Genomic DNA, 115343 nt, shown 5'->3' with positions numbered 1-115343 from the left:
AACGTGAGCATAGTGACGGTTTTGAGTAGAATATTCTACGTGTGATGTATTAATTGTAATACCTCTTTCTTTTTCTTCTGGAGCATTATCAATTTGATCAAATGATTTTGCTTCTGATAAACCAGCATCTGCTAATACTTTAGTAATTGCAGCAGTTAATGTAGTTTTACCGTGGTCAACGTGTCCGATAGTACCAATATTCAAATGGGGCTTCGAACGATCAAAGGTTTCTTTTGCCATGATTTAATAATTTAATCTTAGTTATATATTAGTGTTCAAAAAATAAACTTTTTTAAGAGCCAATGACGGGAATTGAACCCGTGACCTCTTCCTTACCAAGGAAGCACTCTACCCCTGAGCTACACCGGCTTTTGTGAGTTCAGAAGTTAGACGTTAGAATTCAGAAAAAACCAAACTCCTAGTTCTAAATTCATAATCTTGTGGGGAGAGCAGGATTCGAACCTGCGAAGACGTAGTCAGCGGATTTACAGTCCGCCCTCGTTGGCCGCTTGAGTATCTCCCCAAACCTTTTATACTTAGTTACTTACAACTTTGAGCCGATGGAGGGACTCGAACCCACGACCTGCTGATTACAAATCAGCTGCTCTAGCCAGCTGAGCTACACCGGCAACTTAAATATAAAAAGTCCGCTATTTCTAACGGACTGCAAATGTATAGAATTTATTTTTGAATCAAAACATTTTTTATCTTTTTTTTTAGAATATCAATTCGCTCGCAATTTTTCTTTTCTTTTCACTATAACCCTCTCCAAAGAATCAACCGCCAAATCTACTCCTTCTTCAAAAGATTTTGCTGTTTTTTTCACTACAAAATCATCTCCAGGAACATTGATTTTTATCTCGACTGTTTTATTTTCTTTATCACTTGTATTTTCAACTTTTAAAAAAACATCAGATGAAACAATTTTATCATAATACTTTTCTAATTTATCTAACTTTTCTTGAACAAAATCAACAAGTTTTCTGTCAACATTAAAATTTACTGCTTGCAAGTTAACTTTCATATTTTTTTCGATTAAATAGGTTATACAATAAGTTATTATTTATTTCTAGGATGTGCTTCTTGATATACTTTTTTTAATTCAGCTAAACTGCTGTGCGTGTAAATTTGAGTGGAAGACAAACTAGCATGACCTAATAACTCTTTTACTGAATTTAAATCGGCTCCATTATTTAACAAATGTGTTGCAAATGAATGCCTAAGAACGTGTGGACTCTTTTTTGTTTTTTGTGACACAGTACTAAAGTACTCATTTATTAAACGATAAACAAACGATTCGCTGACTTTATTTCCAGTTTTAGATAAAATTAACATCTCATTATTGCTAATTACCTCTAAATGATTTCGTTGCTCTTTATACAATTCTATCAATCTTATGGTGCAATCAAGCAATGGAATGATTCTCTCTTTATTTCGTTTTCCAATAACTTTAATTGTTTTTTGCAATAAATCAACATTTGTTATGCTTAAGTTTATCATCTCTGCTCTTCGCATTCCTGTTGTGTAAAATAATTCTATAATTAACTGATTGCGAATTCCCTCAAAATCATTCGGGTACGAATTAAGTTCAAAAACATCTTGAAGCTCTTTTTCAGAAAATGGAATTTGAACTTTTTTAGCAGTCTTTAATGATTTATGCTTCAGCAATGGATTAACCGAAATTTGCTTACACTTTAAAAGAAATTTATAAAATGATTTTAAAGAAGATATTTTTCTATTGATAGAAGTATTAGATATATTATTTTCTACCAAAACTACAATCCAACTTCTAATTTGTGAATAAATCACTTCTTCCATTAATATTGTTTCATGACTGTCTTGTAAATATTGCTGAAAAGAAAGCACATCTGCAATATAAGCTTGCACCGTTAAAGGAGAATAATTCTTCTCTTTAATTAAATAATCTTGATATGCTTTAATATTTGAATCCATAAAAAAACCGCTAGAAACAAAGTTACACTTTATTATCTAGCGGTTTTATATTTTATTCAAAAAATACTAACTCTCTAATGAGTCTCTCAATCCTTGAATATATGCTGCTTTTTGGATTTTAGCTCTGTTTGTTACAGAAGGCTTAATGAAAGCTTGACGTGCACGCAACTGACGAACAGTTCCTGTTTTATCAAATTTTCTTTTATAGCGCTTTAATGCTCTATCGATATTTTCTCCGTCTTTAATTGGTATAATTAACATAATATTGACACCTCCTCTCGTTAAGGGTGCAAATGTAGAAAATAATTATGAATTAGAAATTAAAATTTAAAAAAATTATTTAACAGCTGGTTTATAATTTTGTTTGTCAAATATCATTTTTGACAGAATTTCTTTTAAAATCTCTGAAGTTCCTCCACCAATAGGACCTAAACGACTATCTCTTAGCAAACGAGCTAACGGATATTCTTCCATATAACCATAACCTCCTAGCATTTGCAAACAACTATAAATTGTTTCATCGGCAACTTTTGTAGATTTTAATTTTGCCATTGTAGCTTCTTTAACTACATACTCACCTTTATCCAATCTAGCAACAGCAGCGTAATTAAATATTTTACAATGCTCAACATCTGTTGCATGCTCAACCATAGTATGTCTTAGCGCTTGAAATTTATCTATTGTAGTTCCAAAAGCCTCACGTTGAGACATATATTCAATCGTATACTCAATAGCGTATTCAGCTCTTGCATGGGCATTAATAGCCATGATTAAACGCTCTAAAGCAAAATGTTGCATAATATACGGAAAGCCTTTTCCTTCTTCACCCATTAAATTCTCAAGTGGAATTTCTACATTATCAAATGCAATTTCTGCAGTATCTGAAGCTCTCCAGCCTAATTTATCTAATTTTGTTGCGGAAATTCCTTTTGTATTTGTGTCAACTAAAAATATGCTGATCCCTTTATTTCCTACATCTGGAGTAGTTTTTGCTGCCACTACATAATAATCTGCATATACACCATTTGTAATGAATGTTTTTGAACCATTGATCACATACTTATCACCTTGTTTTATAGCAGTTGTTCTCATTCCTGCAACATCACTACCTCCAAAAGGTTCAGTAATACACAACGCACCTATTTTATCTCCTGAAATACTTGGCGCTAAATAATTCTGCTTAATTTGTTCATCTCCTTCTGCGTTCAAATGCGTCATTGCTAAATAAGAATGTGCCCACATAGCCGCCGCAAAACCAGCTGATTTTATTTTTTGAAGTTCTTCTAAAAATACTACTGTATAAAATAAATCCAAGTTTAATCCACCATAAGCTTCAGGATAACGGATTCCAAAAAAACCCATTTCGCCAAATTTTTTCCAAATAAAACGCTCAATCGTACCTGTTTTTTCCCATTTTTCAATATGTGGCACCACTTCTTTTTGCAAAAAATCTCGTAAACTAGCTCTAAATAATTGGTGTTCTTCTGTGAAATATATTGAATTCATATAATTGGAATTTGATTTAAAATTTTAATATTTTTTTAGAATTCCAAATATAAGGCGATTATTTTTATTTTTTCATTAGGCATTCCTTTAATTTTTGTTAAATCCGCAATTTCTTTAATTCCGTTATTCATTGTTCTATAAACAACTATTTCTTTTGCAAGTGCATAATTAAAATAAGGAAACTTTGCCAATTCTTTCATTGACAAATCATTGATAGCTATTTTTTTAACTGAACTTACATTTTTAACAACAAAACGTTTTTCTAAATCAGCAATTGCCTCTGGACTAATACCCCATATGTATTGAAATTGTTCCATACTCACAAAACCTCCAAGCTTTTCCTTGTCGTTAAGTATTTTGTCTGCTAATTTTTCTCCAATACCATACACCGCTATCAATTCTTCTCTGGTTGCTGTATTGATATCTTTTTGAACGATAGCTACTTTTTCTTTAGGCAAAAATTTATGAAACTTTTCGGATGTGCTTGACGATTTATTTGTTACCCAATCTGGAAATTTAAAATAAGGAGAAATTTTAAGCAATAATTTATCTGAAACCTTAGTAACTTTTTGAAAATCCTCAGCCGAATTAACATATTTATTCTGTTTGCGAAATTGATGCAATCTATCAATCTCTGCGACAGACATTCCTAATTTATAACCTTTGTAATCGGTGATAAAATTTGGATTAAATGGATAAATTGTATCTTTTCGTGTTGAAAAGGATTGTTTTAAACTATCAATTTCATTTTGGACTAACAACCAAGCTTTGTCATCTTTAGGCTTATCACTTATATTACTATTGGAATACCAATAATAACTCAATTGAGTAACTCCGATGAGAATTAGCAATAAAACAATTCCACTTCTATGTTCTTTAGAAAACAAAAAATACGATTTCAGTCTATTCATAAAATGAAAATTACAAATCAAAAACAGAAGTTCGCTTTGTTTTTATCATGTCTTTCAATTTTAACACAAAAGCTAATGTTAAATAAAATCCAAAACCTAAACCAACCGTAATAAATGAAATATAAATAAAAAACAATCTCACATTTGTAGCTCTCATTCCTAATTTATCGGCTAATCGGGATGCCACAAAGAAACCGTGCTTTTCAAAAAAATGTAAAAGATTTTGGATCATAGACTATTATTTTATTCAAAAATACAATTAATTTTTAAGTAAAAAAGCCCCAATTGCACATTGCAAACATTTTTTAGCATCACAATACTCATTTTTTAATTGCAACAAAGATTGTGATTGAAAAGCATTTTTAGCAAAAATTCCAATTGAAGCAAATTTATCAATGACAATGTTTTTTTCGGGTTGTAAAGCAGTTGTCAATTCAATAATTTCTTGTGAATATTCTTTTTGTAAACTTTGCTCATAGGCAAATCGCACAGGAATAATGGTATTTATCATGATTAAGTCAATAAAAGAATTTGTAATCTTCTTTTTCTTAGTAACACTTTTTTTATCAAAATTATAATGTGTTTCCCAATATTTACTGACCTCAATTTGAAATAAAGTATAAATTTCCGTAATAGATGTAACGCTGACAATCTTTGAAAATAAATTATGTTCTTTATGATATAAAGCAGCCAATTGTGCCAAACGAATGGTTGGGAAATTATCAGGTCGATGTTTGAAAAAGGAAACACTTTCAAAAACACTTTTCTGAATTTTATGTTTTTGTGCTATATAAGTATAATCTTGTAGCAATTTTTTTGTATAATTATCTTGAAAATTGGACACCAACATATTTGCTTGACCAAAAAACAAGGCTTCTAAATTTTCAACAGCAAATGATTCTTTTCTAACAACTGAAAACGGAATTGACTTAGTCATCTTTAAAAACAATGGACCATTTGTATTCAACCCAAAATTTTTAGCTAATAAACAAAATAAAACTGCTTCCCAATCATTATTTGATTCTGCTAACAACGTCATAATTTCAGCAGATTTTCGTTCCAAACGTTCAAAATATAAACGCTCTTGCCAATTTTTAAAAATAAAACCATCCACATTTATAATTTCATTTTCGCAAGAAATCCAAGATTTTTGAGAGATTAAAGATTGATACTTATGCAAATCAGATAATGCCACGTAATTCCTCAATTCAAGTGTAGGAATTTCCAGATTATCTTTTCTAAAAATTGGTGTATCATATTCCCAAACAACATGTAAAATAACTGAATCATAATTTGAATCATTCTCATGATTATGAATATACCAATCTGATGACTTGATGTGTATTTCTACATTTCCAGCCCATTTTTGATTACCAATAATAATTTGTGCATTAAAAAAATCAGGCCCTGCAAGTTGCAAATATTGTCCTGAATTTAGAATCTGAATTGATTCTCCCGCAGTGGTTTGAAGTTGAGTAACAGCAAATTTCTTATGCTGCCACACGTGGTGCAAAAAATCTTCTTTCATTCTGTATGGCGTATAATTGAAAAACAAAGATAAAAAAATTATATTTGCTGAACAACTCAACTTATATGAAAAAAATAATAACTATTACTTTATTAAGTCTTTTTTCTTTGGTTAACGCTCAAACTAAAGCAATACCAACAAAAGGTCTAAAAATAACCTATACTAAAAGTTCAAACGGAAAGCTTATCGAAAATCAAGATGCCATTTTAGTTTTCACAAATCCGGCAGAAACTTTAGTTACTTCTGAAAAAATGAATTCTGGAAAAGCGGAATTCCCTTTCGAACAAACATTAATCCATCGTGCTGAAAATAAAATTGTTCAGGTTACCCAACTCAAAAAAGATAAATCGGTTACTACAATTGACAGTATTTCTTTAGCAAAACAAAATTTTGAATTTTTAGCAGAAACCAAAACTATTTTAGGCTACAAATGTCAAAAAGCTAAAACCATCATTAATTCAAATACTATTGAAATTTGGTATACTAACGAACCTGGAATAAAAGGTGCACCAACAGCTTTAGGTCAAAACCTTGGTTTAGTGCTAGAGATGGTTCGCAATGGAAATTTTGTGATTTCGGCTACTAAAATAGAGAAGATTAAATCAGCTAGTCCGAGTTTAGAATTACAAAAGAGCACGACTAAAAGTACAGTTATAGATGGTTTGACTTACAAAGATTTAGTTTGGAAAAGTCGTTTTACCACAATTAAAGTATTTGAAAATGAAATTATTAATTTTTCAGATAGTTCTAAATCTAACGACAGTATTTTACGATTTGCAAACGGAACTATCATTCTAAAGAAAATTACATTTCCAATAATTAAAACAGGAGATTTAGTCTTTTTAGATTTAGCAGAACAATCAAATGGCGATGCTTATGATAGAACGGGTTCAGTTTTTATGATACCTCAAGATAAAAAGCAATCGTTTTTAGGAGGTTTACAAAATGGTACAAAAACTTTACCTGTTTATGAAAACGGCAATGGAAAGCAATATCAAGGTGTTGTGGCTACACAAGATTTTTCTCCAATTATTGAATTGATGCGCTTTTTTACACCTTTTGGAATCAAACAATACAACTACATTCAATTGAAAGACAAAACGTGGCACGAAATTGTTCCATACCGAATGGATATTACTGATTTGAAATCGAATTTATCAGGAAAAACCGTTTATGTGGGAACTTTTATTGGTAATTACGATAAAGGCGGACACAAAATTTCGATGCATATTACGATTAATCCAAGCGAAAGTAATTTAGACAAAACTAATATTTCAATACCGCTATTCAATACTGTGAATGTGATGGAAATGGCTGGACAAGAATATGCGACAATGTTTAATCATGAAAAAGGTTTGGAAGTTACTTTCACGCTAGATAAAGAAATCAAAAATGCGAAACTTCGCTACATCACCACTGGTCATGGAGGTTGGGAAAATGGTGACGAATTTGTTCCAAAGAAAAACACTATTGTTTTTAACGGAAAAGAAATATTTTCATTTATTCCTTGGCGACAAGATTGTGGCGGTTACCGATTATTTAATCCAGCATCAGGAAATTTTAATGATGGATTATCTTCTTCAGATTTGAGTCGTTCGAATTGGTGTCCGGGAACCGCAACGAATCCAATTTATATTGAATTAGGAGATTTGAAAGCAGGAACCCATACCATACAAGTTAAAATTCCACAAGGTCCAAACGAAGGTGGAAGTTTTAGTGCTTGGAATGTTTCAGGCGTTTTACTAGGAGAATAAAAAAGGACGTTCAATTGAACGTCCTTTTTTATTATTTTATTGAACCGATAATATCATATTTCGTAATAATGTGATGCTTTCCATTTCCTAAATCGACTAAAACTGCTTGATTATCTTTAGTAATTAGTTTAGAAACATCTTCTACTGGTGTTCCAATTTTTACGATTGGAAATGGTTTTCCCATTACTTCGCGAATTGGTCTTTCAGCTATGTTTTTATCAGAAATAAAACTTTGAAACAAATCTGATTCATCAACAGAACCTACAAATCCGTTAACATCAACTACTGGAATTTGAGAGATTTTATATTTTCTCATTCTTTCAATTGCGTGAGAAACCAATTCTTCTGTACGAACAATTACTAATGGTTTATCGATATGTTCTTTGATTAAATCTTCTGCTTTAGTAATTTCTTCTTCTAAGAAACCTCTTTCGCGCATCCAATCATCATTAAACATCTTTCCAACATAACGGCTTCCAGAATCGTGAAATAAGACCACAACTACATCATTTGGACCAAAATGTTCTTTCAACTGCAATAAACCCTTTACAGCGGCTCCAGCGGAGTTTCCAACAAAAATCCCTTCTTCTAAAGCTATTTTTCTCGTGTAAACGGCTGCATCTTTATCGGTAACTTTTGTAAAACCGTCGATTAATGAAAAGTCAACGTTTTTGGGTAAAATATCTTCTCCAATTCCTTCTGTGATATAAGAATAGATTTCGTTCTCATCAAAAATTCCGGTTTCATGGTATTTTTTGAATACTGATCCATAGGTGTCAATTCCCCAGATTTTGATGTTTGGATTTTTCTCTTTTAAATATTTAGCAACCCCAGAAATCGTTCCTCCCGTTCCAACACCAACCACAAAATGCGTAATTTTTCCTTCCGTTTGTTCCCAAATCTCCGGGCCAGTTTGTTCGTAATGTGCGGTTGCATTACTTGGATTATCGTATTGATTTACATACCAAGAATTAGGAATTTCTTCGCCTAGTTTTTTTGATACTGAATAATAAGAACGTGGATCTGTTGGTTCCACATCTGTCGGACAAACAATTACTTTTGCACCAACAGCACGCAAAATATCAGATTTTTCTTTAGATTGTTTATCTGAAATTACAAAAATACATTTATATCCTTTTACAATAGCTGCCAAAGCTAATCCCATTCCTGTGTTTCCAGAAGTTCCTTCGATGATAGTTCCTCCTGGTTTTAATCTACCGTCAGCTTCCGCATCTTCAATCATTTTTACTGCCATTCTATCTTTAACAGAATTTCCTGGATTGAAGGTTTCAACTTTAGCTAATACTAATGCATCAACTTCAGCAGTTACTTTATTTAATTGCACTAAAGGAGTATTACCTATAGTTTCTAATATATTTTTAGCGTATTTCATTTTGAAATTTAGAATTTAGAAATTGAATTTTGAGAACAAGCTAGTTTCATATTTTTTGCAAAGATAGTATGAATATAACGAATATGAAAATAGACAAGTTTTAGCGTAGTACAAGCAAAAGGATTAAATTTTATTTAAAGAAATTCCACACTAATCCAAAACGCACCATAAAATCACGATAAGGATAATTTGGAGCCGAATAAAAATCATAACCCGTTCTTGAGGAATTAAAATGTTCGGCCTTAAGGAAAATTCTTGTTTGACGAATCCTTGCATTTACAAAAAAATCTATTAACGGGAAACCCCCAACTTTAGTTTCATTTTGAACAAAAAACTCACCAATTAAAGGATTATAATCATTTGCATAATATTTAGTAAAATATTGAAAAGTAAATCCGGTTTGCAAATACATCGCTTTTTTGAAAACATATTCAGAAAAATACAATGTATTTCGAGTGGTTAATTGAGGTACATTTAATATATCATCCGTTTGTTCAACCGATTGGTATAAAAGTGTATTGTCTAAAGCTAGCTTCCAAAACTTGATTTCTTTATTAGCTTTAATAGAAAAATAATTGATTGTATTATTATACTGAACAGGTTCAACAAGTAATGAAGTGATATCATTTGTAGTATTGTCAAAAAACAAATGATCATTTAAAACTTTATACTGTGCCGTAAGATTTAGCCATTTTGTATTTGCCGAAAATGAAAATTGATTCATTTTTTCAGTCTTAAAGTTGTTATACCAATTGTAATTTATATAATCACTTTGATATAAAGTATAATTCAAACTTGGAAGACTATTTAATTTTTGAAAATTAAACTCTAGCTGAATATTTTCATCCCATTTATACTTGGCATTAGCCTCAATATTAGAAATAGATTGATCGCTTATTGCTTGAGAAACTGATAATTTAGCCGTAAGATTGTTGGCGAAATAAGTATAAATTCCTCCAATCATATTAATTCTGTCAGCAATAGAATTTGGAACAGCAATGTTTCCAGAACCATCATATACTACACTATTGTAGAAATAATTATATTTATTATCTTCTATAAAAAACTCCAAATCACCTAAAGCTTTTGTTTTATAGGCAACACCAACCTTATTGTACAAATGGTTATAACGAGTTTTATTGTTTATATCCGAAGAAAAAGCGCTACCAAATCTAGAACTAACTGTAGGCTGAGTGTACTCAAAAAATTTGTATTCATGATTAAATTGGTGTGTAAACACAAGACTATTTGGATTAGATTTACTTAATTTGAAGGAATGATCAATAAAAAATCGATTTCCTTTCAGTAAAGAAGTAGCATCGTCAAAATAAACTTCTAATCGCTCTCTATCTTTAAAATTATCAGCACCAGATTCGAACTGAGAAACATCAACAATACCACCATTTTCCTGATTGGAAATATCTTGACCAGTAAAATGTGCATTTAAAATATATCGTTTATCTTTAGTAAAATAACTTGAAGTAAATCTGAAATTTCCAGAGCTTGCAATATTATTTACATATTTACCAATAGAACGCAAACCTTTATATGCGATAGAAAAATTAAGATTTGGTTTTGTATTAATGGTCAAAAAAGCATCTAAAGATTGACCTTGCTCCATAACTGTTTTATAATACAAATCTGTCAATGGCGTAGGAACAGAATAATATTTCACATCATCAACTTCCAAATAGTTAAAATGTTTTGCAGAAAAACCAAAGGAAGGAAAAATATTTTTTCGATTTAAGCTATAGTCAAGCGTATTATAAGTATGACCTTCGTTAGAAAAAGGCAGCAATCCAAAAATATCCTTTCTTAGAAGGTTGTATTTGTATTCACTTTGTATAGTCAATGAGGTATCAACATAAGTTGTATCTCTTTGTATATTATAGATTTTATATAAGTTTATTGGAGGTTTTGCATTCTTCAAGGAATCTTGTTTAGCTATACTTCCAAAATTATCATCTTGGGAATAACTAAAACAACTGAAAAAAAAGGCTACAATAAAAAGTATGTTTCTCATTCTAATAAAATATGCACAAATGTAATGAGAAAAAAGGGAATAAAAAAAGCCCCTATAAATAGGGGCTTTAAATATAAACAAGAAATTATTTTTTCTTATTAACTTTTACGTGTTTACCCATACCAGATATTGCACCAGTATTATCATTAAACACTTTGAATTTTCTTTGACCATCTACATCTGTATAAACTTCAACAGACATAACATAGCTTTCAGTTCCTTCAGGAGTCATAGAAGTAAATCTATCAGCTGCATCTTGAGCATATAACCCTTTGAATGAACCAGCTCTATAATAGTCTACAGTAACTGGAATTTCAAATTCAGCTAATCCTAAAAGTGGGAAAGAAAGTGATGCTAAATCTAATTCTCCATTAGTATATAAGAATGAAGTAATGTGATAAACACCATCCGCATAATCAGCTAAATTCATAGATAAAGACTCTTCACAAGCTCCAGTTTGAGCATCAAAAACACTCAAATCGTTATAAGAAGCATCATAAACAATGAAATCTATATCATATCCATTTCCTGACAATTCACTCTCAAATTCACATAATGAACTTGAATAAGCAGCTACACCAAAATCTTTGTTAAAATGAAAATCTAAAGTCAATTCATCTTTAACAACATTATCAATGTTAATTGTTACGATTGAAGGTGTAAATAAAACAGCTGAAGTTCTAGTATCACCAACTGTAAGTACTAATTGTTCATTATCATCGTTGTCAATATCTTCTTCAATTACAATTTCACCTGTAAAAGAAGTAGCTCCAGCAGGCACAACAAATGTTTGCTGAAAAGCTGTGTTTGAATATGATTCAGAAACACTTGAATCAACTCCTGAAGCAGAACTTTGATTCAATCTAACAACGTAAAAATGAAACTCACGACCTACAGGCTCGTCAAAATTCAATGTAAAAGGAACAATATCTCCTTCTTGAGCATTAATAGTTGAAGCAATATTAATGGTCATATTTGGCTTGTGTACTTGAACAATATCAGCAACATCTTCTTCCTTATCACAAGAGAATAAAACAGATGCAAATGCAAATACACCTAAAACTTTTAAAAATTTATTCATAATAATAATTTATTTATTAACTACATTGGAGTATATACACTTTGATATGTTCTTTCAACTGTATTACTAGTAAACCAAATTGAATATTGGATTGTAATAACACCTGTTGCTTCATCAACAATACTATTTGTATATTGCGTTGAACTTTGAGTTACAATGTTAGAATAAGCATGAGCTAAATTTTGCTCCTCAACTTTTACTCTTCCACATACCTCTTTAAAGTCATAACCTACATCAGATAAAGAAGCATCTAAATTATTCCAAGTACCAGTTAAAGTTAAATCAGTAACTGCTTTATAATTACCTACAGTTGTAGTATTATAAGTACCTGTTGAAATTTCATCAATCATCTCATTATCACGAGTGTAAGGACCTCCAGCAGGACTAATTCTTGTAGTAACTACAGAATAATTACCAGCCAAATCAGAAGTACATGTACCTTGTAAAGTAACATATATACGATTTTTATTTCCTGAAATTACTACAGTATTACCAGAAGAAGTTGCAGAAACTAAATCTAATACTAAAACTGGTGGATTTTGATCATCCAAAGTAGCTGAATCAACATTAATTTTGATAGCTGAAAATTTGTTACCTGCAGGAACAACAGTTGTATTGCCTGGAGTATCAAATGTAAAATGCGTACCTTCTACAGCAGTAGACTCATCTAAATTAACTTCATAAGTTAAATTTAAATCAGAATTAAGAGCAAGACCATTACCACCAACTAATTCCACTGGAATATCGAAAGGAAAAACTTCAGAGTCATCCTTTAAGAAAAAACCAGTTTTTTCAGCTACTGAAAATTGAGTTACATAAGAACCTTGTCCATAGTTCAATTCTTCATCATCACCAACACTATCGCATGAGTTAAATGCAAGTGTTCCGATGAATAAAAACGCTAATGTTTTAAATGTGTTTTTCATAATTCATTTTTTTTTAATTAATTCTGCCAAAATACTTTTGAAGTAAAGGCATCACCAGATGATTGGGTTGGAACATTATCTGGATTTGCAGCATACTCTGAAGTAGGATATAATAATCTTACAGGAATAACTGTAGAATTAGTTTGATTAGGAGCAACTGGTAAATCAGCTGGGAAACCAGTTCTTCTATATTCAATCCAACTTTCAAAACCATTAATTCCAATTAAAGCAACCCATTTTTGATAAATAATTGCCTCTAAATTAACAGCTGTTGAATTTGGAAATGGGTAACTAGTTAAATAACCCGCAGCAGAACCAGCACCTAAATAATCGAATGAAGCTTGTACACCTGCATTATAAAAAGATTCTGCATCACCAACGATATAACCTTTAGAAGCCGCTTCAGCTTGTAAAAACAAACTTTCAGCTGCCAACATGATTACACCATCTTGAGAAGCACTACTTAAAACACCAGGGCCAATACCAGATAAACTAGCAGAGTTTGGTCCACCAACATTATTTTGAGCAATACCTGCATAAGTTGTACCTGTTCCAACATTTTTATAAATAAATGCTCTTCTAGGATCAACAGATAACTTAGATATAGCATAATCAGTTGCTCTAGTTGCATTAGCATTAGCAGCAGGGTCACCAGCTACAGTTTTACCAAAAGCAGCATAGAAAGGATTTTGCTTATTAGTATCATTTAAATAACCAGGATTACATAAAATGTTTTCACCAGCACCTAAAAATCCAATACCATTATTAACCGCTGCATCAAAATCAGCCTGTGAAACTAAACCAGCTTTTTCACTTTGTCTTAATAAGATTCTTAATTTAAGTGTATTAGCAAATTTAGACCACATAGCCATATCTCCATGTAACATTACATCATTTCCTGAACCAGGAACTAAAGCAGAAGCGTCAGCATTAGCAATAAGATCTTGCGCTGCAGATAACTGAACAATCAAGTCATCATAAATCGCATTTGCATCATCAAAAACTGGAGTAGTATTAGCTGCACCTTGTAAAGCTTCAGAATAAGGAACATCTCCATAAGCATCAACTAAATACTGGAAATGAAATGATTTCATGATTTTTGCAATTGCAACATAATTTGTATACTTTGGATCAGTATTTTTTTCAATAACATCATAGTTTCTTAAAGGAAGAACATATGCATTTTCATAAATTCCTGTTCTGAAACCACTAGTAACTAAATATAAAGTTTCATCAGTAAAATACACATAATCACCACCTGCAGCCCATGAATATGACCATAAGTTTCCAAGTGTATTCATTGAATTATAACCACCTTGTAATACATCAACAGTATATTTTTGTGCAACCGGCAACGAAAGAGGTGGAGTAGATGAAACAGGACTATTCTGACTATCATTAACATCAAAATAATCATCACTACATGAAGTTGCAAAACCAACTACAAAAAGTGCTATTAAAATTTTATTCAATATTTTCATATTTCTTTTTTATTAAAATTTAACATCCAATTTAAATCCATAAGATGCAGTTGGAGGTAATTGAGACTGTGTACCAAAACCAGTAACTTGCTGACTATCATTTGTAAATTCAGGATCTGTATATTTATTTTGAGCAGATCTTAACATGATAATATTTCTAGCAACAAAACCTAAATTAACACCTTTTATAAAAGTTTTATCTAAGTATTTTGAAGGTAGTTCATAGCTTAAAGCAACCTCTCTTAATTTAAGTGTAGTAGCATCTACTACATAATTTTCTTTAATTGCATTATAAGTACCAGTCCAAAAATCGAAACCACCATTTGAAGTAGTAATATTAGTATTTTCAGACCATACTCCTGGAGTATACTCATAAACAGAATTAGGGAATACAAATGGCTCTCTTCCTGCAGAAGCACTATGTTGTGTTGAACCTGTAAACTCTAATGCATCAACTAAATTATTATAATATTTATGACCTGTTTTGTAATCAGCAACTGCAGATAAAGTAAATTGTTTGTATCTAACAGAAGTATTGAATCCCATAATTAAATCTGGAGTAGTATTTCCTAAAAATTTCAACTCAGAACTAACGATTGGGTCTCCATCAGCATTTAACATAATGTGACCTTCAGCATCTCTTGTATATGCAGTTCCATATAAAGAAGGGAATGATTCACCAACTTGAGCAAAAATACCAACTTCAGAAGTAGCTAAACCTGTTTGTAATCTATCAGCTCCATCAGACAATGATAAAACTTCACTTTTGATTTTAGATAAGTTAACTCCTAATTTCCATTCAAAGTTATCATTTTTAATAATTGAACCATTAACATCTAATTCGATACCCTTACTTTCCATCGACCCTGAATTAAGTCTTAATGCAGCTAAACCAGACGCATAAGAAGTTGAAGATGTTAAGAACTCATTATCAGTAGTAGTATTAAAGTAATTAGCCTTAATATTTAATCTATTGTTAAACATACCTAATTCAGTTCCAAACTCATACGATTTTGTAAAAGAAGGAGAAAAAGTAGCACTCGCACCATTAGTAGGAGCAGCTAAACCAACGATATCACCAAAAGGGAAACCAGCAGGCGTTGCGTATGTCTCATTAATAAATCCTATAGAAGGAGCAAAACCAGTTTTAGAGTAACTTCCATTAATTTTCCAAAAAGACATAATATCACCTTTAAGTGAAGGTATAGCATCTAACATAGAAAGCGAAGCTCCATAAGTATAAAAATCATATGAATCTTTTAATGTAGAAGATCTATCCAAACGATAAGCACCATTTAAAGATAAGAAAGTAGAAATATCTAATGTTAAATCAGCAAAATTACCAACTCTTCTTTCTTGAAAAGCACTTGAACCACCAGTTAACTCTCCTGTTCTAACCGAAGGATTATACAACCCAGGTACGAACAAATCATTACCACCAACATTCAAATTATTTTCTTTGTATGTATACAAAGCATTACCTAAAATTAAAGTACCTTTAACATCTTTAAATAATTCTCTTTTAAAAGTAAGCACTAAATCAGAAGTAATTCTTGTATTTGTACTAGTTCCCTCAGCAACAGAAGCCACTGTATTAGCATCAGTTCTTGTTGGCGCTAAAACCGGGTTATAAGTTACAGCATCTCTTGTGTTTTTAGCATATGAATTAAAGAAAGTTCCAGACAAACTATATGCAGCTGAAAACCATTTAGTAAACTCATAGTTAAATTTAACATTTGAAAACAATCTATTTGAAGTTGATCTATTTCTTGCGATATCAATCAACATATAAGGGTTTTGATAATATTCATTAAAATATCCCTCAGGAGTAGCAAACTTATTATTTCTCCAATCTTTATAAGATGTTAAAGGAATGTTTGCTGGTGTATTAATAATACTCCAATACAAAGGTCTTGTTTGGTAACCACCATCTCCCGCTACATTAGATTTATCATTAAAGAAAGAAACTCCAGTAGAAATTTTAAACTTACCAGAAGTTCTAGAAGCATTTAATCTAAAGTTGTTTTTTACATACTCATCTTTTGGAGTAATACCAGTAACATCACTTCTTTGAGCAGAAAAATAAAAAGTTGATTTTTCATCTCCACCACTTAAAGCAATTGTATTAATTTTAGTAATACCATCAACAAAGAAATCTTTTCTGTTATCAGGAATAGCTTGATAAGGCAACAACTGATAAGAACCATCATTTAAGATAGGCCCAACTCTTCTTGGCACACCATCAAATCTTGGCCCCCAACTTGTATTTTCATAAGGATCATACTCATTGTTAAATCCAGGTCCAAAAGTAGTCTGTAATTCAGGAAAATATTTAATTTTCTCAACAGTATAACTTGAATTAAATTCTACACTTAAACCAGTTTCTTTACTACCTTGTTTAGTAGTAACAATTAAAGCCCCATTTCTACCTTGAGAACCGTATAACGCAGTTGCAGAAGCACCTTTAAGTACGTTGATAGACTCGATATCATTTGGACTCAAACTATTTAAAGCTGTTCCAGACTGAATAATACCATCAATAACAATCAAAGCCGAGTTATCACCTGTAATCCCTTTATAACCACGCAAAATAATAGATGTTGATGGATTAACACCATTATTTTTTGTAATAATGTTCAAACCAGAAACCTTACCCGCTAAAGCAGTAACAGGGTTAACTGGAGCCGCTTGCATCAACTCTTTTGCCTGAACTTTTTGGGTAGCATACGCTAGTTTTTTAGTCTCTCTAGCAATACCATAAGCCGTAATAACAACTTCTTTCAATTCTTGCTTAAGCTCAACATTATAATTTGTCGCAGCCCCAACAGTTATTGATTTTTTACTTTCAAGAAATGATATCTCTAATACATCTCCTGATTTTGCTTTGATAGAATATTTTCCATCAAAATCAGTTGTGGTTGCATTAGTTGTACCTTTTACTACAACATTTGCACCAACAACAGGCCCTAGTTCATCAGTAACTACACCTGTAACAGTTTTCTCTTGCGCGAACGAAAACTGCATCATAAACGCTACTAAAAGCGTAAAAATCCATTTAAACTTCGATCTCATATTAAATTTATTTGAGTTAGTTATTCCGCAAACTTCTTAATTATTTCTTAAATAAACAAATAATACTTCGGAATATTACTAATTTATTTATGTTAAAGTTTTTGTTTAAAAAAAACATTTTGCGAAAGATTCTCATTATAAAGATGAATATATCGCAAAAAGGTTGCGTAAAAAATTATATTTTTGACAAAAAAAGATATGTTAAGCAAAAGTTATAGCAATTTAAAATTTGAATGCGGAACTGACGAAGCTGGCAGAGGATGCCTTGCTGGTCCAGTTACTGCTGCCGCAATCATTCTTAATTCTTCTTTTAATAACGAATTACTCAACGACTCAAAGATGTTGTCAGAAAAAATTCGAAAAAATTTAAAACCCATCATTGAAGATAATGCTATTACTTTTGCCGTAACACACATATATAATGAGGAAATTGATGAAATAAATATTTTAAACGCTTCTATGAAAGCAATGCAAGAATGTGTTTTAAAATTAAAAACAATTCCCGAACACATAATAGTGGACGGAAATAGACCTATAAACGGAAAATTAGGACTAAAACAATCCAATGGAAGAATTTTTTCAATACAAGAAATTGATATACTAAAATCTATTCCAAATACTAGCATAATAAAAGGAGACGGTAAATTTTTAAGTATAGCTGCTGCTTCTGTATTAGCCAAAACATACAGAGATGAATATATGGATAAAATCCACGAAGAGTTTCCAATGTATAATTGGAAGAAAAATAAAGGATATCCAACTAAGGAACATCGTGAAGCCATAAAAAAATATGGCCCATGTAAATATCATCGCATGAGTTTTAGATTACTTCCAGAACAGCTAAGCCTAGATTTATAATCAACGATTTTTTACCAACTATATGATTTCAGCTTCAAAGAGTTTTTGAAAATGTTTTACTATTTTAGATTTCACTTCTTCTTCATCAACCTGTTTATTTAACTCCACATGCATTGAAGTTACCGCTTTCCCTTTTATACCACAAGGTATAATATTATCAAAGTACCCTAAATCGGCATTTACATTTAAAGCAAAACCATGCATGGTTACCCAGCGAGATGCCCTAACTCCCATTGCACAAATTTTACGAGCGAATGGCGTACCTACACCTAACCAAACACCTGTTTCTCCTTCGCTTCGTTCCGATTGCAAACCATATTCCGATAAAGTCAAAATAATTGCCTCTTCAAGTAAACGCAGATATTTATGAATATCTGTAAAAAAATTTTCTAAATCTAAAATCGGATAACCTACAATTTGACCTGGTCCATGATACGTAATATCTCCTCCTCTATTTATTTTATAAAAAGTTGCCCCTTTTACTTCTAATTGTTTCTCTGAAAGCAAAAGATTAGACATATCGCCACTTTTCCCTAAAGTATAAACATGTGGATGTTCTACATATAAAAAATAATTTGGTGTTTCTAAAACAGCATCATCCTTGCGATTTTGAATTTTTATATCCACTATTTTCTTAAAAAGTTCTTCTTGATAATCCCAAGTAACTTTATAATCTTTTCGTCCTAAATCTTGAAGTTGAACTTTTTTATTCATTCCATTATTTTTTTTAACATCCCAACACCTACAAATAAAAACATAAAACGACCTGAATTATTAGGTCGTTTTATGTTTTTCTAAATATCTCTATTAATATCCCAAGCTTCTAAATATTCAGCTACACGTTTTACGAAACTTCCTCCTAAAGCCCCATCAACAACTCTATGATCATAAGAGTGCGATAAGAACATTTTTTGACGAATTCCAATGAAATCACCTTCTGGAGTTTCTATAACTGCTGGCACTTTTCTGATAGCACCTAAAGCTAAAATACCTACTTGTGGTTGGTTGATAATTGGCGTTCCAAAAACAGAACCAAAAGTCCCTACATTCGTAACTGTATAAGTTCCTCCTTGTGTATCGTCTGGTTTTAATTTTCCTGCTTTTGCACGGTTTCCTAAATCGTTAACCGCTTTTGCCATTCCAACTAAATTTAATTGGTCAGCGTTTTTAATTACAGGAACGATTAAGTTTCCGTTTGGTAAAGCTGCTGCCATTCCTAAGTTGATATTTTTACGTTTGATGATAAATTCACCATCAACTGAAATGTTCATTCCTGGAAAATCTTTCAATGCTTTTGCTACTGCTTCCATGAAAATTGGCGTGAAAGTTAACTTCTCACCTTCTCTCTTTTCGAAAGCGTTTTTAACTTTATCTCTCCATTTCACAATGTTTGTAACATCAACTTCAATGAATGATTGAACGTGAGCCGAAGTTTGAACCGAAGCTACCATGTAACCCGAAATCAACTTACGCATTCTGTCCATTTCTACAATCTCATCACCACCGTTAACAGAAATTGGAACAGCTTGAGCTACTGGAGCTGGAGTTGTTTTTGGAGCCGCCGCTGGTATCGCAACAACTGCAGGCTGACTTCCTCTATTTTTGATATAATTTAATAAATCTTCTTTGTTAACACGACCATCTTTACCAGAACCAGCAATAGATTCTAATTCTGCTAATGAAATTCCTTCTTCTTTCGCAATGTTTTTAACTAAAGGTGAAAAGAATTTATCTGATGTCGAAAAATCAGCTGGCGCAACAGTTTCTTTTGCTACTTCAACTGCTTTCGCAACTTCTGCAACTGCAACTGGCGCTTCTGCTTTAACTTCTGGAGTTGCTGCAACAGGACCACCTTCGGTTTCGATAATAGCGATAGTTTGTCCTACTTGAACTACATCATCGGTATTAAATAAAATTTCAACAAGTGTTCCTGCAACTTCTGAAGGCACTTCGCTGTCTACTTTATCAGTAGCGATTTCAAGTACTGCTTCGTCCATTTCAATTTTATCACCAACTTTTTTTAACCAGTTAGTAACTGTTGCTTCTGCAACACTCTCGCCCATTTTAGGTAATTTCAATTCAAACTTTGCCATATCTTTAAACTAAAGTTGTGTTTTTGTATTTGGTTTGCAAAAATACTAATTTTTCGTTCGTTTTTTAAAGAAATCAATAATTTTTTACAACAAAATTATTTGCCCTCTATCGTTCGAATTATTACTTCCAATTAGGTAATTCGAACTCGAAATATAATTTTTGAAACTTAGATTTTTACTCTTATTTAACTGCATAAAAGTAATAATTTCAGCAAAACTAAAAGTAGTGGTATCGAATATAATTTCAAGATTTTTTTGAGGTTGATTCTCAAATTGATTAAAATCAGATAAATAAGTTGCTTTTTTTGATAGGTTTAACTCTAAATTTTCTTTGGAAAAAACAACATATTCATCAATAGTTCTTACTTCATTCTTTTGTTGATTCTTCTTCAAAAGACTAAAAACGAAACTTCCAACTTGCATCATCACATCAAAAAACCATGATTTTTTAAAATGTTTTTTATAGAAAAATTGCATCGCTTCACGGAAACGTTTCATATAAGTACCATCGCGAACTGTACTTTCTCCTTTATAATGAATCACCGAAGTTTCGTGAAAGTAATAATTCGATTTCCCTGATTTCAAAACCAAATAACTCAAATCGATATCATCAGAATACATAAAGCAATTTTCATCAAAACCACCGACTTCGAGATACAATTCGCGCTTCATTACCATAAAAGCTCCCACCAAAATATCAACTTTTCCTGTTTCGTTTTCCGATAAATGTTGGGCATAATATTTTCCGAAATAATTTGAAATTTTATACAATCCAAAAATCTTTGTAAAAGCGACCCAAGGAGTTGGAACGCCACGTTTGCTCTCGGGAAGAAAATTTCCAGCTCCGTCGATTAATTTACAACCGATTATTCCGAGTTGTGAATTATGAGTTGTGAATTGCGAGTTTAAAATTTTTAAAAAAGTATCTTCTGCAACCACAGTATCGGGATTTAAAATACAAATGTATTCGCCTTTTGCTTGAGCGACTCCAATGTTATTTCCTTTTGGAAAACCTAAATTTTCTTTGTTTTCAATGAGTTTGATGTGCGGAAATTTGGTTTTCATCATCTCGCAACTTTCATCTGATGAAGCATTATCAATGACAATAATTTCTCCATCAATGCCTTCTAATGCTTTTTGAACACTGAGAACACATTGCTCTAAAAAATAGCGCACATTATAATTAAGGATGATAACGGATAGTTGCATAGAATTTTGAAAATTCAAATATCAATAAAGAAATTCCAAATTCCAACAAACAAAACCTTATTTTTGCACTTCTAAATAATATTATGAATTACTTATCAGTCGAAAATATATCGAAATCCTATGGCGAGCGTATTTTGTTTGACAACGTTTCGTTTGGAATTAACAAAGATCAAAAAATAGCTTTTATTGCTAAAAACGGTTCGGGAAAAACCACTATTATGAACATGATTAATGGTTTAGACGAACCTGATACGGGTCAAGTGGTAGTTCGAAAAGAGATTAATATGGCGTTTTTGTCGCAAAATAATAATTTGCAAGACGAGTTAACCATTGAGGAAAATATTTTTGCTTCGGATAATGAAATTCTGAAAGTTATTGAACGCTACGAAAAAGCTTTAGAAAATCCGAATGATGAAGAAGCGTATCAAAGAGCTTTTGACGATATGGACCGACACAATGCTTGGGATTTTGAAACGCAATTCAAGCAAATTTTGTATAAACTGAAGTTGGAAGACTTGAAAATGAAAGTCAAAAACATGTCGGGTGGACAAAAAAAACGTTTATCATTAGCCATTATTTTGATTAGCAAACCCGATTTATTAATTTTAGACGAGCCAACCAATCACTTGGATTTAGAGATGATTGAATGGTTAGAAGATTATTTTGCAAAAGAAAATATCACGTTATTTATGGTAACGCACGACCGTTTCTTTTTGGAACGTGTTTGTAATGAAATTATCGAATTAGACAACGGAAAAATCTATCAATACAAAGGGAATTATTCCTACTACTTAGCCAAAAAAGAAGAACGATTGGCTTCTGAAAATGCGAGTATCGACAAAGCGCAAAACTTATTCGTAAAAGAATTAGCTTGGATGCGTCGTCAACCAAAAGCTAGAACCACCAAATCAAAATCGCGCCAAGATGATTTTTACAAAATCAAAGAAGTTGCCGAAAGTCGAAGAAAAGAAAATGTGGTAGAGTTGGAAATAAACATGGAACGCATGGGAAGCAAGATTATCGAAATGGTAAAATTGAACAAAAATTTCCCTGACCGAACCATTTTAAAAGATTTCAGCTATTCGTTTCAACGTGGTGAACGCATTGGAATTATTGGTAAAAACGGAACAGGAAAATCAACTTTCTTAAACATTTTAACGCAAACGATTCAACCCGATTCAGGTAAAGTAATTATTGGCGATACCATTAAAATTGGATATTACACCCAAAGTGGAATTAATCCAAAACCGGGACAAAAAGTTATCGATATCATCAAGGAATATGGCGAATATATTCCGTTAACGAAAGGAAAAATTATTTCGGCTTCGCAATTACTGGAACGCTTTTTATTTGATGCCAAAAAACAATACGATTTCGTAGAAAAATTAAGTGGTGGCGAATTGAAACGTTTGTATTTATGTACCGTTTTAATTCAAAATCCAAATTTCTTAATTTTAGATGAGCCAACGAATGATTTAGATATTGTAACGCTGAACGTTTTGGAAAGTTTCCTTTTAGATTATCCAGGCTGTTTATTAGTGGTAAGTCACGATAGATATTTCATGGATAAAATTGTGGACCACTTATTTGTTTTTAGAGGTGAAGGCGAAATTGAAGATTTTCCAGGAAATTATTCAGATTTTAGAGCGTATGAAGATTCGGCAGAACCAAAAGTTTTGAATTCGGTAAGTACTGAAAAAACAAATTGGAAAGAAAAACAAACGGCTTCAACGGGATTGAGTTTCAATGAACAAAAGGAATTCAATAAAATTGAAAAAGAAATCAAAGATTTAGAATACAACAAAAAACAAATCGAACAAGAATTCGCCAACGGAAAAGTTTCTGATGATAAAATTGAAGAGAAAGCTAACGAATTACAAAAAATCATCCAAGCTTTAGAAGAAAAAGAAGAACGCTGGTTTGAGTTGTCGAGTAAAATGGAATAATAATTAGTATTCAGTCGCAGTCGCAGTGTACAGAAAAAACTGTGACTGAAAACTGTGACTGAAAACTGTGACTGAAAACTGTGACTATAATTAAATCTTACATAAAATTCCTTTTCCACTCCAAAAACGAACATGGAGTGCATTCGCCATTTGTGTTTGATTTGGTTACGAAATGTTTTTATGACAACACCAAATATCCAGAATACGAACAATTAAAATCCTATCGAAAATCACTTTTAGCAAACAAGAATACGATTGAAGTTACCGATTTTGGTGCTGGTTCGCGCGTTTTTAAATCGAAAACTAGAGAAATTTCAAAAATTGCCCAAACGGCTGGAATTACTCCAAAAAATGCGGAATTACTTTTTAGAATAGCTCGTTATCTTCAACCTAAAAACATTTTAGAAATTGGCACTTCATTAGGATTGGCTACTTCGGCTCTCTCTTTAGGATATAAAGAATCTAAAATTATTACATTAGAAGGTTGTCTGAATACGCAAAAGCAATCGCAAGTTCAATTGCAAGAACAAAATTCAAATTTTCAAAATATTGAGTTTGTAAATACAAAATTTGAAGACTATTTTGAAAACCTGAAACCCGAAACTTTAAACTCGAAACCCCAAATCTTCGATTTGGTTTATTTCGATGGCAACCATTCTAAAAAAGCAACTTTAGATTATTTTGAAGCCTTACTTCCAACTATTTCCAATGATTCCGTTTGGATATTCGATGACATTCATTGGTCAGCTAATATGGAAGAAGCTTGGGAAATAATAAAAAAACATCCAAAAGTTACCGTTACAATTGATACCTTTCAATGGGGAATTCTGTTTTTTAGAGCAGAACAAAATAAGGAACACTTTATTATCAATCCGAATAAAACGATTAGTTCGCAGTTGCTTGAAAGAATTCGTTTTTAGTTGTAACAAATTCCTTTCTTTTTCTACTTATAGATAGTTTTGAAGTCATTTTCTGAATTCAAACTTCTAAATTCTAATTTCATTATGGCAAATCCGTTAATCAAAATAACCAATATCAAAAGAGATTTCCCTTTAGGAAACGAAATCGTGTATGTGTTAAAAGGCATCGATTTAGAGATAAATAAAGGCGAATATGTAGCATTGATGGGGCCTTCGGGTTCAGGAAAATCAACGTTGATGAATATTTTAGGTTGTTTGGACACACCAACATCTGGAAGTTATATTTTGAACGGAAAACACGTAAGTGAAATGCACGACGATGAATTAGCCGAAATTAGAAACAAGGAAATTGGATTCGTTTTTCAAACATTCAACTTGATGCCTAGAACTACGGCTTTGGATAATGTAGCATTACCAATGGTTTATGCAGGCTATTCAAAATCAGAACGAAATGAAAGAGCTACAGAAGTATTAACTCAAGTAGGATTAGACGACCGCATGGATCACAAACCTAATCAACTTTCAGGAGGACAACGTCAACGTGTGGCTGTAGCTAGAGCCTTAGTTAACAAACCTTCCATTATTTTAGCGGACGAACCAACAGGAAACTTAGATAGTAAAACTTCCGTTGAAATCATGAATTTATTCAACGAAATTCATGCCAATGGGAACACCGTAATCTTAGTAACGCACGAAGAAGATATTGCTGCTTATGCACACAGAATCATTCGTTTGCGTGATGGAATTATTGAAAGCGATACACTAAATAAAAAATAGAATTAACATCATAAGTTTTGTTTTCAACTCAAAGCTAATTGCTGATTCACTTTAAATTTTGTTATCTTTGAAAAAGAAATTTAGTTTAAAAATATAATAATACTTTTAAACTCACAATCTTTATTCACAAAATGAAAGTCTACACAAAAACCGGAGACACGGGCACTACTGCATTATTTGGTGGAACTCGCGTTCCAAAACATCATATACGAATCGAAAGCTATGGAACGGTTGACGAATTAAATTCTCATATAGGATTAATCCGTGATCAAGAAATGAATCAATTGTACAAAAATGTTCTTATCGAAGTACAAGACCGCTTATTTACAGTTGGTGCTGTTTTAGCTACACCTCCCGAGAAAGAAACATTAAAAAACGGACAACCTCGATTACAAAACCTAGGTATTATTGAATCGGATATTGAATTTTTAGAAAATGAAATCGATACCATGGAAGAATCGTTGCCTCCTATGACTCATTTTGTTTTACCTGGCGGCCATACTACCGTGTCATATTGTCATATTGCTCGCTGTGTTTGTCGTAGAGCTGAGCGTTTAGCAGTACATTTGAATGACATAGAACCGACAGATGAGCATGTAATTAAATATTTAAACCGACTTTCTGACTATCTTTTTGTCTTGGCACGAAAGTTGTCCTACGACTTGAACGCTGATGAAGTACAATGGATACCAAGAAAATAGTATTCTCTACTCAGTCTTTTATTGCTTTATTTGGGTAGATTGGCAAAAATAATTACCAAAAAACAACTCCATTTGAACCTTAAAAAACTACGTTCTTAAATTTTAATAAAAAAAGTAAAAAAAAACTTGATTTTTTAAGTAATAAATTTATTTTTGCATAAACTTAAATCGATAAAAAGATGTATTGGACATTAGAATTAGCGTCATACTTGAGTGATGCACCTTGGCCAGCAACCAAAGATGAACTTATCGACTATGCTATTAGAACTGGAGCTCCATTAGAAGTAGTGGAAAACTTACAGTCTATAGAAGACGAAGGTGAAATCTATGAATCAATGGAAGAGATTTGGCCAGACTATCCTACTGACGAAGATTATCTTTGGAATGAGGACGAATATTAAAAAATAAATAAACACAACAGAAACAAGTCTCTTCACTGAGGCTTTTTTTTTGGTTATATTTACAAACATTTAGAAAACAAAAATTATGAGTATCATAAATTCCATATTGAAGGCTTTTGTGGGTGATAAATCGGAGAAAGATGTAAAAGCGATTCAACCTTTAATCACAAAAGTAAAATCTTTTGAGAATGCTTTAAAAGCTTTATCTCACGATGAATTACGAGCTAAAACTGCCGAATTCAAATCAAAAATACAACAAGCTCGTGCTGAAAAAGACGCTAAAATAGTTTCTTTAAAGCAAGATGCAGAACAAACACAAGATATTGATGCTCGTGAAGATATCTATGCTGAAATCGACAAAATCGAAAAAGAAGCGTATGAAATTTCTGAAAAAGTATTAAACGAAATTCTTCCGGAAGCATTTGCTGTCGTAAAAGAAACTGCACGTCGTTTTAAAGAAAACACAACAATTACTGTAACTGCTTCTCCAAAAGATCGTGAGTTATCAGCTACAAAATCATATATTACTATTGAAGGAGATAATGCAAGCTGGGCAAACTCATGGGATGCTGCAGGTAAAGCTATTACTTGGGATATGATTCACTATGATGTCCAATTAATTGGTGGAGTTGTATTACATCAAGGTAAAATTGCCGAAATGCAAACTGGTGAAGGAAAAACATTAGTAGCAACATTACCACTATACTTAAACGCTTTAACCGGAAATGGAGTTCACTTAGTAACCGTAAATGACTACTTAGCAAAACGTGATAGCACTTGGAAAGCACCTCTTTTTGAATTTCACGGAATGACTGTAGATTGTATTGACAATCATCAGCCTAACTCTCCAGAAAGAAGAAAAGCATACGAAGCCGATATTACTTATGGAACAAATAACGAATTTGGTTTTGATTATTTGCGCGATAATATGGCTCATGCACCAGAAGATTTAGTACAACGCAAACATAATTATGCCATTGTTGACGAGGTCGATTCTGTATTAATTGACGATGCTAGAACACCTTTAATCATATCTGGACCAGTTCCTCAAGGAGATCGTCATGAGTTTAATGAATTAAAACCAAAAGTTGAAAACTTGGTTTCCTTACAACGTAAATTAGCTACTGATTGCTTAACAGAAGCAAAACGTTTGTTTAAAGAAGGAAATAATAAAGATGCTGGTTTTTACTTATTACGTTCACACAGAGCATTACCAAAAAGCAAAGCTTTAATCAAATTTTTATCAGAAGAAGGGGTAAAACAATTACTTCAAAAAACTGAAAATCAATACATGCAAGATAACAACAGAGAAATGCCGAAAATTGATGAGGCGCTATACTTTGTTATCGAAGAAAAAAACAATCAGGTAGAATTAACAGACAACGGAATTCAATATCTTTCACAAGATACTGATGCGCAATTTTTCGTATTACCAGATATTGGAACCGAAATTGCTCAAATTGAAAAAGAAAATCTTTCTACAGAAGAAGAAGCTGAGCGTAAAGAAGAATTATTTAAAGATTTTTCTATCAAATCAGAGCGTATTCACACATTAACGCAATTATTAAAAGCATATACTTTATTTGAAAAAGATACGGAATATGTTATCATGGACAATAAAGTATTAATTGTTGATGAACAAACAGGTCGTATTATGGATGGCCGTCGTTATTCTGATGGGTTACACCAAGCTATTGAAGCCAAAGAAAACGTTAAAATTGAAGCAGCTACACAAACATTTGCTACGATTACATTACAGAATTATTTCCGTATGTACAGCAAATTAGGCGGTATGACAGGAACTGCTGTTACCGAAGCTGGTGAATTTTGGGAAATCTACAAATTAGATGTTGTAGAAATTCCAACAAACCGACCAATGGCTCGTAAAGACAAAGACGATTTGATTTATAGAACCGTTCGTGAAAAATTTAATGCAGTTATTGAAGATGTAGTACAATTATCAAATTCAGGAAGACCTGTATTGATTGGAACAACATCGGTTGAAATTTCGGAATTATTAAGCCGAATGTTAAAAATTAGAGGTATTCAACACAACGTATTGAATGCTAAAATGCACAAAAGCGAAGCAGAAATTGTAGCTGAAGCAGGAAAACCTGGAGTAGTTACGATTGCAACCAATATGGCGGGTCGTGGTACCGATATCAAATTATCTGACGAAGTTAAAAAAGCAGGTGGTTTAGCAATTATCGGAACAGAGCGTCACGATTCACGTCGTGTAGACCGCCAGTTAAGAGGTCGTGCTGGTCGTCAAGGAGACGTAGGTAGTTCACAATTCTACGTGTCTTTGGAAGATAACTTAATGCGTTTATTCGGTTCAGAAAGAGTAGCGAAAGTTATGGATAGAATTGGTCTAAAAGAAGGTGAAGTAATTCAACATTCAATGATGACAAAATCTATCGAAAGAGCTCAGAAAAAAGTAGAAGAAAACAACTTTGGTGTACGTAAACGTTTGTTAGAATATGACGACGTAATGAACGCTCAAAGAGAAGTAGTTTACAAAAGAAGACGTCACGCATTACATGGTGAACGTTTGAAAGTTGACATCGCAAACATGATGTATGACACTTGCGAATTAATTGTAGAACAAAATAAATTAGCCGGTGATTTTAAAAATTATGAGTTTGAATTAATTCGTTATTTCTCAATTAGTTCTCCAATCTCTGAAGCAGAATTTGGAAAACTATCTGACAGAGAAATTGCAGGAAAAACATACAAAGCTGTTTTAGAACATTATAATGATAAGATTGAAAGAAATGCCTCAGAAGCATACCCAATTATCAAAAATGTTTATGAAAACAATAACGGGCAATATTTACGAATTATCGTTCCTTTTACAGACGGAATTAAATCATTGAATGTTGTTACTGATTTAGAAAAAGCGTATACCTCTGAAGGAAAAACTTTAGTTACTGATTTTGAGAAAAACATTACTTTAGCAATTGTAGATGAGGCTTGGAAAAAACACTTACGCAAAATGGACGAATTGAAACAATCGGTTCAATTAGCAGTTCATGAACAAAAAGATCCATTGTTGATTTACAAATTTGAAGCGTTCAACTTGTTCAAAAAAATGATTGATGATGTAAATAAAGAAGTGATTTCATTCTTATTTAAAGGAAATTTACCTTCACAAAACCCATCTGATATTCACGAAGCAAAACAAGTGCGTCAAAAAGAAAATTACACCGAATCAAAACAAGATTTAGACAGTGATGATGCCGCAAATGAAGCAAGAAGAGCTGGTGAAATGGCAAGCCAAAGACCACAAGTAACGGAAACAATTACGAGAGAAACACCAAAAATTAATCGTAATGACACCGTAACTATCAAACATGTTATGAGTGGAAAAAGCGAAACCATGAAATTCAAAAAAGCTGAAAGCATGATTGCTTCTGGCGAATGGGTTTTGGTTAACGAATAATTGATTCATTTCAAAATAAACTAATCCTCAATTACCAAAAGTAGTTGGGGATTTTTTATATTTGATAAAATTTCCAAAAATGCAAAATATTCCAACAAACAATATCACCTACACCGAATTTTTCAACCAAGTTAGAACAAGTATAGCCGATGGCACTTTTGCTAAATTAACACTAGCTAAAACCGTTGGAAAACCTGAATTACAGAATATTTATGTAAAAACCATCGTAGAAGATAATATCTTAAAATTGTCAATGACCTATAAAATTTACACGACTGAAAAGCAAGAATTGGTAAAAATTTGCAAGTTAGACGATTTAGAATCAGAGTTAATTCCGCACATCAATAATCCGTTTTTATCTGCTTTGTTATTTACAACCGAAGCCGATATTACCATGAAATTAAACAAAAAGCGAGTAGCTAGTATTATTGAACAAACACCAACATTTAAAAATGCAGATACAAATTTGGTGGAGTTTTTGAATAGATAATTATAGTTAAATAAAAAAATCTTATGAAGTATTATTCTATAATTTTATTGTTGTTTTGTTCTTTTTTTTCTCATGGACAAGTAAATTCTGCAAATATTAAAATTGATAGTATTACAACATTACAACTTGTTAGAGAAAAATTTAATCCTAAAATAAATAAACTTGAGATAAAGAATGGTTTTGTTTTAGGAATTAATGATTGTCCTTTATTCGGTTCTGATGGTGAAATTCCAAAAGATAAATTGATTAAAGCTACACTTAAAATTAAAGATAAAAGTTATAATTTACAAGTTGACAACATGTATAATCCTTGGACAGGAGATAATTTAAATATTGATTTTTTTAAAATAATTCATAGTGGAGAAAATTATCATCTTCTCAAATGTATATTTTCTGATGGAGCAGGAACTTATGCCGCACAATGGTTAATTGAATGGAATTCAAGCATTAGAGAAATTATTACAAAAGATGAATTAATTATTGAATCATATTTTCAAAAATAAGCTAAATTCTGTATCAATAGTTTTTATAATCTATTCCCCATCAGGAAAAATCTTCCCAGGATTCAACACATTATTTGGGTCAAAAATGGCTTTAATGCGTTCCATTAATTCCAAATGCACTTTTGAAAACGCAATATCCATGTAGTTTTTTTGTACCAAACCAATGCCGTGTTCTCCAGAAAGCGTTCCTTTTAAACCAACTGTCAATTCAAAAATTTCCCTGATTCCTTTAGGAACTTCTGTTTTCCAATTCTCATCGGTCATATTGCCTTTGATGATGTTTACGTGTAAATTACCATCGCCCGCATGTCCATAACAAACGGATTGAAAACCATATTTAGCCCCAATTTCTTTAATGCCTTTTAATAGTTTCGGCAATTCATATCTTGGCACAACGGTATCTTCTTCTTTATAAATAGAATTTGCTTTTACCGCTTCTGCTACAGAACGACGCATTTTCCAAAGTGCATTTTTTTGTTCGTCAGTATCAGCAAACAATACTTCGTCGATTTCAAATTGTTCTACGACTGACAAAATTTGTTCGGCTTCTTGCATCAAAATTTCTGGATAATTGCCATCTACTTCAATCAACAAATGGGCTTGAACGTTGTCTTTGACTTCCACATTCAAACCATCTACAAACTTCAAAGTCCAATCAATCGCATCGCGTTCCATAAACTCTAAAGCACTTGGCACAATTCCCGCTCTAAAAATCGCTGAAACAGCTTCACATGCTTGCTCTGCTTTATAAAACGGAACCAAAAGCAATACATTATGTTTGTTTTGAGGTAATAATTTCAATACAATTTTTGTTACGATACCTAACGTTCCTTCGCTTCCTACCATCAATTGTGTCAGATTGTAACCGGTCGAATTTTTCAAGGTATTCGCACCTGTCCAAATGATATCACCTGTGGGTAAAACAACTTCTAAATTTAAGACATAATCTTTTGTAACACCATATTTCAAAGCTCTTGCACCACCTGAATTTTCTGCGATATTGCCACCAATAAAACAGCTTCCCATGCTACTTGGATCAACCGGATAAAAAAGACCCTTTTCAGCAACAGCTTCACGTAAAACTTGTGTAATTACGCCAGGCTGAGTTGTAACTTGTAAATTTTGTTCATCAATTTCAATAATTTGATTCAAACGCTCCATTGAAATCGCAATACCTCCATAAATTGATAAAGCACCACCACTCAAACCAGTTCGCGCTCCAATTGGAACGGTTGGAATTTTATAAGTATTGGAAACTTTTAAAATTTGCGCTACTTCTTCAGTATTAGCAGGTTTTACCACAACATGAGGCGGAAAACTCAAATCTTCAGTTTCATCGTGACCATACGTTTTACGAGTAGCTTCATCTGTAAAAATATAAGCCGAACCTACAATGTTTTCAAGCGCAAGTAATATTTCAGGATTCATAGTATTCAATTTGAATGGTAAAGATAGTAAAATGTCAAAATAAATGCTTACCGATTTTATTCCTACAATTTTTGTATTTTTACACAAAGTAATTATCCTTTTGAAAACACCAAATAAAAAATCAGCTCTTTCCGAAATTCACGGCGTTACTCAACCCGAAACGTTGAGTACGTATGTAGCAAATCAAATTCAGCAATTCCGAAGAAAGCAACCTACCGGAGATGAATTGATTACTGGAATTTTAAAAGGTGATAAAACTGCTTTAAGTCGCGCTATTACTTTGGTTGAGAGTACGAATCCTGAACATTTAGCCAAAGCAAATGAAGTCATAAAAGGTTGTTTGCCGCATGCTAATAATTCGGTTCGAATAGGAATTACAGGAGTTCCAGGTGTTGGTAAAAGTACTTTTATTGAAGCTTTTGGAAAATATTTAACTTCTATCGGAAAGAAAGTTGCAGTCTTAGCAGTTGATCCAAGTTCGTCCATCAGTCACGGAAGTATTTTGGGTGATAAAACCCGTATGGAAGAATTGGTAAAAGATGAAAACGCATACATAAGACCAAGTGCTTCGGGCGATACTTTAGGTGGCGTTGCTAGAAAAACACGTGAAACCATCATTCTATGTGAAGCCTGTGGTTTTGACACAATTATCATTGAAACGGTTGGTGTAGGGCAAAGTGAAACTGCAGTACACAGTATGGTCGATTTCTTTTTACTTTTAAAAATTTCAGGTGCTGGTGATGAATTGCAAGGCATCAAACGCGGCATTATGGAAATGGCAGATACAATCGTAATCAATAAAGCCGATGGTGATAATGTTGCCAAAGCCAAATTAGCGAAAACCGAATTCAATAGAGCATTGCATTTATTCCCAGCCAAATCTTCAGGTTGGATTCCGAAAGTGACTACTTGTAGTGCTTATGAAAAAACCGGAATTGATGCGATTTGGGAAATTATTTCAGACTATTTCGAATTGGTAAAATCCAATCATTATTTCGAAGAAAAACGTCAAAATCAAAACCAATTTTGGATGATGGAAACGATTAATGAACAATTGAAATCACACTTTTACAATCATCCGAATATCATGCAACTATTAGAAGAAAACAAAAAAGCCGTGCAAAACAATGAAATTTCACCTTTTGCAGCGGCTATGAATTTGTTGAAAGAATATTTTAATAAAGAGTAATTAGTGAAAAGTGATTAGCTTTTACTCTCTAAATCTATACACTATTCCTGCTCGTAGCGTTCAATTTCTCTATCGTAGAATTCTCCAGCAATGGTAATTAAATGTTCCATTTCTGATTCCAATTCTTTTTCGTCTTCTTCTTCGATGTCTTCTAAAAATTCTACTTCGTCATCTTTTAAATTGATTACAAATCTTGGATATTCTAAATGAATGATGAAAATATCTTCTGGAAAATCGGTATTGTCTCCGATTACAAATTTTGGTAAATCCATGTTCTAATATTTAGTGTTTATTATTGAGTCTGTATTTCACGATGTGTTATTATTTGCTCTTCAATTAGTCTTTTAGACAATTGATTAAATCGTATATATAATAAAATTGCTGCGATTGTTAAACCTGCTAACAATCCTATCCAAATTCCTGTAGCTTTTAGTTTGGTGTACAAACCCAAATAAAATGAAATTGGGAAACCAACCAACCAATAAGCTACAAAAGTTATATACATTGGTACTTTTACGTCTTGTAATCCTCGGAGTGCTCCAAGAACCACTACTTGAATACCATCTGAAATTTGAAAAATAGCTGCCACTACAAGTAATTGAGCCGCAATATGAACCACTTCCCTATTATCTATTGCTTGATGAGTATTTTCTAAATTAAGAAATAGTGATGGCAAATAATTGTGGAACGCAATAAAAAATAATGCAAAAACAATTTCGATAATTATTGCCAATAAAAAAATGGATTTCGCCACAACTACTAGTTTCACATAATCATTTAATCCTTTTTGATTTGATACTCTAATCATTGCAGTTACACTTAACCCCATAGCAAACATAAATGTCATTGTGGCCAATGTTAAAGCAATTTGATTAGCGGCTTGACTTGTTTTTCCAATTGAACCACTTAACCAAATAGCACCTGTAAACAAACTAACTTCAAATAGCATTTGCAGGGCTGACGGCGTTCCTAAATTGATAACTTTTTTAATAACCGACTTCTTGATCTCTTTAAAACTAAAATTTTTAAAATAGGGTTTTATATTTTTATCGTATTTCAAAATGTAATGCATGAAAACAACCATCATAATTCTTGAAATGACAGTTCCTAATGCAGCGCCCAGAATTCCTAATTTTGGAAAAAACCAAACACCATAAATCAATACATAATTAAAAAAGATATGCACAACATTTGCCATAAAAATAGCATACATAGAATATTTAGTCTTTGATAAACCATCAGCAAATTGTTTATAGCCTTGGTAAACGATCACTGGAATTAATGAAAAAGCCACCCAATCGATGTAAGGATAAGCCATTTCAACAACTTCTTTAGGCTGATGCATAAGCAACATGATTGGCTTAGCTAAAACAATTATTACGAAAAGTGCAATTCCTAAAATAGTACATAGAAGCAATCCGTGATGAAAAACAGAACGTATTTTTTTCTCGTCTTTTTCTGCATCAGCTTGTGCAATTAAAGGAGTTATAGCCGTTGAAAAACCAATTCCCAAAGACATTGCGATAAAAATAAAACTATTACCTAATGACACCGCAGCCAATTCTGTTGAACCTAATTTTCCAACCATAATATTGTCAACTATTCCAATAAGCGTATGTCCAAGCATTCCTAAAATAATAGGATAAGCCAATTTTAAATTATAAGAAAATTCTTTGGTGTAATGAGAAAGTGTCATTTATAGTTGTTTTCGAATACAAAAGTACCACTTTGATTTTAAAATCTTATCTTTTTTAATAAAACCGAATTGAAACTTTATCACTTTGAAACTTTCTAACTAATACCTATCTTTGCACGCTTAAATACAGTACTATGCAACTTTCGGAACAAGAAATCATTAGAAGAGACAAATTAAACGCTTTGCGCGAACTTGGAATTAACCCTTATCCAGCGGATTTATTTCCGGTGAACCACACTTCAAAGCAAGTGAAGGAAAATTTTGAAGAAGGTAAGAAGGTTATTTTGGCTGGACGTTTGATGAGTGTTCGTGATCAAGGAAAAGCTTCGTTTGCTGAATTACAAGACAGTGAAGGAAGAATTCAATTGTATTTGAACAGAGATGTAATTTGCGAAGGAGAAGATAAGACGATTTATAATCAAGTTTTCAAAAAATTAACCGATTTAGGAGATTTTATTGGAATTGAAGGTGAATTATTTACAACTCAAGTAGGCGCAAAATGTGTACGTGTTTCAAACTTTACATTTTTAAGCAAAACATTACGTCCATTACCATTACCAAAAACCGACGAAGAAGGTCATGTGTTTGACGCTTTCACCGATCCTGAATTGCGTTACCGTATGCGTTATGTGGATTTAGTCGTAAATCCGCAAGTGAAAGAAGTTTTCATGAAAAGAACAAAATTGTTCACGGCTATGAGAACGTTTTTCAACGAAGCTGGTTATATGGAAGTGGAAACTCCGGTTTTACAATCGATTCCTGGTGGTGCAGCTGCAAGACCTTTCATCACGCATCACAATAGTTTAGACATTCCATTATATATGCGAATTGCTAACGAATTATATTTAAAAAGATTAATCGTTGGTGGATTTGACGGAGTTTATGAATTTTCGAAAAACTTCCGTAACGAAGGAATGGACAGAACGCATAATCCAGAATTTACTGCAATGGAAATTTATGTAGCGTACAAAGACTACAACTGGATGATGGAAATGACTGAAAACCTTTTAGAATATTGCGCTACTCAAGTAAACGGAACTACTGAAGCTACTTTTGGCGAACACAAAGTAGATTTTAAAGCACCTTATGCAAGAGTAACGATGACTGATGCTATCAAACAATTCACAGGATTTGACATTACTGGAAAATCGGAAGATGAATTACGCGAAGCAGCAAAATCTATGGGAATCGAAGTGAACGACACCATGGGTAAAGGAAAATTAATTGATGAAATTTTTGGTGAAAAATGTGAAGGTAACTTCATTCAGCCAACCTTCATTACCGATTACCCAAAAGAAATGTCGCCATTGTGTAAGTCACACCGTGACAATCCAGACTTAACGGAGCGTTTTGAGTTGATGGTTTGTGGAAAAGAAATCGCAAACGCGTATTCGGAATTAAATGATCCTATTGACCAAAGAGAGCGTTTTGAAAACCAAATGGCTCTAGCTGCAAAAGGTGATGACGAAGCTAACGGAATCATCGATGAAGATTTCTTAAGAGCTTTAGAATACGGAATGCCTCCAACTTCTGGATTAGGAATTGGAATGGATCGATTAATTATGTTCTTGACAAATAATCCATCAATACAAGAAGTGTTATTTTTCCCTCAAATGCGTCCTGAGAAAAAAGGACCAGAATTAACGGAAGACGAAAAACACATTATCGAAATTCTAAAAGCAAACGAAGGAATTTCAATTGGTGACCTAAAAGAAAAAGCTGGTTTAAGCGGAAAAAAATGGGACACAGCCAGCAAAGGAATTAGCAAACATGGCTTGATGAAAATAAAAGTAGACGGCGAAAATAAAATAGCCGAATATTTAGGGAAATAAGAAAAGGCACTCAATTGAGTGCCTTTTTGTTACAAACTATAATTAAAATTTATACTCCATCGATAATTAGCTTCAACGTTTCCATTGGTTAAGTTTTGAACTATTGGCAACATTGTATTGACTCCAAATGAAAACTTATCTTTTCCAATTTCAAAACCAATTTTACCCATAAAAATATCTCCAGCTGTGTTTCTTACACGCTGTTTATATTGATAATTGTCGCCAAAAACTTCTCCAGCAAAACCTATCTGTGGTGCAATTGAAAAATTGTTTTTTTCATACAAATAGAAAAAAGTGCCAGCATAATTGAATTGATTTCCAAAACGATATTTTTTTTCGTTCTCTGTTTTTACGACATAATTCAGCAATGCATTTAAACCAAATTGTTTTCTTCTAATAATATATTCTGTTGCTAATAAATAATCCCAACTCCCTGTACCAACTTGATAACTTGGATTAACACTTCCGTTGTTAGCTTGGTCAAATTTACCTAGCGGAATTTTTATTCCACCACCAACTTGAAAAGTGTGCGTTAAGATTGTACTATCTTTATGTGTTTGATACAAACGATACATTGCTAAAATAGTTACATCTCCAATACCTGAAATATTTTGTGTTCCAGTGGCGGTTTCTCTATTGTGAAAATGATAAGGCAATAATGCAGAAACTTGAAGGTTTTTAACAACCGGTATACGTGTCCAAACTTGAATAGTATTAAAATTTTCATCATACCAAGGCGAATTACTATATAATCCATCAGTACTTTTGTATGATTGATTAAAATAACGAATCCCTATAAAATTGGTGTTTAACATTGAAGCAAAACCCATACTTCCTCCACTTGCCGAACAACCACAAGCATCGCAATCATCATCTAATTCATAGATAAATTGATGAAATTTTAAAAAGGGATTATGAACTGCTAAACTGTCTTTTTCGGTTGCAAATCCATATTGAAAAATCGACAGAAAAATGATTATATATTTCTTCATATTAAAATTCTGCAAATCTAGAATCAGTTAAAAATTCAGTATCTGTCAAAGTTTTTAAAAATGCAATCAACTGCATTTTTTCTATTTCTGATAATGGTATTCCTAAAGTTCCACCATTATTTAAATATGCATCTAAATTTTGAGTATTTGAAACACCAGAAGAATAATGATTTAACACCGCTTCTAAAGTATAAAAACGACCATCATGCATATAAGGTGCGGTTTTTTCGATGTTTCGCAAACTTGGCACTTTAAATTTATATTTATCTTCATCTAATTCGGTAACGCGAAATCTTCCAATGTCATTAATTGATGGATTTATTGGCAACCCGTTGTTTCTAAACGAATTATCAGTAAATATATCGGTGGCGTGGCAAGAAGCACATTTTTGATTAAATAAAGAATAACCAGCTAATTCATCAGTTGTTAATGTTCCACCAATTTCATTTCTTCTATATTTATCAAATTTTGAATTTGAAGAAACTAACATAATCTGAAATTGTGCCAATGCCTTTAGCATATTCTCAGAATTAATCTCCCCATCAGGAAATGCTTGTTTGTATAATTTCACATAAGCTGCATCATTCTTCATCATATTAATTGCATCAGCAAAATTGCCATGCATTTCGATTTCACTTGTAAATGGAATTATGGGTTGTAAGTCTAAATGAGTAGTAGCTCCATCCCACATAAAAGCAGTTTGAAAAACCATATTTTGAATAGGTGGTGCATTTCTAGTTCCAATTGCATCTCCTACGCCATGACTAAAAGTATGCCCGTGGTGCGTAAAAGCATCTTCTTGAATGTGACAAAACCCGCATGAAATAATTCCATCAGAAGACAAACGTCCATCGTAAAATAGTTTTTTGCCTAATTCAAATCCTTTTTCAGTTAATGGGTTATTTACAAAATCATAATTTACAGGTGGGAAATTGCTTGGCACTTGAAAATCAATAGGAATGTTTTCATAGCCAACAGAATCATCATTTGAACAACTCAAAAATAACGAAAAAACGAGCAGCAATATTATCTTTGTTTTCATCTTTACTAATTTTTTTAAAAAAAAGCTGTTAGCAAAACAACTAACAGCTTTTTCAATTATTTAGTCATTATGTACATGGTGAACTTCAAACATATTGCTTAAATTAGCTGTAATTAATGGCAAATTTGCACCTCCCATAATCATAGCACCCATTCCACCCATATTATTGCTAGTTAAGCTAATTTTATTTGTACCATCAATAATATGCTTAACATCAGCCATTATATGTACTTGAGGAGTAATTGTTGTTCTTACCATTGCATTCTCTGGAAAATCAATATTAATTGTATTATAGTTATATGATGTTCCTGTTTGACCTGTATGAACCATATATGAAGTATCAGTTGTAACAGTTGAAGAGGTAAATGTTCCTTCAAAGGCAACAAATTTATATCCCGCACTCCAAGACCACATCATTCCTGCATTTTGAGCTGTAGTTAAAAAATCTCCTTGACCAGTTGCACCTAAATTAAATTGCTCTTGGTCTACACCAATTCCAAATGAAATACTTTTGTAATTTGCTGCGGGAATATTAGGCAATTCTAAAAGTGTTGAAGTTGCTGTTCCTTCGTCAATAATAAAATAGCTATCACTTTTTGGCACTGTATAAGTAGAGCCATCCGTTTTTGTCAAAACAATATTACTAACAATATACTTCACTTTAGTCGCCTTAATAACTTCTCCATTAGAATTAGTGTAGGCTGTATTAAAAGCAAAATCAGCATCACCATATACATTGTCAAATTCTAATTTTATACTCCCTTCACCTGTTATTTTGTTATCATCGTCATCAGAACAAGATGTGAATGCTATAGCTAGAGCCATTACGGCTAAAATATTTTTTAATTGAAATTTCATTTTATGAATTATTTTTAGTTTAAATTATATATAAAAATTCTGCTTAAAGAAAATATCTTTAAACAAGCAAGGACATAGATATCCTAATTAGTTCAAAAAAGAATTGAACCAATTGAAAAAAAAATTAAACTAAAAAGGTGGGTGGATGAAAAATTGAATCGGTAGCATCCAAACAATACAGATTCAAATAAAATGAGTTAGTAAATTTATTAATAAAACAAAAATCCGAAAAGAAAATAAGTCTTGAAACTTCTTGATAAAACAATATTTCAACTTCTTGTTTACTATTATCTTTTTTATCGTTTGAAATTGGCTTTTCATCATCAGAAACTTTAGCTAATTGTTTCATCAAATGACATTTACCATTACATTTTAGTGCTGGCTTATCTTTATTAATACAAAGTTCTTTGCTGATATAATCATAATTAACAATATATTCCAATACAGGAATTACTGGCTTAACCAGAATAAACATTGCAAGTATGACTACTATTTTTTTCACCATGCAAATGTACGAACGTTTTTAATAATGACACTGATAAAAATCATTTTTACTAATTTTCTGTTAAAGATTAAACCTTTTAATTTTCATATTGTCTTATCATCAAACAATTTAAAATTATAAACGATGAAAAAATTAATTTTAGCAATTGCCTTAGTTATTAGTTCACTATCATTTGCACAAGAAGGAAGAGGAAGAGGAGAAAAACTAACTCCAGAACAACAATCTGAATTACAAGTTAAAAAAATGACTTTAGATTTAGATTTGAATGAAAAACAACAAAAAGAAGTTAAAGCAATTTTATTAGAGCAAGCTCAAAAAAGAGAAGCAAAAATGGCCGAATTTAAAGCCAATAAAGAAAAAGGTGAAAAACCAACTGCTGATGAAAAATTTGAAATGAAAAACAAAATGCTTGATGAGCAAATTGAAATGAAAGCTAAAATGAAAAAGATTTTAACTCCAGAACAATATAAAGAATGGGAAGAAAATCATGAAAAAAGAAGTGAAATGAGAAGTGAGAAAATGGAAAAAATGAAACAAAAAAGAAAAGGTCATACAGAATCTGAAGAATAGTTTTAATCTTTTTTTTGGTTATCCGAAAAAAATCTATTAGATTTGAATTTCGAAAACTATAAAAAATAACAACATGAAAAAATTATTTGCAGTAATCGCTTTGTTTTTTGCTTTCACAATAGGAGCTTCTGCACAAGAAACTCAAAAAGGAGATATCTTTACTTTAGCAAAAAAAGATGCTACTGAACTTACAGCAGCTTTACAACTTAATGAAGATGTTTCAGAGAGAGTTTATCAAATATTCATTCACAAACATAAATCTTTAGCGGTAAATCCTACTGAAGAAGAAAAGAAAGATTTATTCAAAAGAATAAGAACTGAAATAAAAGATATGCTAACTCAAGAACAGTTAGTTCTTCTAGAAAAAAATAGTGCAGTTTTCAATAAACTTACTTTAAAATAAAAAAAATCCCGATATCAATCGGGATTTTTTTTATAACTCTTTTGCAACACTTGCAATTGCATTAATTGTAAAATCTAAATCTTCGTAAGTTAATGCTTCTGTAATAAACCAAGTTTCATAAGCCGATGGTGCAATATAAACTCCTCGATTTAGCAAACCATGGAAAAACTTTTTAAACGTTTCGTTATCACCATTTTTTGCTGTATTAAAATCATAAACTGGGTTAGCATCAAAATGTACAGAAATCATTGAACCAACTCTATTAATTGTAAATTGAATGTTAGCCTCCGCTAATACTTTTTTAATTCCTTTTTCTAAATAAGCAGTTTTTTCTTCTAAACTTTTAAAAATTGCTGAATTATTATTTAAAGCTTTCAACATTTCAAATCCAGCCGCCATAGCTAATGGATTTCCAGACAATGTTCCTGCTTGATACACTGGTCCTAACGGAGCTAAATAATTCATTATCTCTTCTCGTGCAGCAAAAGCACCAACAGGCAAACCTCCACCAATTACTTTTCCAAAACAAACAATATCAGCTTGAACTCCGTATAATTCTTGCGCACCACCTTTTGCTAAACGAAATCCCGTCATTACTTCATCAAAAATAAGTAAAGCTCCGTTCTCTGAACAAACTGCTCGTAAAGCTTCTAAAAAACCTTTTTTTGGCGGAATACAGCCCATATTTCCAGCAACTGGTTCTATAATAATGGCTGCAATTTCATTTTTATTGGCTTCGAATAATGCTTTTACATTTTCAATATCATTATAATTTGCTAATAATGTATCTTTTGCCGTTCCTTCTGTTACACCAGGAGAATTTGGCACACCAAACGTGCTTAATCCACTTCCTGCAGCAATCAAAAATGAATCTGAATGACCATGATAACAACCCGAAAATTTAATTATTTTGTCGCGTTTTGTATAACCTCTTGCCAATCGAATAGCACTCATACAAGCTTCTGTGCCAGAATTTACAAATCTTATTTTATCAATATTTGGAACCATAGAAACGGCTAATGTTGCAATTTGCGTTTCTAATTCTGTTGGCATCCCAAAAGAAGTTCCTTTTTTAGCTTTCTCTATTACTGCATTTACTACAGGTTCATAGGCATGACCTAAAATCATCGGTCCCCAAGAATTGATATAATCAATTAAACGGTTTCCATCTTCATCATATAAATAGGCTCCTTTTGCTTCTTTTACAAAAATTGGCGTTCCCCCTACTCCTTTAAATGCTCTAACTGGTGAATTTACTCCTCCAGGAATTACTTTATTTGCCTCAACAAATAATTCGCTACTTCTTTTATATAACATTATTTGATTTTTATTTTTTGCCCAATTGATATGGCATTATCTGAAAGATTATTCATTTTTTTCAAATCATCAACTGATAAACTAAACTTCTTGGATAAAGAATATAAAGTGTCTCCTTGCTGGATTGTATAATAACCTTCAGAAATTTCTACTAAAGGATCTTTTTTTACAGGAATATAATTGCGGTTTAGAACCTCATTATCATATTTATACAATTCGAATCGTTCTATTAAACCAATTAATTTATCTGGATATTTCACATCAGTTGCATAACCCGCAGCCTTTAACCCTTTTGCCCAAGATTCATAATCACCTTTATCTAAATTAAATAATGACGCATAACGACTTCTTGATGTTAAAAACAAAGAATGGTCTTTATATGATTCAGCCGCTTGATTGTATTTTCTAAAACACTCTTGTTCAGCATCATCATCATGACGAACACTATCTCCTGTCCATCCAGTATGACATTTAATTCCAAAATGATTATTAGCTGAAATAGCTAATTTTCCTTTTCCAGCTCCCGATTCTAGAATTCCTTGCGCTAGAATAATACTAGCAGGAATTCCATGCGTTTTCATGTTGTTTTTTGCAATTTCACTAAAATTTGCAACATACAATTTGATTTCTTCTTCATAAGTTCTCACATTTGAAGTTGCTTCTAATTGTACTTCTTTTCCATTAGTTGAAGAAGTTGTTGTTTTATTTTCAGGATTAGTTTTGGTAGTAGAATTTTGAGCCACTGGCTTTTTTTTAGTAGTGGTCGTTGTTGTTTTAGGTTTTGATTTTGAAGTAGTTCGCACAATTGGTTTTGTACTATTACATCCAACAATCATAATACCTATCAGAAATAAGGTGATTTTTTTAATCATTATAATGTATTGTTTCTTTATTCTTTTTTTGCAACATATCATTCATACCTGCAACTCCTTGCAATCCTCCAGTGTGAATAGCTAGGATTTTTGAATTGGGTGGAAAACATCCTTTTTCGATTAAATCAAAAATTCCAAACATCATTTTTCCAGTATAAACTGGGTCTAATGGAATTTTAGTTTCTATATAAAAAAAGTTTAAAAATGAAATAAGTTCATCTGAAACCTTTCCATAACCACCAAAATGATACTCACAATTAACGTTCCAATTTTTTTTCTGTACAAAATTACGAATTACATCAGATAAAAAATCACCTTTTAACGAAGAAAATCCAATAATTTCTTGCATTTCACTCGACGAATTAATAATTCCTGAAATTGTTCCACCAGTTCCCATTGCGCAACAGATGTAATTAAATTGTTCAACATCTTCTTTTGTTAGAATCTCTTCACAACCTTTTATTGCTAAATCATTAGTTCCCCCTTCCGGAACTAAATAAAAATCACCGAATAAATTTCGTAAATTTTCTATAAAGTTTATGTCCGTTTTATTTCTGTATGATGTTCTATCAATAAAATGAAATTGCATCCCAGATTGTTGAGCAAATTGCAAAGATGGATTCTCATGAATTTTATTTATTAACTCTTCCCCACGAATTACTCCAATAGTTTCAAAACCAAAAGCTGCTCCAGCTCCAGCCATAGCAACAATATGATTTGAAAAAGCACCTCCAAAGGTTAACAACTTTTTAAAACCTAATTGTTTAGCTTCCTCCAAGTTATATTTCAGCTTTCGAAATTTATTTCCTGAAATTACAGGGTGTAACAAATCTTCTCTTTTAATATAGAGTTCTATACCTTTTGGAAATGCTATTTCTATCTTTTGATTTTGACTAGTTTTCATAAAAAAAGCAGCTATTAAAAGCTGCTTTCAAATATACTATAATTGTCTCTTATTTTTTATAGACAGATATTTTTTTGCTCACATTTACATTATCAGCAGTTGTTGCAGTTACTACATAAACACCATCACTTAAACTAGCTGTAGAAAATTGATAAGAAGCTGCACTACCTAAATTCAATTTACTCAATACTAATTTACCTGTTACATCATATAAAGATAATGAATTAATATCTTTTAATAAAGAATTCTGAATAGTTAACATTCCTTGTTCATTATTTTGAACAACTACAAACATATTACTAGCCTCATCAGGTGTTGTCAAAGTGTCATCAGTATTTTTAAACGTGATTTCAAATCTTGTTTTATTATCACCTGCAGGTAAAGTCATATCAAAGATACCTGACTTAATATCGTAGTAAATTCCAGTTACTTTATCATGCATATAAACAGCTTGATTAGGATCAAAACCATTCAATACTTCTTTTACTTGAACTTTAAAATTGGTTTGAGCACTACATCTAAAACCAACAGGAACTTTCTTGTTGATATCAAACTGAACAGCCGAAGCTACATATTCATTAGTTGTTCCTTCTAAAATATAATAAAATTCTGCTGCTTCACCTGAAGGAGATCTTCCATCCCATCCATAATCAAAGCCATCAGTTGCATTATCATCAAAGCCTAAAGTTGTAGGTCTTACTCCACCGTCATTATACATTGCGTAAATTTTTAATTGAGGAGCAAATGTTTTCTTAACTTGTGTATAATCAATTCCTGCTACATTTGGAATTTCTGGAAAATATTCTGAACTCGGGTCATACACATCAGTAGAAACTGTTTGATTGGTGTTTTTTGCAAATTCAGATTGATTAACAACTGCTTCTCTTACAAAAGCTCTAAAAGAATTTCTCATTGTAACAGAGCCTGCTGCTGTTCCCATCACCATAAATCCTTGTCCAACCGGGCTAAATCTTCTCTGAAAGTTTGTTCCCGAACCAGCTGGTATTCCTTGATTTCCAAGTCCATCATAAGTCCAAAAAGCCGCAGCAGTATAACCTAAACCTGGTGTATATATGCCATAACCTCCTTGGTATTGATTTAATGTGTGTGTATTCACAACTACTTGTTCCCAAAAACGAGCAGCACCATCAATTACCAAAGCATTTGCTGGATTAAGTAAGTAAGCATTTAAGTCAATTGCACTTGGATACGGATTGCCAACCAAAGTAAAATTACCAGCAGAAACTGGCACTGAGATAGTTCCATCATTTGGTTTACCTCTAAAATCATAACGTTGTCTACTACCAGAATTATTCTGAACACCATCAGCATCAACCACAGTTGCATCACTTCCTGACGTTCCTTTCATTGTAAAACCTTCGCCTGGATTCACTGAAGTAGCACTACCAACATAAGCCCATTGTGCATATGTAGTTGAAGTAACAAATTTCCAAATCCAATATGGAGCTATAGCTAAAGGGCTTGATGTTCCATTATAGTTATTAGTTGGTAAAATTGTAGCCGCTGTGCTTGTTATTAACCCAGTTGGTCTATTCAATAGTGTAATACCAAACTGTTCATTTCCAAATATACCAGAAGCAGCTCCAACAGGAGAACACCAATAGTTATATTGAAAATTGTTTGTTGTCCCTTCTTGAAAAAGTGACAATTTACCAGCACCAAAATTAGTAGAAGCTCCTGCAGTACCTTGCAACAACTGTGCAGTATTTCTCATATAGAAATTTCCAGTGTTTTGTATATTAACATCTTGTGTAACATACATAAACTGATTAGTCATAAAAACATAACTACCTGGATTAACATACAATTGAGCATTTGCGTTCACAAAAAAACACAACATTCCCAATGTTAAAAGTATTTTTTCTTTCATGATATTTAGTTTAATAGGAGGATTATTTACAAATTTAAGTTTTTTTTAAAAAAAAATTCATTTTTGTTAGGTTTTTTATCCGATTTATTTTGCAGTTTATCTATTTTATACTGAATTATGTGATTTACTCACATTTATTTTTAATAATCAGATTATCAACAACTTAAAAAACAATATAAATCATAAAACTTTATACACTATTTTGTTTTCTATTTCTTACAGAATAAACGGATATTTTAAAAAAAAGAAAAAAAAATTAACACTAATCACATATAATCAAAGAAATATATATATTTGTAATTGAGCTTATACTAAATTCATTTATATAAGCTAATGAATAAAAACCCCTACATATGAAACAGAACTACACTTTCTCTGTGTATTCTATAGATAAAACTATGGATACACGTTCAAAAAAAAGAAAAAACCTATTACTTTTAATAGCTTACCTATCCACATTTCTTTTTGGTTCTCAAGAAATTTTCGCGCAATTTCCAGGCAATGATAATACGCCAGGCATTGGAAAAACCTTCAATGTACCCGTAGGCGTTACTTCAGTAACTGCATCTTCATGGGGCGGCGGCGGCGGCGGCGGCGGATCTAATTCAAATACTAATGGAGGAAATGGCGGTGGCGGTGGCGGTGCCACAACAAGAACTATAGCTGTAACAGGAGGAGTAACTACATTTACATATACTGTAGGTAGCGGAGGAGCCGCTGGAGCAGCTGCAGGAGGAACAGGAGGAAATGGAACATTATCTTCAATAACAAGCGCCAGCCCTTTAACAAATATGATTGCTAACGGCGGAACTGGAGGAGTTGGCAACAGAGGTTCATTAAATTTACCAACAAATAGTGGTGGCGGAACGGCATCTGGTGGAACTACCAATTCAAATGGATTAAATGGAACAAGAGTTGGAGCTCCAGGTGGGGATGGTGGAGATTCCGGAACTGTAATTGGCATTTTTGGAATTGGAGGAGCTGGAAGTACAAATGCAGTAGGAAACCCAGGAGGCACCCCTGGCGCAGGTGGTGGTGGTGGTGAAAATGGCGGAGGTACTAGAGCTGGTGGTGCTGGAGCAAATGGACGAGTAACTTTTCAATACATTGGGGTTACAAGTATTACTCCAAACCCCGTTTGCGTAGGAAGTACAATAACAATTACAGGATTTAATTTTGCAGCCGGAGCAAATACAGTTTCAATAAACGGAACTGCTTGTACAGCTGTTGTTCGCGTAAATGCAACAACAATTACTGCAGTAGTTGCAGCAGGTACAACATCAGGAACTGTTTTAGTAACAAATCCTAATGGAACAAATAATGGACAATCAATAACAGTAAACCCATTACCCGCTGCAATTGGTGGAGGTGCCGCTACGGTATGTACCGGAACAACTACACCTGCTTTTACAAATGCAACAGGAGGAGGTACATGGTCAATCATAAATGGAACTGGTTCTGCAACAATTAATGCAGGAGGTGTCGTAACTGGAGTAACAGCTGGAAATGTAACAGTTGTATACACATTACCAACAACATGTAGTATAACAAGAGCTTTAACCGTTCAACAAACACCAGGAGCGATTGCCGGAGGAGCAGCTACAGTATGCAATGGCTCTTCAACACCAGCATTTACAAATCCAAATGGTGGAGGAACTTGGTCAGTTGTTAATGGAACTGGGGCTGCAACAATAACAGGAGGTGGAGTTCTTACTGGAACATCTGCTGGAACAGTTACTGTAAATTATACTATTGGATCTTGTACTCCAGCAACTTATGCTGTCACTGTAAATCCAACTCCAGCAGCAATTGGTGGAGGTTCAGCTACTGTATGTACTGGAGCAAATACCCCTGCATTTACAAATGCCTCAGGAGGTGGTACATGGTCGATTACAAATGGCACTGGTACTGCTACGATTTCTGGCGGTGGTGTAGTAACTGGAGTTACAGTCGGAACTGCAACAGTAATTTATACTATTGGAACTTGTAGTGTTTCAACACCAATAACAGTAATTGCAACACCTAGCATAACTGCTAACCCAGCAGACATAACAACTACAGTTGGCGGAGCTGCTTCATTTAGTGTTACTGCAATTAATGGAGCTACGAGTTATACCTGGCAAGTAAGTACTGATGGCGGAGCAACATGGACGACAGTTACTAATGGAGGTGTGTATAGCAATGCCACTACTGCTACATTAAATATTACTGGAGCTACATTAGCAATGAATGGTTATCTATATCAAGCATCAGCTACAAACACCTGTGGCACTTCATCATATTCAACTACAGCAACATTGAATGTTTATCAAATTGTTTTAGTTAATGGATTAGGAACAAACAATGTAAATTGTGGTAATAATACTATTCTTCGCGATCACAATAACTTAGGCAACTATGGAACTAACAGAAATGACTGGTCTGCACTAAACGTCACATCAACCGCAGTAGTAACTCTTACAGGAACTTACGATGCTGAAAATGGGTTCGATGCAGTTTGGTTGTATGATGGAGTAGGCATTGGCGGAACTTTATTAGCTGTATATACGGGTGCAGGAACGATTAATTATACTGGAAATCCGGGGCAAACAATCACTGTGAGATTCACTTCTGATAATATAAACAATAGACCTGGTTTTGAAATTTTTGCAACGTACAGCGGAAATTGTAATATTCCTTGCGTTGCCCCTACTGCACTACCAACAGCTTTAAGTTTAGTTCCTTCTGGAACGGTAATTTCAGGTTCCTTCACACATGCTTCACCACAACCTGATAATTATTTAGTTGTCATCAGTACAAACCCAGTTGCACCAACACCGGTTAACGGCACAGCATATGCTGTTGGAGGAACTGTTGGAGCTGGATATACTGTAATTGGTAATGGCTCTGGAAATTCATTTTCAGCTACTGGATTAGCAAATTCAACCACATATTATATTTACATATTCTCATTTAATCGTCTTTGTATCGGAGGCCCTTTATACTTAGGAAATCTTTCTGGAAGCACCACTACAACAGGAAGTGATCCATATTGTTTGCCTACTTCTGGTGTAAGTACTAGATATATTGAAAATGTATTTACAGTTGGGAATATTACCAATTTAAACAATATGGGAACAGGAAGAGCCACATCAGGTTATGCAGACTACACAGCATCCTCTCCTGTAACACAAATTCCTGGCGGAGGAGTTGCTATAGACTACTTATTAAGAGTGTCAAGACAATATGTAGAAATGTGGGTAGATTGGAATAATGATGGTGTATTTACAGATGCCGCCCCTGAATTGGTCTATAATTCTGGAAGCATATTAACTATTGAAGGTACTGGTGGTTTTGTTGTGCCTCCTGCTACTCTTCCTGGCAATTACAGAATTAGAATCAAAACAAGAGAAGATTCACCAACAATAACACCTTGTGGAAACTATACAACTGGTGAAACAGAAGATTATCGTTTAGTTGTTGTAGCTGATTGTGCTGCAAAACCTAACGCCTTATATGATGGAAGTAGATGTGATAATGGTACCGTTGTATTAGGCGTAGAAGGAACTCCAGGTGTAACTCAATTTAGATTTTATGATTCGTTATATGGTGGAACACTAATTGGAACTCAAGCAGCAGTTCCTGGTATCACTAATTGGACTACACCATTTTTAACAACTACTACAAAATATTATGTTACTGCATGGAACGGTACTTGTGAATCATGGTATAGAGAAGAAATTATTGCAACTATTAATCCAACATCAAACATCATAGTAACACCTTCTGTACCTGAAGTATGTGGAGAAAACAATATTGTACAAATAACTGCTGGTGGTGATGAAGTAATTGATTATTTGGTAAATGAAGATTTTGAAAGTAGTAGTTTAGGATCTTTAAATCGCTTAAATATTTCAGCCGATGCTAATACACAATGGACTAGTCGTGTAAGCCCTTATGTTCCTGTTGGTTTGGTTTGGAAACCAGCAATCACATCTAGAGCAATAGGTAATAACTTTGCGTTAGCAAATTCAGATTTTGCTGCACCAACACCAAAAGAAACTCATCTAAGAACTGCAATATTAGATGCTAGTACATACTCAGATTTATTCCTAAGTTTTAGACATCATTTTTCATATTATCCAGGTGAACCTGTACAATTTGCCTATGTAGATATTTCAATTGATGGCGGAGCAACATGGCCAACAACACTAGCACAATATACATCAAACCAAGGTTATGCAGGACAATTTACAAATGTCAATATTGATTTAACTGCTTATGCAGGTCAGCCATCACTTATGATACGTTTTAGATATTATTTAGCCGGAGGTTCATCTTGGGCAAATGGTTGGGCAATTGATGATATTCAAGTGTATGGTAAAAGACCTTTAAATACTACATTTACTTGGTCTGGAGGAACTGTTGATGCTTTTATTGATGCTGGTTGCACCATTCCATATGTTGCGCAAAGTGTTACAACTGTATATGTTAGACCAACGGCATTACAATTAGCTGCTCCATCATGGTCATTTACTGCTAACGCCACACTTGGAAACGGTTGTCCAATTTCTGAATTTATAAATATTACAAATAAAACAAAATTATGGATTGGTGGCACTAGTAATGATTGGTACAATGCAAACAACTGGTCTCCTGTTGGCGTGCCTGATGCAAATACTTGTGTTTATGTTTACGATGGTACCTTTGATGCAAATATTAACAATGCTGGTAATGATGCATTAGCAAAAATTGTTACTGTAAGACCTTCTGGACTATTAGAAATACAACCTAATAACACACTAACAGTTACAGACGAAGTTACCGTTGACGCTGGAGGTACATTTAACATTGAAAATAGTGGTAGTTTAATTCAAGTCAACAATGTAGCTAATACGGGTACAATTTCATTGAAACGTAATGTTAACATTCGAAAATTAGATTATGTGTATTGGGCATCTCCAGTAGCTAATTTTGCTCTAAGTAGTGTTTCGCCGGGCACAACTGGTAATAAATACAAATGGACACCAACCATTGGTGCTAATATAAACGGTTTTGGAAATTGGGCTGGAGCAAATGAAACAATGGTTTTAGGAAAAGGATATATTGTTAGAGGTCCTGATGCATATACTTCAACTTTATCAAATTATACAGCAAATTTTGTTGGTGTTCCAAATAATGGAAATATAACACAACCTGTAAGTAGAGGAACATATGATGGCGTCAACTATGCAACTGGCGTATCTGCTACTCCAGCCACAAGAGATGATGATAACTGGAATTTAATTGGGAATCCTTATCCATCAGCTTTAAATGCAAATGCTTTTTTAACATTAAATACTAATATTGGAGGTTTTATTAAACTATGGTCACATGGAACATTACCTTCTGCAGTAACAATTGATCCATTTTATAACAATTATGCTCAAAATTACACTGTTGCTGACTATGTAACTTACAATTTTTTAGGTCCAATCACTCCAGGATTTGATGGAAACATTGGAGCAGGTCAAGGTTTCTTTGTATTAATGAATCATAGCTCTTCTGCTACAACTGAAAACGTAACTTTCAACAACTCTATGAGAAGTAATGGTTATAGAAATGATTTGTTCTTCAAAAATTCAAACACCACTACAAATGCACCTGAAGAAAAAAGTAGAATTTGGTTAGATTTAGTTAGTCCAACTAATTCCGCTAGTAGAACACTTGTTGGATATGCTAATGGAGCAACTAACACATTAGATAGGCTATATGACGCACCAGCATTAGGAGTGAAATCAACATTTGAATTATTCTCTAAGACTGGTACAAATCAGTTAAGCATACAAGGTAGAAGCTTGCCATTTGACACAAATGATCAAGTTCCATTAGGTATTACAATTCCTCAAAATGGAATTTATACTATTGCTATTGGAACAACAGATGGAATATTTGCAAATTCAAGCCAACCAATTTATTTAGAAGATACAACCTTAGGAATAATACATGATTTACGAACTGCTCCATATAGTTTCACTGGAACTGTTGGAACAAATGAAAGTAGATTTGTACTTAGATATACAAATACTGTCTTAGGCAATGAAGATTTTGAAAATAATAATTCAATAACAGTTTTTACAAATTCTAATATTAATGTAAATTCCTCAATTGAAAACATTAAATCAGTTCAAATTTTTGATTTGTTAGGACGAGATATTGCTACATTTAACAATGTTAACAGCAGTACATTTACTACTCAAAATGTAAAACCAACTCAAAGTGCATTATTAGTAAAAATAACTTTAGAAAATGGTAATACTAAAACTTACAAAGTTATATACTAACACATAACATAATTTTTAAAAAAGAAGGGCAATTTTACAAGTTGCCTTTCTTTTTTTAACTCATCCAGACTAAATTTTTGAGTTTTTTTAAATTCATTCAGACTAAATTTTTGAAACTTTTTTAAATCATTCAGACCAAATTTTTGAGTTTTTTTTGTAATAAATTGATAAATAATATATTATAAAAATGTTTTTTATCGATTTTTTAGACATTTTAACGATTAATTAACTTAATACTATTTTTTTAATTCTACTTTCGCAGTCCCAAAAATAAAACCCCCTCGACTATATCTTTAATCTAAATTAAATTTATAGTATTAATGAGAAAAAATTGTATTTTTCAAACTTGTTCTTTTTTGCTAAAAAAGAACGAAAAAGAATTTTGTTTAAAAAGTAGCTTAATCATCAAAAAAGTTTTTTTGATTTTTATTTTACTATGCGGCTATCAAAACATATATAGCCAGAGTAATGATTGCGATGATAATTTGTCCGGACAATTAATTGTTGGTTCAAGTTGTTCTGCTACGGTATTCAATTCTACAAACGACACAGATTATTGGAACAGTGCTTCAGGATGTAATGCTTCTGATGTAGATGATGCATGGGGATGGTTTATTGCAACTAGCACTTCTACAATCATCACTTATTCCCCTACTGCACTAGAAGACCCAGTGCTGACGCTTTTTTCAGGAAGTTGTAGTACTGCTATGACAGCTTTAAGTTGTGCAGATTCTTATGGAGGTGCACAAGCAGAAACTATTACTTATGCAACAACAATAGGAACCAAATACAGAATTAGAATCCAAAGATATATAAGTGATTTAAGTATGTATGGTACAATATGTATCTACTCTCCTATTCCACCGGTAAATGACGCCTGCTCTTCTGCAACAAATTTACCATGTGCTACTACAAATCTTTCAGGAACAACTTTAAACTCTGTAAGCGAAACACACAATACAGGATGCTCAATGAGTAATTATGGTGTTTGGTACACATTTACAGGAGATGGCACTATCAATACGATTACCACAACACCATCAACTGGATATAATATCGAAATGTCAATCTCAAGTGGAAGTTGCGGTTCTTTAACTAGTATTAACTGTCAAGATGCAAATGGAGGCGGAATTGCAGAAACTTATACTTTTACAACAGTGTCTGGCACACAATACTATATTTATATAGCAGAAAATACAAGTGGTGATTTAGGCACAGGAAACTTTACAATCTCAAGAACTTGTAATATAACACCAACATATTGCACTCCAAGTGTAGGAAGTGGTTTTGAAAGTTTAGTCTATTTCAACAATATCAGTTTTGTAGGAACATTAAATGACGTTTCTAACTCATCTACTTATACTACAACACCAACTAGAGGATACCAAAATTTCACTTCTTTATCTAATATTGCTAAACAAGCGCAAGGAGAAGGGATAAATATTTCTATGCAAATGAGCAGCAGAGGATATGTTAAAGCATGGGTTGACTGGAATAGAGATGGTGACTTTATTGACACAAATGAAACTGTTTACAATACAGCTGGAATAGCTACATATTCAACAACTTTTGGTTTTATAATTCCAGCCAATCAAGCATTAGGGAATTATAGAATTAGAATTAGAGTCAATAAAGATGATAATACCTATCCTTATGATACAAATGCCATCAGCACATTTGATTCTTGTCAGAATATAAATTACTATGGAGAAACAGAAGATTATATTTTTACCGTTGTTGCAAGCTGTTCAGCTATAATAACTTCTGTAACAGACGGAGTAAATTGTGGCGCTGGACCGGTAACATTAAATGCAGTAGCATCAGGTTCGCCAACTCAATATAAATGGTATGCAAACGAAACTGGAGGTACCGCTATAGCAACTACAACCACGGGAACTTGGACAACACCATCATTATCTACTACAACAACCTATTGGGTTAGTGCATATAATGGTTGCGAATCATTAGAACGAAAAAAAGTTATTGCTAATATAAATCCTATTGCTACAATTAGTTTCACACCTTCAGTTCCTGAAATCTGTGGAGAAAATCAAGTTTTATCATTAACCGCATCAGGAGATGTTCAGCAAAATTATCTAATTAACGAAAATTTTGAATTAGGCTTAGGAACACTTACAAATCAAAACATTGTCTCAAACTCAAGTACAATAAATGCCATCACACAATGGCAAACTAAAACAAGTACTTTTGTTCCAGCTCAACAGGTTTGGTTTCCAGCTATTGCTTCTGGCATGAGCGGTAATAAATTTGCAATGTCAACTTCTGATGTTGGATCATATACTACACACAATGCACTAATATCACAAAACTTAAACACAAATACATTTCTAAATTTAACTTTATCATTTAATATTTTTTATTCTAGATATTATGTTGATAACGCTAATCCAACTTTAGACTATGTAACAGTAGATGTATCAACAGATGGAGGAACAACATGGATAGAAATCGACAAATATTTATCAGATATTGGTTATGGAACAAGATTTACAAAAAAAACATACAATTTAAATTCATACATAAACAATTCAAATTTCAAAGTAAGAATACAATATTATGGAGCTTGGTGTGATGGTTTAGCTATTGATGATTTTCAACTTTATGGCAACACTCCTTTAAATACAGCCTTCAATTGGTCAAGCTCTACAACAGTAAATGCGTATCAAGATGTAACTTGTACAACCCCTTATGTCGCAGGAACACCTGTAGCTACTGTTTATGTAAAACCTTCTTTAGCACAATTAGAAGAACAATCTTTTTCTTTTACTGCAACGGCTACACTTTCCAATGGATGTAATGTAAGTCAAAACATATCTATTGACAACAAATCGAAAATATGGAAAGGAGGAACAAACGGCGACTGGAACAATCCAAACAATTGGCTACCAATAGGTGTTCCAGATGCTTCAACTTGCGTAATAATTCCGAGTGCAACAAATAATTCTAGGATAATTGGAACAAATTATAATGCTTTTGCAAAAACTGTTCAAGTAAAATCAACCGGAAACTTACAACTTGAGCCAAAAAACACAATTACAGTTACCGATTGGGTTGAAGTAAGCCCTGGAGGTATGTTTGATATTCAAAATGGCGCTAGCTTAATTCAAATTAACAATGTTGCAAATATTGGTAATATTGAAATGAAAAGAAATGTAAACATCAAAAAATTGGATTATGTATATTGGTCAACGCCTGTTGCTAATTTTAGTCTAAATGCTGTTTCTCCGGGAACTACAAATTATAAATATAAATGGACACCAACTATTTCTTCTAACACAAATGGATGGGGAAATTGGGCAGGCGCTAATGAAACAATGGTTTTAGGAAAAGGATATATTGTAAGAGGCCCCGATTCATTCAATAATACCCTTCAAAACTTTACAGCTAATTTTGTTGGAATTCCAAACAATGGAAACATTAATATGCAAATTAGCAGAGGTGTTTATAATGGTACTAATTATGCAACAGGTGTTTCTGGAACTGCAGCTACAAAAGATGATGACAACTGGAATTTAATTGGAAATCCATATCCATCAGCTGTAAATGCAGATAGTTTTTTAACCACAAATACAAACATTGCAGGATTTATAAAACTATGGTCACACGGAACTGCCCCATCAGCAATTAATACAGATCCATTTTACAACAACTTTGCTATGAATTATTCAGTTGCAGATTATGTAACATACAATCTTATGGGTGCAATAACCCCTGGTTTTGATGGTAATATTGCTGCTGGACAAGGTTTCTTCGTATTAATGAATCACACCTCAACAGCAACAACCGAAAATATAGTTTTCAATAATACTATGAGAAATAATGGTTATAGAAACGATTTATTTTACAAAAATTCAACTGCAAATTCCACTATTGTAGAGGAAAAAAACCGAATTTGGCTAGACTTAATAAGTCCATCTAATTCAGCTAGTAGAACACTAGTTGGTTATGCTACAAATGCTACGAACGCTACAGATAGATTGTACGATGCTCCAGCATTAGGTGTTAAATCAAATTTTGAACTTTATTCTCTAGAAAGTACCAATCAATTAAGTATTCAAGGAAGAAGTTTGCCATTTAACACTGACGATCAAGTAGCTTTAGGTGTAACTATACCTCAAAATGGAGTATACACTATAGCAATTGCTTCTGCTGATGGCTTATTTTCAGACGCAAATCAAAATATTTTTCTAAAAGATAACACTTTAGGCATAACACATGATTTACGAATTGCCCCATATAGTTTTACTGCAACTACTGGAACAGACGAAAATAGATTTATATTGACTTACACAAATAGTGCGTTAGGAAATAACGACTTTGAAAACAATAATTCAATAACTGTATTCACAAACGAAAACATCAATATTGAATCATCAATTGAAAATATTAAATCTGTTCAGATATTTGATTTATTAGGAAGAGAAATTATAAACATCAATGACATCAACAATAATTCTTTCATTGCACAAAATGTAAAACCTACACAAAACGCTTTATTAGTAAAAGTAATGTTAGAAAATGGTTATACAAAAACATATAAAATAATATATTAAGTAATAAGCTCCAAAAGTTTAAGTAAAGGCTAACCAAAAGTTAGCCTTTACTTATTATTTTATCAACAACAAAAAGCTATTAAAATTCCACTAAGTAAAATTATAATGATAATTTACAATGAAGTTATCAACAAAATAATGTTTTTTTAACAAATTATTAATTTTTTGTTGCTATTTAAACAAAAAAAAATATATTTGTGTAAAATTCTATTAACCCCTAACTATAAAACTATGAAAAAGAATCCTTTAGGATGCATTTTTCCTACATTCTCTTTTGCAAAAAGCATCAAATTATTCTCTCTTCTTTTTGCTTTTGTTTTTTACACAAATGATTTATTTGCTCAAAGCGCAAATTGTGCAGGAGCAACTCTTTTAACCGTTAATGCAGCCCCTATCACTGGAACTATTACTGACGCAACTGTTAATGATCCGGTTGCAGCAGCTTGTGCTGGCGGTGGTGTCTCTAGAGATGGTTGGTATCGTTTCGTTGCAACAACCACAGATGCTACCGTTACAGTTGTTTCAAATAATAGACAACTTGTATTGTATGCTTATTCTGGCACATGTGCTGGCTTGACACAAATAAGTTGCGCAAACACTAATACAGTAGCTGGCGGACAAACTGAAACAATGAATTTAACTGGTCTTACACCAACAAACACATATTATATTAGAGTAGTAAACTCATCTGCCAATAATATGAATTTAAATGCAGTTTCTGTTACTGCTGTAGTATCTCCATGTGCTTCCGCTACCAACATAGCCTCATGTGGAACTCTTGTAAACACCACTATTGCTGCTGGAACAGGAAGTTTTGGAACCTCAGCTTGTGGTTTTACAACAGGTGGTATTGAAAGAGTATTTACTTTTACACCTGCCACAACTGGCGCATACACTATTCAACAAGCTAGTTCATTTGCTTATATAGATTATCAATTTAGAACTGTAGCATCTGGATGTGCTGCCGCTGGGTGGACATGTATTGATGATTTAAGTGGCGCATCAAACAGTCCTTCATTTACGCTAACTGGAGGAGTTCAATATTATTTATTATTAGATCCTGAAAGTACCGCTGGTGGAAACATTAGTTTTACCATAGGTTGTCCAATAGTTGCACCATCAAATGATGATTGTAACAATGCTATTCCTTTAACACTAAACACTAGCTGTTCATACTCAAATTATACTACAGCAGGAGCAACCGCTTCTACAACACCTTCTACACCTCCTGTTCCAGGCTGTGCTAGTTATTCTGGTGGTGATGTATGGTTTAGTTTTCTTGTCCCTGCAAACGGGGAAGTTACTGTTGACACACAAACTGGCGGAATGACTGATAGCGGAATGGCTTGGTATACCGGAACATGCGGCGCTTTATCTCTATTAGAATGTGACGATGATGATAGTGCTAATGGCCTAATGTCTAGTATAACTAGAACAGGCTTAACTCCTGGAACAACAATTTATGTACGTTTTTGGGAATATTCAAACGACAATCCAGGTACATTTGGTATTTGCGCAACTTCACCTGGTCCATGCACAACCCCTGGAGCACAAGCAAATGGTTTTACCCCAGGAACAATTACCTCTACTTCTTTTCCAGCAACTTTTTCTGGAACTGCAGATAGCTACTTAGTAATTCAGTCAACTTCAGCTACCCCACCTACTCATCCTGTAAATGGAACTATTTATAATGCTGGAAATATTGCTACTCTAGGAGCTGGACTTACATTTGTACAAAGTGGAGCGTCTACATCAATAACAGGAACTGGATTAACAGGAAATACTCATTACTACTATTACATCTATGCATTTAACAATGCTGGCTGTACAGGAGGCCCTTTATACAACGCTGGAGGTCCATTAACTGGTAATGCCGTAACATGTCCTGCTGCACCAAGTCCTATATCAACTAGCTCTACACTTAATAGCATTAATTTTACTTGGCCATCTTCAATTGGAGGAGGTAGTAATGCAGTAACATACACATTACAAGTCACAACTGATGCTGGTTTTACAGCTAATGTTGCTGGTTCACCATTTACAATTAATGACCCAACTGTAACATATAATTTAACTGGTTTAGCTGCTAATACTATTTATTATTATAGAATTAGAGCTAATAATGGATGTTCTTCAAGCTATACAACTGGTAGTGCAACAACTGGATATTGTGTTCCTGCACCAACAAGTGTTGACGGTACAGGGATTACAAATGTAACAATGGGAACAATAAATAATAATACTGGTGCTGAAGCTGGAAATTATGGAAATTATTCTGCTATGAGTACAACTGGTTCTCAAGGAGAAACTATTCCATTTAGCATCAGATTTTCAACATCAGGATTTGGGTACGACGCAATTATTTGGATTGACTGGAATAACGACTTAGATTTTGATGATACTGGAGAACTAATGTTCAGTGGAACATCACCATCAACAAATCCTGGTATTTTAACAGGAAGTTTTCAAATTCCTGCTACAGCAATATTAGGAAATCACAGATTAAGAATAGGCGGCGTTGATTTTGGACCACCGACACCTTGTTATACAGGTTCATACGGAACTTACGAAGACTACACCATCAATGTAATAGCCGCAACATGTCCTGGCCCATCAAATATAACCGTAAACCTTACATCACAAACAACAGCAACAATTAACTGGACAGCAGCAACGCCAGCTCCAAGTAATGGATATCAATATTATTTAACAACTTCAGCTACGATTCCTAATGGAGCTACTATACCTACAGGATCAGTTGGAGCAGGTGTAACAACATTAAATTTAACTGGATTAACAATTGGGGCTACTTATTATATTTGGATTCGTTCAAATTGTGGTGGCACACAAGGATTTTGGATTGGAACTTCATTCGTTGCACCAACTTGTCTTATAGGAAATAGCACCGGAACATCTTCACTAGGCTGTCCTTCTGTAGTAGGTGGTGGTTTAGGACTAAGTGGTGCAGATCATGCAGCTATAAGTTGTACAGCTGCTTCAACATGTGTTGATTTAGAAGCTACTTACTTAAATTTAGGAAATACAACAAGCTATACCGTTGAATCAATTACCTATGCTCCTCCATATCAATTTGGTTGTTTAAAAAACCCTGTGAGTGTAAACATTGATGACCGTTGGTCACCTGTAGTTAATCTTCCATTTGATTTTTGTTTTTATGGCAATACTTACAATCAATGTTTAATTGGTTCAAATGGAATAATTACCTTTGATTTAGTAGGAAATACTCCTGAAGGATATTGTGGTTATTCTTTTGCAGACAATCTTCCACAAGTTGGTCATAGTTCATTAGTAGAAAATTCAATATTTGGTGCTTTTCACGACATCGACCCAGGAATCAGCGGAGAAGTTGGATGGGAACTTATAACCCTTAATAGCGGTTGTAGAGCGTTAGTTGCTTCTTGGAGTGATGTTCCAATGTTTTCTTCAACTTGTAATTCTCAGTTATATACAGGTATGATTGTTTTATATGAAAACACTAACGTAATCGAAGTTTATTTAGAAGAAAAAAATACTTGTGCTTCATGGAATGGAGGTAATGCTGTTGTAGGAATTCAAAATGCCACAGGAACCACAGCAGTTGTAGCTCCAAACAGAAACGGACTAGACGCAGATTGGACAGTTACAAATGAAGCTTGGCGTTTTGTTCCAGCAGGAGCTTCTATTACAACTCTGGCATGGCATGAAGGTTCTGGAACTTCTGGACCTGTATTAGGAACTTCTGATATTATAACTGTATGTCCAGGTGCAACAACAACTTATACAGCGGAAATTACTTATACTTTATGTGATGGAACAACATTAGTTGAAACTGACGAAACAACTGTAACGGTTACTGGTAGCAAAGTATGGGATGGTTCAGTAAATTCACAATGGAATAATGCTAACAACTGGACTCCTGTTGGTGTTCCGACAGCGGCTGATTGTGTTTTAATTCCACCAACAGCTAATAATCCTATTATTTCTGGAGCAAGTTATAACGGTTTAGGATTAAACTTAACTATTCAAAATGGAGCAACATTAACAGTAAATCCAACTAATAATGTTACAATTACTGATTGGGTAAATATCAATGCTGGAGGAAATTTACAATTAGATAACACTTCTAGTTTAATTCAAGTAAATAACAACCCAAATACAGGAATCATGCATATGGACAGAACTGTTTCCATTCGTAAACAAGATTATGTATATTGGTCTTCACCAGTTTCTTCATTTGCAAGTAGCGCAATTTCTCCTGGAACATCAGCAGGATATATTTATAAGTGGATTCCAACAATTGGTGCAAATACAAATGGATTTGGAAATTGGACTTATGGCAGTGAAAATATGGTAATTGGAAAAGGATATATTGTTAGAGGCCCTAATGCTTACACAAATACATTAACTCCATTCACAGCTACTTTCATAGGAACTCCAAACAATGGAATTATTACAACTCCAATATTAAGAGGAACATACAATGGTGCAAATTATTCTACTGGAGTTTCAACAACATTAGGAACAAGTTATGATGACAACTGGAATTTAATCGGAAATCCATATCCTTCAGCTGTAAATGCAATTAACTTTTTAACTACAAATACAAATATTGATGGATTTATAAAAATTTGGACACATGGCACATTACCTAGTAATGCAATCGCTGATCCATTTTACAATAATTATGTATACAATTATACTCCTGCAGATTATATTACCTACAATATTACAGGAACGTCTTCTGGTCCTGGAGTATTTGGAGGAAATATTGCTGCTGGGCAAGGTTTCTTTGTATCAATGTTACATACATCTGTTGCTACTTCTGAAAATGTTACGTTTAATAATTCTATGAGAAATAGCACAAATAATAATAGTCAATTTTTCAAAAATACTACTACAAGCGATGACAACAATGGTCGCATTTGGTTAGATTTAATTGCTGCAGACGGAAGTAATGTGAGAAACTTAATAGGCTATGTCGATGGAGCTTCAAACAATAGAGACAGATTATATGATGCTATTACCGATGTAAAATTGAATCTAAATTTATATTCAAAAATTGGAGATGAACCAATGACAATTCAAGGAAGAACACTTCCGTTTGACGAATTAGATTTAGTACCTATGGGAATAAAAGTGCCTCAAACAGGAAATTACTCCATAGGAATTGGAACTGTGGATGGATTTTTCACAAACACAAATCAAAACATTTATTTAGAAGATTTAGACACAAATATAATTCACGATTTAAGACAGAATCCATATACATTTAGTGCTATTGCTGGTGACGACCCAGATAGATTTATTCTTCGCTATACAAACAATACATTAGGAAATGATGATATTACAAATGAAGAAGCAAATGTTTGGGCAATATCTTCTGAAATTTTATCTATAAAATCAACCAAAAACACAATTAAATCAATAAGAGTTTTTGATGTTTTAGGAAGACTTTTAGCAGATTATCCAGAGGTAAATGGATATGAAATTCCTCTAACAAAAATTCAAAAAAACAAAGTTGCTTTAATTATTCAAGTAACATTATCAAATGGAACAATAGTAAATAAAAAAATTATTTATTAATCACCAAAAAATCAAATATTTATACTAAAGGCAACCAATAAAGGTTGCCTTTTTTGCATTTTATCGATAAAACTAAACCTTTAAACAATTAAAAAAAAATATCAACAATAAAAGCAAAATATTTATTAATTTGTTACCAATTATTCATACAAAACCCTAATTATTATGAAAAAATATTTACTTTTTTTGATTTTTTATGCATATTATTCAAATGCTCAAGTTGGAGTCGGAACAACAACCCCTAACGGAGCATTAGATGTAACTTCTGTAAATGATGGATTGCTAATCCCTAGAGTAGCATTAACAGCAACTAATGCAATTGCTCCACTTACAGCGCCTACAACATCTGAACTTGTTTACAATACTGCAACTGCAGGGATTATCCCAAATAATGTAACACCAGGTTACTACTATTGGAGTGGCACAGCATGGGTTAGATTAGCTACTGGAAATTCTGTTGACTGGTCTATACTTGGAAATACTGGAACAGTTCCAGCAACAAACTTTATAGGCACAACAGATAATGTAGAATTAAGATTTAGAACAAATAACACCGAAAGACTCAGTATTGGAAATTCAGGAAATATTGGTGTTAATATTGCTCCTTCAGCATATAGATTAGATGTAAGCAGTGGAGCTGGAGATGCTATTTATGGACATTCAACAAACGTAGGTGGGGTTATTGGCTATGAAACAAATTTTAGCTTCGGAATTCCCGTACAAAATTTAAACGGTTCTGGTTTATATGCAAACAATCCTGCTGCTGGTTACACGAGCATATTTGCTCAATCAACAGGTGCTGCAACAGTAGCAGCTAACATTGCATACTCAAACGTATGGATGGCAGCTTACAATTATGTTGATAATTCTTCAGCAGCCTTCAATCCATCTGCATCATACAATCAATTAAACAACACTAGCACTACTCTTGGTGGAACACAAATAGCATTAAGAGGATTTAACAATAGAGCGACAACTGCCGGAAATCCTGGATACTCTGTTGGTGTACAAGGATTAGCCAATAGTCAAAACCAAGACTCTTATGGAGTTCAAGGATATGCATATTGTAATACCAATACAAGAGCAGGAGGTTATTTTGAAGCATTAAATTACGCAGGTACTTCTCAAGCATACGCATACGTAGGAACTTCAATTGGAGGAACAAACAGAAAAATTACAGGGACTGCTTCAGTATCAGAAATCATTCCAACAGAAAACCATGGTAGAGTAACGCTAACCTGTCCAGAATCTCCAGAATATTGGTATCAAGATTATGGAACAGTAGAACTAGTTAATGGAAAAGCAACTATTTATTTAGATGAAATATTAGCAGATATAATTGTCGTTAATGAAGAAAACCCTATTCGAGTAACGTGTACCCCAGTAGGAATGCCTTATTTTAATGGCATAACAATAATGTCTCAAACAAGTAATTCTGTGGAAATTTTAGAATTAAACGGAGGAAATCATTCAGGAAAATTACAATATCAATTAGTTGTAAAACCAAAAACTAATTATGGCGAAGGGCGTTTCCCTCAAGCTCCAGGACCAGGATATTTAAAATCAGATAAAGAACCATTAGCCGCAAAAACAAAAAATCAACCATCAGATGGGAGAAAAATATTTCAATGGCCATCAGATCATATAGTATACAAATACAATCCTGAAGATTATATAAAAGTTGGAGATGTTGTTCCTGCGGGTCCAAATGCAGGTAAAATATTTTTAGGTGAGGGCAAATATTCTGATGGTGTTCCAGCAGAAAATCCCGCTCTAAAAAAAGAAAAAAACAACTAATAATATTTTAAAAAACTCCAAAAAGACCTTTGCTTTAAATAGTAAAGGTCTTTTTCTTTTGAATAAGCCTCACGTTCAAACGAAATATTATAATAAGCTACTTTCCTATTTTTATATTGTATCCATCGAACTAAAAATTCAATTCCATACCATATAAAAAAGAAGACAATCAAGAGTTCCAATTGTTGCCTAATATGAATTCTTTCATGGTTTAGCAAGACAGTATGCGATTTATCCTTTTTATCCGATAAAAACACAAACGGAAAAAAAGTAAACCCACGAAAACCTTTTGGAATTAAATATTTAAAAACTAGTACTATCATTTCATGCAAAGTTGCTAAATTTGTAGCTATGAATAACGATTTAAATCCGAATAATTTAAAAGAAGGGGAAGATTTCTATTACACACCTGAAGGATACAAGTGTTTCACAGAAAAATACCATATAAAAAGAGGTTATTGTTGTAAAAGTGGGTGCAGACATTGCCCTTATGGTTTTGACAAAAAAACCGGAACTACCAAGAAAAAATAAAATGGATATACAATTATTCAAATACCGAATTAAAATTCACAAGTCCTATCATAGGTCCGACATTCGTTACCCTTAGTTCCCCCAATTAAAATTAAGGCAAAAAATTAATAAAACGAATTAACACAACAAAAATGACATTTCAAGAACAAATATTAGAAGGAATTCCATCGGTTTTACCAAATCCTAAACCATATGAAGCAGAAATTAATCACGCTCCAAAAAGAAAAGAAATTCTTTCAGAAGAAGAAAAAAAATTAGCATTAAAAAACGCATTACGCTATTTTGAACCAAAACATCACGCTACTTTAATTCCAGAATTTAAAGCTGAATTAGAAACTTACGGAAGAATTTACATGTACCGTTTACGTCCTGATTATAAAATGTATGCGCGACCAATTCATGAATATCCTGGAAAATGCGAACAAGCGAAAGCAATTATGTTGATGATTCAAAACAATTTGGATTATGCAGTTGCGCAACATCCACATGAATTAATAACGTATGGTGGAAATGGTGCGGTTTTTTCAAATTGGGCACAATATCGTCTAACAATGAAATATTTGGCAGAAATGACAGACGAACAAACATTAGCTATGTATTCGGGTCACCCAATGGGATTATTTCCATCACATAAAGACGCACCGAGAGTTGTAGTTACGAATGGAATGGTTATTCCAAATTATTCTAAGCCAGACGATTGGGAAAAAATGAATGCTTTAGGCGTTTCGCAATACGGACAAATGACCGCAGGAAGTTATATGTACATTGGTCCACAAGGAATTGTACATGGGACAACAATCACAGTTTTAAACGGATTCAGAAAAATTAAAAAATCTCCAAAAGGCGGATTATTTGTAACTTCTGGATTAGGTGGAATGAGTGGAGCTCAACCAAAAGCAGGAAATATTGCAGGTTGCGTTACCGTTTGTGCCGAAGTAAATCCAAAAATTACACACATTCGTCATTCACAAGGTTGGATTAACGAAATTGTAGAAGATATTACATTATTAGTTGCTAGAGTTCGAAAAGCACTAGAAAATCAAGAAGTAGTTTCTATTGCTTACTTAGGAAATGTGGTTGATGTTTGGGAACGATTCGACCAAGAAAATTTACATATTGATTTAGGTTCTGACCAAACTTCTTTACACAATCCTTGGGCAGGTGGCTACTACCCTACTGGTTTTTCTTTTGAAGAATCAAATGAAATGATGGCCAATAGTCCTGAAAAATTCAAAGAAGAAGTTCAAAAAACGTTACGTCGTCATGCAGCAGCAATTAACAAACATACAGCAAAAGGAACCTATTTCTTCGATTATGGGAATGCCTTTTTGTTAGAAGCTTCTCGTGCTGGAGCCGATATTATGGCAGAAAATCATATCGATTTCAAATATCCAAGTTACGTTCAGGATATTATGGGGCCAATGTGTTTCGATTATGGTTTTGGACCATTCCGTTGGGTTTGTGCTTCAGGAAATCCAGAAGATTTAGCTAAAACCGACAAAATTGCTTGTGATGTTTTAGAAGAAATGATGAAAAACTCACCAGAAGAAATCCAACAACAAATGGCAGATAACATTCAGTGGATTAAAGGCGCACAAGAAAATAAATTAGTCGTTGGTTCTCAAGCGAGAATACTTTATGCCGATGCCGAAGGAAGAATTAAAATAGCAGAAGCTTTCAATCAAGCGATTGCTCGTGGTGAAATTGGCTACGTAATTTTAGGAAGAGATCATCACGATGTTTCAGGAACGGATTCTCCTTATCGCGAAACTTCAAATATTTATGATGGTTCACGCTTTACAGCAGATATGGCAATTCAAAACGTAATTGGTGATAGTTTCCGAGGTGCAACCTGGGTTTCTATTCATAATGGCGGTGGTGTTGGCTGGGGCGAAGTTATTAATGGTGGTTTTGGTATGGTTCTTGATGGTAGTAAAGAAGCATCAAGACGTTTAGAGTCTATGCTTTTTTGGGATGTAAATAACGGAATTTCAAGAAGAAGTTGGGCAAGAAATGAAGGTGCAATTTTCGCAATAAAAAGAGCAATGGAGACGCAACCTTTATTAAAAATTACCATCCCTAATATAGTAGATGAATCAATATTGTAATAACAAGTTTAAAGTAATAGGAATTCAACTTTAAACTTGAAACCTTAAACTTTAAAACCCACAATTATGAAAACATTAAAATTACTTTCGGTACTTTTCATCGCTACTTTAGCCTCATGCAGTTCGGTTAGAGTGAATGCTGATTATGACAAAAAAGCAACCTTTACAAATTATAAAACCTATGCTTATTTAAAAAGCGGTGTTGATAAAGCAGAAATTTCGGATTTAGACAAGAAAAGGATTTTATATGCAATTGACGAAGTAATGTCTACCAAAGGTTTTAGCAAATCTGAGAATCCTGATGTTTTAATCAGTATTTTCACCAAAGAGAGAGAACGTGTCGACATTTATCAAAACTATGGATTTGGTTGGGGTTGGAATCCTTATTGGGGAATGGGTTATTCTAATGTAACTACAACTCCCGAAGGAACACTTTTCATAGACATCATTGATGCCAAAACCAAAGAATTAGTTTGGCAAGGCGAAGGAAGTGGTTATCTAACCAAAAACACAGAAAAAAAAGATGCTAGAATAAAAGAATTTGTCTCTAAAATATTAGAACAATATCCACCAAAATAAAGAAATTTAATTTTTAAAAAAGTGCAATAATAAATTGCACTTTTTTTGTTTATAAATAACATTCTTAATCTTGTATTAATGTTATAATTTAAAGAATTCGTAAATTTGCACCCGCTTTTCACATAAAGCAAGAAATAAATGATTTTAAAAAAATTTATCTTTCTTATACTTTTATTGGTATCTAATTTTAGTTTTTCACAGTGTTTTCAAATTGAAAGTATTTTAGTTGACGCGTGTGATTCGGGTGGAACAAGTGCTGATGAAGGTTTTAATGAAATGTTTCGAATAAAAATTGGAGCTACCGCTTTAAACACAAGCAATTTAAACGTCAATTGGCCTTCAAACACATGGCAAGGATTAATCCAAAATACTACAACAGCTACTAAAGTTGCTCAATTGAACGCTGATATTATAGCAGCTGGAGGTTGTGGTACTGTACTAGAACCTACTGGAGGTGTTTTGCCAGCTAATGCTACTGTAATTATTGTTTCTAGTCAAAATTTCAATATTACTTTAAATTCTTTTGGAGCTTTAACTGCAAACACTTACATACTTTTTCAGGACAACACAACCGTAACAACAGGACACTTTGGAAACTATAATGCAACTCCAGGATTAAGAACATTAACTGTTAATTTCGGAACAACTTGTTCAGACACCGTAACCTATCAAAGAGCTAATCTTGTAAATATTTTTGGTATTTCTGGCGGTTCAACAGCTGATAACAATGGTGCAACAGTGAATTTTAGTCCTTCAGGAACGCCAACCTATGTAAACAATGGCTGTACAGCACCAATTCCTCCTTTTACTGTAGAAGCAGGAACGACTCCCCTATCAGCTTGTCCTGGTGATACAATAAATTTAACCGGAACGACTCAAGGACAAACAAGCATTTTATGGACCGCACCTTCGGGAAGTTTTTCTAATCCTAATAATTTAATCACCTCATATATCGTTCCAACGACAGCTGTCTCTGGAAGTTCTATAACTTTAACATTGACTGCAACAAACATATGTGGAGCTTCAATTTCTGATAATATTGTAATTAATATTAGCGGAAGTACTTTAAGCTTAACTTCTGGAAGTAATAACCAAACTATTTGTTCTGGTGATGCTATTACGCCTATTCAATATACTTTTGGTGGTGGAGCAACTAATGTAAATATAACTGGACTTCCTTCTGGAGTAACTTCTTCTATTGCTGGAAATGTAGTAACCATCAGCGGAACGCCTGCTGCAAATTTCAGTTACTCGATAAATACAATTGGTGGTTGTGGAACTGTTACTCTTAATGGAACTGTTGCGATTAGTTCAAATGCAACTTTAAGTTTAACTTCTGGAAGTAACAACCAAACCATTTGTTCTGGTGATGCTATTACGCCTATTCAATATACTTTTGGTGGTGGAGCAACTAATGTGAATATAACTGGGCTTCCTGCTGGAGTTACTTCTTCTATTGCTGGAAATGTAGTAACCATCAGCGGAACGCCTGCTGCAAATTTCAGTTACTCGATAAATACAATTGGGGGATGCGGAACTGTTACCCTTAATGAAACTGTTGCGATTAGTTCAAATACAACTTTAAGCTTAACTTCTGGAAGTAACAACCAAACCATTTGTTCTGGTGATGCTATCACGCCTATTCAATATACTTTTGGTGGTGGAGCAACTAATGTAAATATAACTGGGCTTCCTGCTGGAGTTACTTCTTCTATTGCTGGAAATGTAGTAACCATCAGTGGAACGCCTGCTGCAAATTTCAGTTACTCGATAAATACAATTGGTGGTTGTGGAACTGTTACTCTTAATGGAACTGTTGCACTTAGCTCAAATGCAACTTTAAGCTTAACTTCTGGAAGTAATAACCAAACCATTTGTTCTGGTGATGCTATTACGCCTATTCAATATACTTTTGGTGGTGGAGCAACTAATGTAAATATAACTGGGCTTCCTTCTGGAGTTACTTCTTCTATTGCTGGAAATGTAGTAACCATCAGTGGAACGCCTGCTACAAATTTCAGTTACTCGATAAATACAATTGGTGGTTGTGGAACCGTTACTCTTAATGGAACAGTTGCTTCAACAAGTGGAATAACTCCTTTATTTACCCAAATAATTCCTGTTTGTCAAGGAACAAACATTAATTTACCAACCACTTCAACAAATGGATTTACAGGTGTTTGGCAACTAATTTCAAGTAGCACAACTAATGTAGTCTATGAATTTACCCCTAATGCTGGTCAATGCGCATCTACAACTACCATGACAATACAAATTTATCCGCAACCATGTGTAATTATTTCAGGAAATGCGACTTATTGTGATGGAGATACAACTGCATTAACATTAACAAGTATAGTACCAGGAACCACTTTCACATGGAATGTTATATCTTATAATTTAGATGGTACTCATATTGTAAGTGGAACAGGAAACACAATTAATCAATTGTTAGATTTAGATAATGCGTTAAATATTGGTACAGCAACATACTATATCACTCCATATGCAAATGGATGTGCAGGACCAGCACAACAAATAGAAATCACAGTAAACCCAATTCCAGATGTGGTAGCAGTAGCAACAAGCACTGAGATTTGTTCAGGAGATACAGCTCATGTTGATATGACAAGTGCTATTTCAGGAGTAACTTACACATGGACGGTGGTTTCAACAGGAGTAAATGGAGCAAGTAATGGTACGGGTTCAAGTATTGATCAAGTATTAACAACAAGTAACCCATTAGTAAATGGAAATGTAGTTTATACCATTACACCAAGTTTGAATGGTTGTACAGGTGCTTCTGTAACAGTGCAAATAGATGTTAAAGCACGTCCAGAATTCTTTGGAACGATTTCAAACCCGGTGATTTGTAGTGGGGAAACCACAAATATTAATCTAAGTGCTTCGTTACCAGGAACCAATTTTACATGGACGGTTATCACAACAAATGTTTCAGGAGCAAGTGATGGCACAGGTGCTAGTATAGATCAAACTTTAACATCGATATTAGGAGGAACTGCGGTTTATACAGTGGTTCCAGAATTAAACGGTTGTTCTGGTTCACCTATTCAAGTTACTGTAATTGTAAATCCATTACCGCAACCAGTATTGGAAGATGGTACATTGTGTATCGTACAAGCTACAGGAGAAGTATATCAAACCTATACATTAGACACAGGATTATCAGCAACAGGTTATAGCTTTGATTGGTATTTAGATGGTGTGTTGATTCCAGCAGCAAACGGACCAACACATATTGCAGATGAAGTAGGGGTTTATTCAGTAATTGTAACAAACACAACTACTACGTGTGTTTCAGCGGAAGAATTTGCGACGGTTGATTTTGTTTATCCAGCAGATTCATTTACAGCAACAGTAACCAATGCCTTTACAGATAATGCAACCATAACGATTACAGTCGCTGGAGATGGAACGGGTACTTTATTGTATCAATTGGATGAAGGTGCATTACAATCATCAAATGTATTTACAGGAGTAAGCGCAGGAACACATACTGTAACAGTGGTAGACACAGAAGGATGTACATTTATCACACAAACAGTATTGGTGATTGATTATCCAAAATACTTTACACCAAACGGAGATGGAGAAAATGACACATGGAATATTGTGGGTATGGACCAAGCAGATGCGAAGTTGTACATTTTTGATAGATACGGAAAATTAATCAAACAAATCAGCCCATCAATAGGCAGTGATGGTTGGGATGGAACATTTAACAACCAACAATTACCATCAACAGATTACTGGTTTACAATTGACTATACAGAAAATGGTGCTGCAAAACAGTTTAAAGCGCATTTTTCATTAAAAAGATAAAGAAAAAGAGTTAGTAAAACACTAACTCTTTTTTTATCATTTTTTTAAAACACCAAGTGAATATTTGTAGTAATTTTGCAACACTCTCCTACAACTATTAAAAATGATAAATTCTAAAAAATCGCTTTTCACCAAAATTCTCAAAATAACTGGAATTACATTTGTAATTTCTTTATTGGTATTAATATTACTTCCTATTATTTTTGCTGACACCATTACTGAAAAAGTAAAAGTTTTAGCCAATAAAAACTTAGAAGGCGAATTAAATTTTAACGATTCGGAATTGTCATTTTTTAAACATTTTCCATCTCTAACTTTAACCTTACATGAATTTAATTTAAATGGTTCAAAGCCGTTTAAAAACAAGTCTCTTATTTCCGCAAAAGAAATTGGTTTTGGAATTGACGTATGGAGTGCCGTTTTTGGAAATCAAACGCAAATTGAAGAAATATTTTTAGAAAATGCCAAAATCAATGTTCAAGTAAATCGAAAAGGAGAAGCTAATTACAATATTTATAAATCTAATTCAAAAGAAAACAATACCTCGTCAGAGAGTGCTTCATTGGCATTAGAAAACATTCAAATCAACAACAGCGAATTAGTTTATAACGATAAATCAACCAAAATTAACATAGAAGCGAAAGGTTTTAATTACAAAGGAAAAGGCGATTTATTAAAAGCTAATTTCAACTTAAAAACTTCGGCAAGAATTGATAGTTTGAGTTTTGTATACGATCAAAAAGAATACTTAAAAAACAAAAAGGTAAAAGCTAATTTAATAACAAAAATCAACACTAACTCGCTTTCGTTTGTCTTTGAGAAAAATGATTTAGTAATCAACAAATTACCTGTTGAATTTACTGGCTTTTTTGATTTCCTAAAAAACGGATATCAAATGGATTTCAAATTAAAAACCGAAAACAGCGACTTAGAAGATTTATTTACTGCATTACCTGCAGAATATGTTTCATGGATGAACGAAACAAAAATGAAAGGAACAACTTCGGCTTTTTTAACCCTAAAAGGAAAATACATCGCTTCAGAAAAATTGAGTCCCGAATTAAACTTTAACATCAAAGTTAGGGATGGTTATGTAAAACACTCTAAAGCGCCCTACCCTGTTGAAGACATTTTCTTGAATTTAGATACAAAATTACCAAACTTAGATATCAATCAGCTCAAAATTCGATTAGATTCTCTGTATTTTGATATCAACAAAAATAAGTTAAGTGCCATCTTAATTTCTGATGGATTTGGTAAAAAAATAACTATCGATTCTAAAATAAAATCAAAACTTGATTTAAGTTTTGTGAGTAATGCACTTCAAATACCAAATTTTAAATTGGCTGGAAATTTAGATGCAGATATCATTTCTAAAGGAAATTACAACAAAGAAGACAAAAAATTCCCGGTCACAAAAGGAAATTTCGAATTAAAAAATGGTTTGATTCAAACGGCTTATTATCCAAAACCTATTCAAAACATCAATTTAAAAGCAAATTTAAATAGTCCTACTGGCAATTTCAAAGATGCTTCTTTCATTCTCTCTCCTGTTAATTTTACTTTTGAAGGTGAATCTTTTAACATGAAAGCTTTATTCAAAAATTTTGATGATGTAAATTATGACATAAAAGCAAAAGGAACTTTAAATGTAGCCAGAATTTACAAAGTATTTTCTCAAAAAGGATTGGATGTAGACGGCTACATAAAAGCCGATGTTAGTTTAGCAGGAAAACAAAGTGATGCAACAAATGGAAATCTAAATAGCTTAAAAAACAGCGGAACACTTGAAGTGAAAAATATCAAAACAACAAGCAACTATTTAGCAAAACCTTTCCTAATTGAAAATGGTCTTTTTACATTTAATCAAGACAAAATGAACTTTTCTAATTTCAATGGAAAATATGGAAGTTCCGATATTGCCATGAGTGGAAATTTAGAAAACGTAATTAATTTTGTGCTTTCTGAAAATCAAATTTTGAAGGGTAATTTCAATTTAACCTCAAATTTTTTGAATGTAAACGAATTTATTCCAACTATTACTGAAGAAACTGACGATGAAAAAACTGCAAAAACCGAAATATCAGGAGTAATTGAAATTCCAACTAATTTAGACGTTACCATTCAAACAAATGCTTTAAAAACAAAATACAACGACATAACTATTGACAATTTAAGAGGCAACCTATTAATTCAAAATGGAAGTTTAAAATTAACTAATGGAAATTTAGGAATTATTGGTGCTACCGCAAAAATGGAAGCTTTCTATAAAAATGAAGGCACACAAAAAGCTTATTTTGATTATAAAATTAATGCTTCTGAATTTGACATTAAACGTGCTTACAATGAAATTAAAATGTTTCGAGAAATCGTAACTGCTGCTGAAAGTGCAGAAGGTATAGTAGGTTTAAATTATTCTATAAAAGGTGTTTTAAATAATCAAATGGAACCCGTAATGCCATCGCTTGAAGGAAGCGGAACACTTTCTGTTAAAAAAGTAAAAATGAAAGGCTTTAAGTTACTAAATATAGTTTCTTCAAAAACAGAAAATCCAGACATTAAAGACCCTGACGTTACAAAAGTTGATATTAAAACAACCATTAAAAACAATATTGTAACTATTGACCGATTCAAATTTAAAGTTGCTGGCTTCAGATTGCGCTTTGAAGGACAAACTAGTTTAGACGGAAAATTAAACTTAAAAATGCGCATTGGATTACCGCCTTTAGGAATTATAGGAATCCCAATAAAAGTATTAGGAACACAAGAAAATCCAGACATCAAATTAGGAAGAAAATCAGAAGATTTAGAAGAAACCGAATATGTTGATGGTGTAACTCCTATAAATACACCTGCAAATTTACCAGGACCTGCAACAGTTCCAATTGACAGTATTCCAAAAACAGAATCACTTGCTCCAATAGAAAAGCCAGTTGAAAAATCTGAATAATCTAAACTTAAATTTATTTTAGCAAATTCACAAAAAGTTTTCCTGCTTTCTGAAAAATTCGTAATTTTACGTCAAACATCACATATAAAATTATGGAAACGCATTTTGAAAGCAATCATTTGATTGACAGATTACCAAAACATTTAAAACAATTCATTAAGCCACAAGTTTACGAGGATTATACACCTATAAATCAAGCTGTATGGCGTTATGTAATGCGCAAAAATGTAAATTATCTTTCAAAAGTTGCTCATAGTTCTTATATTGATGGTTTGCAAAAAACGGGAATCGAAGTAGATAATATTCCAAGTATGTATGGCATGAACCGAATTCTTGCTGAAATTGGTTGGGCTGCTGTTGCAGTTGATGGGTTTATTCCACCCAATGCATTTATGGAATTTCAAGCTTATAATGTATTGGTTATTGCTTGTGACATTCGTCAGCTAGAACATATTGAATATACTCCGGCACCAGATATTATTCATGAAGGTGCTGGTCATGCTCCTATTATTGCAAATCCAGAGTATGCTGAATACTTAAGACGTTTTGGCGAGATTGGCTGTAAAGCAATTTCATCGGCTCGAGATTATGAATTGTATGAAGCTATTCGTTTGCTTTCTATTTTAAAAGAAGCTGAAGACACACCTGAATCAGAAATTAAAAAAGCAGAAGAACAAGTGGACTTCTTACAGAATAATATGGGCGAATTATCAGAAATGTCGCGCATTAGAAATTTACATTGGTGGACTGTTGAATATGGCTTAATTGGAACCATTGATAATCCAAAAATATATGGCGCTGGGTTACTTTCTTCAATTGGTGAAAGTGCTTGGTGTATGACTGATAATGTAAAGAAAATTCCATACGATATTTCAACTGCAGACATGAGTTTTGACATCACAAAACCACAACCTCAACTTTATGTTACTCCTGATTTCGCTCAATTGAGTCTGGTTTTAGAAGAATTTGCTAATAAAATGTCGTTGAGAAATGGTGGATTGTCTGGAATTCAAAAATTAATTGCTTCAAAAGCATTAGGAACAATTGAATTAAGCACTGGATTACAAATTTCTGGTGTTTTTACGAATGTTATAGAAGATGACGGAAAACCAGTATATATTCAAACCACTGGAAAAACTGCACTTTCATACAGAGAAAAAGAATTAGTAGGTCACGGTACAGAATATCATGCCGAAGGTTTTGGTTCCCCAATTGGAAAACTAAAAGGCATCAACTTAGCTATCGAAGATATGAGTCCGAGAGATTTAAGAGCCTACGACATATATGAAGCCGAAAAAGTAACATTAGAATTTGAAGGCAACATCAAAGTAACTGGAGAAATTGTAACTGGTTCTAGAAATTTACAGGGCGAAATATTATTAATTAAATTCAAAAATTGTACAGTTACTCATAATGACACTATTTTATTTCAACCAGAATGGGGTATTTATGACATGGCAGTAGGTAAAAAAGTAATTTCTGCATTTTCTGGCCCAGCAGATGTGAATAGTTTTGATATGATAAACCATGTACCTTCAACTCAAACTATCAAACAGAAAAAATCGCCTGAAAGAGAAGAATTAGAAAAATTATATTTAAGTGTTCGTAATATTAGAGAAGAAAAATTTGCTACGTGTACTTTAAAAGAAGCATTTGCTTCGGTTTCTGCAGGACATCCAAATGATTGGTTATTATCGGTAGAAATTGCTGAATTGGCTAAAAAAGAAAACAATTCTGAATTAGTTGATAAAGTTTTAAATCACTTAGAAAAGATAAAAATCAATCGCCCAGAAATTGCTCATTTAGTTGATGGAGGTCTAGAATTAATTTTTGAAAAAGCGAATGTTTAATCACTAGGTAACTTTTGTTACTGAAAAGATTTTCAATCAAATTTACCTTTGTCAAAAAAAGAAACAATTATGGGAATTTTAGATTTTTTAGGATTAGGAAATAAAACCAATGATGTTCAAGAATACGTTCAAAAAGGAGCCGTTATTTTGGATGTAAGAACTCCAGATGAATTTAAAGAAGGACACATTAAAGGATCAAAAAATATTGCATTACAAGTTTTAAATGGAAACATTGAAATGATTAAAAAATGGAACAAGCCAGTTATCGCATGCTGTCGTTCTGGAATGAGAAGCGCTCAAGCGACTTCCATTTTAAAACAACACGGTATTGATTGCATCAACGGTGGTGGCTGGACCAGTTTGGAAAATAAATTATAATAGAAAGTCCCGATTGAATCGGGACTTTTTAATTTGACATAAAATCAGAATACGTGCTTTTTATAACAATTTCTGAATTCGCATAAGGATTTCCTGCGTTTGAAATCTTTATTTTCGTTGGATTTCCTTCTTTATCATATTCGTATTGATACAATGTTGGCGCTTCGTTGTCCTTTTGTTCAGAGACAATATTTCGCTTTTCATCATACTCACAAGTAAATCTACTTTTCAAATCGAAAATCTGATAATTACCTTCAACTAGTAATCCGTTTTTATAAATTTCGATGGATAAATTTGCCTCCTTCTTGGCATCTTTATAATACGAAGTTTTGGTATAACTATCATCTGAAGTGTAATTAGAATATTCTGTGATTTCTGAAAACCCAGTTTCTTTTTCTCTACAAACGGATTTGATCAAACGATTTTGCTTATCGTAAGAATACTTCGTTTCCGAAAACAATCTGCCTTGCAGAAATTCTTGTGATTTAGTTAATCGCAATTTTTTATCATAGAAAAATAAGGTTTTATCTTGTGTTTCACTTAAATTGTAATCAGTGATTTTTGAAACCAAAGAATTGTCAATATTGAAATTGTATTTTGTAATTTCTTTCGCATCGCCCAAATCCACTATTACAGAATCTAAATATTGATTGTAAAACGTATAAATTTCTGTTTTTGACCATTCTCTCGCATTGGTTTCTGGATTGAAATAATAGATTTCTTTTTGAATGGTTTTCGTTTTTGGCGACCAATTAAAATGTGCTGTTAAAAATTGCTCTTGGGCTTGTAAACTCAATCCGAATATTACAATAATTAAAACTATTAAACTTTTCATCTTTCTATTTTTTAAATAATGGATATAATCTTCCCGCTTCGGAAGTATCAACATTTTGAATTTGGTAAATTGTACCATTAACTGATTTTACTACTAAATGTTTCGGATTTTCGTCATTCTCAATTGAAAAATTACTGCTTTGCAGATACTTTCCATCTTGATAAAATGAAATTTTATACTTATTATCTTTTACCCAATAGATTCCTGTTGGTGATTCTAATTTTACAGCATCATGCCATTCGTGCTTTACAAAATCATCCAAATAAAAACCTTTTACAAAATGCACGGATTGATCCACTTCATTAAAAATTACTAAACTAGAATGTTCCGGTGTGTCAACTAATTGTACAACTTTTTCAAAATTATTATCATAGGAATCTTGAATCTCAATTTTGTCTTCATCACCTTTTAAAACTGATAAATAATCTTTTTTCGAATAAGTAATTTTTTGATAGCGTTGCATTAAAGAATCTTTCTCTCCAAATAACTTATCGTGATTCTTAATAAAGTCTAAATCCAATTCTGTACTTCCAGAAGTTGTTCCATCTGTATAGGTAATTTTGACAAACGTAAACGAATTATCTTCTGGCAAAGCTTGACTCAATTTTGCGATTTTGATTCGGTTATTTTTGGAATCGAATTCGTAATTGTAATCAATTCGGGAACTGTCGTTGTACACTTGACTTTTTATGTTTCTAAAAGTATCATACATATAACTTGTTTCTGATTTAAAATCACCTGAGACAAATTCGGAACGTTTTACCAATCCGTTTTCAAAGTATTCTTTGGTAAAGTCAGTTTCTGTTCCATCGCCGTCTTTGTTGAGTTTTGTGTACGTTTTATTGTCCTTGTAATCTTGATACAAAATTGTTTTTACCACTTCATTTCGTAAGTCTTTTTGAATTTCTTTGGTTCGATTTCCGATTTTGTCATATTCGTAAAAAGTAGTTTGCATACCTTCAGCAATCATTTTTCTTAATTTTCCTTTTTCGTAATGAAATAAAAACTTCATTGGGTAACCAAATTTCCCTTCAATTGGCTTATATTCAATTTCTTTAATCGTAAAATCTGGGTAATAACGATACCGATATTCACCAATTAGTCTATTTTCTCCAAAATAGGATTCAAGCGTTTGCTTTTGAAAATAGGTGTTTTTAATTTCAGTTGTGTATATATTTTCTCTAACAAATTCTTTCGTTTCATTATTGAATTTATAGAGCGATTCTTCCACTTTTACCACATCATCAGAATACCCAAAATCGGAAGTTCTAAATTGCTGTTGGGCAAAAATATTGGCAAACCAAAAAAGAAAAAGAATAGGGAATTTCATGTTTAATTGTTTAAAAATTCCAATGGATAAAACGTTTCAAAACCTTTTGAATTCAAATCACGAATGATGTATTTATCAATTCCAGCTTCTTGAACAATGAAATCATCCTCTTTCTGCGTTTTTACTAATTTGTATAAAGATGAATCTAAGATTACTCCATTTTGAATCACAAAAAACTCAGGTTTCTCTGAAAAAATCCAATACATTCCAGTTGGTGAAGAAAATTCTTCCATATTGTACCATTCGCCAACTTTTGTGTTTTCGGTATAAAATCCTTTTAATAATACTGTTCTCTTGAATAAAATATCATAAACCAAAATATCTGTATTGCTTTTCACCGCATCAACATCATTAGTAATTTCTTCTCCGTTTGCATCTTGAATGGTGTAAGTATTTCCTTCATTTTTCTTGATTTTATATGTAGCGCTATACAAGGCTTTTAAATTGTCGATTGCTTTTTGCAACTCTTCCGCAGAAGCACCATCAAATGAGGTTGTTACTTCATAAGAAGCCGAATTTGTATCATATTTTTTAACATAATTCACATCGAAATCAGTATTTCCTGCGGTTTTTCCGTTTGAATAAGTGGCTTTTGCGAAAGTGAAATAATTGATGTGTTCTTGTGTATCAAAATCCAATTGTTGAATTTGCGAACGTAAGATGTTTCCTTTTGCATCATATTCATAAGTGCTTTTAAAAACCTCGTCTTCTCTTTTGTATTGCGTTTGATTTCTGTTTTTATCGTATTGATAAGTTTCGGTTAAAGTTGAATATTTTGTGGTGTTTTTTTCTGAAATCAACAACCCATTTTTGATGATTTGCTCATTAACTTGATCTTCTTCATTGTTAGCATATTTGATTGATTTTTTAGTATATGAATTTGGTGATGTGTAATTAGCATAAGTGATTTTTTCAACCATTACCTCTTTTTCATACACAGTTTCTTTGCTCAAATTTCCTTTGGTATCATATTCAAATACACTTTTTTTAGTAGTATCCTTTTTTTCAACGATTTTGCCATTTTTATACACGTAGTTTTCAGTGTATTCGCCCAATTGTGTTTTAATATGAATCGATTGCAGTAATCCGTTTTTATAATTAAATGTATTCGTTGATTCCATATACATGAAATAATTAGTTTTGTTTTCAATTTTTGTAACCAAACCTTTATCTAAATAAATGGTTCTTTCGCTTGAAAGTTGGTATTTATTTAATCCGAAATCATAATAAAACTCTTTCTCTTCATATTTTGTTACATCTGAAGATAAATTAAAATCCGAAGCTTTATATTTTGCGATTTGAGCATTCGTAAAATGAATTACCAATACGGCTATGATTGTGATTAATTTTTTCATTTTTATATTTTTTAGAAGTTATATTGTACACCAAAACCTACGTGATTACTTTTGAAAGAAGAAGTTCCGCCGTTTGCATTTTCCCAAGAATATTTCCCAAAATCGAAAACTGCATTACACGACCATTTTTCTGAATCGGATTGAAAAATTTGAGGCTGAAATCCCCAACCAAAGTATTTCATAGAACGTTTTACGGTTTCATCTTGAAATCCAATTCCTGCGTAATCTGTTTCTAATATTTTGCCACTTCCAACACCATAATCAAAATGTAAACTATTAAAAACCGAGTAAATACCAATATAAACCGGAATTTGAACCATTAATGGTAAATCGCCAGGAAGCAATTGTTCTAAACCATCATCGATATGACCGTCATAAGAAAGTGGATAAACTCTTAACTTTGCACTTGTAACCCCAACTTTTAATTCGGTACTTCTGTCAGCAGCTAAAAAGTTAGCCCAATCTTGACCAAGAACAGCTGCTCCTTTAATTCCGAATTTGGTGTTTTTGGTGTAGTTTACATGATACGAAGCTTCTAAACTGGCAAATAATTGCATTGCTTTTCCTTTGTCAGCAACTTCACCTAAATCGTCTCCAGGTTTTGAGAACGACATTCCCGTATTGAATTTTACGGCTAATTTGTCTAATTGAGCTGTTGCATTTTGAAAAGCAAAAGCCAAAATAAGTATTGAAAATAAGGGTAGTTTTTTCATAATTTCTTCAGAATTAGTTACACATTTTTTTGTTCTTAATTATGAAGTAAAATTATGCGGAAGAAGTACGTAAAGAAATACGTAGAAATTCGTATATTGATTAAATCAACTTACTATTTTTTGCTTTTTGAATGGCTTCTAATTTATTATGCACTTGAAGTTTAGTGTAAATATTCTCTACATGTTTACGAATCGTTCCTGGTGATAGAAACAAGTTTTCGGCAATGGCGTTGTATTTTAATCCTTTGCTTAATTGCTCCAAAACTTCTATTTCTCTTGAAGTTAAACTGATTTCTTCTTTGGTAATGGAATCATCAAAAACCAAAGGTTCGCGCAATAATTTAAGCGTTTTTAATGCAATGGAAGGCGTCATTCCAGCGCCACCAGATAAGGTTTCTTGAATGCCGTTGTATAATTCTTGTGGATTCACTTCTTTTAAAAAATATCCGTCGGCTCCAGCTTTTATGGCTTTGAAAATATTTTCATCGTTATCAAAAACCGTTAGCATAATGATTTTGATTTGCGGAAACTTTGATTTGATGATTGCAGTTGCTTCTATTCCATTCATTTTTGGCATTTCGATATCCATTAGAATCAAATCGAGGTTGTGATTTTTTTCTAATTTTTCAATAATATCTTGACCATGAATGGCTTTCATTCGCACCTCAACATCAGCAAAGAAACTCAATTTATCTTGAATGGTTTTTTGAAGAAATGTATTATCGTCAACTATAGCAATTCGAATCATGGATTATTTGTTTAGTGAAATTGTAATTTGAGTTCCTTTGTCAAGTTCGGATTGGATTTTGAAAACGCCACCAATTTCTTCGATACGTTTTTGCATATTTACAATTCCATTTCCTAAATCGATTGTGTCTAAATCAAAACCTTTTCCGTTATCTGAAATTTCAATTGTAATTCCGTTTTCTATAGGTTGTACTTGAATTGAAACTTCGTTTGCATCGGCATATTTAATGGCATTATTCACCGCTTCTTGAATGGTTCGGTACAAATTAACACCTTCTAAAGATGAAAATTTACTGTTCTTCAAGCTTTCATCAACTGTAAACTTAAACGTAGTGCTTTCTTTAGCCGATTGGGCTTTTTCGATGAAATTATAAATTCTCGAACTTAAATCATCGAAAGTAAATTCGTTTGCATTCATAGCCCAAATCGTATCGCGAAGTTCTACAATCGTAGTTTTCGTAAAATCGCTAATCTTGGTCAAATGATTTTTAATCGAATTCTCCATCGTTGGAAATCCGAATTTCAAATTCTCAACCGAAGAAATAATAAATGTCAATTGCGCTCCAATATTATCATGTAAATCTCTTGAAATCGCCAAACGTTGTTCGTGTAATTTATTTTGATTTTCGATTTGGGCAATAGCAGATTGCAATTCAAATTCTTGCTTTTGTTGCACATTTTTCAAACGTTGTTGACGGTAAATTAAAAATCCAACAATAGCAATAAACAAAGCTAATAACGAAAGAATAATAATAGTTGTGGTTTTCTTTTTAGCTTCGGCTTCTTTTTGTAACAGTTGCTTTTCTTTTTCTGCTGTTTGGTATTTGGTATTGATTTCTTCGACTGCTTTTAAATTGTCGATATTCAATAAAGAATCTTTTGTTTTTGAATACAATTTATGATAATCGTAGGCTTTTTTAAAATCTTTTTTTGCCGAATTAATCAACGCATAAGTATCATAAACATTGATTAATTCTTCCAGATTTCCCGACTTAGAAGCCAATTCAAAAGCTTTATCATTATAACTCAGCGCTAAATCGTATTTTTTAATATCTAAATAAACTGCTGCAATGTTGTTGTATTGAATAATCAAATCGTTTTGGTTATTCATCTGTTTTTTTATAGCTAAAGCATCTAACAAATAATCTATTCCTTTGATTGTGTCTTGCAAATCGTTGATGTAAACCGAACCAATGTTATTATACAGTTTAGCAATAGTTTGATTATCATTTGTTTCTTTAGACAATTTCAAAGCTTTATTATAATTTAACAAAGCATTTTGAGGTTGGTAATCGTCGAAATAACAATTTCCTATATTTACATAAGTTGCTGCAATATCTTTTTTAGATTTTAATTGATTAAAAATGGCTAAAGCTTTATTGTTGTAAGTCAAAGCTTCTTTTGTTTTTCCTTGTGAATAATAAACGAGTCCGATGTTTTTGTACAAAGCGGCAATTTCGTTTTTATACCCTTTTTTTTCAGCAATTGCTAAAGCATTGACATATTCTTGCGTTGCATTTTTGGTTTCTCCTTTTTGATACAAAACACCGCCTTTGTTCATCATAGATTTTATAATTCCTATTGAATTATTAGCATTTTTGTAAAAAGCGATGGATTTGTCCAAACTTTTTAAAGCAGCATCATATTCTAATTGATTGATTAAAAATTTAGCCTGAATTCTATAAAAATATCCTTTTATAGTATCGTTTGAATTATTATCTATTATCAATTGTAAAGAATCAATAGACGATTTATTATTCGCATCGTTCAGATAATTGATGTTGTCAATTTTTTTAAGAAATTTGAATTTATCGACAGCTTCGTTTTGTGCATTTACAAAATTCAACCATAGGGCTAAGATTACAACTAAATATTTGTTCATCTGTTGGATTTTATATACTAAAAATACAAATTTATTTCTTTGAAAGTAATTCAAATATTCTTTTTTGAAGTAAAAAAATTTCATCGTTTAACTTTTTCATATCTAGTTTATATTGATTTTGATAATTAGATGAAATTGTTGCTTTTTGATTCAGGTTTCTCTGTTTTTGAGTCAACATTGTTATCATATCTTTGAGTTGTTGCATTTTTATTTGATGCAACATTTTTATTTTTTTATTAACAAACACCAACTTTATCACAAAAAAAGAAAGTAAAACTATTAGTAAACCTATTATTTTATCCATAAAAAAAGTCATTAAATCAATTACAAATTTGATTCAATGACTTGGTATTCTCAATACGAATAAATACGTATTTAATTGATTATTTTTAATTCTAAATCTTTGTCATTTTTAACTACATTTCCTTTATAAGACAGTGTCCAACCCATAGAATTAGTAAGAATCAACATTTTAGAAAGCTCGCTCAACAATCTATTTTGAGCATTTGTTTTTAAGGTAGATTTCTCGATTTTTTTAGCCAAATTAGCTCTTGCAACTTTATTTATCTTATTGTAGTCTTCGCCTGTAAATTCGTTAAATGTAGAAGATTCTGTATCGTAATATTTAAAATCGGGACTTATTTTAATCTCTTCTTTTGGAATATTAGTAATCGTTAAAATTTTATTTTTTGCATCAATATCATACGTTACTTTGCTCAAGTCAAAACCAACCGTAACATCAGCATTTATAATAACTAATGCTTTTTTATCGAAAGATAAGCCAGGAATATAGGTTTCTTTTTTGTCTTTATACGTTAAAACTTCTGCAAAATGTCCTTCGGTTACGACTAATTTTCCAACATTTTTTATTTGAACTTGAATTAAATTGGTATCATATTCAATAGTTGAAGTTTCTGATTTTTTGGTGAAAAATTGATAAACAAAATAGCCAATTATCAAAAAAATAATCAAATACAATAGCTTTCCAGAACGTCCAATGGCCTGAACTAATGGAATTAACATATTTTTTATTGCAGTTTCTGTAGAAGATGTTCGTGCCATGATTAAAATTTTACACGAAGATATAAAGATTTTTACTTAAAAGGGTGACGTTGTTGCCAATTTAGTTCTGGTTCTAAGTTTTTGAAGATTTCACCAATAAAACGATTAATCAATTTGTTATTATGGAAGATAAAACCCGACATATTCACAGGTTTTGCACCTATTGAACTTTTAATTTCTAAAGCTGTTCGTCCGAAGATAATGCGTTTAAAACCATTTTCAATACCATATTCAGTCATATTGTAGAGCATATTCAAATACAACATATTTTCTTTTTGAATAGTTTCGTCATAGCCTAAAAAATAGGTTTCTAACGTTTCGTCATTCAATAAAAGTGTATGAAAACCAACTAATTTTTCATTTAAAAAATATCCAAAAATCTGAAATCGATTACCACATTGCTCCTTTAATGTCGAAAAATGATTCTTTGCTAAGAAAAAAGTGTTAAATGGAGCATTTTTAGCCACATAATGATACAAATCGTAAATGGTATTTTCATGTAGAAGTACTTCTTCAAAAGATAAATTTTTGACTACAATTCCATCATTTTTTTTATGCGCTCGCTTGTATTGGTCGCGGTATTTTTTTGAAAGTGCATTAATATAATCTTCAGCCGAGTTCCATTTTTTATCCAAATAAAAAATCATATTGGGCTGTGTATTGAATTCGTATATTTCTTTAAAACGATACTTTTTCAATTCAACAGAACAATTTTCGTAAAAATCTTTAAACGAAACCAAATGAATTTTTACACCTTTTTGTTTGAAATACAGCGTGATTTCATCTGCGCTTTGTAGCAAAATTTCGCTAATACATTCAAAATCTATTTCTTTAGAAAACACGTAACCATTTTGTCCTGTTATCATATTATTTCCAAGAAACAAAGTATGAGAAGCAAAATTTTTAAAGATAAAATTACGAATAACTGTTTTGAAACACTTATCTCTTTCTCCAAACGATTCGAGTTTATTCAAATCTAAATATTGCGCTAAAGAAACACCTATTAATTCTGATTTTTCAAAAATTCCAATATAAAAACATTCCATATTTACTGGCGCCGAGCGTTCCAGCACTGATAAATAAGGTGTTTGCAGAAAAACATTACTTTGAGCTACTTTGTCCCAAAGTGAAGGCAATGTTGCAATTGAATTGTATATTTTAAAAGTAATTCCGTTCAATGTAAAAAAATAAATCGCTCCACAAATGTAGAGCGATTCCTATATAATTAAATGTTAAATTATTTCCAGCCGCAAATTATTGCTCCCATTAAAGTCATTACCACAATCCAATAACCAGAAGTTATTGCAACATATTTAAACGATTTTTGCTCGAATAAACTATTGGTAGCTACAACTGGTAAAGCGATAAATAATCCAGACATAAATCCATGTAATGCACCATGTTTAAATGTTCTAAAAGCATCTTGATAATCTGACATAAAAGCCGCATAAGATGGTAATGCTTTTGACTCATCGCCTCCAACCATACCTAAAGCACCAAATTGGTGTATAGTTAAAGGCATCATAATAAAAGCTAACATAAATGCAAAAACAAACGTTAATCCGAAGATTTTTGCCATGTTTCCTTTTTTTGCACTTTCTTCCGTCATTCCGATTTCATTCATCCAAATCGTTCCGAAAACTTTTGGATTATACCAAACGAATCCAACAACAAAACTTGATAAAGCAGCTACTAAAACAGCTAAAAAATTAATTTCCATAATTGATATATTTTATTGGTTAGTGTATCAAAAATAAGAAAATTTAATTAAAAATCGACATTGCAGGTAATGCCTTGTGATTAAAATCCCATAATGCTTGATTTTCCCATGAAGAACCATTTGTAGATGTTGCTCCTCTGAAAGCTATCCATTCGGTTCCCCAATAACAAAATCCTAATCCACTTGAAGTATTTTTTACTGTGTTTTTGATTTGTTGTAAAAAAGCTTTCTGTCCTTCTGGAGAAGCAGGATAATTAGGGTGGATTTGATTTGGCAGACCAATTACATTATTGGTCCAATCGTTCCAATCGAATGTAAATGGATAAGAAGTTTCGGCAACTAACACTTTTTTATTATGTGTTTGTCCTAATGTAGTTATAGTTTGTTGCAATAAATTTATATCCGTTCCATGCCAAATGGGATAATAAGATAATCCTATATAATCGTAATCAATTGCAGCAGTTTTAGAAAAAAACCATGAAGCACCATCAATTCCTGCATAATGCAACATAATTTTTGTAGATGAACTATTGGCTCTAATTGCTGTACTTGCACTTTCTAAAAGCAATAAAAATTGAGATTCGTTGGATGCTAAATTTCCTTCAGGAAAAATAAAACCATTATTGATTTCATTACCAATTTGAAAAATATCTGGTTGTATTTCGTTTACTATTGTTGTGGTGTAACTTTCTACTTGAGCTCTTAATTGTGTAAAAGTCAAACCATTCCATGCTGTTGGTTTTATCTGATTTGCAGGATCAGCCCAAGTATCTGAATAATGAACACTTAACCAAACTTTCATGCCCTGATTTTTAACACGTTGTGCTAAAGCTTTTACTTCATTAAAACCAGATTGATTTATGGTTGGTGTATGCCAAAGCCGAATTCGAATCGTATTGCAACCTGCATTTTTAAGAGTAAGCAGTGCGTCTTCAGGAATATTGTTGTTATTGTAGTAAACGGTTCCTTCAGATTCTATCAAGGGCAACATTGACATATCTGCTGCCTTGATAAATTCATCTGTATTATTTGATGCTTCTTCTTTAGAACAAGAAAAAGTAATGAGAATAAATAATAGAGCTAATAATTTTAATCCAATTTTCATTGGATAAAGGTACAAAACTATTTATTCGCTTGCTACTAATTTTGAAGCGCTTCTATATAAAAACTCATTATAAATGTGTCTTCTTGCAAAACGACTTGGCGATTCTGCATTCACCATTTTTATATAAGTTACTTTTGGAACACTAAAATATTCATAGTTGCTACCATCTAAAAATGAAATATACAACACACCATTATCCATATAAAAATCTTGGATATTAACTGTCGTTGTTGTTTTTAAATAAACTTCTTTATTTCTCTCTTGTGTTTCAGGAGCAATACTCACCAAAAAATGATATGCTTCAATAATATTTTTACTTCTTTCTTCTGCAGCTAAACGCTCTACCGGATCAGCAATAGTATCTGGATGGTCTTCCTTCATGCTATTTCTGTAAATCGTTTTTAATTCTTTTAGCGTGGCTGTTTTAGTAACATCAAGTAACTTTCTGTACTCGGCAATTTTCTTTGGATTCATAGTTATTTTAAAATAAAGGTGCAAAAGTAGTGTTTTATTATTAAATCAAGCAAGGAAATAAAACAAAAGCAATCGCAATTATTTGTTAATGAATCAATTATACAAAAAAAAAGCTCCACATTTCTGTGAAGCTTAGTAGCGGGAACAGGACTCGAACCTGTGTCCGCCGTGGCGGATATAAGCCCGACGAGCTTATAATTTAGAAATTATTTCTTTTATAAACTCTCTGCCTTTTCCAGATTTCAAAAGTTTCTCTCTTTTTAAAGCCTCAGATTTTGTTGTGAAAAACTCAACACATATAACTTGCCAAGGCCTAAATTTAATTGTATAACCTTTTTTACTCAAATAATTGTGAGATTTAAAACGTTCAATCAAATTTGACGTAAAACCAACATAAGTTTTACCATAATCCTTAGATAATAATATGTAAACCACAAATTCTTCCATAACTTTATAAAAAAAGCCTCACATTTCTGTGAAGCTTAGTAGCGGGAACAGGACTCGAACCTGTGACCTTCGGGTTATGAGCCCGACGAGCTGCCTACTGCTCTATCCCGCGATGTACGGTTGTAATTCAAAATTCTTAGTAGCGGGAACAGGACTCGAACCTGTGACCTTCGGGTTATGAGCCCGACGAGCTGCCTACTGCTCTATCCCGCGATTTGTGAGTGCAAAGGTACAATCTTTATTTAAAATTACAAGACTTTTTTAAAAATAATGTTTTCTTTCTACTATTTCAGGCGTTATCACTACCTTTGTACTCATAAATATATTGAAATGGAGCACAGAGCAGGTTATGTAAATATCATTGGAAATCCGAATGTAGGGAAATCAACTCTTATGAATGCGTTTGTAGGTGAACGTCTTTCTATTATCACATCGAAAGCGCAAACTACGAGACACCGCATTTTAGGAATTGTAAATGGAGATGATTTTCAAGTTTTATTTTCAGATACGCCTGGAATTATAAAACCAGCGTATGAATTACAAAATTCGATGATGGATTTTGTAAAATCGGCTTTTGAAGATGCTGACATTTTGGTTTACATGGTAGAGATTGGTGAAAAAGAATTAAAAGACGAAGCATTTTTTAATAAAATCATCCATTCTAAGATTCCAGTTTTACTGTTGTTGAATAAAATTGACAAATCAAACCAAGAGCAATTAGAAGAGCAAATGCAATTGTGGAAAGACAAAGTACCTAATGCCGAAATCTACCCAATTTCTGCTTTAGAAAACTTTAATGTGCAAACGGTTTTTGATAGAATTATCGAATTACTTCCTGTTTCACCAGCGTTTTATCCAAAAGATGCTTTGACTGACAAACCTGAACGTTTCTTTGTCAACGAAACCATTCGTGAAAAAATCTTATTGAATTACGACAAAGAAATTCCATATGCAGTAGAAATTGAAACGGAAGAATTTATTGAAGATGACAACATCATTAGAATTCGTGCCGTAATTATGGTAGAACGCGATACACAAAAAGGAATCATAATTGGACACAAAGGTGCCGCTTTGAAAAAAGTTGGGATTCAAGCCCGTGAAGATTTAGAAAAATTCTTCGGAAAACAAATTCACTTGGCTACTTACGTTAAAGTAAACAAAGATTGGAGAAGCAACGAACGTCAGTTGAGACGTTTTGGGTATAACCAAAAGTAAGAAGAAAGAGTAAAGAAGAAAGATAAAAGACACCTGATGAATATTCATCAGGTTTTTTTATTCCAAAACCTTGTACATCAAATCTTCCAATTCGTGCATTTGAGGTACACCGCGTTCTCTGTTTAATCTAGCCATAAAATAGAGCGAAAACCAAAACACAATCATAATACCCATTATACTAAAGTCTAAAACTAAAGATTGACCAAGCGACCAATGTGTATAAGCCATCATAGCAAAGACCAAAAACAACCCTGCAATGATAAAATGAAGAAACATAAAAAGTGTCCAAAGCAATTGTTCTGGTCCAAACAATCCCTTCACTAATGTTTTGCTTTCATCAGCTTCTAACTCAATGTGAAGAAATGGCGAGTAATGTTTTCGTTTTGCTTTACTAAAATAAAAATAAATATGCTCGTCAATTATCTTTATTTGATAATCCGCAATAAGTTCTTTTTTTAATACCAAAGCTTTCTCTAAAATTTTCTCAACGCTATTTTTTGATTCAACCTCAAACTTTGGTCTTAATGCGATACTTTTTTCTGGTTCCATATTCTAGGATTTTGAGCTAATATATTATTTTTTTAACAATTGTTAAACTTATTTTATAATTTATAATCAATAAAATTATGAAAGCCATAAAATTAATTCGCTTTTTTTATTTAAAGTGCAATTCGACAAATAGAAAGCTACTAGAAAAAAGCAATAAAATGAGTCTAAAATTTTGTAGATGTATTCATTAGCACAGGAAAGCATCAAAAAAAATTGTACTTTTGCAAATTCAAAATAAAGTTATGAATAATATTGTTGCCATTGTAGGAAGACCAAATGTTGGAAAATCCACTTTTTTTAATCGTTTAATCCAGCGAAGAGAAGCTATTGTTGACTCAGTAAGCGGTGTTACACGTGATAGAAATTACGGAAAAAGTGAGTGGAACGGAAAAGAATTTTCTGTAATTGATACAGGCGGTTATATAAAGGGTTCGGACGATATTTTTGAAGGAGAAATTCGTCGCCAAGTAGAATTGGCAATTGACGAGGCTGATGCTATTATTTTTGTGGTTGATGTGGAAGAAGGCATAACTCCGATGGATGACGAAGTGGCGAAATTACTTCGTAAAGTTAAAAAACCAGTTATTTTAGTTGTAAATAAAGTAGATAATGCTATGCGAGAAAAAGACGCATTTGAATTTTACAACTTAGGATTGGGTGATTATTATACCATTTCAGGAATGAGCGGAAGTGGAACAGGAGAACTTTTAGACAAATTAGTTGAAGTACTTCCAGAAATGCCTGAGGTTACTGAAGAAGTAGAGCCATTACCAAGATTTTGTGTAGTAGGAAGACCAAATGCTGGAAAATCATCATTTATCAATGCATTAATTGGAGAAGATAGATTTGTAGTAACAGATATTGCTGGAACAACTCGAGATGCAATTGACACAAAATACAACCGTTTTGGATTTGAATTCAACTTAGTAGATACAGCTGGAATTAGACGTAAAGCCAAAGTAAAAGAAGATTTAGAATTTTACTCGGTCATGCGTTCGGTAAGAGCGATTGAGCATAGTGATGTTTGTTTGTTAGTTATCGATGCGACTCGTGGATTTGAAGGACAAGATCAAAGTATTTTTTGGTTAGCAGAAAAAAACAGAAAAGGAATCGTAATCTTAGTCAATAAATGGGATTTGGTTGAAAAAGACACTATGAGCGCTCGTGATTATGAACGTAAAATCAGAGAAGAATTACAACCTTTTACAGATGTGCCAATTCTTTTTATATCTGCTTTAACAAAGCAAAGATTATTAAAAGCATTGGAAACTGCTGTTGAAGTTTTTGAAAATAGAAAACAACGTATTTCGACTTCTAAATTCAATGAGTTGATGTTGCCAATTATTGAAGCAACGCCACCACCAGCTTTAAAAGGAAAATATGTAAAAATTAAATATTGTATGCAGTTGCCTACACCAACACCTCAGTTTGTGTTTTTTGCCAACTTACCACAATATGTAAAAGATCCATACAAACGTTTTATTGAAAATAAATTGAGAGAACAATACAATTTTAGTGGCGTTCCCATAGATATTTATTTTAGACAGAAATAAAAAACAAACCGAAGTTAACGCTTCGGTTTTTTTATAAATGTTGTTAAACTTTTCGTAAGAAAATTTTTATTTACACAATAAATATTTTATTTCGCTGTTATTTATTCTTAAACTAACTAACCTTCTTTATATGCTCAAACAATGCTTTTTTTACATTCTACTTTTGTTTGTAACAATTTCTTTTGGACAAAATACAATTTCCTTAAAAGGAAAAATATTAGACAAAAAAACAGCAATTCCTGTTGAATCAGCAACAATATACCTAAAAACAGTAAAAGACTCAACTGTTATTGATTACACAATAACAGACAAAAACGGGAATTTTTTAATAGAAATAAAAAAAATAGATAAACCCGTTTTTTTTAAAGTTTCATTTACCTCCTATTCTGAGTATTCAGAAAAACTTGAGAATCTTCTAGAAAGTAGAGATTTTGGCATAATAAGATTAGAAGAAGACATCAACACCTTATCTGAAGTAGTAATAAAAGCAGAAGCACCACCAATTACCATTAAAAATGACACATTAGAATTTAACGCTTCTTCTTTCAAAGTAAGACCAGATGCAAATGTCGAAGCACTTTTAAAACAATTACCTGGAGTAGAAATTGATGAAGAAGGTAAAATAACTGTAAATGGGAAAGAAGTGAACAACATTCTAGTTAATGGCAAGCCATTCTTTGGTAAAGATGGAAAAATTGCAACTCAAAATCTTCCAGCTGATATTATCGAAAAAGTTCAGGTCACTGATACTAAAACAAAAGAAGAAGAACTTTCGGGACAAGATGCAACTTCAGATGAAAAAACCATCAATTTAACCATTCAAGAAGATAAAAACAAAGGTGTTTTCGGAAAAGCAAACGTTGGCTATGGCACAGATAATAGGTACGAATCGAGTTTACTATTTAACTATTTTAAAGACACACAAAAAATCAGTATCCTAGGCTCTTCAAATAACATTAATTCTATTGGGTTTTCAATGGATGAAATATTTGACAATATGGGAGGCGGAAGAAATAACTCTATCTGGGTGAATGACAATGGTAGTTTTGGAATTAATGGAATGCAATTTGGCAGCAACAATGGAATCACAAAATCCAACATGATAGGTGTTAATTTTGCAGACGAATGGGTAAAAAAGAAAGTAAATCCAAATGGTAGTTATTATTACTCTAATGCAGAGACCAATAATAATAACCGAACAAACAGAATTAATCTACTTCCTACTGGAAATACAAATACTTTAGCAGAATCAAAAACTAAATCTATTTCTGACGGACATAACATTGCCATGGATTTTGAAATAAAACTTGATTCTACAACAACTATATATGTAAGCCCAAGTTTTTCTAGAAACGAAATAAAAAACAACAATTCTGGCTTTGATGCAACATTTGATGAAACCGGAGCCTCATTGAATGAGAACACTAGTGACAATAAATGGTCAAGCGAGAGCAATACATTTAAAAACAATATTTATTTCTATAAAGAATTGAAGAAAAAAGGCAGAGGAATTAGTGCTTCAATAAATAACGAAAATAACAAATATGACTCGGATTTATTTACGAAAACAACAACAACATTTTTTCAATCTGGGAGTTCAAATGATAACAGAGACCAATTTAGAATTGATAATTCAAAAAAAGATAGTTTTAGAGCAGAAATAGGTTATTCTGAACCATTAAGAGACTCATTAATTTTTAATTTTGAAGCTAGATATAGTTACAAAAAATCTAATGAATTAAGAGAAACCTATGATTTTGACACTACATTAAATTCTTATTCAAATTTTAATGATTTGCTTTCAAATGACATCATTTCTACTACTTCATCAGTCACACCAATGGTTGGTATTAGTATTAGAAAAAAGAAAATTAGAGGAAGTATTTCCATGGGTACCGAAATTATAAATTTCAACAATCAATCAACCTATTTATCAAATAAAACTTTGGTAAACAAAAACTATATGTATCCAAAAATGAATGGCTATGTTAGTATAACTTTAGGTAAATCAAAATCGATATATAGTTATTACTCTTATGAAGTAAACTTGCCTTCAGCAAATCAAATTTTACCTTTTGAAAATTTAGCTAATCCACTTAATACATATATTGGAAATGCAGATTTAAAACCTAACGAAAACTATTCTATATACACAAATTTCAACAACTATGATTATGCTACTCGAAGTGGTTTTTATGCTTATGCTGGAGGAGATTATAATGTAAATCAAATTGTAGCTTCTACAACATACGATAGTGATTTCAAGGCAACAACTACCTATCAAAATGTAGACAGAGCATATAATACATATGTAGGTTTTAGTTTAAACAAATCATTGAAGAAAGAAAAAAGAACATTTAAATATGGCTTTGGAATGCAATTAGGTTATGATTATAATCAAGGATTAACAAATACAGAATTATTTGAATCTAAAGGGTTAAGTCTAAATCCAAGAGCTAATTTATCTTGGTCTATTGATGAATTAATCACAATTAGTCCATCATATAAATACACCTACATTACAAATGATTACACAAATTATGTTATTGATAATACCAAAAATTTCAAGCATAGTGCTAAGCTAGAAATCACAAGTTATTGGCCTAAAAAAGTAGTTTTGGGAAGTGATTTTGGCTATAACTACAACTCTAATATCGCAGATGGTTTTAAGAAAGACTTCTATCTATGGAATTTGAGTTTAGGATATAATTTCTTTCAAGACAAATTATTAGCTAAAGTAAAAATTTATGATGTATTAAATCAAAATATAAGCACAACACGAACTATTACCCCAACAGCAATTACAGATATGGAAAATACTGTTTTACAACAATATGCAATGTTTTCTTTAACCTATAAATTAGAAAAATTTGGAGGTAAGAAAAAAAACGATGGTGGAGTAATTATAATTAATTAAAAAATGCCCCTTTAATTGGGGCATTTTTCTTAAAATAGCTTATTTCTAATTAAATGAAGTCGTAATCGTAAAACCAAGTCCTGTACTTGGCGGAACAAATCTGCAAACACCTCCAGCACAAACTAGACCACCTCTTTGACGTCCATAATTCAATGCAAAACGAGTACTTCCTTTTTTATAGGCACCTCCTACATTATAAAAATGAATATCAAAAGGATCTGTTTCATGATCTATTAAATTTGCATTTGCGTCATATCCATAATTATACATATCAGACGCAAACATTGAAAACTTAGTATTAAAATTATATTCTAACAAAAGCGCCGCCCAATTTTTTCTATCGTTATCAGCCCACATATGCTCTACTGCTAGTTTTGCTGCTCTTCCATTGGAAAACTTATAATCAAATTCAGCTGCTAAAATATTAGTTTTTACAGTTACATTTGAAGCTCCTGTAATATATTGATTATTATAATATTGATTAATAAACGCAAAAGAACTTGTTAATTTTGGACTTAATTTTTTAGTAACCTCTATATTGAAATCAGAAAAATATTTTTTACCAAAACCAAAAAAATCTGTTTTATAATCTGGTGGAAACAAAGTGTAATCCCCTTTTAAATTATTCCAATTACTAAAATTAACAGCAATTTTAGTTCCGTATTTCCCACCCAATGTAGTTGTCTTAGCAAAATCATAATAAAAATCGATTTGACCACCTATTTCACCTGCTTTTCCAACGCCATTATTAGGATCTAAATAAACCAAAGATTGCGCTTGATACACATAAATATTAGCCAAATTAAAATGATGTTGCTTAGTCAAACTAGGAACAAAATTCATCAATTTATCATTGAAATAAATACTTGTTTTTTCTGGCGCTAAAACTTCTGGTTCTCTTTCAGAATAAAAACTAATATTTTCTAATCTTCTAAAAGTAGCATCTAATCCAAATCCTTTTTTGGAATATCCAAAATTCATTAATAAAGCGGTACCAGGTTTTGTATAATCATCTACAATATTTGAATCATATAAAACGCCGTCTTTTGACTTATAATTAAACTCTGTAGACCAATAAAAATTCCCTTTTGAAAAATTAAATCTACCGGCATAGGCATTAGTTAATTCATCAAAATCTGGATTAATCATATCTGTTTCCTCGTATCTTCCAACATAAGAAAAACCAACACTTAAATCTGAACTTTCAATTTTTAACAACTTAAATAAATTAATATCTGAATTAAATCCAAACACATCACCACCAGAAACATCAAAACCACTTCTATGTCTTCCATAAAGTGCAGTAAACATAAAATTATCTGTTGGTGTATAAGTGATTTTTCCTCCTCGAAGTGCATTATTAATCCCTAATGAGCGATCCTCCCAGCTTCTTAAAAGTAATCCACTTCCAAATTGCTCATAAAAATAACCAGCAGTAACATCTAATTTATTAGATTTATAATTTAAATAATAGGTTGCTACATTGGTTTCATCATATTTTGGATTATAATTTTGAAGTGCATTTGGAGCATAAGATTCTCCTTGAATACCCGCTGTCCATCTTCCATAACTATAATTCAAATTCAAATAACTATTTGAACGAAACGGATCTTCTGGATGATTAATTTCTCTGTTTTTATCATTTGTGTACCATTGCGAATTAGATTCAAAACCTCCAAAAAAGTTTCCTTTTTTTTCTTCTTTAACTTCTTCTGTTTGACCAAAAGAAATTCCACTAAATGCAATTGCTATTATTAGACTAATTTTTTTCATGCTTATAAACTTTTTAATTTGGCTAATAATTCTTCTTCAGCACCTGGCGTATGGCCATTTTGAACAAAGACAATTTGATTATTTTTCACGACAACTAAATAAGGAATATTTGCAATTGACAATTTTCTTTTTAAATCCTGATTAGAATCTAAAAGAACCGTATAACTCCATCCTTTACCATTAACTAGTGGTTTTACTCTTTTTTGAGTTCTAGAATCATCTGTTGCTACTGCAATAATTTCAACATTTAATTGTGTTTTCCAGTCTTCATATACTTCGCTAATAGCTTCTAATTCTTGAATACATGGTGCGCACCAAGTTGCCCAAAAAGAAAAGACATATAATTTATCTTTTTCGTTAAAACTTGAAGTAGCAATAGTTTCACCATCAATACTTTTAACATTTACAGTAGGAAATTCTTGTTGAGAATACATAAAATTCCCAACAAATAGTAAAAAAAGGGCTAATGTTTTCATTTGTTGTGTTTTAATATTTGAGCAAATAAAATGATTTAAGTCATAATTAGCAACAAAAAAAATAACTTTTTATTATATAATTTTTAACATTATATTAAAAAAAATGTTTTATTTGCAATACTAAATTTTATTAACAACAACAAACCAAATCAATTTATTATGAAAAAAATCCTATTAGTTATTGCTTTTTTAAGCACCTCAATTTACACATCTTGTAGTAGTGATGAGAATGGAGGTAGTTCAACAACTGTAACCATTAGTTCTGATTATGCTTCTAGATATGTAAATGAATTAATAACATTTACTGCCACTGATGGAGATGGAAATAATGTTACTAGTGAAGCTGTTTTTTATGTTAACAATACAGCAATTATTGGTAATACTTATACTTCTTCAGTTATTGGGTCATTTGCTGTAAAAGCTACTTTTAATGGAGTAACAAGTTCAAATTTAAATGTATCGTTTTCAGCATCTCCTGCACCACTAACTTCAATAACTATTAGTTCTAATAAAACTTCAGCAGATATAGGTGAAACAATCAACTTCAATACCATTGGGAACAATGGATATAATCTAACTGCCAATTCATTGTTTTTTGTTAATGGTACTCAATTAGCGCAAAACACTTATGTTCCAACTGCAAGTGGTGTGATTAGTGTTTATTCAACTCATACAACTCAAGGCGGAACTACACTAACTTCTCAGACCATACAAATTACAGTTAACAACTCTATAAACTTTAATAAAAGAGTACTTATTGAAGATTTTACTGGTACATGGTGTGGTTATTGCCCTAGAGTTGCTTATGCTATTGAACAAGTAAATACTCAAACTACTGATGCAACAGTAGTTGCTATACACAGAACATCTGGCACTGGTTTTGATCCATATAATTTCTCTGGTGCATCAACATTAGAATCACAAGTTGGATTAACGGGCTATCCAACTGCTGTGTTAAACAGAATAACAAAATGGAGCTACCCTGAACCATCATATGTATCTCAAGCTGTTAATTTAACTACTGGAACAAATCCAAAAATTGGATTAGCAATGGTTACTTCTACTTCAGGCAACACTTCGGATATTGAAGTTAAAGTTAAATTTGGTAAAGATTTTACCAATTTAAAATTGGTTGTTTATGCATTAGAAGACAACTTGATTTATAATCAAACCAATTATACAACATACTATGGCGGAACTAGTACAATTAGCAACTTTGAGCATGATCATGTCTTAAGAGCTGTATTATCTAGTAGTATCTTAGGCGAAGTAGTAACTGGAAGTACAAACTTTAATGATGAGTTTTCTAAAACATTTTCATATACTATACCAAGTAATGTTAATGCTAACAATGTACGTTTTGTAGCTTTTATCATTGATTCATCAAATAAAGCACTAAATTCAAGAGAGGCTGGACCAAATGTTAATCAATCATTTGAAATTCAATAATATTATTACCTAAATAAAAAAGGCTTGCAATTGCAAGCCTTTTTTATTTTAAAATATTACTACCAACTTCCACCTGCTCCACCACCAGAAAATCCGCCACCGCCGAAGCCGCCACCAAATCCTCCAGATGAACCGCCTCCGAAACTTCCTCCTCCAAAGCCTCCACCATTACTTCTTCCTAAGCTACTAAGGATTATGATATCTCCTAAATCTAAACCGCTTCCACCTCTATAATTTCCACCACCTTTATTTCCTCTTGAAGTTAACACTACAAGAATAATAATAAAAATAACTATTAGTATAAAAGGCAACGGATTATTCGATTCTTTTCTAGAACCTTTATATTTTCCTTTTAGAACTTCAAAAATAGCATCGGCACCCTTGTCTAAACCAGTATAATAACTTCCTGCTTTGAATTCTGGAATAATGACGTTTCGAATAAGTTCTCCGTTGATTCCTGCGGTTAATCTATCTTCTACTCCGTAACCTGAGGAAATATGAATTTTTCTATCATTTTTAGAAAGTAAAATTAGGATTCCGTTGTCTTCGTTTTCCTGACCAATTCCCCATTCATGGGACCATTTTGGAGTTAAAATACCAATATCTTCTCCTTTTAAATCTTCAACAGTAATTACAACTATTTGAGTTGTAGTAGAATCCGAGTAGCGAACTAATTTGTTTTCTAATTCTTTTTCCTCTGTTGGATTTAAAACATCTGCATAATCGTAAACACTCGTTTGAAAACTAGGCACATCAGGAATAGTAAACTGTGCTTGAGCAACTATTCCATTTAAAGCTAATACAAATAAAAACAACTTTTTCATATTAACTTCTTGATATTTCGTTAGACAACTCGTTAGTATCATCTGATTGATAAGGGAAATATTTTTTCAATCGTTCACCAGCACTTAAAATTCCTTCAACCAAGCCTTTCTTGTATTTTCCTTCTTTAAAACTTGCAATTATTGTATCTTTTGTACAATTCCAAAAATCAGATTCTACAACCTCATTAATACCTTTATCACCAATTATAGCAAACTTTTTTTCAGAAACACACACATAAAACAAAACACCGTTTCTATCTTGTGTTTCGTTCATTTTCAATTCAAAAAAAACCTCCTGAGCTCTGTCAAGAGGTGATTTTTCTGAATGTTCTTCTATGTGTACTCGAATCTCTCCCGAAGTGTTTTTTTCGGCTTCAACAATAGCATGAACAATTTCTTGCTCTTCTGCTTTTGATAAAAAATCTTCGGTTTTTGACATTATTTTGCTTCTTTTTCGTTTCCAAAATCAAACTCAACATCTACTGGTTTTTCTGCACCAGCTACTGCATCAAAATATGGTTTTTCTTTATAATTACCTAAAAACATTGAGTTAGGAAAAACCAAAATATAATTATTATACTTTTGAACAGATTCATTAAAACGAGTTCTTGCAGTTAAAATTTGATTTTCTGTACTTGCCAACTCATCCTGTAATTTCAAGAAATTTTGATTTGCTTTTAAATCAGGATAATTTTCAACTGTAAGTAATAATCGAGACAAAGAACTATTCAAATTTCCTTGTGCTTGATTAAATTGAGCTAATTGTTCAGATGTCATATTTGAAGGATCTATTTTGACTTGACTTGCGCTAGCTCTTGCATTTGTTACTGCTTCAAGAGTAGATTTTTCGAAATCAGCTGCTCCTTTTACAGTTTTAACTAAATTTCCAATCAAATCATTACGTCTTTGGTAAGCGGTTTCTACATTACCCCATTCTTTACTTACTTCTTGATTAACTTTAACGGCTCCATTTTTAATATTCACATACCAAAATGCTACTATCAAAAGTAAACCTCCTACTACTATCCAAGGCAAAAATTTTCTCATAATTTCTAATTTTAATTGTTTAAAGTTGATTTTTAATTGTTGTTAATTGTGCTTTTATAGTTTCAAGTTTATTAATAATATCAAACTTGTCTAATGTTTTTTTCTGACCTTCTTTCAAATGTGTTTTAGCACCATCTAATGTAAATCCACGCTCTTTCACCAAATGATAAATCAATTGCAAATTCTTCACATCTTCTGGTGTAAACATTCGATTCCCTTTAGCGTTTTTCTTTGGTTTTAGAATGTCAAATTCTTTATCCCAAAAACGAATTAAGGATGCGTTTACATCAAATGCTTTGGCTATTTCGCCAATGCTATAATATCTTTTGTTTGGTGCTAATTCTAAATGCATTAGTCTAATGATTGGTTTTCTTGATTTGCTAATTTTGAAATCTCAATATATTCTTTTGCTGAAATACTTCCATAATAAAAATTCAGCGGATTTACACGTTCACTACCTTTAAATACTTCGTAGTGCAAATGAGGTGCCTGACTTCGTCCTGTACTTCCAACATAACCAATAATGTCACCTCTTTTTACACGTTGGCCAGGTCGACATTTGTATTTACTCAAATGAGCATACAATGTTTTATAACCATAACCATGATTAATTTCAATATGATTCCCATAACCCGACAATGAAGCATCTGCTTTATATACAACACCATCTCCAGTAGCATAAATTGGCGTTCCTGTTCGGGCTGTAAAATCCATTCCGTAATGAAATTTTCTAATTTTCGTAAACGGATCACTTCTATAACCATATCCGGAAGCCATATGCTTCAAATCTTCATTTTTAACAGGCTGAATTGCAGGAATTGCTGCTAACAACTTTTCTTTCTGTTTGGCCAAAGCTACAATTTCATCTAATGATTTAGACTGAATAACCAATTCTTTCGTTAATATATCAACACGCTTTGTCGTGTTTTCCATCAACTCAGAATTATTGTATCCTTGCAAATCTTTATATCGATTAACACCTCCAAAACCTGCTTTTCTTTCTTCTTCAGAAATTGGAGTAGTATTAAAATATATCCTATAAATATTATTATCTCTGTTTTCAATTGCTTCTAAAACTTCATTCATCAAATCTAGTTTTTTGTTCAAAACCTTATAATTTAATGCTAAAGCTTCAATTTCTCTTGCTTGTATCTTATCTTTTGGTGTCTCAAAATAACTAGTATTAATCAACAGTAAAAAAATTAAAAATCCAAACAATGCCGAAGACAACAAAAACAGCAACACATAGGCAAATTTCTTTCTTTTTCGGGTTTGAATTCGCTTGTAAGCTAAATTTTCTGAATCGTAATAATATTTTACCTTCGACATATATGAAAATATACTATTTTTGTGCCAAATTTATTGGTGTGACATAAGTTATACGAACAAATTTAAGAAATGTTTCATTCTAAAGCTATTTTATTTTTTTTAGAATATTTAATAAAAAGAAAATCAAACAATTAAGCCATGGCTATAATTACTGTAGAAGCTGTTTTTGATACTGAAAAACAAAAAGTATGGGAAGCAATAACGAATCCAGAAGTGATGAAAATTTGGTATTTTAATATATCAAATTTCAATCTTTCTATTGGCAATGAATTTTCTTTTTATGAAACAGATGGAACTACTTATCTTCATCAATGTAAGGTTTTAAATTTTGAAGAAAACAAACTGTTGCAACATACTTGGACACATCCAGAACAATCTAAAGGAAGTTCAGTTTTAACATGGAAAATTGAAGAATTAGGAGAAAAAATAAAAGTAATTTTAACTCACGAAGGTGTTGAAACTTTTGCAGATGCTGGACCAAATTTCACATTAGCCAATTATGAAATGGGCTGGAATGCTTTGGTTAAAACAAGTTTAAGAAACTACCTCTATGGAATTAAAAAAATGGTTTTCAATCAAGATATAAAAGCTTCTGCAGAAACTGTTTGGAATAAAATGTGGAACAAAGAATCATATACAGAATGGACAACTCCTTTTTGTGCTGGGACTTATTTTACAGGCGAAATCGAATTAGGAAGTAGAATCCATTTTATTGCTCCATCATTTGAAGGAATGTATAGTGATGTTTTTTATCTTATCCCAAATAAATTAATTATTTTTAAACATATTGGGATGCTAAAAGATTTGAAAGAATTACCAATTGACGCCGAAACTGAAAAATGGACTGGAAGTTTTGAAACTTATAAATTAAATGAAGTTGGTGGAATTACAACCGTAACAGCTGAAATTGATTGTGTTCCCGAATACATTGATTATATGAACGAAAAATTTCCGCTCGCGTTACAAGAATTAAAAAAAATATCAGAAAAAAAATAAAATAATGATATCGCATCTAAAACAGCTTGTGAAATAATCACAAAATGTAAAATGCGATTCGATATATTAAATATATTATACAAATGAAATCACAAGACATACGTAAAGCATACCTTAATTTTTTTGAATCAAAAGGACATTTAATTGTTCCTTCTGCGCCAATCGTTTTAAAAGACGACCCAACTTTGATGTTCAACAACTCGGGAATGGCCCAATTCAAAGAATATTTCTTAGGCAATGGAACTCCAAAAAGCCCAAGAATCGCCGATACGCAAAAATGTCTTCGTGTTTCGGGAAAACACAATGATTTAGAAGATGTAGGTTTTGATACGTATCACCACACCATGTTTGAAATGCTTGGAAACTGGTCGTTTGGCGATTATTTCAAGAAAGAAGCCTTAGCTTGGGCTTGGGAATTTTTAACAGAAGTTTTGAAATTAGACAAAGACCGTTTGTATGTTTCTGTTTTTGAAGGAAATCCAGCAGAGAACGTTCCATTTGACCAAGAAGCATTTGATATTTGGAAACAATACGTTTCGGAAGACCGCATCATTTTAGGAAATAAAAAAGATAACTTCTGGGAAATGGGCGACCAAGGTCCATGTGGTCCATGTTCGGAAATTCATATCGATTTAAGAACTGATGCTGAAAGAAATGCAGTTTCAGGAAGAGATTTAGTAAATGCTGACCACCCACAAGTAGTGGAAATTTGGAACAACGTATTTATGGAATTCAACCGTAAAGCCGATGGTTCGTTAGAAAAATTACCCGCACAACACGTAGATACCGGAATGGGATTTGAGCGTTTGTGTATGGCGATGCAAAATGTAACTTCAAATTACGATACAGACGTTTTCACACCGCTTATCGCGAAAGTTGAAGAAATTACAGGATTAAAATATACTTCAAACGAAGTTAAAAACATATCAGAAGAACAAAACAAAACGAACATTGCGATTCGTGTAATTGTAGATCACGTTCGCGCGGTAGCTTTTGCTATTGCTGATGGACAATTGCCTTCAAATACGGGAGCTGGCTATGTAATTCGTAGAATTTTACGTCGTGCGATTCGTTACGGATTTACGTTTTTAGGCACAAAAGAACCTTTCATTAATAAATTGGTAGAAGTTTTAGCCAATCAAATGGGCGAATTTTTCCCAGAGATTAAATCGCAACAACAATTGGTTACTAATGTAATTCGCGAAGAAGAAGCTTCTTTCTTGAGAACTTTAGAACAAGGATTACAATTATTAGATAAAGTAGTTACTGAAACATCAGGAAAAGAAGTTTCTGGAGAAAAAGTATTCGAATTGTATGATACGTTTGGATTCCCAAAAGACTTAACGGCTTTAATTTTAAAAGAAAAAGGCTATTCATTTAATGAAACCGAATTCGAAACCGAATTACAAAAACAAAAAGCGCGTTCTCGTGCAGCTTCAGAGGTAACTACTGATGACTGGAAGGTTTTAATTGATGGAAACGTGGAAACTTTCGTTGGGTATGACCAAACCGAAAACAACGTTAAAATCACTAGAATTCGTAAAGTAGATTCTAAAAAAGATGGTGTTTTATACCAAATTGTTTTAGATAATACGCCGTTCTATCCAGAAGGTGGTGGACAAGTGGGTGATAAAGGAACATTAGTTTCTGCAAACGAAACCATCGAAATTATCGACACGAAAAAAGAAAACAACTTAATATTACATTTCGCAAAACAACTTCCTGAAAACGTGGAAGCAGAATTTGTAGCCAAAGTAAATACCGATTTAAGAACTTCGACTTCTAAAAATCACTCGGCTACGCATTTGATGCATTTGGCTTTGAGAAGTATTTTAGGAACGCATGTGGAGCAAAAAGGTTCTTTGGTTAACCCAAATTATTTACGTTTTGACTTTTCTCATTTTTCTAAAGTTTCGGATGAAGAATTACGTCAAGTTGAAGCAAGTGTGAATCAACAAATTGAAGCACAATTGCAATTGGTAGAACACAGAAATATTCCAATCAAAGAAGCTTTAGATAAAGGTGCGATGGCTTTATTTGGAGAAAAATATGGCGATAATGTTCGAATGATTGAATTTGGAGACAGTAAAGAATTATGTGGTGGAATTCACGTGAAAAACACGGCTGAAATTTGGCATTTCAAAATTGTTTCAGAAGGAGCAGTTGCGGCAGGAATTCGTCGTATTGAAGCAATTACAGGCGATGCTGTGAAAGATTTCTATAAAAATCAAGAAGATACTTTGGCAGAAATCAAAGAAGTATTGAAAAATCCACAAGATGTTTTAAAATCAGTGGCTTCATTACAAGATGATAATGCGAAACTGAAAAAACAATTAGAGCAATTAGTAAAAGAAAAAATCGAAGGATTAAAAAATACGTTGATTGCCGATTTCCAAGAAATCAACGGCATCCAATATTTAGCAAAACAAGTAGATTTATCTATGAATTCGACTAAAGATTTAGCACAAGCTATTGGAACTTCTAAACCAAATGCTTTTGTATTCTTAGCATCAATTGAAGATAATGCGCCAAATATTCACTGCTACATTTCAAAAGGATTAGTTGCTGAAAAAGGATTAAACGCAGGAAACGTCATCAGAGAATTAGGAAAACTAATCGACGGAAATGGTGGTGGACAACCTTTCTTCGCATCAGGAAAAGGGAAAAATGTGAGTGGAATTAAGGAAGCGATTGAGAAAGCGGTTGAGTATGTAAAATAATCAAAAATAAAAATACCGACAAATTTGTCGGTATTTTTATTTTTGATTTGTATAAATTTAACTAAATGTATTCCAATGAAAAAATTATTTTATCTATTTGCTATTCTTTTTACCTGTATTACTTCAGCACAACAAGAATTTTCCTATGGATTAGTAATAGGCAATAGCTTTTACACAATAGGAAACAACAATGGCACCACAACTTTTGAAACTGAAGACAAAGTCTCTTCTTTTACAATTGGTGGGTTTGGTGAGTATAATTTTACTGAAAATATTGGAATGAAAGTAGATATGTTATTTTCGAAAAAAGAATTTATCTATTTTTCCAACAAGCAAGTCTTTGAAATGAATTTTATTGATATAGCTCCAAATTTTAAATATGACTTTGGTGAAACATACCGAAAGGGCTTCTATATGTTAGCAGGACCAAAAATTTCATTAATTACAAATGCAAAATCCGAAGGAGAAGATGTAAAAGATAGTTTTGAAACATTTAATTTGGGTGCTCAATTAGGATTTGGGTGGCGAGTATTAAAATTTATTGATATTCAAACAAAATTAGATTATGAATTAACACCATTTTTTAAATTGAATAATGGTAATAAAAGTAATTTCTTTGGTGCTATAATTTCTGCAAATATTGATTTAGCTAAAGTTTTTTCAAATAATTAACTACTATAAAACATGAAACTATTTTATTTCTTAATCTTCACAATCCCTTTTTTAGGATTTTCTCAGGGATTTTCGCCACCAAGAAACAATGTCAATGTAAGCAATAAGTTGTTTAGCCAACAAAATCAATTAATGCAACATCAACATTTGATGAAAACTTTGCAAAACAAATTAGCCACTGACGAAGAAAACTTAGTTACTGAGACTAACAAAACTGATGACCTAATAAACAAAAACGAGGAACTAAATTCAAAATTAAATCAATTAAATGAAGAATTAGCTACGATTGAGAATGATACAAACCTTACTGTAGATGAAAAATCAAAAAAGTCAGCAAAAATTAAAAAAGAAATTAGTGCAACTCAATCAAAAATTAATTTGAATTCAAAAAAAATAGAAATTTCTACAAAAAAGAAAGAAAATCTAGAAAAAAGAATTGAAGCTTCAAAAAAAGAACTCGAAGAAAAAAAGAAAGAAGAAGAGAAAAAAGAAGAAGAGAAGAAAAAATAAATTCAAATCCCGATAAAAATAAAATTTATCGGGATTTCTTTTTTATCACTATCTTTGAATATCAATGAAATATTAAAAATGAATTTCACTACAAAAATTCCAATTCAAAAAAGTAATCTTCCAATAGACTATGCTTCTAAAATAGTTTTATTAGGCTCTTGTTTTGCGGAAAATATGGGTGAAAAATTTGAGTATTTCAAATTTCAAACGGCTATAAATCCATTTGGCATCATTTTTAACCTGGTTTCTTTATGTAGAATTATCGAAAGAAGTGTTCAAAAAAACTATTTCACTGAAAACGATATTTTCTTTCATAATGAATTATGGCATTGCTTTGATGTGCATTCTGAATTATCTAATTCTGATAAAGATGCGTTTTTAGAATCTTTAAACGATTTAATCAATTCAACAAATAAACAATTAAACGATTCAACACACATCATAATCACGCTAGGAACATCATGGGTGTATCGAAATATTGAAACCAACGAAATTGTCGCTAATTGTCATAAAGTACCACAAAAACAGTTTACGAAAGAATTACTATCCATTGAAACTATTGTGCAAAGTTTAGAATCGATACTTTTTCATGTGTCGATATTGAACCCAAATTGCAACTTCATTTTTACAGTTTCACCAGTGCGTCATATAAAAGATGGATTTGTAGAAAACACATTGAGTAAAGCGCATTTGATTGCAGGAATTCATAACTTGAAACTCGAAACTCGAAACTTGCAATATTTTCCTGCTTACGAAATCATGATGGATGAATTGCGCGATTATCGTTTTTATACTGAAGACATGTTACATCCAAATCAGACAGCAATTGATTATATTTGGATAAAATTCTTTGAAAATTATATTTCGGAATCAGAATTTGGGTTGATGAATCAAATTTGTGAAATTCAAAGGGCTCTGAAACATCGTCCGTTTAATCCAAATACAGCAAATCATCAAAATTTTTTGGCATCAATAGATACTAAAATTTTAAAAATTCAAGAAAAGCTCCCTACCATTCAATTTTAAAAATACGACAAAAAACGTATTTAAACAGCAACTAAAATACTTGATATTTACCTAATTAATAATTTAGAATATGAAGTTAGTTTATCCAAAATATTTTAGAAAAAATAAAATCGCAATAATCATAATAATCATTGCGATTGCTTGTTTGGTTTTAAATTGTTATAACATATGGTTTTGCAATTAGCTATTCACCATTTCAATTTCTAATTGCACATTTTCCCAATCTTCTAATAATTTTTCCAATTCTTTTTTCTTTTTCTCATAAGCTGCAAAAAACGTAGCATCTTCAACATGTTTGTCATAATTTGAAGCTAATGCTTTGTCATCATGCTGAATGTCTTTTTCTAACTGTTGAATTTGGCTTTCAATTTTACTCAATTTGTTTTGCAATGATTTTGCTTTTTTCTGATCTTCATAAGAAATACTTTTGACAGCCTTATTTGTATTTGCAGGCACAACAACATCTTTCTTTTCGATTTCACGCATATTCATAGCGTTTTTTTGTTCTAAGAAGAAATTGATATCACCTAAATATTCTCTAATTTTCTGATCTTTAAATTCATAAACAATATTTGACATTCCTTGCAAGAAATCACGATCGTGAGAAACCAACAACAAAGTTCCTTCAAACTGTTGTAATGCCGCTTTTAAAACGTTTTTAGACTTGATATCTAAGTGATTGGTTGGCTCGTCCATTACTAAGACATTAATCGGCTGTAAAAGCAATTTACAAAGCGCCAAGCGATTTCGCTCACCACCCGAAAGTACTTTTACTTTTTTCTCAACATCATCACCTCTAAACAAGAAAGCGCCAAGCATATCGCGTACTTTTGAACGATTTGTGTCTGTTGCAGCATCTTCCATAGTTTGTAACAACGTGATTTCGCCGTCTAAATATTCCGCTTGATTTTGAGCAAAATATCCCAATTGTACATTATGACCCAATTTGATAGAGCCGTCATATTCAAATTCATTCACAATGGCTTTCATGAATGTTGACTTTCCTTGACCGTTTTGTCCAACGAAAGCTACTTTACTACCACGCTCTACTAAAAGCGAAATATCATTTAAAATAACTTTATCGCCATACGCTTTGGTAACATGTTCTGCTTCAACAACAACTCTTCCTGGTGTCTGCGAAACGGGAAACGAAATATTCATTACTGAATTATCGTCTTCATCCACTTCAATTCGTTCAACTTTATCTAATTTTTTAATCAAGGATTGCGCCATCGATGCTTTAGAAGCTTTGGCACGAAATTTCTCGATTAACTTCTCCGTTTCTTCGATTTTTTTAGCTTGATTTTTCTGAGTTGCCAATTGTTTTTCACGAATTTCTTGACGCAACACTAAATATTCAGAATACGGTTTATTGAAATCGTAGGCTTTTCCTAATGAAATTTCGATTGTGCGATTCGTCACATTATCCAAAAACATTTTATCGTGTGAAACAATTACGACTACACCAGGGAAATTTCGCAAAAAACCTTCTAACCAAATGATACTTTCAATATCCAAGTGATTCGTTGGCTCATCTAAAAGTAAAATATCGTTAGATTGCAATAACAGTTTTGCTAATTCTATACGCATTCTCCAACCACCCGAAAATGTATCTGTTTGATTGTCAAAATCTTCTCTTTTAAATCCAAGACCTAAAAGAATTTTTTCGGTATCACCCACATAATTATAACCGCCTAAGACTTCGTAATGGTGTGTAACATCACTCAATTCTTCAATCAAATCAGAATATTCTTGACTTTCATAATCGGTACGCGTTACTAATTGATGGTTGATTTCGTCGATTCGAAATTCGGCACGCTTAATTTCTTCAAAAGCTTGATAAGCCTCTTCCAAAACTGTTCTTCCTTTAACAAAATCAATATCCTGACGAAGAAAACCAATTTTAACCTCTTTCTCTGTTGCAATTTGACCAGAATCGGGTGCAAAATCTCTTGCTAAAATTTTCAACATAGTTGATTTTCCAGCACCATTTTTACCCACAAGTCCGACTCTATCTCCAGCGCCCAATCTAAAAGTTACTTCTTCAAAAAGATAAGTTCCACCAAAGGAAACCGATAAATTATGTATGTTTAGCATTTAATTAGTTTAAATGTTTATGAGTTTATGGTTTAAAAGTTACTATTCGATTAAACTCAAAATTCAGTAAACAAATTGATATTTGTAATAATTGTTACACAAGAGATAGTTAGATATTGTACCTTTGCGTAAAATATTTTGCAAATGTTAAAAAAAGGATCCAAATTAAATAGTATTTTAACAGGAAGTTGTCCAACTTGTCATGAAGAAAGCATGTATTTAGACAAAAATCCGTATAATGTAACCAATGTTTACAAAATGCATGAAAATTGCAGTCATTGTGGAACAAAATATAAAATAGAGCCTTCGTTTTTTTATGGTGCTATGTATGTTAGTTATGCACTTGGGATTGCGTTTGGAGTAGCTGCATTTATTATCACCTATTTTTTTATTGGCGAAAAAAGTTTAGTCAATAATTTCATCGTTATTATTGCAACATTAATTGTTTTTATGCCAGTAATTATGCGATTATCACGAAATATTTGGGTTAACATGTTTATGAGTTATGACAAAGATTGGAAACAACACAAAGGTGAAAAAAAAGCCACTTTGAGATAATAAAAAACCGAAACAAATTAGTTTCGGTTTTTTTTATAACATCTTGTAATATCAATTTCTTTTTCCAAAGGAATATTGTTTTCAATATGCTGAAATAATTGATTGGCCAAATATGGACCAAGCATCACGCCACGAGTTCCTAAACCATTTAAAACATGTAATTGTGAATGAATAGGGTGTGTTCCAACTAATGGCCTTCTGTCATTAACTGTAGGACGAACACCTGCAAAATGTTTCACAATTTCAAAATCGCACGAAATTAATTCTGAAAGTTTTTCAATCAATTCATCTTTACCTGCTTGAGTTGGTGTATTTGTTTTGTCAATCCAGTCATAGGTAGCACCTACTTTATACAAATCATTTCCTATAGGTAGAATAAAAACACTTGATTTAATAACAACATCAAGTTTCAAATTTGGAGCTTTGATAATTAATAACTCACCCTTAGTTCCATCTAAAGGCAAATCATTAAAATATGGATTAGCGTGTAATCCAAAACCTTCAGCAAAAATAATATGCTTAGCCTTTATGTTTTTATATTTTATTCCACCTTCTAAAAATTCAATTTCATCATAATTAAATGTATCGTCTGAAAAACAATTTATAGATTTTAAAAAATTAGTATAGGTTTCAATCAAAATTGATATTTCAAGATAACCTGTATGGTTTACTTTACCATAATGAAAAGGAGAATCAATACTTGAATAAAAACGTGTGACTAATTTAGCATCTAAAAAAGGGGCTAAGTTTGGTTTATCAGCTGCATGAAACCAATTGTTTTGTTCTTCAACAGAAAATAATTTACGAAGTATCGGCAATTCAAAATCGAAAACTACATTTAATTTAGATTGAATATTATGATATAAAGGAAATGCAAAATCAATTTGTTCTTTAGCTTTCCATACTTCACTAAAACGTTTTAAAACAACTGGATTATACAAACCACCAGCCACACGAGAAGAAGGTTGTGAATTATTATCAAATACAAAAATTGATTTATTGTTTTGCAAGGCAATTTCAGCAGAGGAAATCCCTGCTAATCCATTTCCTACGATTATAAAGTCTATCATGATGTAAAATTAAAAAACTCTTACCAATGGTAAGAGTTTTTTTAAATGAAATTGGAGAAATACTATTAATAATTCCACATATCTTGTTCAAAGTCACGAATTTTTTCTTTTACGCGCTCAGATTCTAATAATTGCATTTGTGCATTTTCTTTCATATAGTCTTTAATTAGACGGTCTCCATATACGTTTTCCTCTAAATAAACTACACCATTGAAACGACGCGCATTTAATAAATGATCAAAAGTGAATGACATTGCAGAATTTCTGTTATTAAATGCTTTAGCAGCATGTAACACATCTCTTGAAGCAGGGAAATAAACCCAAAATAATTCTATGTATTCTTTTTGTGCACTATCATCACCCATTGTATAAACATCAGGTACAACAGGACAAATTCCTAACATACGATATTTCAACTCACCTTGACGTTTGTCAAAATACCAATATCCTACAACTTTATATGCGTCTACATCATATGCTTGGATTTCAGTTTTTCTGATATATTCTTCAGAAATCTTTTTAATTCCTTTTCTGTAAGCATCAATATCTTCATTCATTTGTTCTCTTCCAACATCAGATGTGTCAATTTTAAACAATGAAGCTTCAATATCTTTTAAAGTTTTCTTAGTTGTAAAATAACTAGAATCATAAACTTCTGTTATTTTTCCTTCTTTGATGGCAGAAACTAATACATTATATAAAGGTCTTCTGTCTGGAGAAGACATTACATCACCATCCACAGGAAAATAAAGTGGAAAGTTAACTCTTTCATCTAAATCAATAATTTCCCACATACGTTTACCCATCAAGATATCTCTATCATGAACATAACCGTAAGGTAATGGTTTATCATTGTCTGCACTTAATTCAGCTTCTGTTTTCTTCCCGATTTGATCAGGCGTCTTTGCATTTAAAAGATTAGACTGAGCAAAAGTAAAAGTCGAACTTAAACCTAATGCTAAAATTGCTATACTATTTCTCCAATTCATCTTATTCATTTTAATTTGGTTTATATTATAAACGCAAAATATAATTTTTTATTTTATTTCGTAAGTACAAGGTGATACACGTTTTGCAACTTGATCAATACCTTGGAAACTTGCTTTAATTTCAGAGATGATAACAACATCACCTCTAGAGGCCTTAGCAATTGCTGCTTTAGCTCTTGAATCCATTCTATTACCTGATACAACAATAGTAGGCTGACCTGGAACTTTGATATTAAATTGAGTAACATTTACATTTACTGGAAAATCAAAATCTTCCATAACAGCTGTAACAGTACAAACTTCAAGATTATTTTTTGGACCAGAATTCTTTTCAGAACCACCCACTTTTCCAGTTGGAGCAGGTAAACCTTTAATTCTAAATACTTGTGCGCTAGACATTGTTTTACCATCAGGCATAGTAGCAGAAACATTAATTTTCACTTCACTACCAGAACCTGGTTTTAACATGAATTTACCATCACCTACTTTTGACATTCCAGGAGCATTAGCATTTACTTTGTTAGAAGCAATACCAGGAACAGAAATAGAAATAGGGTTAGGAACACCACGATAAACAACATTCATTTTATCAGCTGAAATAATTGCTTGGTTAGGACGAGGAACTACAACGTAAGTTCCTTCGAAACTTAATGGAATTTCTTTACCATCTTCCAAGAAACCAAACTTACCTGATATTTTTTGTTCACCAATAGATCCAGCAGTAGTAGATATAACAGCTTGTCCATTTTCAATTTTCCCTGGACCATTGAAAGAAGTAGGAACAGTATTAGCATCATAACGTCCTAAAACAACTTTACCTTTTACAGTTTCTCCTTGAAAATAAGCATTTTTCTCTAACACCACAATTGCCTGGAAATTTTTCATAGAAGCAGCAGATTTTAATGCGTTTCCTAAGAATAAATTGTAAGCACCAGCTTCAGTATTTTTAACATCATTTTGCATAGCTGTTAAAAAAGTTAAAGTAGAAACAGCTGGAAAACCTTTAGTTTTGTAATCTAAAAATTTAACTTTTACACCTTCTCTATTAGTGATATCAGCAGTAGAAAATTTCTTTTCGATTTCTTTAATAAAAGGAATATATTTTACATCAGTTCCTAAAACTTTTTTAATATCACTTACATATTTATCAATTTTAGAAACAATTTCTGTACCTCTTGGACTGTAACCGTCTCCAGCAAACCATTTTTCATCAATAGTTGATTTATCCATAGATTCAAACGGTAATTTTCCATTTTCATCAGGCTCTATACCTTCTGTAACTTCTGCCTTAACAGTTTCAATAAAAGCTACAAAATCTTTAGATAATTTAGCCACTTCTTTGGCTTTTCTAGCTGGTTCAGCATATTTAGCTGGCTCATCAGCAGCTTTAGTATTTAAAGCTGATAATAAATTACCATTTGCCTCTTCTGTTAATTTATTTGACTCTGTAAATTTGTCATTAAAATTACCAAAAGCTGTTAATACTTCTTTTGACATGTTTAATGCCAACATTGCGATGAAAACCAAGTACATTAGGTTAATCATCTTCTGTCTAGGGGTTAATTTTCCTCCTGCCATTTTTTCTTTAAATTAGTTTTTAATTAATAAATTATTTAATGATAAAACTAATTATCCTCTGTTACTCATAGCAGTAAGCATACCTCCATAAACAGCATTTAAAGATGCAATGTTTGAAGTCATTGATTGCATTTGCTCTTTTAATTTAGCTGCATTTTCAGCAATTTCTTTGTTAGCTTGTGCATTTCTATCAGCACTCTCTAATTGTACTTTATATAAACCGTTTAAAGCTTCCATTTGTGCAGCTGCCGTAGACATTTCTTCAGCATATTTCTTTTGACCTGCCATAGCATCTACAGTTGGAGAAATTGATTTTGCAGCACCTTCAAAGTTTTTAATACTATTTCCTAAGCTTGCCATTAATTCTCCATCAATTTTAGCTTCTTTTAACATATTATCTAATTTTTGAGATAATAATCCTTGAGCTTCAGCAGGATTTTCTTTTTTATCTTTTGCTTTAGCTTCACCACCAGCTAATTCAGGATAAACCAAAGACCAATCTAAATCTTTTTCAACTGGTTCGAATGCAGATAAAGCAAAGATGAATGCCTCTGTTAATAAACCTACAACAAGCATTGGTCCTGCTCCTGGCCAGTGCATCAATTTGAATAATGCTCCAACGATTACAACTGCTGCTCCCATTCCGTAAAGGAATCCCATCATTTTTTTGCTTAATAATGCCATAATAAATAAATTTTAGTTAGTTAAGTTAATTATATAAAAATTGGTTAAATACTATTTTGGTCTGTTTCCTGTTGCTGCTGTTCCCATATAATCTTGAACAGTTCTGAATCCAATGTAACTTCTTGCTGAATCTGCATATTCGAAATCACGAGTTGAAACTTGTAACATAAAACCTACATCTTTCCAAGAACCTCCACGTACAACTTTACGTTGGTTAGATTTATCAGCAACGTGAGGATTCATAGTTGAAACAAATTCATATGCTTCTGCAAAATATGAAGATTCTGTCCACTCAGAAACATTACCAGCCATATTGTATAAGTTATATTCATTTGGCTCATATGATTTAGCTTCTACAGTATATAATGCACCGTCAGCAGCATAATCTCCACGATTTGGTTTAAAGTTTGCCATAAAGCAACCTCTGTCATTTTTAGCATAAGGGCCTCCCCAAGGATATGTAGCACCTTCTATTCCACCTCTAGCTGCGTATTCCCACTCAGCTTCAGTTGGTAAACGGAAAGAATTCACTTGATCTCTTCCTTTTTTCTTTTTGATATAAGCATTTTTATACATAGTTCTCCATGCACAAAAAGCTTTAGCTTGATTCCAAGACACTCCAACTACTGGATATTCACCATAAGCTTGGTGCCAGAAATAATCATTATGCATTGGTTCA

Annotated in this window: 90 protein-coding genes and 5 tRNA genes (2 of these 95 only partly in view); 35 read left to right on the top strand and 60 right to left on the bottom strand. The window is 32.3% G+C overall.

Features of this window, described 5'->3' with window-relative positions; genetic code table 11:
- The 11 genes from tuf to G4L40_RS07615 all read right to left on the bottom strand — a co-directional run.
- Positions 1 to 240, bottom strand: the start of a protein-coding gene (tuf, locus tag G4L40_RS07665; RefSeq protein ID WP_166236609.1) for an elongation factor Tu. Its footprint begins 948 nt before the window's first position; only the first 240 of its 1188 coding nucleotides appear in the window; the start codon lies at positions 238 to 240; its stop codon lies off the left edge, out of view.
- 57 nt (positions 241 to 297) lie between these two features.
- Positions 298 to 369: transfer RNA gene (locus G4L40_RS07660), tRNA-Thr, on the bottom strand.
- A gap of 72 nt (positions 370 to 441) precedes the next feature.
- Positions 442 to 523 (bottom strand) — tRNA-Tyr (locus G4L40_RS07655).
- Between the two features lie 32 nt (positions 524 to 555).
- A tRNA-Thr gene (locus G4L40_RS07650) sits at positions 556 to 629 on the bottom strand.
- A gap of 95 nt (positions 630 to 724) precedes the next feature.
- Positions 725 to 1024, bottom strand: a complete 300-nt coding sequence (hpf, locus tag G4L40_RS07645; RefSeq protein WP_166236608.1) for a ribosome hibernation-promoting factor, HPF/YfiA family — start codon at positions 1022 to 1024, stop codon at positions 725 to 727.
- A gap of 35 nt (positions 1025 to 1059) precedes the next feature.
- Complete coding sequence (locus G4L40_RS07640) at positions 1060 to 1953, bottom strand: tyrosine-type recombinase/integrase (protein ID WP_166236607.1); 894 nt, start codon at positions 1951 to 1953, stop codon at positions 1060 to 1062.
- A 66-nt stretch (positions 1954 to 2019) separates the two neighbouring features.
- Complete coding sequence (gene rpsU / locus G4L40_RS07635) at positions 2020 to 2214, bottom strand: 30S ribosomal protein S21 (protein ID WP_166236606.1); 195 nt, start codon at positions 2212 to 2214, stop codon at positions 2020 to 2022.
- Between the two features lie 75 nt (positions 2215 to 2289).
- Positions 2290 to 3459, bottom strand: a complete 1170-nt coding sequence (locus G4L40_RS07630) for an acyl-CoA dehydrogenase family protein (protein ID WP_166236605.1) — start codon at positions 3457 to 3459, stop codon at positions 2290 to 2292.
- Between the two features lie 35 nt (positions 3460 to 3494).
- Entirely contained in the window at positions 3495 to 4370 is an 876-nt protein-coding gene (locus G4L40_RS07625) for a ComEA family DNA-binding protein (protein WP_166236604.1), read from the bottom strand.
- A gap of 10 nt (positions 4371 to 4380) precedes the next feature.
- Positions 4381 to 4602: a PspC domain-containing protein gene (locus tag G4L40_RS07620; RefSeq protein ID WP_166236603.1), complete on the bottom strand. Its 222-nt coding sequence runs from the start codon at positions 4600 to 4602 to the stop codon at positions 4381 to 4383.
- Between the two features lie 27 nt (positions 4603 to 4629).
- Positions 4630 to 5898: a DUF2851 family protein gene (locus G4L40_RS07615; protein ID WP_166236602.1), complete on the bottom strand. Its 1269-nt coding sequence runs from the start codon at positions 5896 to 5898 to the stop codon at positions 4630 to 4632.
- 65 nt (positions 5899 to 5963) lie between these two features.
- On the opposite strand from G4L40_RS07615, the gene G4L40_RS07610 reads away from it, so the two are divergent.
- A complete protein-coding gene (locus tag G4L40_RS07610; RefSeq protein ID WP_166236601.1) occupies positions 5964 to 7652 on the top strand; it encodes a GLPGLI family protein in 1689 nt (562 codons plus the stop codon).
- A 31-nt stretch (positions 7653 to 7683) separates the two neighbouring features.
- On the opposite strand, the gene G4L40_RS07605 is transcribed toward G4L40_RS07610, so the two are convergent.
- From G4L40_RS07605 to G4L40_RS07580, 6 genes are all read right to left on the bottom strand, one after another.
- A complete protein-coding gene (locus G4L40_RS07605) occupies positions 7684 to 9045 on the bottom strand; it encodes a pyridoxal-phosphate dependent enzyme (RefSeq protein ID WP_166236600.1) in 1362 nt (453 codons plus the stop codon).
- Positions 9046 to 9175: 130 nt separating this feature from the next.
- Complete coding sequence (locus tag G4L40_RS07600) at positions 9176 to 11068, bottom strand: putative porin (protein WP_166236599.1); 1893 nt, start codon at positions 11066 to 11068, stop codon at positions 9176 to 9178.
- Positions 11069 to 11153: 85 nt separating this feature from the next.
- On the bottom strand, positions 11154 to 12149 hold the full coding sequence (locus G4L40_RS07595; RefSeq protein ID WP_166236598.1) for a hypothetical protein: 996 nt from the start codon (positions 12147 to 12149) through the stop codon (positions 11154 to 11156).
- A gap of 20 nt (positions 12150 to 12169) precedes the next feature.
- On the bottom strand, positions 12170 to 13075 hold the full coding sequence (locus G4L40_RS07590) for a hypothetical protein (RefSeq protein ID WP_166236597.1): 906 nt from the start codon (positions 13073 to 13075) through the stop codon (positions 12170 to 12172).
- A gap of 17 nt (positions 13076 to 13092) precedes the next feature.
- Entirely contained in the window at positions 13093 to 14556 is a 1464-nt protein-coding gene (locus tag G4L40_RS07585) for a SusD/RagB family nutrient-binding outer membrane lipoprotein (RefSeq protein ID WP_166236596.1), read from the bottom strand.
- 12 nt (positions 14557 to 14568) lie between these two features.
- Positions 14569 to 17628: a SusC/RagA family TonB-linked outer membrane protein gene (locus G4L40_RS07580; RefSeq protein WP_166236595.1), complete on the bottom strand. Its 3060-nt coding sequence runs from the start codon at positions 17626 to 17628 to the stop codon at positions 14569 to 14571.
- A 198-nt stretch (positions 17629 to 17826) separates the two neighbouring features.
- Here G4L40_RS07580 and G4L40_RS07575 point away from each other — a divergent pair, with 198 nt between their 5' ends.
- Complete coding sequence (locus G4L40_RS07575; protein WP_166236594.1) at positions 17827 to 18486, top strand: ribonuclease HII; 660 nt, start codon at positions 17827 to 17829, stop codon at positions 18484 to 18486.
- A gap of 18 nt (positions 18487 to 18504) precedes the next feature.
- Here the strand turns inward: G4L40_RS07575 and lipB are convergent, their stop codons facing one another.
- The 3 genes from lipB to G4L40_RS07560 form a co-directional block, all read right to left on the bottom strand.
- Entirely contained in the window at positions 18505 to 19200 is a 696-nt protein-coding gene (gene lipB, locus G4L40_RS07570; RefSeq protein WP_166236593.1) for a lipoyl(octanoyl) transferase LipB, read from the bottom strand.
- A gap of 80 nt (positions 19201 to 19280) precedes the next feature.
- Positions 19281 to 20579, bottom strand: coding sequence for a dihydrolipoamide acetyltransferase family protein (locus G4L40_RS07565; protein ID WP_166236592.1), 1299 nt, complete (start codon positions 20577 to 20579; stop codon positions 19281 to 19283).
- An 84-nt stretch (positions 20580 to 20663) separates the two neighbouring features.
- Positions 20664 to 21788: a glycosyltransferase family 2 protein gene (locus G4L40_RS07560; protein WP_166236591.1), complete on the bottom strand. Its 1125-nt coding sequence runs from the start codon at positions 21786 to 21788 to the stop codon at positions 20664 to 20666.
- A gap of 83 nt (positions 21789 to 21871) precedes the next feature.
- Between G4L40_RS07560 and G4L40_RS07555 the strand changes: the two genes are divergently transcribed.
- From G4L40_RS07555 to G4L40_RS07520, 8 genes are all read left to right on the top strand, one after another.
- Positions 21872 to 23734, top strand: a complete 1863-nt coding sequence (locus tag G4L40_RS07555) for an ABC-F family ATP-binding cassette domain-containing protein (RefSeq protein ID WP_166236590.1) — start codon at positions 21872 to 21874, stop codon at positions 23732 to 23734.
- Positions 23735 to 23814: 80 nt separating this feature from the next.
- Positions 23815 to 24654 carry an O-methyltransferase gene (locus tag G4L40_RS07550; protein ID WP_317163944.1) on the top strand — a complete coding sequence of 280 codons (840 nt, stop codon included), beginning with the start codon at positions 23815 to 23817 and terminating at the stop codon, positions 24652 to 24654.
- 84 nt (positions 24655 to 24738) lie between these two features.
- Positions 24739 to 25431 carry an ABC transporter ATP-binding protein gene (locus G4L40_RS07545; RefSeq protein ID WP_166236589.1) on the top strand — a complete coding sequence of 231 codons (693 nt, stop codon included), beginning with the start codon at positions 24739 to 24741 and terminating at the stop codon, positions 25429 to 25431.
- Positions 25432 to 25562: 131 nt separating this feature from the next.
- The gene (locus G4L40_RS07540; protein ID WP_166236588.1) at positions 25563 to 26132 is read left to right on the top strand and encodes a cob(I)yrinic acid a,c-diamide adenosyltransferase; all 570 of its coding nucleotides are present in this window, start codon (positions 25563 to 25565) and stop codon (positions 26130 to 26132) included.
- 179 nt (positions 26133 to 26311) lie between these two features.
- Positions 26312 to 26533, top strand: a complete 222-nt coding sequence (locus tag G4L40_RS07535; RefSeq protein WP_002986941.1) for a DUF2795 domain-containing protein — start codon at positions 26312 to 26314, stop codon at positions 26531 to 26533.
- Between the two features lie 85 nt (positions 26534 to 26618).
- A complete protein-coding gene (gene secA, locus G4L40_RS07530; protein WP_166236587.1) occupies positions 26619 to 29975 on the top strand; it encodes a preprotein translocase subunit SecA in 3357 nt (1118 codons plus the stop codon).
- A 79-nt stretch (positions 29976 to 30054) separates the two neighbouring features.
- Positions 30055 to 30465, top strand: coding sequence for a hypothetical protein (locus G4L40_RS07525; RefSeq protein ID WP_166236586.1), 411 nt, complete (start codon positions 30055 to 30057; stop codon positions 30463 to 30465).
- Positions 30466 to 30488: 23 nt separating this feature from the next.
- Positions 30489 to 30968: a hypothetical protein gene (locus tag G4L40_RS07520; RefSeq protein ID WP_166236585.1), complete on the top strand. Its 480-nt coding sequence runs from the start codon at positions 30489 to 30491 to the stop codon at positions 30966 to 30968.
- A 30-nt stretch (positions 30969 to 30998) separates the two neighbouring features.
- Here G4L40_RS07520 and G4L40_RS07515 read toward each other — a convergent pair whose 3' ends face one another.
- Positions 30999 to 32396 carry an FAD-binding oxidoreductase gene (locus G4L40_RS07515; protein ID WP_166236584.1) on the bottom strand — a complete coding sequence of 466 codons (1398 nt, stop codon included), beginning with the start codon at positions 32394 to 32396 and terminating at the stop codon, positions 30999 to 31001.
- A gap of 43 nt (positions 32397 to 32439) precedes the next feature.
- Here G4L40_RS07515 and meaB point away from each other — a divergent pair, with 43 nt between their 5' ends.
- Positions 32440 to 33585 (top strand): methylmalonyl Co-A mutase-associated GTPase MeaB, encoded by a 1146-nt coding sequence (gene meaB, locus G4L40_RS07510; protein ID WP_235922611.1) that lies wholly within the window; start codon positions 32440 to 32442, stop codon positions 33583 to 33585.
- Between the two features lie 41 nt (positions 33586 to 33626).
- Here the strand turns inward: meaB and G4L40_RS07505 are convergent, their stop codons facing one another.
- Positions 33627 to 33857, bottom strand: coding sequence for a hypothetical protein (locus G4L40_RS07505; RefSeq protein ID WP_166236583.1), 231 nt, complete (start codon positions 33855 to 33857; stop codon positions 33627 to 33629).
- A gap of 20 nt (positions 33858 to 33877) precedes the next feature.
- Positions 33878 to 35281, bottom strand: coding sequence for an MATE family efflux transporter (locus G4L40_RS07500; RefSeq protein WP_166236582.1), 1404 nt, complete (start codon positions 35279 to 35281; stop codon positions 33878 to 33880).
- A 134-nt stretch (positions 35282 to 35415) separates the two neighbouring features.
- On the opposite strand from G4L40_RS07500, the gene lysS reads away from it, so the two are divergent.
- Positions 35416 to 37113, top strand: a complete 1698-nt coding sequence (lysS, locus tag G4L40_RS07495) for a lysine--tRNA ligase (RefSeq protein ID WP_166236581.1) — start codon at positions 35416 to 35418, stop codon at positions 37111 to 37113.
- 29 nt (positions 37114 to 37142) lie between these two features.
- Here lysS and G4L40_RS07490 read toward each other — a convergent pair whose 3' ends face one another.
- The 4 genes from G4L40_RS07490 to G4L40_RS07475 all read right to left on the bottom strand — a co-directional run bounded on the left by G4L40_RS07490 (position 37143) and on the right by G4L40_RS07475 (position 40474).
- Positions 37143 to 38105 (bottom strand): transporter family protein, encoded by a 963-nt coding sequence (locus G4L40_RS07490; protein ID WP_166236580.1) that lies wholly within the window; start codon positions 38103 to 38105, stop codon positions 37143 to 37145.
- 1 nt (position 38106) lies between these two features.
- On the bottom strand, positions 38107 to 39147 hold the full coding sequence (locus G4L40_RS07485) for a cytochrome-c peroxidase (protein ID WP_166236579.1): 1041 nt from the start codon (positions 39145 to 39147) through the stop codon (positions 38107 to 38109).
- 60 nt (positions 39148 to 39207) lie between these two features.
- Positions 39208 to 40005, bottom strand: coding sequence for an MbnP family protein (locus G4L40_RS07480; protein ID WP_166236578.1), 798 nt, complete (start codon positions 40003 to 40005; stop codon positions 39208 to 39210).
- 124 nt (positions 40006 to 40129) lie between these two features.
- Entirely contained in the window at positions 40130 to 40474 is a 345-nt protein-coding gene (locus tag G4L40_RS07475) for a hypothetical protein (protein ID WP_166236628.1), read from the bottom strand.
- Between the two features lie 159 nt (positions 40475 to 40633).
- Here G4L40_RS07475 and G4L40_RS07470 point away from each other — a divergent pair, with 159 nt between their 5' ends.
- Together G4L40_RS07470 and G4L40_RS07465 are read left to right on the top strand one after the other, a co-directional pair.
- On the top strand, positions 40634 to 41080 hold the full coding sequence (locus G4L40_RS07470; RefSeq protein ID WP_166236577.1) for a Spy/CpxP family protein refolding chaperone: 447 nt from the start codon (positions 40634 to 40636) through the stop codon (positions 41078 to 41080).
- Positions 41081 to 41153: 73 nt separating this feature from the next.
- A complete protein-coding gene (locus tag G4L40_RS07465; RefSeq protein ID WP_166236576.1) occupies positions 41154 to 41483 on the top strand; it encodes a hypothetical protein in 330 nt (109 codons plus the stop codon).
- Between the two features lie 30 nt (positions 41484 to 41513).
- Here the strand turns inward: G4L40_RS07465 and hemL are convergent, their stop codons facing one another.
- From hemL to G4L40_RS07445, 4 genes are read right to left on the bottom strand one after another with little or no spacing between them, the layout of a single operon-like run.
- On the bottom strand, positions 41514 to 42800 hold the full coding sequence (hemL, locus tag G4L40_RS07460; RefSeq protein ID WP_166236575.1) for a glutamate-1-semialdehyde 2,1-aminomutase: 1287 nt from the start codon (positions 42798 to 42800) through the stop codon (positions 41514 to 41516).
- Complete coding sequence (locus G4L40_RS07455) at positions 42800 to 43672, bottom strand: glucosaminidase domain-containing protein (RefSeq protein WP_166236574.1); 873 nt, start codon at positions 43670 to 43672, stop codon at positions 42800 to 42802. Before G4L40_RS07455 ends, hemL begins: the two co-directional genes overlap by 1 nt.
- Positions 43665 to 44576, bottom strand: coding sequence for a 1-aminocyclopropane-1-carboxylate deaminase/D-cysteine desulfhydrase (locus tag G4L40_RS07450; RefSeq protein WP_166236573.1), 912 nt, complete (start codon positions 44574 to 44576; stop codon positions 43665 to 43667). Before G4L40_RS07450 ends, G4L40_RS07455 begins: the two co-directional genes overlap by 8 nt.
- Positions 44577 to 44625: 49 nt before the next feature.
- Positions 44626 to 46467: a T9SS type A sorting domain-containing protein gene (locus G4L40_RS07445; RefSeq protein WP_166236572.1), complete on the bottom strand. Its 1842-nt coding sequence runs from the start codon at positions 46465 to 46467 to the stop codon at positions 44626 to 44628.
- Between the two features lie 353 nt (positions 46468 to 46820).
- Here G4L40_RS07445 and G4L40_RS13090 point away from each other — a divergent pair, with 353 nt between their 5' ends.
- The 11 genes from G4L40_RS13090 (at position 46821) to G4L40_RS07390 (ending at position 76962) form a co-directional block, all read left to right on the top strand.
- The gene (locus G4L40_RS13090; protein WP_166236571.1) at positions 46821 to 52769 is read left to right on the top strand and encodes a GEVED domain-containing protein; all 5949 of its coding nucleotides are present in this window, start codon (positions 46821 to 46823) and stop codon (positions 52767 to 52769) included.
- 419 nt (positions 52770 to 53188) lie between these two features.
- On the top strand, positions 53189 to 57343 hold the full coding sequence (locus tag G4L40_RS07435) for a GEVED domain-containing protein (RefSeq protein WP_166236570.1): 4155 nt from the start codon (positions 53189 to 53191) through the stop codon (positions 57341 to 57343).
- 231 nt (positions 57344 to 57574) lie between these two features.
- Positions 57575 to 62926, top strand: a complete 5352-nt coding sequence (locus G4L40_RS07430) for a GEVED domain-containing protein (protein WP_166236569.1) — start codon at positions 57575 to 57577, stop codon at positions 62924 to 62926.
- Positions 62927 to 63091: 165 nt separating this feature from the next.
- Complete coding sequence (locus G4L40_RS07425; protein WP_166236568.1) at positions 63092 to 64723, top strand: hypothetical protein; 1632 nt, start codon at positions 63092 to 63094, stop codon at positions 64721 to 64723.
- A 351-nt stretch (positions 64724 to 65074) separates the two neighbouring features.
- Positions 65075 to 65254, top strand: a complete 180-nt coding sequence (locus G4L40_RS07420) for a DUF5522 domain-containing protein (RefSeq protein ID WP_166236567.1) — start codon at positions 65075 to 65077, stop codon at positions 65252 to 65254.
- A 131-nt stretch (positions 65255 to 65385) separates the two neighbouring features.
- Positions 65386 to 67362, top strand: a complete 1977-nt coding sequence (locus G4L40_RS07415) for a urocanate hydratase (RefSeq protein ID WP_166236566.1) — start codon at positions 65386 to 65388, stop codon at positions 67360 to 67362.
- 66 nt (positions 67363 to 67428) lie between these two features.
- Positions 67429 to 67941, top strand: coding sequence for a DUF4136 domain-containing protein (locus tag G4L40_RS07410; protein ID WP_166236565.1), 513 nt, complete (start codon positions 67429 to 67431; stop codon positions 67939 to 67941).
- A 138-nt stretch (positions 67942 to 68079) separates the two neighbouring features.
- Positions 68080 to 71784, top strand: coding sequence for a T9SS type B sorting domain-containing protein (locus G4L40_RS07405; RefSeq protein ID WP_166236564.1), 3705 nt, complete (start codon positions 68080 to 68082; stop codon positions 71782 to 71784).
- A gap of 103 nt (positions 71785 to 71887) precedes the next feature.
- Positions 71888 to 74734 carry an AsmA family protein gene (locus tag G4L40_RS07400; protein ID WP_166236563.1) on the top strand — a complete coding sequence of 949 codons (2847 nt, stop codon included), beginning with the start codon at positions 71888 to 71890 and terminating at the stop codon, positions 74732 to 74734.
- A gap of 92 nt (positions 74735 to 74826) precedes the next feature.
- Positions 74827 to 76584, top strand: coding sequence for an aromatic amino acid hydroxylase (locus G4L40_RS07395; RefSeq protein ID WP_166236562.1), 1758 nt, complete (start codon positions 74827 to 74829; stop codon positions 76582 to 76584).
- Between the two features lie 69 nt (positions 76585 to 76653).
- A complete protein-coding gene (locus G4L40_RS07390) occupies positions 76654 to 76962 on the top strand; it encodes a rhodanese-like domain-containing protein (RefSeq protein WP_166236561.1) in 309 nt (102 codons plus the stop codon).
- A 28-nt stretch (positions 76963 to 76990) separates the two neighbouring features.
- On the opposite strand, the gene G4L40_RS07385 is transcribed toward G4L40_RS07390, so the two are convergent.
- The 15 genes from G4L40_RS07385 to G4L40_RS07315 all read right to left on the bottom strand — a co-directional run bounded on the left by G4L40_RS07385 (position 76991) and on the right by G4L40_RS07315 (position 88845).
- Positions 76991 to 77797, bottom strand: coding sequence for a hypothetical protein (locus G4L40_RS07385; RefSeq protein ID WP_166236560.1), 807 nt, complete (start codon positions 77795 to 77797; stop codon positions 76991 to 76993).
- Between the two features lie 4 nt (positions 77798 to 77801).
- Positions 77802 to 79127, bottom strand: a complete 1326-nt coding sequence (locus G4L40_RS07380) for a hypothetical protein (protein WP_166236559.1) — start codon at positions 79125 to 79127, stop codon at positions 77802 to 77804.
- A gap of 2 nt (positions 79128 to 79129) precedes the next feature.
- Complete coding sequence (locus G4L40_RS07375) at positions 79130 to 80482, bottom strand: hypothetical protein (protein ID WP_166236558.1); 1353 nt, start codon at positions 80480 to 80482, stop codon at positions 79130 to 79132.
- Positions 80483 to 80493: 11 nt separating this feature from the next.
- On the bottom strand, positions 80494 to 81195 hold the full coding sequence (locus G4L40_RS07370) for a hypothetical protein (RefSeq protein WP_166236557.1): 702 nt from the start codon (positions 81193 to 81195) through the stop codon (positions 80494 to 80496).
- Between the two features lie 100 nt (positions 81196 to 81295).
- Positions 81296 to 81943, bottom strand: coding sequence for a response regulator (locus G4L40_RS07365; protein WP_166236556.1), 648 nt, complete (start codon positions 81941 to 81943; stop codon positions 81296 to 81298).
- Between the two features lie 3 nt (positions 81944 to 81946).
- A complete protein-coding gene (locus tag G4L40_RS07360) occupies positions 81947 to 83824 on the bottom strand; it encodes a tetratricopeptide repeat-containing sensor histidine kinase (RefSeq protein ID WP_166236555.1) in 1878 nt (625 codons plus the stop codon).
- A gap of 31 nt (positions 83825 to 83855) precedes the next feature.
- The gene (locus G4L40_RS07355; protein ID WP_166236554.1) at positions 83856 to 84128 is read right to left on the bottom strand and encodes a hypothetical protein; all 273 of its coding nucleotides are present in this window, start codon (positions 84126 to 84128) and stop codon (positions 83856 to 83858) included.
- A gap of 71 nt (positions 84129 to 84199) precedes the next feature.
- On the bottom strand, positions 84200 to 84847 hold the full coding sequence (locus G4L40_RS07350; RefSeq protein ID WP_166236627.1) for a DUF4230 domain-containing protein: 648 nt from the start codon (positions 84845 to 84847) through the stop codon (positions 84200 to 84202).
- Positions 84848 to 84918: 71 nt separating this feature from the next.
- Positions 84919 to 86064, bottom strand: a complete 1146-nt coding sequence (locus G4L40_RS07345) for a GNAT family N-acetyltransferase (protein ID WP_166236553.1) — start codon at positions 86062 to 86064, stop codon at positions 84919 to 84921.
- Between the two features lie 59 nt (positions 86065 to 86123).
- Positions 86124 to 86606 carry a DUF1761 domain-containing protein gene (locus G4L40_RS07340; protein WP_166236552.1) on the bottom strand — a complete coding sequence of 161 codons (483 nt, stop codon included), beginning with the start codon at positions 86604 to 86606 and terminating at the stop codon, positions 86124 to 86126.
- 43 nt (positions 86607 to 86649) lie between these two features.
- Positions 86650 to 87711, bottom strand: coding sequence for a glycoside hydrolase family 53 protein (locus G4L40_RS07335; RefSeq protein WP_166236551.1), 1062 nt, complete (start codon positions 87709 to 87711; stop codon positions 86650 to 86652).
- Positions 87712 to 87732: 21 nt separating this feature from the next.
- Complete coding sequence (locus tag G4L40_RS07330) at positions 87733 to 88185, bottom strand: KTSC domain-containing protein (protein WP_166236550.1); 453 nt, start codon at positions 88183 to 88185, stop codon at positions 87733 to 87735.
- A gap of 192 nt (positions 88186 to 88377) precedes the next feature.
- Positions 88378 to 88632 (bottom strand): GIY-YIG nuclease family protein, encoded by a 255-nt coding sequence (locus G4L40_RS07325; protein ID WP_166236549.1) that lies wholly within the window; start codon positions 88630 to 88632, stop codon positions 88378 to 88380.
- 39 nt (positions 88633 to 88671) lie between these two features.
- Positions 88672 to 88744, bottom strand: a tRNA-Met gene (locus G4L40_RS07320).
- Between the two features lie 28 nt (positions 88745 to 88772).
- A tRNA-Met gene (locus G4L40_RS07315) sits at positions 88773 to 88845 on the bottom strand.
- A 117-nt stretch (positions 88846 to 88962) separates the two neighbouring features.
- On the opposite strand from G4L40_RS07315, the gene era reads away from it, so the two are divergent.
- Positions 88963 to 89847 (top strand): GTPase Era, encoded by an 885-nt coding sequence (era, locus tag G4L40_RS07310; protein ID WP_026724151.1) that lies wholly within the window; start codon positions 88963 to 88965, stop codon positions 89845 to 89847.
- 57 nt (positions 89848 to 89904) lie between these two features.
- On the opposite strand, the gene G4L40_RS07305 is transcribed toward era, so the two are convergent.
- A complete protein-coding gene (locus G4L40_RS07305; RefSeq protein WP_166236548.1) occupies positions 89905 to 90396 on the bottom strand; it encodes a hypothetical protein in 492 nt (163 codons plus the stop codon).
- 242 nt (positions 90397 to 90638) lie between these two features.
- Between G4L40_RS07305 and der the strand changes: the two genes are divergently transcribed.
- Together der and G4L40_RS07295 are read left to right on the top strand one after the other, a co-directional pair.
- Positions 90639 to 91949 carry a ribosome biogenesis GTPase Der gene (gene der, locus G4L40_RS07300; RefSeq protein ID WP_166236547.1) on the top strand — a complete coding sequence of 437 codons (1311 nt, stop codon included), beginning with the start codon at positions 90639 to 90641 and terminating at the stop codon, positions 91947 to 91949.
- Positions 91950 to 92112: 163 nt separating this feature from the next.
- Entirely contained in the window at positions 92113 to 94866 is a 2754-nt protein-coding gene (locus G4L40_RS07295; RefSeq protein WP_235922608.1) for an outer membrane beta-barrel protein, read from the top strand.
- Positions 94867 to 94911: 45 nt separating this feature from the next.
- Here G4L40_RS07295 and G4L40_RS07290 read toward each other — a convergent pair whose 3' ends face one another.
- Both G4L40_RS07290 and G4L40_RS07285 read right to left on the bottom strand, forming a co-directional pair.
- Positions 94912 to 96639 carry a DUF6029 family protein gene (locus tag G4L40_RS07290; protein WP_166236545.1) on the bottom strand — a complete coding sequence of 576 codons (1728 nt, stop codon included), beginning with the start codon at positions 96637 to 96639 and terminating at the stop codon, positions 94912 to 94914.
- Positions 96640 to 96641: 2 nt separating this feature from the next.
- On the bottom strand, positions 96642 to 97115 hold the full coding sequence (locus tag G4L40_RS07285; protein ID WP_166236544.1) for a TlpA family protein disulfide reductase: 474 nt from the start codon (positions 97113 to 97115) through the stop codon (positions 96642 to 96644).
- A 159-nt stretch (positions 97116 to 97274) separates the two neighbouring features.
- Between G4L40_RS07285 and G4L40_RS07280 the strand changes: the two genes are divergently transcribed.
- Entirely contained in the window at positions 97275 to 98564 is a 1290-nt protein-coding gene (locus G4L40_RS07280; protein WP_166236543.1) for an Omp28-related outer membrane protein, read from the top strand.
- Between the two features lie 59 nt (positions 98565 to 98623).
- On the opposite strand, the gene G4L40_RS07275 is transcribed toward G4L40_RS07280, so the two are convergent.
- The 5 genes from G4L40_RS07275 to G4L40_RS07255 are packed head-to-tail and all read right to left on the bottom strand — an operon-like array spanning position 98624 to position 101764.
- Entirely contained in the window at positions 98624 to 99388 is a 765-nt protein-coding gene (locus tag G4L40_RS07275) for a TPM domain-containing protein (protein WP_166236542.1), read from the bottom strand.
- 1 nt (position 99389) lies between these two features.
- Positions 99390 to 99827, bottom strand: coding sequence for a TPM domain-containing protein (locus tag G4L40_RS07270; protein ID WP_166236541.1), 438 nt, complete (start codon positions 99825 to 99827; stop codon positions 99390 to 99392).
- On the bottom strand, positions 99827 to 100435 hold the full coding sequence (locus tag G4L40_RS07265; protein ID WP_166236540.1) for a LemA family protein: 609 nt from the start codon (positions 100433 to 100435) through the stop codon (positions 99827 to 99829). Before G4L40_RS07265 ends, G4L40_RS07270 begins: the two co-directional genes overlap by 1 nt.
- Before the next feature lie 19 nt (positions 100436 to 100454).
- Positions 100455 to 100787, bottom strand: a complete 333-nt coding sequence (locus G4L40_RS07260; RefSeq protein WP_166236539.1) for a MerR family transcriptional regulator — start codon at positions 100785 to 100787, stop codon at positions 100455 to 100457.
- On the bottom strand, positions 100787 to 101764 hold the full coding sequence (locus G4L40_RS07255; protein WP_166236538.1) for a M23 family metallopeptidase: 978 nt from the start codon (positions 101762 to 101764) through the stop codon (positions 100787 to 100789). The genes G4L40_RS07260 and G4L40_RS07255 overlap by 1 nt, the downstream gene beginning before the upstream one ends.
- A 138-nt stretch (positions 101765 to 101902) precedes the next feature.
- Between G4L40_RS07255 and G4L40_RS07250 the strand changes: the two genes are divergently transcribed.
- The 5 genes from G4L40_RS07250 to G4L40_RS07230 all read left to right on the top strand — a co-directional run bounded on the left by G4L40_RS07250 (position 101903) and on the right by G4L40_RS07230 (position 107688).
- Positions 101903 to 102760 (top strand): SRPBCC family protein, encoded by an 858-nt coding sequence (locus G4L40_RS07250; RefSeq protein ID WP_166236537.1) that lies wholly within the window; start codon positions 101903 to 101905, stop codon positions 102758 to 102760.
- Positions 102761 to 102843: 83 nt separating this feature from the next.
- Positions 102844 to 105480: an alanine--tRNA ligase gene (gene alaS, locus G4L40_RS07245; protein ID WP_166236536.1), complete on the top strand. Its 2637-nt coding sequence runs from the start codon at positions 102844 to 102846 to the stop codon at positions 105478 to 105480.
- Between the two features lie 75 nt (positions 105481 to 105555).
- Complete coding sequence (locus G4L40_RS07240; protein WP_166236535.1) at positions 105556 to 106152, top strand: outer membrane beta-barrel protein; 597 nt, start codon at positions 105556 to 105558, stop codon at positions 106150 to 106152.
- A 12-nt stretch (positions 106153 to 106164) separates the two neighbouring features.
- On the top strand, positions 106165 to 106662 hold the full coding sequence (locus tag G4L40_RS07235) for a hypothetical protein (RefSeq protein WP_166236534.1): 498 nt from the start codon (positions 106165 to 106167) through the stop codon (positions 106660 to 106662).
- 78 nt (positions 106663 to 106740) lie between these two features.
- Positions 106741 to 107688: a GSCFA domain-containing protein gene (locus G4L40_RS07230; protein WP_166236533.1), complete on the top strand. Its 948-nt coding sequence runs from the start codon at positions 106741 to 106743 to the stop codon at positions 107686 to 107688.
- A gap of 180 nt (positions 107689 to 107868) precedes the next feature.
- On the opposite strand, the gene G4L40_RS07225 is transcribed toward G4L40_RS07230, so the two are convergent.
- Positions 107869 to 109785, bottom strand: a complete 1917-nt coding sequence (locus tag G4L40_RS07225) for an ABC-F family ATP-binding cassette domain-containing protein (RefSeq protein WP_166236532.1) — start codon at positions 109783 to 109785, stop codon at positions 107869 to 107871.
- A 144-nt stretch (positions 109786 to 109929) separates the two neighbouring features.
- Here G4L40_RS07225 and G4L40_RS07220 point away from each other — a divergent pair, with 144 nt between their 5' ends.
- A complete protein-coding gene (locus tag G4L40_RS07220) occupies positions 109930 to 110343 on the top strand; it encodes a DUF983 domain-containing protein (protein WP_166236531.1) in 414 nt (137 codons plus the stop codon).
- A gap of 17 nt (positions 110344 to 110360) precedes the next feature.
- Here the strand turns inward: G4L40_RS07220 and G4L40_RS07215 are convergent, their stop codons facing one another.
- The 5 genes from G4L40_RS07215 to porK all read right to left on the bottom strand — a co-directional run.
- Positions 110361 to 111413 carry an NAD(P)/FAD-dependent oxidoreductase gene (locus G4L40_RS07215; protein WP_166236530.1) on the bottom strand — a complete coding sequence of 351 codons (1053 nt, stop codon included), beginning with the start codon at positions 111411 to 111413 and terminating at the stop codon, positions 110361 to 110363.
- A 65-nt stretch (positions 111414 to 111478) separates the two neighbouring features.
- Positions 111479 to 112411 carry a type IX secretion system ring subunit PorN/GldN gene (gene porN / locus G4L40_RS07210; protein WP_166236529.1) on the bottom strand — a complete coding sequence of 311 codons (933 nt, stop codon included), beginning with the start codon at positions 112409 to 112411 and terminating at the stop codon, positions 111479 to 111481.
- A 39-nt stretch (positions 112412 to 112450) separates the two neighbouring features.
- Complete coding sequence (gene porM, locus G4L40_RS07205) at positions 112451 to 113980, bottom strand: type IX secretion system motor protein PorM/GldM (protein WP_166236528.1); 1530 nt, start codon at positions 113978 to 113980, stop codon at positions 112451 to 112453.
- Positions 113981 to 114031: 51 nt separating this feature from the next.
- Positions 114032 to 114664 (bottom strand): type IX secretion system motor protein PorL/GldL, encoded by a 633-nt coding sequence (porL, locus tag G4L40_RS07200; RefSeq protein WP_166236527.1) that lies wholly within the window; start codon positions 114662 to 114664, stop codon positions 114032 to 114034.
- 51 nt (positions 114665 to 114715) lie between these two features.
- A protein-coding gene (porK, locus tag G4L40_RS07195) for a T9SS ring complex lipoprotein PorK/GldK (protein WP_166236526.1) crosses the window boundary here: on the bottom strand, positions 114716 to 115343 show its 3' end. The gene runs 755 nt beyond the window's last position; only the last 628 of its 1383 coding nucleotides appear in the window; its start codon lies beyond the right edge, outside the window; it ends in the stop codon at positions 114716 to 114718.

The organism is Flavobacterium celericrescens (assembly GCF_011392075.1).
In the GTDB taxonomy this organism is placed as follows: Bacteria; Bacteroidota; Bacteroidia; order Flavobacteriales; family Flavobacteriaceae; genus Flavobacterium; species Flavobacterium celericrescens.
The sequence above is the reverse complement of the archived record's forward strand: the minus strand, read 5'-3'. Positions and strand labels throughout refer to the sequence as shown.

Bases quoted from the DNA above. Each gene is read 5' to 3' on its own strand.
- G4L40_RS07640 (WP_166236607.1), bottom strand. From the start codon at position 1,953: ATGGATTCAAATATTAAAGCATATCAAGATTATTTAATTAAAGAGAAG.
- G4L40_RS07280 (WP_166236543.1), top strand. From the start codon at position 97,275: ATGAAAAAAATCCTATTAGTTATTGCTTTTTTAAGCACCTCAATTTAC.
- G4L40_RS07340 (WP_166236552.1), bottom strand. From the start codon at position 86,606: ATGGAAATTAATTTTTTAGCTGTTTTAGTAGCTGCTTTATCAAGTTTT.
- G4L40_RS07590 (WP_166236597.1), bottom strand. From the start codon at position 13,075: ATGAAAAACACATTTAAAACATTAGCGTTTTTATTCATCGGAACACTT.
- G4L40_RS07500 (WP_166236582.1), bottom strand. From the start codon at position 35,281: ATGACACTTTCTCATTACACCAAAGAATTTTCTTATAATTTAAAATTG.
- G4L40_RS07335 (WP_166236551.1), bottom strand. From the start codon at position 87,711: ATGAAAATTGGATTAAAATTATTAGCTCTATTATTTATTCTCATTACT.
- G4L40_RS07445 (WP_166236572.1), bottom strand. From the start codon at position 46,467: ATGAAAGAAAAAATACTTTTAACATTGGGAATGTTGTGTTTTTTTGTG.
- G4L40_RS07505 (WP_166236583.1), bottom strand. From the start codon at position 33,857: ATGGATTTACCAAAATTTGTAATCGGAGACAATACCGATTTTCCAGAA.
- G4L40_RS07605 (WP_166236600.1), bottom strand. From the start codon at position 9,045: ATGAAATACGCTAAAAATATATTAGAAACTATAGGTAATACTCCTTTA.
- G4L40_RS07240 (WP_166236535.1), top strand. From the start codon at position 105,556: ATGAAAAAATTATTTTATCTATTTGCTATTCTTTTTACCTGTATTACT.
- G4L40_RS07420 (WP_166236567.1), top strand. From the start codon at position 65,075: ATGAATAACGATTTAAATCCGAATAATTTAAAAGAAGGGGAAGATTTC.
- era (WP_026724151.1), top strand. From the start codon at position 88,963: ATGGAGCACAGAGCAGGTTATGTAAATATCATTGGAAATCCGAATGTA.
- G4L40_RS07350 (WP_166236627.1), bottom strand. From the start codon at position 84,847: ATGTTAATTCCATTAGTTCAGGCCATTGGACGTTCTGGAAAGCTATTG.
- G4L40_RS07560 (WP_166236591.1), bottom strand. From the start codon at position 21,788: ATGCAACTATCCGTTATCATCCTTAATTATAATGTGCGCTATTTTTTA.
- G4L40_RS07430 (WP_166236569.1), top strand. From the start codon at position 57,575: ATGAAAAAGAATCCTTTAGGATGCATTTTTCCTACATTCTCTTTTGCA.
- G4L40_RS07585 (WP_166236596.1), bottom strand. From the start codon at position 14,556: ATGAAAATATTGAATAAAATTTTAATAGCACTTTTTGTAGTTGGTTTT.
- G4L40_RS07230 (WP_166236533.1), top strand. From the start codon at position 106,741: ATGAATTTCACTACAAAAATTCCAATTCAAAAAAGTAATCTTCCAATA.
- meaB (WP_235922611.1), top strand. From the start codon at position 32,440: ATGCTTACCGATTTTATTCCTACAATTTTTGTATTTTTACACAAAGTA.
- lipB (WP_166236593.1), bottom strand. From the start codon at position 19,200: ATGAATAAAAAAGTTCAACTTCAAGATTTAGGACGAAAAGATTATAAA.
- G4L40_RS07275 (WP_166236542.1), bottom strand. From the start codon at position 99,388: ATGAAAAAGTTGTTTTTATTTGTATTAGCTTTAAATGGAATAGTTGCT.
- G4L40_RS07625 (WP_166236604.1), bottom strand. From the start codon at position 4,370: ATGAATAGACTGAAATCGTATTTTTTGTTTTCTAAAGAACATAGAAGT.
- G4L40_RS07540 (WP_166236588.1), top strand. From the start codon at position 25,563: ATGAAAGTCTACACAAAAACCGGAGACACGGGCACTACTGCATTATTT.
- G4L40_RS07220 (WP_166236531.1), top strand. From the start codon at position 109,930: ATGTTAAAAAAAGGATCCAAATTAAATAGTATTTTAACAGGAAGTTGT.
- G4L40_RS07410 (WP_166236565.1), top strand. From the start codon at position 67,429: ATGAAAACATTAAAATTACTTTCGGTACTTTTCATCGCTACTTTAGCC.
- hpf (WP_166236608.1), bottom strand. From the start codon at position 1,024: ATGAAAGTTAACTTGCAAGCAGTAAATTTTAATGTTGACAGAAAACTT.
- G4L40_RS13090 (WP_166236571.1), top strand. From the start codon at position 46,821: ATGAAACAGAACTACACTTTCTCTGTGTATTCTATAGATAAAACTATG.
- G4L40_RS07450 (WP_166236573.1), bottom strand. From the start codon at position 44,576: ATGAAAACTAGTCAAAATCAAAAGATAGAAATAGCATTTCCAAAAGGT.
- porL (WP_166236527.1), bottom strand. From the start codon at position 114,664: ATGGCATTATTAAGCAAAAAAATGATGGGATTCCTTTACGGAATGGGA.
- G4L40_RS07485 (WP_166236579.1), bottom strand. From the start codon at position 39,147: ATGAAAACAAAGATAATATTGCTGCTCGTTTTTTCGTTATTTTTGAGT.
- hemL (WP_166236575.1), bottom strand. From the start codon at position 42,800: ATGTTATATAAAAGAAGTAGCGAATTATTTGTTGAGGCAAATAAAGTA.
- G4L40_RS07370 (WP_166236557.1), bottom strand. From the start codon at position 81,195: ATGAAAAAACTACCCTTATTTTCAATACTTATTTTGGCTTTTGCTTTT.
- G4L40_RS07600 (WP_166236599.1), bottom strand. From the start codon at position 11,068: ATGAGAAACATACTTTTTATTGTAGCCTTTTTTTTCAGTTGTTTTAGT.
- G4L40_RS07425 (WP_166236568.1), top strand. From the start codon at position 63,092: ATGAAAAAATATTTACTTTTTTTGATTTTTTATGCATATTATTCAAAT.
- G4L40_RS07525 (WP_166236586.1), top strand. From the start codon at position 30,055: ATGCAAAATATTCCAACAAACAATATCACCTACACCGAATTTTTCAAC.
- secA (WP_166236587.1), top strand. From the start codon at position 26,619: ATGAGTATCATAAATTCCATATTGAAGGCTTTTGTGGGTGATAAATCG.
- G4L40_RS07355 (WP_166236554.1), bottom strand. From the start codon at position 84,128: ATGGATAAAATAATAGGTTTACTAATAGTTTTACTTTCTTTTTTTGTG.
- G4L40_RS07480 (WP_166236578.1), bottom strand. From the start codon at position 40,005: ATGAAATTTCAATTAAAAAATATTTTAGCCGTAATGGCTCTAGCTATA.
- G4L40_RS07270 (WP_166236541.1), bottom strand. From the start codon at position 99,827: ATGTCAAAAACCGAAGATTTTTTATCAAAAGCAGAAGAGCAAGAAATT.
- G4L40_RS07265 (WP_166236540.1), bottom strand. From the start codon at position 100,435: ATGAGAAAATTTTTGCCTTGGATAGTAGTAGGAGGTTTACTTTTGATA.
- G4L40_RS07260 (WP_166236539.1), bottom strand. From the start codon at position 100,787: ATGCATTTAGAATTAGCACCAAACAAAAGATATTATAGCATTGGCGAA.
- G4L40_RS07470 (WP_166236577.1), top strand. From the start codon at position 40,634: ATGAAAAAATTAATTTTAGCAATTGCCTTAGTTATTAGTTCACTATCA.
- G4L40_RS07380 (WP_166236559.1), bottom strand. From the start codon at position 79,127: ATGAAATTCCCTATTCTTTTTCTTTTTTGGTTTGCCAATATTTTTGCC.
- G4L40_RS07360 (WP_166236555.1), bottom strand. From the start codon at position 83,824: ATGAACAAATATTTAGTTGTAATCTTAGCCCTATGGTTGAATTTTGTA.
- lysS (WP_166236581.1), top strand. From the start codon at position 35,416: ATGCAACTTTCGGAACAAGAAATCATTAGAAGAGACAAATTAAACGCT.
- G4L40_RS07285 (WP_166236544.1), bottom strand. From the start codon at position 97,115: ATGAAAACATTAGCCCTTTTTTTACTATTTGTTGGGAATTTTATGTAT.
- G4L40_RS07235 (WP_166236534.1), top strand. From the start codon at position 106,165: ATGAAACTATTTTATTTCTTAATCTTCACAATCCCTTTTTTAGGATTT.
- G4L40_RS07575 (WP_166236594.1), top strand. From the start codon at position 17,827: ATGTTAAGCAAAAGTTATAGCAATTTAAAATTTGAATGCGGAACTGAC.
- G4L40_RS07215 (WP_166236530.1), bottom strand. From the start codon at position 111,413: ATGATAGACTTTATAATCGTAGGAAATGGATTAGCAGGGATTTCCTCT.
- G4L40_RS07515 (WP_166236584.1), bottom strand. From the start codon at position 32,396: ATGAATCCTGAAATATTACTTGCGCTTGAAAACATTGTAGGTTCGGCT.
- G4L40_RS07375 (WP_166236558.1), bottom strand. From the start codon at position 80,482: ATGAAAAAATTAATCACAATCATAGCCGTATTGGTAATTCATTTTACG.
- G4L40_RS07290 (WP_166236545.1), bottom strand. From the start codon at position 96,639: ATGAAAAAAATTAGTCTAATAATAGCAATTGCATTTAGTGGAATTTCT.
- rpsU (WP_166236606.1), bottom strand. From the start codon at position 2,214: ATGTTAATTATACCAATTAAAGACGGAGAAAATATCGATAGAGCATTA.
- G4L40_RS07465 (WP_166236576.1), top strand. From the start codon at position 41,154: ATGAAAAAATTATTTGCAGTAATCGCTTTGTTTTTTGCTTTCACAATA.
- G4L40_RS07365 (WP_166236556.1), bottom strand. From the start codon at position 81,943: ATGATTCGAATTGCTATAGTTGACGATAATACATTTCTTCAAAAAACC.
- G4L40_RS07390 (WP_166236561.1), top strand. From the start codon at position 76,654: ATGGGAATTTTAGATTTTTTAGGATTAGGAAATAAAACCAATGATGTT.
- G4L40_RS07555 (WP_166236590.1), top strand. From the start codon at position 21,872: ATGAATTACTTATCAGTCGAAAATATATCGAAATCCTATGGCGAGCGT.
- der (WP_166236547.1), top strand. From the start codon at position 90,639: ATGAATAATATTGTTGCCATTGTAGGAAGACCAAATGTTGGAAAATCC.
- G4L40_RS07250 (WP_166236537.1), top strand. From the start codon at position 101,903: ATGGCTATAATTACTGTAGAAGCTGTTTTTGATACTGAAAAACAAAAA.
- G4L40_RS07385 (WP_166236560.1), bottom strand. From the start codon at position 77,797: ATGAAAAGTTTAATAGTTTTAATTATTGTAATATTCGGATTGAGTTTA.
- alaS (WP_166236536.1), top strand. From the start codon at position 102,844: ATGAAATCACAAGACATACGTAAAGCATACCTTAATTTTTTTGAATCA.
- G4L40_RS07610 (WP_166236601.1), top strand. From the start codon at position 5,964: ATGAAAAAAATAATAACTATTACTTTATTAAGTCTTTTTTCTTTGGTT.
- G4L40_RS07400 (WP_166236563.1), top strand. From the start codon at position 71,888: ATGATAAATTCTAAAAAATCGCTTTTCACCAAAATTCTCAAAATAACT.
- G4L40_RS07415 (WP_166236566.1), top strand. From the start codon at position 65,386: ATGACATTTCAAGAACAAATATTAGAAGGAATTCCATCGGTTTTACCA.
- G4L40_RS07615 (WP_166236602.1), bottom strand. From the start codon at position 5,898: ATGAAAGAAGATTTTTTGCACCACGTGTGGCAGCATAAGAAATTTGCT.
- G4L40_RS07535 (WP_002986941.1), top strand. From the start codon at position 26,312: ATGTATTGGACATTAGAATTAGCGTCATACTTGAGTGATGCACCTTGG.
- porN (WP_166236529.1), bottom strand. From the start codon at position 112,411: ATGAATAAGATGAATTGGAGAAATAGTATAGCAATTTTAGCATTAGGT.
- G4L40_RS07620 (WP_166236603.1), bottom strand. From the start codon at position 4,602: ATGATCCAAAATCTTTTACATTTTTTTGAAAAGCACGGTTTCTTTGTG.
- G4L40_RS07395 (WP_166236562.1), top strand. From the start codon at position 74,827: ATGGAAACGCATTTTGAAAGCAATCATTTGATTGACAGATTACCAAAA.
- G4L40_RS07330 (WP_166236550.1), bottom strand. From the start codon at position 88,185: ATGAATCCAAAGAAAATTGCCGAGTACAGAAAGTTACTTGATGTTACT.
- G4L40_RS07490 (WP_166236580.1), bottom strand. From the start codon at position 38,105: ATGAAGAAATATATAATCATTTTTCTGTCGATTTTTCAATATGGATTT.
- G4L40_RS07305 (WP_166236548.1), bottom strand. From the start codon at position 90,396: ATGGAACCAGAAAAAAGTATCGCATTAAGACCAAAGTTTGAGGTTGAA.
- G4L40_RS07545 (WP_166236589.1), top strand. From the start codon at position 24,739: ATGGCAAATCCGTTAATCAAAATAACCAATATCAAAAGAGATTTCCCT.
- G4L40_RS07630 (WP_166236605.1), bottom strand. From the start codon at position 3,459: ATGAATTCAATATATTTCACAGAAGAACACCAATTATTTAGAGCTAGT.
- G4L40_RS07565 (WP_166236592.1), bottom strand. From the start codon at position 20,579: ATGGCAAAGTTTGAATTGAAATTACCTAAAATGGGCGAGAGTGTTGCA.
- G4L40_RS07580 (WP_166236595.1), bottom strand. From the start codon at position 17,628: ATGAGATCGAAGTTTAAATGGATTTTTACGCTTTTAGTAGCGTTTATG.
- G4L40_RS07405 (WP_166236564.1), top strand. From the start codon at position 68,080: ATGATTTTAAAAAAATTTATCTTTCTTATACTTTTATTGGTATCTAAT.
- G4L40_RS07520 (WP_166236585.1), top strand. From the start codon at position 30,489: ATGAAGTATTATTCTATAATTTTATTGTTGTTTTGTTCTTTTTTTTCT.
- G4L40_RS07225 (WP_166236532.1), bottom strand. From the start codon at position 109,785: ATGCTAAACATACATAATTTATCGGTTTCCTTTGGTGGAACTTATCTT.
- G4L40_RS07325 (WP_166236549.1), bottom strand. From the start codon at position 88,632: ATGGAAGAATTTGTGGTTTACATATTATTATCTAAGGATTATGGTAAA.
- G4L40_RS07455 (WP_166236574.1), bottom strand. From the start codon at position 43,672: ATGATTAAAAAAATCACCTTATTTCTGATAGGTATTATGATTGTTGGA.
- porM (WP_166236528.1), bottom strand. From the start codon at position 113,980: ATGGCAGGAGGAAAATTAACCCCTAGACAGAAGATGATTAACCTAATG.
- G4L40_RS07255 (WP_166236538.1), bottom strand. From the start codon at position 101,764: ATGTCGAAGGTAAAATATTATTACGATTCAGAAAATTTAGCTTACAAG.
- G4L40_RS07595 (WP_166236598.1), bottom strand. From the start codon at position 12,149: ATGAATAAATTTTTAAAAGTTTTAGGTGTATTTGCATTTGCATCTGTT.